The sequence below is a fragment of the Formivibrio citricus genome, assembly GCF_900115065.1.
GTDB lineage: Bacteria > Pseudomonadota > Gammaproteobacteria > Burkholderiales > Chitinibacteraceae > Formivibrio > Formivibrio citricus.
Genome location: NZ_FOVE01000007.1, coordinates 1 through 113,237, shown reverse-complemented (window position 1 = coordinate 113,237; position 113,237 = coordinate 1). Strand labels below are relative to the sequence as shown.

Sequence of the window (113,237 nt, the reverse complement as noted above, 5' to 3'; positions counted from 1 at the left end):
CCGGGTCGCAATCTCTGGCAGACCTTGCCGGGCAAATCCATCGGTGGCGATTATTTCGGCAACCGCGAAGGCCGTTTGCCCAAATCTCGCTATACCGAGGCTGATCTCGATTACCGCGGCGGCAAACGCGGCGGCAAGCGCATCGTTTTCAGCCGCGAACGCCGTTACGTGACGGTTGACCACTACCAGACCTTTACCGAGGTGCCCCCATGCCGATGATCGAATTCTCTAACCTGCGCTCGCTGGACGATCTCTGGCCGCAACTGGAAGCCCAAGTCGATCTGCCGCTGCATTTCGGCTACAACCTGGATGCCTTGTTCGATGTGTTGAGCACTGACCTGGAAGGGCCGCTGACGCTGGTCTGGCACCAGCATGAGGCTTCGCGAACCGCGATGGGCGAGGATGCCTACATCGCGCTGCTGATGACCTTCGAGGATGCGGCCAATGCCCGGATGGACATGGAGCTACATCTTCAATGAGGGTTTTTACTGATACACTGACGAGCTTGCCAACAGACCCCGCCGTATAGGGCAGGGCCACCTTACCGCCAAGAAGTTGAAAATGACGACCGATTACCTCGAACGCATCCTCAATGCCCAAGTCTACGACGTAGCTGTCGAAACGCCGCTGGAACTGGCCCCCAATCTTTCCCGCCGTTGCAACAACCGCATTCTGCTCAAGCGCGAAGACCTGCAACCGGTGTTTTCCTTCAAGCTGCGCGGTGCGGCCAACAAGATGGCGCACCTGACACCGGAGCAACTGGAACGAGGGGTGATTTGCGCTTCGGCCGGCAACCATGCCCAGGGTGTGGCGCTGGTTGCGCAGAAGATGGGTGTGCGTGCGGTGATCGTGATGCCGGTTTCGACACCGGCGATCAAGGTGGATGCGGTGCGCGCGCGCGGCGGCGAGGTGGTGCTGGCCGGGGAATCGTTTGACGAAGCCTATGCCCATGCTCGCGAACTGGAAGCGCGCGACGGCTTTTCCTTCGTGCACCCCTACGACGATCCGGAAGTGATTGCAGGGCAGGGCACCATCGGCATGGAAATTTTGCGCCAGACTTCCAAACCCATCGATGCGGTGTTCTGCAGCATCGGCGGCGGCGGGCTGATTGCCGGCGTGGCGGCGTACATCAAGCGCCTGCGCCCGAACGTGAAGATCATCGGCGTGGAAACCTTCGATGCCAATGCCATGGATCAATCGCTGGCCAAGCACGAGCGTGTGTATCTGCCGAGTGTGGGGCTGTTTGCCGACGGCACTGCGGTCAAACTGGTGGGCGAGGAAACCTTCCGCCTGGCACAGCAATACGTGGACGAAGTTATCCTCGTCGATACCGATGCAATCTGCGCGGCGATCAAGGATGTGTTTGAAGATACCCGTTCCATTCTGGAGCCTTCCGGGGCCTTGGCGATTGCCGGCGCGAAAGCCTGGCTTGCGCGCGAGGGCGCGGAAAACAAGACCGTGGTGGCCGTGGCGAGCGGCGCCAACATGAATTTCGACCGGTTGCGTTTCGTGGCCGAGCGCGCCGAGGTTGGCGAACAGCGCGAAACCGTGCTGGCCGTGACGATCCCCGAGCGCCCCGGCAGCTTCCGCCAGTTCTGCGATCTGCTCGGTTCGCGCAATGTTACCGAATTCAACTACCGCTTCAGCACCCCGGAAGAGGCGCATGTGTTTGTTGGCGTTGCCACGCACAACCGGGAAGAGCGTCGTCAGCTGGTAGCGCAGTTGCAACAGTCCGGCCTGCCGACGATCGACCTCACCGAAGACGAACTGGCCAAGGATCACTTGCGCTACATGGTGGGCGGGCATGCGCCCCAGGTGTGCGACGAGCTGATCTACCGCTTCATCTTCCCGGAGCGCCCCGGCGCGCTGCTGCGTTTCCTGGATAACCTGCATTCGGACTGGAACATCAGCCTGTTCCATTACCGCAACCACGGCTCGGATGCCGGGCGCGTGCTGGTCGGCATGCAAGTGCCCCAGGCCGAGCGCGGCGAGTTCCAGGCATTCCTGGACCGTATTGGTTACGAGTATGTCGAGGAAACCGGTAACCCGGCGTACCGGTTGTTTCTCGGTAAGTGCTGAATATTATTGATATGGGCACGTGAAATTTGAATTATTGCCGTCATACCGGCGCAGGCCGGTATCCAGCAACAAGCCATTTCAAGCCACTGGACCCCGGCCTGCGCCGGGGTGACGAATTCAAACTCTGGCCCATGCCGCCGCAAAGGCTCGCATGGGCCGGTTCCTGATCAGCCGGCCGTAATGCGCCGGGCTTCCATGTAGTAGCGTTTCTCTTCCGCCTCGCCCATGCTGAACGATTTGCGCGGCAGCGGGCCGTTTTCCTGTACCCAGCCGAACAGGCTTTCACGCGCAATGACCGGCAGGAAGAAACAGCCGGCGCCCTCTGCGGCGAGCTTCTTGTTGTCTTCCCAACCGTGGATGAAATCGATGCGCGCTGCCGGTTCGCTGGCCTTGAAGCGGGCAAAAAGCTCGTCGACGAGTCCGGGCGGCAGTTTTTTTACTTCCGGTTTGTAGCTGATGGCCCAGAATTGCTGTCCGTCGTAATAGCCGGCCTTGTTCTGCCCGGCAGGGCTGGCGAGCAGGGTTTGCAGATCAGCTTCCGTGATCGGCTCGATGCCGGCAATTTCTTCGCTGGCCTTGAGCGCCGCGGTCAGACCGGCGATGTCGCGGGTAAACACCACCCGGTGGATCGGCTCGAACATCAGGCCGGGGCTGTGGATGTTGACGATTTCTGCGAGCGCGTAACGGGCGGGGTGGGCGAGGATTTCTTCTTGCGATTTGCCTGCCGCGGCGAGCTCCTGCTTGGTTTCTTCCCAGCGCGCCTTGGCCGTGGCAAGGCTGTGGTTGCCGTCTCCCATGGCGAAGAAGAGCGGGGTGTCGCTGTTCTGGTCGGCGATGGTCTTGTCGAGGAGTTTTTCCAGCCCGGAAACGATGCTTTCCACTTGTGCCGGCTGGTTGATGCGCCACCCTTGCAGCCGTCCGCCGTGCTGCATCAGCTCCACGTCGTAGGCCGGTTCGAACTGCGTGGCCTGCAGTGCCAGCCCTTCGATCAAGGTGCGGGCGGAGTCCTGGATCAGGATCATGATGTGCGGCAATTCCAGCGGTGCTGCGCGGCGTACGGCCAGACGCGGCGGAATGCGGTCGACGATCGTGCCTTCCGTGGCGCGGATCAGGCTTTTCGAATCGCGCGCGTAGTTGTAGCGTTCCAGGTCCATCGCGAACAGGATGCCTTCGCGCGTTCCGGAATGCGCGGTGGTGCGCTTCACGTAAATCAGCGATTCGCCCTTATTCTCCAGAATGTTGCCGGCAAGGTAATCCGCCATCGTGGCGTGGATTTTGCCGATACGTGCTTCGATACCGGGTTGTTCCAGATAGATTTCAGGCAGCGTGATGCGCAGCGTGGAGGGCTTGTCTCCGACGAGGGCATCAACTTCGTTCCAGTAGGCGTGATCCGAGGTGTACTGGTCACAGGCTACGACCGACCAGGTTGCGAGTTCGACTCCGGCCTTGGGCAGCAGGACTTCGGGAATGCGGATGCCAAGGCGTTCCAGACGCCCGGCGAACTGTTCGTTGAGACTGGTCATGGAAACACTCCGGAAGCGAAAGCGGAAAAGTTCAGGATTTTAGCAAATTGCCCGTGATTATTTGCGGCAATTCGCGAAGCGCGGCAACGGTGGGGCAGGGGCGCGGGGGCAGGCCGCGCCAGTTGAACCAGACGGCGTGCAAACCGGCAGCCTGCGCAGCCAGCACGTCGGATTCATAGCTGTCGCCGATCATGACGATCTGCTGCGCGGGCATAGCCAGCGCCTCGCAGATGGCCGCCCAGAAGCGGGGATCGGTTTTGTTTGTTCCGAGTTCTCGCCTGCAGAATATCCGGTCGATGCAGTGATCGAGGTTTACGCGGGCCAGCGCTGCCCGGATGTCGGCCGAATCCGATTCGGAGGCGCCGCTGGCGATGCAGACCGGGCCGATGGCGCGTGCCCATTGCAGGGCTTCCCGCGCGCCCGGCAGCGCGCTGACCGTGGGCCATTGCGCCATCGGGCCGGGCTGGGCGGGGTCGTCATGCATCAGCGTGTCGCCCCAGTCGAACAGGATTGCGCGGATCAAGGTGTTGTCAGGCGCCACAGCACTTCTTGGATTTCTTGCCGCTGCCGCAGGCGCAAGGATCGTTGCGCCCGACCTTTTCGCCCTCGCGCACCACGGTTTCGACTTTGCCGTATTTGCGTTCCAGCCAGCTATAAAGTACACCCTCAATGATCCAGGGGAGTTCGTCCACCCGGTCTTCGCGCGTACGCCGGTTCAGGGTTTTCTCGGGATGCTCGGGGTGATGGCCCAACTCCAGCGTCATGATGTTGCAGATGGCGTCCGTGAGTTCGTCGTTATCGGCCATGGCATCGCTCCACTCCTCCTCGCGCAACAGGTATCCGGCGCGAAAACCGCTGGCCCAGTATTGCCCCAGGGTGTCCATCCATGAATCGTCGCCGGTATCTTCCTGCAACACCAATGGCAGGTACAGCGGTTCGTCCTCGGGCTGTTTCTGGCGTGCTGCCGGGGCAAACGAAGTGGCGACATGAGCGGCATGGCCCAGGATCAGGTCGCGGATGGCCGGATCGAGGTCCGGTGGCGTAGTTCCGCCAAACACTTCATCGAGCCACTCCTCTTCGGGAACCCCCTCCGGCCCGATTGCCAGCGCGACCAGAAAACCGTCGAGCATTTCCAGGTCCATGGTTTCTTTGGGCGTAGCATCCGACATCAAATAGGCATCGAGTTGGTCGAGCTCTTCGTTGGTGAGGGTCATGGCATGGCTCCTGGGCTGGTCGGTATTACTTGCTAGTCTATCCCGTCTTGCTTGCGATGGCTGCATTTCCTGTGAATCTGTTCACGCTCTTTCTGCGAAGCCGTGATCGGGGCTCATGCGCTGCTCTTCACCTCGCTGACGGCTTCTCACGACACATCGTGAACAGGTTATGACAAGGTGTTGCCGACTTGCCGGAAGGCGCTATTCTCAGAGTTTGTTTGCTTGCAAAGAGCTTTCTTTGTGGCGGTAATATTGCTGCGCTGCATGAAAATTTATACCAATCAGGGAGGCTTATATGTAGCATCTACCATTTTGATACATAAAAAATATTACAAAGGGAAAGGCAATGGAACAACAGGCTGTTTGCGTGAATGATCGCGCTGACATGGTCAGACGCCTGAAGGCGATTCTGGTTGGATCGGTCGGCAACCTGATCGAATGGTATGACTTTTACAGTTACGCCGCTTTTTCGCTGTACTTTGCGAGTTCCTTCTTTCCCAAGCAGGATCCCACGGCCCAGATGATGGCTACAGCCGGCATTTTTGCTCTGGGCTTCTTCATCCGCCCGATCGGAGGCTGGCTTTTCGGCCATATCGGCGACCGCTACGGGCGGCGCAATGCCTTGATGATCTCGGTGCTGCTGATGTGCCTGGGCTCGTTCATCATCGCCTTTTCCCCCACCTATCAGACGATTGGCAATGCCGCAGCAGCGCTCTTGTTGACGGCGCGCCTGTTGCAGGGCTTGAGTCTGGGCGGTGAATATGGCTCCAGTGCAACCTATCTGGCCGAAATGGCAACCAGCGAACGCCGCGGGTTTTACTCCAGCTTCCAGTATGTGACGCTGATCGGCGGGCAACTGACTGCGCTGCTCGTGCTCCTGATCCTGCAGAATTTCATCCTGACCCCGGAAGAGCTGCGTGCTTGGGGCTGGCGCATCCCGTTCTTCATCGGCGGCATGTTGGCGGTGTTTGCATTGGTCATGCGCCGCAACCTGCATGAAACCGAATCCTTTACCAAGGCCAAGGCCCACTATCCGAACGCCAGTACCTTGAAGACGCTGATGCAGCATCCGCGCGAAGTGATGATCGTGATCGGCTTGACCATGGGCGGTACGCTGGCCTTCTACGTCTACACCACCTACATGCAGAAGTTCCTCAAGCTCTCTGCCGGCCTGACCGATGCGCAAACGACAGCCGTTTCTGCAGGCTCGCTGATTTTTGCCATGATTTTGCAGCCGATTTACGGGCATTTGTCCGACCGCATTGGTCGTCGCCCCCTGTTGCTGTGGTTTGGCGTGATGGGCACGTTGTGCACGGTGCCCTTGCTGTCCAGCCTTCAGACCGTGAAAGGGCCGTGGGCCGCGTTCTTCCTGATCGCCTGTGCCTGGATCATCGTGTCGGGTTACACGTCGATCAATGCCGTGGTCAAGGCTGAGCTGTTCCCCGCCAATATCCGTGCAACGGGGGTCGGGTTGCCCTATGCGGTGGCGGTTTCCGTGTTCGGCGGTACCTCCGAGTATGTTGCCTTGTGGTTCAAGAGCATCGGCCATGAATCGGGCTTTTACTGGTATGCCACGGCCATCCTGTCCTGTTCGCTGCTGGTTTATGCCTTCATGCGGGATACCAAGCATCATTCGGTCATCGATTCCGAACTGGCGCGCGTGGAGGCGCTCGAAGAAGCTTCCGAGCTGGAAGAGGCAACCTCCCGGCTGGAAGAGTAATCCCGCCCTGAGCCTGAAATGCCCGATGGCCTGCAGACGATGCAGGCTATTTTCATTTCCGGTCGTTGCAAAAAACAGAAAAAATCGCCGGGTTGTGAAGTCAGGTTTTGAATAATCGCCAGTCAGGTTATAAGATGAAGCTGTTGTTCAATAAAAACCCAAAGGAAATTTGTATGAAGCGCGTTGCTCTTGTTACTGGCGGGATTGGTGGTATCGGAACTGCAATCTGCAAGAAGCTGGCCGATGCCGGTCACACCGTTGTCACCTGCGATATCAACGCAGAGCGGGCCGATTCGTGGGTCGCGGACATGAAGGCGCAAGGATACGACTTCAAGGTTTACATCTGCGATGTGACCAATTTCGATCAGTGCGCCGAAATGGCGGCGAAAATCACTGCCGAAGTCGGCCCGGTGGATATCCTGGTCAACAACGCCGGCATCACCCGTGATGCAGTCTTCAAGAAACTGTCGAAAGTGGATTGGGATCTGGTTCTCGGTACCAACCTGGATTCGGTGTACAACATCACCAAGCAGTTCTGCGAAGGCATGACGGAACGCGGCTGGGGACGGGTTATCAATATGTCCTCCGTCAATGGCCAGAAGGGGCAGTTCGGTCAGACCAACTACTCCGCAGCCAAGGCCGGCATGCACGGCTTCACCAAGGCCCTGGCGCAGGAAGTGGCCAAGAAGGGCGTGACCGTCAACACCATCAGCCCGGGCTACATCGGCACGGAAATGGTCATGGCGATCAAGGAAGAAGTCCGCAACCAGATCATCTCGACCATCCCGGTTGGCCGTCTTGGCACCCCGGAGGAAATTGCCGAGCTGGTGGCCTATCTGGCCAGCAATTCCGGTTCGTTCATCACCGGTTCCAACATTGCCATCAACGGTGGCTTGCACATGTTCTGATCCGACACGGATCTGCCGAAGCCGGGCTTGCGAGCCCGGCTTTTTTTGTTTTTCCAGCTCTGCACACTGCTTTGTGGAAGCTCTCTTCTGCCTTGTCTTGTTTTTGCAAATGGAAATAATTTTCGTTGCGTTTGACGAAAAAACTCACTAGCATTTGTGTGTGAGTGGCAAGGTGAACACCATATGTTGTGTTTGCTGCAACAAGTCTAGTCCATATAAAGAGAGAACGAGCATGCTTGCAACGCGGGACGAGGTATCGGAAATGATGCAACAGACAAGCTTTGAAGCGTACAAGGTGATTCGCCGCAGTGGCGATGTGGTGGCCTTCGAGCCGGGCAAGATTTCGCTGGCGCTCAGTAAGGCTTTCATCGCTGTGCAGGGGGGCGAGGCGGGTGCTTCGGCCTCCGTGCGCGAACTGATTGCAGCTCTGACCCAGTCGGTGGTGCAGGCGCTAATGCGCCGCAAGCCGGAAGGCGGTGCGATCCATATCGAGGACATCCAGGATCAGGTCGAGCTGGCGCTGATGCGCTCCGGCGAGCATGACGTCGCCCGTGCCTACGTGTTGTACCGTGAAGAACACGCCCGCCAGCGCGCCGCACGCCATGAGCCGGAAGTGCACCATGCGCTCAATGTGCGCTACGAGGACGGCAGCGTGCGCCCGCTCGATCTGGGGCGGCTCAAGGCACTGATCGCTTCGTCGAGCCTGGGGTTTGATAGCGTGGTCGACCAAAAGATACTGCTCGACGAAACCCTCAAGAACCTCTACGACGGCGTACCGGTCGAGGAAGTGCGCAAATCGGTGATCCTCTCGGCGCGCGCGCTGATCGAAAAAGACCCGGCGTACAGTCAAGTGACTGCCCGCCTGCTGCTCGATACCCTGCGCCGCGAAGTGATCGGCGAGGAAGCCAGCCACGAGGACATGGCCACCCGCTATGCCGAAGTGTTCCCCCGCTTGATCAAGAAGGGCATCGAGGCCGAATTGCTGGATGAAAAACTGGCGCTGTTTGATCTGGCCAAGCTCGGTGCAGCGCTGGATCATGGCCGCGATTACCAGTTTGGCTACTTGGGGCTGCAAACCCTCTACGACCGCTATTTCCTGCATGTGGACGGCACCCGGATCGAATTGCCGCAGGTGTTTTTCATGCGCGTAGCAATGGGGCTGGCCTTGAACGAGATCGACCGCGAAGCACGCGCCATCGAGTTCTACAACGTGCTCTCGACCTTCGATTTCATGTCGTCGACACCGACGCTGTTCAATTCCGGCACACGCCACAGCCAGCTTTCAAGCTGCTACCTGACCACGGTGCAGGACGATCTCGACGGCATTTTCGAAGCGATCAAGGAAAACGCGCTGCTGTCCAAATATGCCGGCGGGCTGGGCAACGACTGGACCCCTGTGCGGGCGCTAGGCAGCCATATCAAGGGTACCAACGGCAAATCGCAGGGTGTGGTGCCGTTCCTCAAGGTGGTCAACGATACCGCCGTCGCCGTGAACCAGGGCGGCAAGCGCAAGGGCGCGGTTTGCGCCTATCTCGAAACCTGGCATGCCGACATCGAGGAATTCCTCGAACTCAGAAAGAACACCGGCGACGACCGCCGCCGCACGCACGACATGAACACCGCCAACTGGATTCCGGATTTGTTCATGAAGCGCGTGATGGAAGGCGGTAACTGGACGCTGTTCAGCCCGGCCGAAGTCCCCGATCTGCACGACAAGGTCGGCAAGGCGTTCGAGGAAGCCTATACGCGCTACGAAGAAAAAGCCGCGCGCGGCGAAATGCGCGTCGCCAAGACCATGCCCGCCTTGAACCTGTGGCGCAAGATTCTGACCATGCTGTTCGAAACCGGGCATCCGTGGATCACCTTCAAGGACCCGTGCAACATCCGCAGCCCGCAGCAGCATATGGGCGTGGTGCACAGCTCCAACCTGTGCACGGAAATTACGCTCAATACCAACGATCAGGAAATCGCTGTCTGCAACCTGGGTTCGGTCAATCTCGTCAACCATATCCGCGACGGCAAGCTGGATGCCGACAAGCTGGCGCGCACCGTCAAGACCGCGATGCGCATGCTCGACAACGTGATCGACATCAATTTCTACCCGGTACGCAAGGCGCGCAACGCCAACTTGAAGCATCGCCCGGTCGGGCTGGGCATCATGGGCTTCCAGGAAGCGCTTTACCTGCTGCGCACCCCGTACGCCTCACAAGCGGCTGTCGAGTTTGCAGATGAATCGATGGAACTCGTCTGCTACCACGCTTACCTGGCTTCGACCGAACTGGCGGCGGAGCGGGGCGCGTATTCCTCGTTCAAGGGCAGCCTGTGGGATCGCGGCATCCTGCCCAAGGATTCGCTCAAGTTGCTGGCAGCAGAGCGCGGCGGGTATCTGGAATACGACGACAGCGAACGTCTGGACTGGGCTGCGCTGCGCGCCCGCATCAAGCAACACGGCATGCGCAACTCCAACTGCGTGGCGATTGCCCCGACTGCGACGATCTCCAATATCGTCGGCGTAGCGGCCTCGATCGAGCCGACCTACCAGAACCTGTATGTGAAATCGAACCTCTCGGGCGAATTCACCGTGATCAACGAGCATCTGGTGAACGATCTCAAGGCGCGCGGACTGTGGGACGACGTGATGATCTCCGACCTCAAATACTTTGACGGTTCGGTATCGCGCATCGAGCGCATTCCGCAAGACCTGCGTGAAATCTACGCGACCTCGTTCGAGATGGACCCGAAATGGCTGGTCGAGGCGGCTTCCCGCCGCCAGAAGTGGATTGACCAGGCGCAGAGCCTCAACATCTACATGGCTGGTGCTTCGGGCAAGAAACTCGACGAGCTGTACAAGTTTGCCTGGGTGCGTGGCCTGAAGACGACCTACTACCTGCGCACGCTGGCGGCGACATCGGCAGAAAAATCGACCGGGCAGGGCGGCGAGTTGAATGCGGTGGCTGTGAATGCCGCACCGGACGCAAAATTCTGCGCGATTGACAACCCCGACTGCGAAGCTTGCCAATAGGCAAGCGCAGCAGGCGGGGTAGCAGCGAAGCTACAACCCGGAGCCACGCAGCGCGGGGCGAACGCCGGAAGGCGTACTGCGAAGCTTGCCAATAGGCAAGCGCAGCAGGCGGGGTAGCAGCGAAGCTACAACCCGGAGCCCCGCAACGCAGGGCGAACGCCGGAAGGCGTACTGCGAAGCTTGTGCCAATAGGCAAGCGCAGCAGGCGGGGGCAGTGAAGCCAGTTGCTCCCTCTCCCTCACAGGGAGAGGGTTGGGGTGAGGGTGAATGCCGTTGAACGCAAGGATTTATCCCCACCCCAGCCCTCCCCATGAAAAAGGGAGGGTGCGAGGTCGTGCGCTCACCGTTCGTCCATGAACAGGGTGCGGATGTTTCGAGAAGTGCCGGTATAATCCGCCCCCTTCTTGCTCCGCGCTGACGCCAGTCCCGATCAATTGCATCGTCTTGTAGGAAAACGCGGGGGAAGGTCTAAACTTGCCCCATTAGCCCATGAGGAATCAACCATGAACCCGCAAGCCATCGACGATTTGATCCGGGCGCTGCCCAAAGCCGAACTGCATGTGCATATCGAAGGCACGCTGGAACCGGAACTGATGTTCAAGCTCGCCAGGCGCAACGGCATCAAGCTGCCTTATGCCAGCGTCGACGAGGTGCGCGCGGCCTATCAGTTCACCGACCTGCAATCCTTCCTTGATCTGTACTACGCCGGAGCCAGTGTGCTGGTCACCGAAGAAGACTTCTACGACCTGACTTGGGCCTATTGCCAGCGCGCCCATGCGGACAACGTGGTGCATACGGAAATCTTCTTTGATCCGCAAACGCATACCGTGCGCGGCGTATCGTTCGAAACCATGCTCAACGGCATCACCCGCGCCTTGTCCGATGCCCTGCTCAAGTACGGCATGACTTCGCGCCGCATCATGTGCTTTTTGCGGCATTTGCCGGAGGCCGATTGCCTGGCGACGCTGGAGCAGGCCAAGCCCTATCTGGAGCGCATTCATGGCGTCGGGCTGGATTCGGGCGAGAAGGGCAACCCGCCTTCCAAGTTCAAGCGCCTGTTCCAGCGCTGCCGCAGCTACGAGCTGCCCGTGGTGGCGCATGCGGGCGAAGAGGGGCCGGCCAGCTACATTACCGAAGCGCTGGATATCCTCGGCGCCAAGCGCATCGACCATGGCGTGCGCTGCGTCGAAGACCCGGAGCTGGTGCACCGCCTTGCCCGCGACAAGGTGCCGCTGACCGTGTGCCCGCTCTCCAACCTCAAGCTGTGCGTGGTTGACAATCTGGAAAAACACAACCTGCGCGACCTGCTGCACGCCGGCCTGTGTGTCACCGTGAACTCGGACGACCCGGCCTATTTCGGCGGTTACATGAACGACAACCTGCTGGCCTGCCGCGCCGCGCTGAACCTGAGCGACGACGACGTGGTGCAACTGGTCCTGAATAGTTTTGAAGCAAGCTGGCTGCGCGATGCGGACAAGACCCGGTGGGAAAACGAAGTAACGCGCATCGCGCTGGAATGGGAAAAGGCGCAGGGAGTGCAATGATGCGCATTCTGGCCGGATTGATGCTGGCGCTGCTGCTCTCGGCCTGCGCCACTCCCTTGTCGCTCGATCACGGCCGGCTGGCTCCGCCGCCCGGCACCGGCTACGTGATTGCTGCGGTCACGCTTGATTCGCTGAACCACCGCAATGCAGATGCGGGCATCTGTCTGCGCGGGCCGGCCAGGGCAACCTGCCTTGAATCGCAGATCAGCCTGGGCTACATCCGCGCACCGGGCGACGAACCCGACGGCGTGGGCAGCCTGCATGTCGTGGCCTTGCCCGCGGGGCAGTACCGGGTGACGGAAATTTACGGCAGTTGGCTTGATGATAGTTTCCGCTGGATGGCTTTCCGCAACCGGGCGAGCTTTGCGCTGGACGAGCGCTTCACTCTGGCCCCCGGCCAAGTCGTATACCTGGGCGATTACCATATCTCGCTCAACTTCAAGCCGAGTTACACCCGCAGTGACACCCGGCGGCGCGATTTCAACGATCTGCGGCTGCGCAGCAGCGTGCAGGATTTTTCGAATGTCACGCTACTTCCCGTGCCTACTCCAAAATGACCCGAGATTTCACATTGGACACCATTCTGTTCACCCGTAGATCAAAAGGCATTAGCAAGAAACGGTGCGCGGGCGCACCTTGCTTCCCCCTTTGCAAAAGGGGGATTGAGGGGGATTTCAGCAGTGCTGTTCATACCTGTGCCGCGAAATCCCCCCAGCCCCCCTTTGTCAAAGGGGGAGGACTTCATCCCGCCACGCAAGCCGCCGTTTCTTGAACGCTTGTCGAACCATGAACAGCGCGGATTTGTGACCAATGAAAAATCCCGGATAACCACAAGGAGATAGATTCCCCATGCTTACTTTTGACGATGACAATGCCATTGCCACTCCGGCAGCCCCCAAAACTGTGACCGTGGCCACGCAAGCGGCCACCGGCGGGCGCGTGAACGTGGTCGACAAGCGCATCATCAACGGCACCACGGACGTCAACCAGCTCGTGCCGTTCAAGTACAAGTGGGCTTGGGAAAAATATCTCGCCACCTGCGCCAACCACTGGATGCCGCAGGAAGTGAACATGCAGCGCGACATCGAACAGTGGAAAACCGGGCAACTGACCGAAGACGAAATGCGGCTGGTCAAGCGCAACCTTGGCTTCTTCGTCACCGCCGACAGCCTGGCCGCCAATAACATCGTGCTCGGCACCTATCGCCAGATCACCGCACCGGAATGCCGCCAATTCCTGCTGCGCCAGGCCTTCGAGGAAGCGATCCACACCCACGCCTACCAGTACATCGTCGAAAGCCTGGGCCTGGACGAAGGCGAAATCTTCAACGCCTACCACGAGATCAAGTCGATCCGCGACAAGGACGAATTCCTGATCCCGTTCATCGACGCGCTGACCGACCCGCAATTCAAGACCGGCACGCTGGAAGCCGACCAGAAACTGCTGCGTTCGATCATCGTCTTTGCCTGCATCATGGAAGGTCTGTTCTTCTACGTCGGCTTCGTGCAAATCCTCGCCTTGGGCCGGCAGAACAAGATGACCGGCGCCGCCGAGCAATACCAGTACATCCTGCGCGATGAATCCATGCACTGCAATTTCGGCATCGACCTCATCAACACCATCAAGCTGGAAAACCCGCAACTGTGGACGGAAGGCTTCAAGGCCGAGCTATATGATCTGTTCCGCAAAGCGGTGGACCTGGAATACGCCTACGCCGAAGACACCATGCCGCGCGGCGTACTGGGACTCAACGCCGCGCAGTTCAAGGAATATCTGCGCTTCATCGCCAACCGCCGCCTGCAACAGATCGGCCTGGAACCGCTCTTCCCTGGCGTGACCAACCCCTTCCCGTGGATGAGCGAGATGATCGATCTGAAGAAAGAAAAGAATTTCTTCGAAACGCGGGTGACGGAATATCAGACAGGCGGGGCGTTGAGCTGGGAGTGAGATGGGCGTCGGGCGCCGGATGGCTCCCCCAGCTTATCCGCCCAGCACAGGGCAATGGCGGAATGTCGCGTAGCTCCGATTCCGCCGTACGGGTAGGGTGTCAATGAGCGTGGCGAATTGCACCGAATGCAATAAACGTAAATATCCGGTGCGTTTCGCTTTGCTCAACAGCACCCTACGGATTGCATCGTACGCGGTTCTTTGCTGAGTCCGCGCCGTATCTGGATGAAATGTGTTATTGGTTTAGCACGTGCTTTTTATGCCATTCGTAGAATTCGTTGAGTACTTGCGTGGCGAAAATTGCTTCGGCCTTCAGCTCATCAAGGGTGTAAAGTTTGGCTTCTCCGGATAGTGCCCTACCAACTTTCGGCGACGCGTTGAAGAGTGTGTTGCGCGTTTGCATTCCCCAGCGGCCGTGAACAAATGCATTCCTCGTTATGCGCACTTTGTCTGCGCTTTTCTGCCAAGTGAAAAATGTCTGAACTGCTTGATGGCTCAGAGCTTCCGAGCCATTGACCAACTCTTGAAGGCAATCAAGTTTATCTTTGAAGCCAAGCCGTTCAATCAGCGGATTGAGCTGATCTGGTGATGGGGTCGGAGTAAGGTTTTGCAGGGCTAGGGCAAGTAAAAAATCCAAGCGGGAAAACGCAAAAATGAGCTGACCAACACATGCGGCTGCCTGATTTTCAAGTTCGTTTAGCACCGCCCCTCCTTGCGAGGTCTAATAGTGTAATCACAGTCTTTAAATCCTAGGGCCTCTTACTACGGGCCGAAGCAAAGATTACTCCAATCGCGCAACATCTGGAATTGCCGCACCCGCTCAAGAATGTCCTTGCTACTGCCTACCTGTCCAAACCCCTTCCGTCAGGCAACCCAGATGGCGATTACGATCCCCACCACGTCCCCGGCCAAGCAGACCGGAACCAGGTAGCGCGTGTTCCTGATGTTGACCGAGCCGAGGTAGACGGCGAGCACGTAGAACGTGGTTTCGGCGCTGCCCATGATGATGGCTGCGATCCGTGTCGCCGTGGAGTCGACGCCGATGGTTCGGATGATGTCCGTGAACAGGGCGGTGGCGGCGCTTCCGGACAGCGGCTTGACGATGGCCATCGACATGACCTCCAGTGGTACGTTCGTGAAGGAGAACATGCCGTGGAAGGCGTTGCGGATGAAATCGAATGCGCCGGATGCCTGGAAACCCTTGATGGCGATGAAGATGGCCAAGAGGTAGGGGAATATTTTCAGGATGATCTGCGGGCCTTCCCTGGCGCCGGCCACGAAGGAATCGTAGACGTCGACCTTTTTCAGCGCGCCGTAAACGACGGCGAACAGGATGAAGGCCGGGATCAGCAGCAGTGAAACATGATTGACGGCTTCGATCATTTGAACACCTTCCTGAAGGCAAAAAGGATGGCGAGCGCCGCAAGCGCGGAAGTCAGCGTGGCGACCAGAACCGGGAGGACGACCGCGGCCGGGTTTTTTGCGCCGTAGCTGGCGAGCAGCCCGATCACGGAAAACGGGATGAGCTGAATGCTGGCGGTGTTGAGCACGATGAACACCATCATTTCAAAGGTGACGGTGCCTTTTTCCGGGTTGAGCGCATCGAGCTCCTGCATGGCCTTGATGCCGAGCGGCGTGGCCGCGTTGCCCAGCCCGAACAGGTTGGCGAGGATGTTGAGCGTCATCGCCGAGATGGACGGATGATCGTCGGGAACGTTGCGGAACAGGCGGGAAACGAGCGGTTTGAAGAGGTGGGCGATGCGGTAGATCAGGCCGGAATCTTCCAGTATCCGGGTGATGCCCATCCAGACCGATACGATCCCGAGCAGAAACAACGAAATTTCGACTGCCGACTTCGCGCCTTCAAAGATCGATTTCGTGAAGGCTTCGAGGTTGCCGGTGAACATGGCAAAAACGATGCTGACGGAGATCATGACAAGCCATACGGCATTCATCGGGCGGTTCCTGCTGCTGCATAAACGGTGGATTTCGCCCGAATGGTACTCCATCCGGGGCGTGGAGTTCCCCCTTTGGCAAAGGGGGAAGCAAGGTGTGCCCTGCCGTCGCAGGGATTTCCGGAGCCGGAATTACGTGGCCGAAGAACGCTTCTCGCGCATCTCTTGCGAAGGGCATGGCGCTTCGCGGCCTCGCACCAGAAGCATCAGAGCCGAGAGGGTCTGGCGGGGGGGGGCCGAGTAGCCGGTGAGCGCTGCGACCCACAGCAGGATTCCTGCAACGCCGAGTACGATGCCGATGGTCAAGCCGGTCGTTCCTCCGGCCATGTATCCCGAGACGATCAGGGCTGCGCCAGCGCCCAGAAGCCCCACCAGCGTGACCAGCACCGTGGCCGATTCGAACTGGGTCAGGAGTTTGTCGAGGTAGGCATCCTCGTGCTTGCCCATGCCGGGGGTGCGGCGGTGGATCATGCGCAGGGGCAGTGTGACGCTGCGTGCGGCGACAGGTGCCCAGACGACGTACACGAGCGCGACGAGGAAGAGATAGCGGTAGGGAACCCCCCCGACAAAGCGCCCGCCGGAAGGGTCGGTATGTAGTGCGTGTTCGACGATGCCCGCTGCGGCAAGGATCGCCATCATGGTCACGATCATCAGCATCAGGGCCTTGCTGTAACGCAGTACGGCGATCCGGATGTGGAGCACATGCCTGGCCAGGAGCGCTTCGGTGCGCGCCACGTCTTGGGCCAGTGTGCGGTCACGGGTCAGGCCCGCGAGCCGGAAGCTCTGCCGCAGCCGGTCTTCGTCGCCCGCCAGCCCTTCGGCGGCCGTATGCCCCCAGATTTCGAAAGTGCGGGTATCGAAACGGTCGCGCCAGCCCGCATCCTCAAGGCTTTTCGGAACCAGAAGGGCGCGGGTCCATGCGTCCTTGCGCCCCTCGTCGATTTGCGCCTTGGTATGCTCGCTGACCTCGTCGTTGTTGAATCCCAAACCCGGAATGATGAAGCGCGGATTGAAGATCGGGCGGCCATGGGCATGGGTATCGTAGGCATGTCCCCGCTCCGGCGCGCCGAAGGTGTTGCTGGTGAAATAGAAGCCCAGCAGGTCGCCGACCAGGAGATAAACCGCCACGACCGGCAGGATCACGGAAAGCGCGGCGGCGACGGCGATTCCCCCGATTACGAGCCAGTGCTGGTTGGCGTCGTAGGACGAGATGAGGAGGGTGGCCATTTTCGGAAAGCCGTCGCGGATGAACAACGGCAGCAACAGCACCAGCGCCGAGCCGCCCAGGAGCGCTTGGGCAACGCGATGGATCGTTGAGAGGCGTACTTCGCAGCGTTGCAGGAAAGTCCGCATCGCGGCGCGGGATTCCTCGTCGGAGATTGTGCGAGTTTGTGCGGGTTCTTCCATTGTTGCCTGCCTCCATGCAGATCAATGCAAGAACCTGTTCATAATCTTGCCGCGCTGTTGATGGCTGCTTGCGACGGATTATGGACAGGTTCTAAAAACTATATGGAGCTTACTCCAAGCGAACGGCAAGGAACAAGAAGGCCATCGGGCCGTTCCTGACGGAAAACAAAAAAGCCAACCCGAAAAGGTTGGCTTTTTTGGAATCTGGAGCGGGCGATGGGAATCGAACCCACGGCTCTAGCTTGGGAAGCTAGGGTATTACCATTATACGACGCCCGCGAAGGCACGGATTGTAACAGGGCGAGAACGGCACGGCAAACCGGATTGCCGGGCAGGTCTGGTTTTTTCCCTCGCCCATTGCGGGAGAGGGGCGCGAAAGAGGGAGCGATGTATCAGCGGGTAGCCCGGATGCAGCGCAGCGGAATCCGGGAACACGGTTTCAAAGACAAACCGGGTTTGTGGCGACCGCCAACGAAAGCCCCGGATTTCACGTTGTTTCATCCGGGCTACTCGCTTGGAACCTGTTCAAAGTCTGTCGCGAGAGGCCCTCGGCGGGGTGAAGAGCAGCGCAAAAACCGGAGTGTACAAGTAGTACATGAGGATTTTGAGCAGCGCATGAGCCCCGATCAGGGTCTCGCAGCAAGACTAGTAGTCAGTCATACCGATTCTGCTATGTTCGGCATGCCCCGCATCCCCATTCGCTTTGTCGCTCATCCTCTCCATAGCCGTGCTATGGCTGCGGTTCGCTTCGCGCGGCTGGGGCGCGGATGCTTGCCTCGGCATCCACGCAAATCTGCGTGACTGACTACTAGGAACAGGTTCTCAGGCCGCACGCAGGGCGTCGATGATATTCAGCCGCGCGGCGCGCAAGGCCGGCAGGAAGCCGCCGATAAAACCCATGGCGAGCGAAAAGGCAAGTGCGCTGGCAACGATGCCGGGTGTGAGCGTGAAGCTGAAAGCCAGTTCGGAGAAGGTTTGCCAGTTCATGGTGGAGAGCGTGATCCATTGCATGGCGCTGGCGGCGACGATGCCGGTTATGCCGCCGACGAGGCTCAAAAGCAGCGATTCGCCGAGAAAGGCGATCAGGATGCGGCTTTTGCGGAAACCGATGGCGCGCAGGGTGCCGATTTCCGGGGTACGGCTGGCCACCGATCCGTACATGGTAATCATGGCGCCGAGCACCGCGCCGATGGAGAAAATCACCGACAGCGTGTTGCCGAGAATGCGGATGAAGGTGGCCATGAAGCGCGACTGGTCGGCGTAGAAATCGTTTTCGCGCTTGGCTTCGACGTTGAGCCGTCGGTCGTTGCCAAGGCGGGTACTCATCTCGTCGAAGGCGCGGCGGTCGCCGAGCTTGAAGACGACGGACGAGTACACCGGGCGGCGGAAGGCTTGCATCATCTGTTCGCCGTCGCCCCAGATTTCCGAGTTGAAGCCGGTCTTGCCCGCGTCGAAAATACCGACGACCTGCCATTCCCGACGGGCGAAAAACAGTTTTTCGCCCAGCCCCACGCCCGCGAAACCGTTGGCGATGCTACTGCCGACGACGATCTCGTTGCTGTCGGGGTGGAACGGGCGGCCGGCGACGAGCTTGACCTGCGGCCTGAGCGCAAGTCCGGTGGCATCGGTACCGCGCACAGTGATGTTGGCGGGGTTGTTGCTGATTTTCTTGTTGAGCGAGATCAGCACCAGGCATTCGCGGGCGAGCAGCGGGTTGCCCGCGCTGTCTGCGGCGATATAGGGCAGGGTGGAAAGAATATGCGCCTGGCTGCGTTCGATGCTGCTCTGGATTTCGGTTTGCGCTGCGGCGCGGATGACGACGACGTTGTCGGGGCTGCCGGTTTCGACCAGTGTGGAGCGCAAGCCGGCTTCGAGCATCTGCACGGCGGTGAAGACGAATACCACCAGCGCCATGCCGCCCGCGGTCAGCAACGTGGTCAGGCGGCGGGCGAAGAGGTTGCGCCAGATGTACTGGACGGGGATGCCGTACCTCATGCTACGGCCCTCAATCCGTCAACGATCCTGACCCGCATCGCGCGCGCGGCCGGGATCACGGCGGCGCTCAGACCGACGATGGTACAGGCCGCCAACTGCATCCAGACGGTTTCCGGGGCAACGTTGAAGACGGGGAAGATGTTGTCGAGCTGGGTGCCGACGATCCGTGCGGCAGGTTCGGTGGCGGCGATGCCGATGGCGCCGCCGATGAGTGCCAGCAGCAGCGATTCGGCGTAAACGAGGCCAGCGACGATGCGCGGCGCGAAGCCCAGCGCTTTCAGGGTGGCATATTCGGCGATGCGTTCGCGCGCGGCCATCGCCATGGTGTTGGCCATCACCGCCATGATGATGACGATGACCACGAAAGAAACGATCTGGATGGCGTTGACGATGGCGCCGGTCATGGCGATGAAGCCCAAGTTGAACGCTTTTTCGGTTTCGGTGAGCGTTTCGGCTAGCGAGTTCTTGAATTCGGCATCCACGCGGCGCGAGATGGCCGCTGCATCGCGCCCGTCGCGGATCTGCAGCAGGTAGATGCCGATCTGGTTGACCCGGCCGGGCGCGGTCTGCCTCATGCGCTCGTTGAGGTAGTCCCACTGGAACAGAAACTGCCCCTCGTCGGTGTTGGCATGGCGACCGCTGTAGATGCCGCGTACCACGAATTCCCAGGTGCCGGGATAGATGGTGCCCTTGAGCGGCACCGTGTCGCCGATTTTCCAGCCGAAACGGTTGGCCAGCTTGCGCCCGACCACCGCGCCGCGCCGGTCGTTCTGGAACGCGCGCAGTTGTTCGGGTGGGAGGATAAATTCGGGGTAGAGGTTGAAGTGGCTGTTGCGGTCCACGGCGAACTGCGGAAAGAAGTTGCGCTCGTCGATGTAGACGCCGTTGAACCAGTTCATCCAGCCGATGGCCGTTACGCCCTCCATGCCGCGCAGCTTTTCGGCGTAGGAGAGCGGTAGCGGGAAGATGAGGGAGATGGAATTTCGCACGATCAGGCGTTTGTCCGAGGCCGCATCCGCGCCGGCATACCAGGCCGAAACCACGGTGCGCAGCAGGCCGAATGCCAGAATCGCCACCACGATGCCGAGCACGGTCAGCGACGAGCGCAGGCGGTGGCGCAGGGTGTTGCGCAGGGCAAAACGGATCAGGAGTGTGAGCATTCAGGCTCATCCCGCGCCGCATCGAGCAATGCAGCTACGCGGCCGTCCGGCGCGAACTTGCGCGCGAACAGCGCCGGCGTGGCGAGCAGTTGCGGCAGGTCGGCTTCCGTGAAGGTGCGCGGCGACCATGAACCGGGTTCCCATTCGATCAGCCGCAAGGGATCGGGGCAAAGCTGTTCGCGCAAGGGGCTGTGCCAGAGCAGGGTCTGGAAGAACATTTCGTCCGGCACCAGCGTGCGGTAGAAGAAGGGGATGATACGCGGATGTTTGTCGCAGAAATCCAGTAGCCAGTGGCTGGCTTGGCTTGAGAGCATCCACCACTGCGATCCGGCCCGGATTTCGGTCAGCGGTTCGGGCAGTGGGCGGCGCAGTCCGATGCGGTTGAGTCCGCGCTGGGCTTTTTGCAGCAGCTTGCCGAGCGGTTTGCCGTTGAGCGTTTCGAAGTGCCAGGCTTCGTGCCGGTAGCGCACGTCAAAGGCGCCGGGTTCCTGCAGGTCGATGAACCCCGCCCTGTCTGAATTTTCCAGTTTTTTTGCAATTGCCGCATTGGGCTGCAATGGATAATCCTGCCCGGAAAGCAGGATCAGCCAGTCGCAACGGTCCGCGAGCGCGGCCCGCATCAGACGCAGCGTGGCTTCGACCAGCGAAAACCCGCCCCAGCGGCAAGGCTGGCGTTCGACCCAGGAGACCGGTGCCGGGCAACGAGCGACTTCCGCTTGCAGGGCGGAGAAGGTCGTGGCCGGCGTGTTGGCGTCGACGTGTATGTAGACATGCACACCGGGCGCTGACAGGCGTTCTGTCAGTCTGCCGACTTGTTGTGGATGGGCATGGGCAAGGATCAGGTAGGCAATCTTCATGAATGAAGGATACCGCGCCCATTCGGCGTACGAAAGCCCGAAAAGTGTCGGTTTGCGATGATCGGCATTGCTATCCTGAAAGGAAAGATTGAGTTGGTTTTATCCGGGTATCCCATGGAGTTTCCACGGTGAAAATCAGAACACCATTCATCCTGTTCATGCTTCCCTTGCTGGCAGTGCTGGTGCTGCTGGGAAGCGTTCTGTACCAGATCCGGGAAAACCAGATCAAGGTCGAGGAACGTACCGAGCAGCGACAGCGCATCCATTGCCTGGCCGAAGAGTTGCGCTACACGACCGATGAATTGGGCCGGATGGCGCATTCCTTCGTTGCGACGGGCGACGAGCGCTTCAGCAGGATATACCTGGAAATCCTGGATATTCGCGACGGCAAGGCACCGCGTCCGTTGGCGTACGGACCGGACTACTGGTACAAGCGCTTGGCTGGCGAACAGGTCGGGGAAAAAGGCGAAGCGGTTTCCGTGTATGACCTGATGCGTCGAGAAGGCGTGGCAGAGGAAGACATTCGCTGGCTGATCCAGGCGTTTACACGTGCCAATACCCTTTCCGGCATCGAAAAGGAAGCGCTGGCTGCGATGCGGGGCGTGTTTTTCGATTACAGCGGCCAGCACAGCCGGGCTGGCAAGCCCGACCCTGACTATGCCCGCGAGCTGCTCCACAGTATGGCGTACATGCGGGAAAAAGCGCAGGCGATGGAAGCCACGCTGCAATTCCAGACCAGAATTACCGGGATGATGCGGCGTGATATTGATCGGCTGACCTCGCGCCAGCAGGAATTGCTGCAGTTCGCCGCCGGGCTTTCCGTGGCCCTGTTTGCAGGGTTCTGCGTTCTCTTGTTCTCTACCTGGCGGCGTCTGGTCAAACCGCTTGCCCACCTGAGTGCGCAGACCCAAGGCATGGCCAAAGGCGATTTTGCCGTTCATGACGGGCCGACGAGCTTTGAGGAAGTCCAGCAACTGTCCGAGGCCTTCAACGACATGGCCGTGACGCTGGGGCAGAACATGCAGTCGTTGCGCGACCTGATCGAGCATCTTCCCATTCCGATGCTGGTGGCCGAAGGCAAGGATGACGATTATGTGCGGGTCAGCTATTTCAACGAGGAATTCCGCAAGCTGTTCGGCGATTTTCCCGACGACATCACCGCCATGTTCCAGGGGTGGAGCATGGCGTATCGTCCGGCCGAAATTCGCTGGCCCTGCAAATCGGGCGAGCTGCGCTCGTTCGAGGTCTACATCAACACGGTTGATTCCCTGCATCTCGTGGTATTCGTCGATCTCACCGAACGTTATGCGGCGGAAGAGCAGATACGGGAATTGGGTGAGCTTAACCTGCGCGTGATCGACAGCACACCGTCCGGCATCGTGGTCTGTGGCGCGAGCGGGGAAACGGTCATGGCCAACCAGGCTGCCGCCGCCATCCTGGGTACTCGCACCGAGCAATTGATCGGTTTCAATCTGCTTGATAATCAGGTGACCCGGCAAAGCGGCATTGCGGCGCTGGGGCTGGAAACGCTGCAAACCGGACAGCGCAACCATTTTGAAGACCGGATCACGACGTCATTCGGCCGCGATATCTGGATCTCGGTGGACTTCACCCGCATCCGCATGCGCGGCGAAAACCTGGTGTTGGGCGTCATCAGCGATCTGACCCCCTTCAAGGAAGTCGAGGAAACACTCAAGGAAGCCAAGCGTGCAGCCGAAAGCGCCAGTCGTTCCAAGAGTGATTTCCTGGCCAACATGAGCCACGAGATCCGCACGCCGATGAATGCGGTCATCGGTCTGGCACAATTGGCGCTGACCACGGAATTGACACCGAAGCTGCGCGATTACCTGGAAAAAATCCATTTTTCATCCAAATCGTTGCTGGGCATCCTCAACGACATTCTTGATTACTCCAAGATCGAGGCCGGTCGGCTGGATGTCGAAGAAGTGGAATTCAGTCTTGATGAAGTCCTGCAAAGCACCGGCAACCTCTTCCTGACGAGTGCGGAAGAGAAGGGCATCGAAGTGGTCTATGCCGTCGATCCTTCGATTCCCCAGGTACTGGTCGGTGATCCGCTGCGGCTGGGGCAGGTGTTGAACAACCTGATCGGCAATGCGATCAAGTTCACCGAGGGCGGTGTAATCACGGTTTCCATGCGGGTCAAGTCCCGCACGGAAGGCCGGGTTGAACTTGAATTCAGCGTGGCCGATACCGGTATCGGCATGACGGCGGAACAGCTTGGCCGCCTGTTCGCGCCGTTCACGCAGGCCGATGCTTCGACCACGCGCCGTTATGGCGGGACGGGGCTGGGGCTGGCCATTTGCCGGCGCCTCGTCGAATTGATGGGCGGGAACATTGTTGCGGAAAGTGTCGCGGGGAAAGGCAGCGTGTTCCGTTTCACCGTTTCTTGCGGTGCGCCTGCCATGAGCTGCAACGTTCCGCCACTGGATCATCTGCGCGTGCTGGTGGTCGACGATCTCGAATCTTCCCGTACAGCGCTGAGCCGGATACTCAAATCGTGGTCTTACACGGTCACGGAAGCCGATTCGGCGGAGACGGCGCTGGCAATACTCAAGGACAATCCTGCCGGTTTCGATGTGGCCCTGATCGACTGGCAAATGCCGGGGGCGGACGGACTCGAGCTGGCCGCCCACATCCGCGACAAGGCATACATGAGCTCGGGCGCGAGCGGAATGCTGCTGATGATCATGGTGACTGCGCATGCCAGGGAGGAGTTGGAGGCTGCGGCCCGCCAGCATGGGGTTTCATCCGTGCTGACCAAGCCGGTTACGCCGTCCGATCTGTTCGATGCCCTGGCTGCGCTGGTGGCGAACAACGAGGGGCAAGCCGCCTTGCTGCGCAAATACCAGCCGGTTCGTACCCGGAAGCTCGCCGGTGCGCGCGTGTTGCTGGTCGAAGACAACATCATCAACCAGCAGGTGGCGCGCGAATTTCTCACGCTGGCCGGCTTGGAGGTGATGTGTGCCAGTAACGGGCAAGAAGCGATTGAACTGCTGGAGCAGGAAAAATTCGACGCGGTGCTGATGGATCTGCACATGCCGCAGATGGGCGGTTTGGAGGCGACGCGCCATATCCGCAGCCAGGCGTGCTGGAGCAATCTGCCAATCATTGCCATGACTGCGGCGGCAATGGCGCAGGACCGCGAGGCCTGTCTCGCGGCGGGAATGAACGATTTCGTCGCCAAGCCGATCGAACCGGAAAAACTGCTGCTTACCTTGCAGCGCTGGGTAGGAAACGAAGTTAACAAGACCATGCCCGCAGGCAAGCCGGGAAAGGAGCCTTTCCCGGAATTGCCCGGCTTCGAACTGAGGCGCGTTCAGCGCATGCTGGGGGGCGATTTTTCCGCCTTCCGCCGCTTGCTGGCGTATTTTCAGCGCGATTTCTGCGCGCTCGAAGCCAACCTGAAACAGGCCATTGCCGATGGAGACTGGGAATCGGCCAGCTCAATGGTGCATGCCGTCAAGGGCGCTTCCGGCAATATCGGTGCGGAAACGCTCTATCAGTCGGCGCGCTTGCTGGAAAATGAGCTGCGTGCGCACGGCGATCTGCCGTCGCTGGAAGAGTTCCTGCAGGCTTTGCGGACCGCGCTGCAGGTTGCGGTCGAGTATCGCCGGGAAGAGTTGCCGATGCCGGCCGGAGAATCGCATCCCGATGCGCAGCGCGATCTGATCCGCCAGCTGGGCGAGCTTCTGGAAGGGCAGGAACTGGTTCCCGAAGACATGGTCCGTGAAGTCACCCGCCAGTTCGCTTCATCGACAGCGCTCGTCGAGCGCCTGTTGAAAACGCTGGACGAGTACGATTATGCCGCAGCCAAGCTCGCATGGAAGGAGCTGGCCGAACAGGCGACAATCGACAAGAAGGAGGAGGCGCCATGACTGAAAGCACAGAGAAGCCGATCGTGCTGATCGTCGATGATGTGGCGGCCAATATCCAGATTCTGGCCGAAGCGCTCAAGGCCGAATGCCGTATCCGCATCGCCAATAACGGCGAAGACGCACTGCGGGTCGCGATGCGCCCGCCGTTCCCGGACCTGATCCTGCTCGACGTGATGATGCCGGGAATGGATGGCTACGAGGTTTGCCGCAGGCTCAAGGACACTGCCGCCACGCAGGATATCCCGGTCATTTTCGTGACCGCGCGCGACGATGCCGAAGACGAAGAAAGAGGCTTGCAGGTCGGCGCGGTGGATTACATCGCCAAGCCTTACCGCTTGCCCATCGTCAAGGCTAGGGTGCGCAACCATCTGCAGCTCAAGCACAAGTCCGACCTGCTGGAAAAACTGGCGATGATCGACGGCCTGACCGGCATTCCCAACCGCAGGCAATTCGATCAGCGCATGGAGGCTGAGTGGCGGCGCGCCGTGCGGGACAAGCACTCCCTGGCGCTGGTAATGGGCGACGTGGACCATTTCAAGCTCTACAACGACCACTACGGGCACGGTGCGGGCGATGCCTGTCTGCGTGCGGTGGCGCGGACCATGTTCAACGCCCTGTCGCGCCCTGGCGACATGGTCGCGCGCTACGGCGGCGAAGAGTTCGTGGTCTTGCTGCCCGATACCAATCTCGACGGCGCGCACAAGGTCGCCGAACGCATGCGCCTGGCGATACAGGGGCTGGATATTCCGCATCTGCATGCTGGCATGATGGTGGTGACGATGAGCCTGGGGTATGCGGCCTGCCAGCCCGGTGAGGATGCCGTGCAGTCCCCCAGCCAATTGCTGGACTGTGTGGACGACGGGCTTTACAAGGCCAAGCGCAGCGGGCGAAACCAGGTGGCGACGATCATGGAGGATCAATCATGATCGGCTCGGTTTGCATTGTCGTCAGAAAATGCCTGGCTGGAGTGCTTCTTGTGCTGGGGATGCTGTCGGTGCCAGGCGGCGCGGCTTTGGCCGAGCCGCTGGTCGAGATCAAAACGATCTCGCAGGAAGGTTTTTCCGCCAAATTCAATCCCGAGAACGAACAGCGCCCCGGCATCATGATCGAGGTGTTCCGTGCCATCGAGCGGATCGATCCCGGCGTGAAGTTTGTCGGCTATGAAGCCAAAGGCGCGACGGCGCGCGTGGAAGAAGAACTGCAGACGGGCGAGATAGACGTTTTCTTTGGTCTGGCCAAGACACCCCTGCGCGCGACCCGATATCTTTATGTCGAGCCGCCTCTTTACATTACTCGCAGCATTCTGGCAGCCAGGGCGGACGACCCCGTGCAGATCATGGGTTGGGACGATGTTCGCGCACTGGGCGAAAAAGGCATCGTTCTGGTGGTCAGGGGCACGTCGCATGCGCAGTACCTGTGGACGCAGGGTGGTTTGCTCATCGACGACCAGGCCGTGACGACACCCTCCAATCTCAGGAAACTGCTGGCAGGGCGCGGCCGATTCTTCTTTGGTTCGGATGTCAACGTGGCCGAAGAAATCGAAACCCTGAAGGTGGCGACTCAGGTCAGGATATTGCCGGTGCGCTTCTGGGAAACGGGCATCTACGCCGTGTTTTCCAAAAAAGCATCGCCGGCCATGGTAAAGCGCGTTGGCGATGCCATCCGGAAACTCGACCGTTCCGGCGAGCTGAAGAAGATCCGGGCGCGGTATCTTATGGATTGAACTGAGTGACCTGTACGCGCAGCGATTCCCGCCGATGCTGTTCTCCGCCGTAGCGGATGGCCAGATACTCGTTGGTGATGGCGTCGATCTGCAGTGCGAGATGGGGCAGGGCGTTGCTGGCGCGCCGGGCAAAATCGAGCGGGCCTTCCTGCGGCATTCTTACCACGCCGCGCCGCGCGAGCTTGCGGCAGAAGCGCTGGTAATGGCGCGCAGCCGGATCGGCTAGCTTCAGGCGCCGGGGCCGGAGGATGACGAATGCAAAGCCGCCCAGAATCAGGGCGACGCCCCCCAGTAGCCAGCCCAGATAGCGGGCGCTCAGAAAATCGCCGATTCCCAGTCGTTGCAGGAAATCACGCTGGCGGCGTGCGTCGAAGCCGATCACCCATTGGTTCCAGTCGTTGACCAGCACGTCGAGTTGCAGGTGCAACAACCTGACCCAGTTGTCGTCGCCGCGCAGCATCCAGGGCAGGCTGTCGCCCTGCGGAATGCTGCGCGCAAGGCCACTTTCGATGCGCGCGGGCGCGGCTGCGGCGGTGGGGTCAATACGCTGCCAGCCCAAGCCATCCAGCCAGACTTCGGTCCACGCATGCGCATCGGCCTGACGCACGATCAGATAGCGGCCTGCGGTGTTGTATTCCCCGCCCTGATAGCCGGTGACCACACGCGCCGGCACGCCGGCCGCGCGCATCAGGAAGGTGAATGCACCGGCAAAGTGTTCGCAGAATCCCTGCCGGGTGTCGAAGAGGAATTCGTCGATCGAGTGAGCGGAGCGTAGCAGCGGTGGTTCCAGCGTGTAGACGAAACCGTTGCTGCGCAGATAGGCCACGGCGGCGCGGACCCGTTCTTCGGCTGGCAAGGCTTGCCACTGCGCCGCCAGCGCGCGGGTGCGCGGGTTGCCTGCCGCGGGCAATTGCCGGGCGAGGGCCAGTCCCGGATCGCTGTCGATGCGCCAGGTCAGACTGGAAGCGAGCGTATAGCGCTGGCGCAGCATGACCGGGGCTGCGGACATGACTTGCAAGCGGCCACTGATCTGGGCGCTTTCCGGCAGGACGGTCGGCATGTCGAGCGCCAGCAGCCAGCGCTGCTGGTGGGGTTCCAGCGTGATGTGGTAGCGCAGGCTTGGCCCCTGCGGTGCAATGCGTGGCGGCACGTAGAAACGTTGCGGCGGCAGCCAGCGTCGTCCGTCGAAATAATCGAAAACCGGGCCGCGCCAGTAAAGAACGGAGCGAGGGGGCGGTTGATCGTCGAATTCGACCCGGAATGCCACGCTGTCATCCAGCGCCAGTTGGCTGACCTGCCCCGGCTCCATGCGGTCGGAAGAAAGGCCGGTGCGCGCACCGCGCTCCACTGGTATGTGCCAGAGCGGCCCCGGCAGGCGGGGGAAAAGCACGAACAACAGGATCGCAAGCGGTACGGCTTCGAGCAGCATTCTTCCTGCGAGCCGGGTTTGCTGCAGCGGCGCGCCCTGTGGTCGTTCCAATTGCAGAGCCGCCAGGGTGATTGCCACGGTATCGAGCATCACCAGTCCGAACATGGCGGGCGACTGCGAATGCAGGAAGGCGGTCCCGGTACAAAAGTAGGCCAGCATGACCACAATATGCGAATCGCGTGTTTTTCCCTGTGCTTCGAAGAGCTTGAGGGTGACGAGGCTCGCGAGCAGGGCCATGCCGCCGTCGCGCCCGATCAGCGAGCGGTGTGCCTGAAAAACCAGCACGATCAGTACGACGGTCAGCGCCAGCAGCAGCCAGCGTGGCAACGCCCGCGTTTCGGTGAGCGATTGCACGGCGCGCAACGCCAGCAGGGCAGCCAAGAGCGCCATCAGCCAGAGCGGCTGGGCGGCAAGGTGCGGGGCGAGCGCCAGCGCGACGGCACCGGTCAGTAGCAGGGCGTTGCGCTGCTCCGTCTTCATGCACCGCTCCCTTCCGCCGGAAACAGCGCCAATGCCGCCAGACAGGCCGCCCGATGCGCCGCGCCGTGATCCAGCGGGCGGGAAAAACCGGGGATGACCAGCGCATAGCGGTGGCCCTCTGCCTCGGCGCGCAGAATCCAGGCCGCAAGGCGCGACAGCCGGGCTTCGGTGTCGAGGCCGGCGAGCATCTCCCAGTCGAGCAATACCTGGCTTGCCAGCGGCGACTGGAAGGTCTTGGCCAGCAAAGTGTCGGTGCGCGCGGCCTGCCGCCAGGCGATGCGGCTCGGGGCATCGCCGGGGTGGTATTCGCGCAGGCCGGCAAAATCGTCGTCGCCTTGCCCGGCTTGCAGGCCACCGCCCCCGCTGCGCGCACCGAACGGCAAGGGCGGCGGGTTGGCTTCCGGGCGCGGGTAAACCAGGCATTCGCTGACCAGCGTGAGGTAGGACCAGGCGACGAACCAGCCGGTCGGGGCGCGGCATTCGATCCGGCTGCGCGGCAAGGTGAGCCGACCACGCCGGGGAGCGGCGACGGCAATGGCCGCGCGTGCCTCACCGCGTTGCGGAACGTCGCAGCGGGTCGCGCTGCCGTCCGGCGAGAGCAGCGTGATTCCCGTCCGCTCGCGGCCCTTCTTTTCGCTCAAAGCCAGCGGGAACTGTGCGGCTTCGCCGGCAAAGACGGCTTCTGCCGGGCGGGCGGCGATTTCCAGCCCCAGCAGGGCTGCATAGGTGCGCAACAGCGCGGAGTGGGCGATGCCGGCGAGCAGGAAGGTGAAGAAGAATCCCAGGCTCAACTGGTAGTTGATCGCTCCCACCAGCGAGATGAGCAGCAACAGTCCCAGCCCCAGTCCGCGCCTGGTCGGCACGATGTAGATGCGCTTGTGGACCAGCGCGAGCGATCCGCTGGCTGGCGGATGGCGGCGGGCGATGAAGGTTTGCCAGCGCTGGCCGAGGAGGTTCATGGAATCGCGATGGCGGCAAGAAGACGGAGCACCGCAGCATGATCCGGTCGGCCACTCGCGCGCTGCACGAGACGGTGGCCGGCTACGCCCGGAAAGATGGTCTGTACGTCTTCGGGGATGACCATGTTGCGGCCGATGAGCCAGGCATGGGCGCGGCTGGCCTGGATCAGGCCGAGCGCCGCGCGCGGCGACAGGCCGCAGGCAAACGACGGATCGTTGCGCGTGGCGGCAACCAGGGCTTGAACATAATCGACGAGTGCCGGGCTGATATGGACTTGCTCGACCTCGGCCTGTGCCGCAAGCAATTCCGCGATGCCGAGAACGGGCTCCTGGGTGGACAAGAGACTGCGCCGATCCTGCCCGAGCAGCAGTTCGCGCTCCGCGCGCTCGTCGGGATAACCAAGCTCAAGGCGCATCAGGAAGCGGTCGAGCTGCGATTCGGGCAGCGGAAACGCGCCTATCTGCTGCAGGGGGTTCTGGGTGGCGATCACGTAGAACGGGCGCGGCAGCGGGTGGCTTTCTCCATCGACGGTAACCTGGTGTTCGGCCATGGCTTCCAGTAGCGCCGACTGGGTCTTGGGCGTGGCACGGTTGATTTCGTCGGCGAGCAATACCTGCGCAAAGATCGGGCCGGGATGGAAACGGAAGCGCCCGTCCTGCCGGTCGTAGATCGAAACGCCGGTGATGTCGGCCGGCAGCAGGTCGCTGGTGAACTGTACGCGCTGGAACTTGAGCCCGAGCACGCGCGCGAGCGCATGCGCCAGCGTGGTCTTGCCCACGCCCGGCAAGTCCTCGATCAGCAGGTGCCCGCGCGCCAAAAGGCAGGAGAGCGCCAGACGCAGGGCATCCTGCTTGCCGAGGATGATGCTGTCGAGTCGTTGCAGGGCTTCAAGAAAACGGGGCAGGAGTGCGGAATTCATGTCTGGCAGTCCGGAAAAGTATGCATCAAGTTTAGACTTTGATAGCGGTCGTTGGTCGTAAAAAAAGCGCGGAAAAGTTCCGCGCCTTGGTCGTTCTGTTCGACAACAATCAGCCGATGAACTTGGTCCCCAGCCAGAAGAAGCCGGCCGCCAGAGCCATGGCTGCGGGCATGGTCAGTATCCAGGCAATCAGGATATGGCGCACGGTACCGCCTTGCAGGCCGCTCTTGTTGGCAACCATGGTGCCAGCGACCCCTGATGAGAGTACGTGTGTGGTCGATACCGGCAGGCCGAGGAAGGTGGCGAGGCCAATGGCGATGGTCGCGGTGATCTGGGCGCAGGCGCCCTGGGCGTAGGTCATGCCTTTCTGGCCGATCTTCTCGCCTACGGTTTCAACCACGCGCCGCCAGCCGATCATGGTGCCGATGCCGAGTGCCAGTGCCACCGCGACGATAACCCAGCGCGGAGCATACTCGGTCGTTGCAGTCAGATCCTTGCGCAGGATTTTCAGGTCGTCCTTTTCCGATTTGGTAATGCCGGGAAGGTTGGAGACCTTCTTGGCCGTGTCGTCCAGGCATAGCAGCATACGCCGCACCCTGCGCCGGGTTTCCACTTCCATCGGACCGTATGCCTTGACACCATCCAGCGTCGTTACCAGTTCGGCAATCGCCGGCATGGTGGTATCCGGTTCGCATTTGAACTGCTGGGGCAGGGTATGGTTGGGAACCTTGCCGATAGTCATGTAGTGCTGCAGGCGATCCTGATTGCGCTCGTAGAAACGCTGCATGTTGATGGCTGCATCGCGAGTGCGCAGGATTTCGTAGGAGGTTGCGTCGAGATCCAGTACGAACTTGCCCGGCACGATACCGATCAGGACCAGCATGATCATGCCGATGCCCTTCTGCCCGTCGTTGGAGCCGTGAAAAAAGCTGACGCCCATGGCAGAGGCAATCAGGCCGAGACGAGTCCAGAACGGCGGATGTTTCTTGCCGTCGATGCTCTGGCGCTCTGCCGGCGTTTTGTGCATGCGCGAATCGGCGCGGTAGCGCTTGGCCAGCAGCAGTAGCCCGGCGGCGATCAGGAAGCCAACCGTTGGTGAAACCAGCAGTGACAGCATGATGTCCAGCGCTTTTTTCCAGTTCACGCCGGCCGAGATCGAATTGTGGTGAATCCAGGCGTTAGCCAGCCCCACGCCGAGGATCGAGCCGATCAGGGTGTGGGAACTGGAGGCCGGCAAGCCCAGATACCAGGTTCCCAGGTTCCACAGGATGGCTGCGGCGAGCAGTGAAAACACCATGACCATGCCTTGGGCTGAAGCGATGTTGAGCAGCAGGTCGACCGGAAGCAGGTGCACGATGGCATAGGCCACGCCCAGCCCGCCGAGCAGCACACCGGCAAAATTGAAAACACCCGATGCCATCACTGCCAGATGCGGCGGCATGGCTTTGGTGTAAATGACGGTGGCAACGGCGTTGGCGGTGTCGTGGAAGCCGTTGATGAATTCAAAGGCCAGTACAAAAGCCAGTGCAAAAAACAGACTGATGCCGATACTGAAATCGAGACCGGAAAAAAGGTTGATCATGAGTCGTTCGATGGTGAATCGTAAACCGCGAATTATCCCAGAAATGAGCAGCGTGCGTTTGTGTTGTTGCACGGATTTGGTGTTATTTCTTCGCTGGAAGGGGGGCGAGGCTATAAATAATTACAGGCTGCGATCTGGATGTTTGCGGCCCCTCCCAATGAAGTTGGCATCTTTGTCATGAAGGTGAAAGACATGAGTGAGAAAACATTGTGCGCCATGCTGGGCAAAGGGGGCTTGGGCAGGGATGACCTCAAAAAATACATGAAACTGGTCGATCGCCCTGAATACGTTTGCGAGAAATGCGGCCGTGCGGCCAACGAAAAAAAGAGGTTGTGCCGTCCGGTCAAAATCGGTGACAAGTAGGTTCTCGGTAATTCCAGTGCGCGCAGGGTATGATGCGGTCAATCGCCTGAACAAAAAAGGAAGCATCATGGCCAAAGGGTTTTCTGCTGCAACGCTTGCCCCCCTGACTGAAAACGAACTTGACGATCTGGCCGCATTTCTTGAATCGGACGCCGTTCCCGAGGAGTGCATGGATGTCTCCATGCTGCACGGCTATCTGACTGCGCTGTTGATTGGCCCGGTTTTGCCCGAAGCGGATGAATGGCTGCCGCAGGTCTGGGGCGAAGGCGGCGAGCGTCCAAAGTTCGCATCGCCTGCCGAAGCTGCGCACATTGAGGATTTGATCGTGCGCCTTTTCAACCAGCTTTCCGATGAGCTGGCCGCAGAGCCACCCGCGTTTACGCCCCTGGTCTATGTAGACGAAGAGCGCAACCTCGATATCGTCCAGCCATGGTGCTATGGCTTGAGCCTGGGTATCGCGCTACGGGAAAAAGACTGGGAGCCGTTGTTCGGAGATGAAACGGCGGAACAGCTTCTGGCCCCGGTGATCGATTGTGCTGACGAAATGGCGCGCGAAGAGCTGGAAGCCGAAGGTGAAGATTTGGCGCAATTCGAGCATGAAGTCGCTGCATTGCTGCCGGAAATCATCCCGCAAGTGCGTAGTTGGTGGCTGGCGCGGGAAAAGCCGGTGCGTGCACCGGGACGGCGGCGCTGATTGGAATCGGGAACAAAAAAACGTTGACGAAGTCTTGTTGTTGTTCGGGGCGGCCACAGGCGGCCCCGAATGCTTGTATAACCCTGTATAATCATTCACCTTTTTATTTCTGGTTTTGCTCATGAAATCCGCTCCCCGTGCCCGTCGCCCGCAACCCGAGATCCGCGAACAGAGGACTGCGCGCAATGACGTGGCCAGCCTGCGCGCCGGAAAGCCGCAACCTGGCGGCAGAAGGCGCAAGGAGAATCTGGATGCGACCGATGAATGGCAAACCCGCCCTCCGAAGACGGCGGTCAAGGCACCCGATCAGGGGCGCAGCCAGGGCGGTGCAACAAGCGAAGGCAGGCGTGAAAAACGTCGCGACCCCGATCCTGCTGCGCGCGCCAAGCGTTTGAAGGTGCGTGCCGGCTCGCAGAAAGAGGTTGCGATCCAGAAGCAGTTGCGTGACAAACGGCTTCCGGCGGAACAGCTCAATGCAGAGCGCTTGCAGAAAGCGCTGGCTTTTACCGGCTACGGTTCGCGTCGCGACATGGAAGAAGCCATCGAGGCCGGACGTGTTTCGGTCAACGGCAAGGTAGCCAAGCTGGGCGACAAGGTCCACCCCGGCGACGAGGTGCGCTTCGACAACAAGCGCGTCAACATCAAGTGGCAGGATCGCCTGCCGCGTATCGTGATCTACCACAAGCAGGAAGGCGAGCTTGTCAGTCGCGACGACCCGGAAGGCCGCACCACGGTGTTCGACCGCCTGCCCAAGATCGACAACAGCAAGTGGATCGCCATCGGCCGGCTGGATTTCAACACCAGCGGCTTGCTGATCTTCACCACCTCCGGCGATCTGGCCAACAAGATGATGCACCCGCGTTTCGAAGTCGAGCGCGAATATGCCGTGCGTGTGCTTGGTGAATTGACTGATGAGCAGAAAAAAGAACTGCTCAAGGGTATCGAGCTGGATGACGGTCCTGCGCGTTTCGACCGCTTGGCCGATGGCGGCGGCGAGGGACAGAACCACTGGTACCACGTGATCCTGCGCGAAGGCCGCAACCGCGAAGTGCGCCGCATGTTCGAATACTACGGCATGACCGTCAGCCGGCTGATGCGGGTACGTTTTGGCGCCCTCAGCCTGCCGCCGCGTCTGAAGCGCGGCCAGTTTTACGAACTGAACGAGACGGAAGTGCTGGGCGTGATGAAATGGGCGGGCCTGCGCATGAACGGGCAGGAAAAAACCGCGGTCAAGCGTGCGCAATTCCAAGAGTGATTTTTTTGCCGTATGAACAAGGCCTTTACCAAAGAATCCGAGCAGGATGAGGACGATCTGCCGGCGGAACTCAAGGTTCCCGCCGGCAGCAAGAACTACATGACGCCGGGCGGACACCGGCGCATGCGTGAAGAGTTGTACCGGCTGGTACACAAGGAGCGGCCCGAGCTGGCGCAGATCGTCAATTGGGCGGCCTCCAACGGCGACCGTTCGGAAAACGGCGATTACCTGTACGGCAAGCGCCGCCTGCGCGAGATCGACCGCCGCATCCGCTTTTTGACCAAACGCCTGGAAAATGCCGAGGTGGTCGACCCGGAAGCGCGCGAAGCGACCGACCAGGTTTTTTTCAGCGCGACGGTAACCTATGCCCGTGAAGACGGGCGCGAGGAAACCGTGAGCATTGTCGGTGTCGATGAAACCGATCTGGCCCGCAACCATGTGAGCTGGACCTCACCCGTGGCACGCGCCCTGTTCAAGGCGCGCGAAGGTGATGTTGTGCTGTTGCGCACCCCGGGCGGTATCGAGGAGCTGGAAATTCTCGAAGTCAGCTACGTTTCCCTTGAAAACAACGATTAACTTTTCTGGACCGTTTCATGCGCCAATACCTGGATCTGCTGCAGCATGTTCTCGACCACGGGGCGAAAAAGGAAGACCGCACCGGCACCGGCACGATTTCGGTGTTCGGCGCGCAGATGCGCTTCGATCTGTCGCAGGGCTTCCCTTTGGTTACCACCAAAAAAACGCATCTGAAATCGATCATTTACGAACTCTTGTGGTTCCTGCGCGGCGAAACCAACGTGCGCTGGCTGCAGGAACACGGCGTGACGATCTGGGATGAATGGGCGCGGGAAGGCGGCGAACTGGGACCGGTCTATGGCTATCAGTGGCGCAACTGGCCGACGGCCGACGGTCGCCACATCGACCAGATCGCCGAGGTGGTCAAAACCCTCAAGACCAACCCGGATTCGCGCCGCATCATCGTGAGCGCCTGGAACGTGGGCTGCATCGAAGAGATGGCACTGCCGCCATGTCATGCCTTCTTTCAGTTCTACGTCGCCGATGGCAAGTTGTCTTGCCAGTTGTACCAGCGCAGTGCTGACCTGTTCCTCGGGGTGCCGTTCAATATCGCGTCCTATTCCCTGCTGGTGCTGATGCTGGCGCAGGTCTGCGATCTGGAGCCGGGCGACTTCATCTGGACGGGGGGCGATTGCCATATTTACAGCAACCACATGGAACAGGTGCACACCCAGCTTGCCCGCGAACCGCGTGCCTGGCCGACCATGAAGCTCAACCCGCAGAAAAAAGATATTTTTGCCTTCGAGTACGAAGATTTCATGCTGGAAGGCTACGACCCGCATCCGGGGATCAAGGCACCCGTCGCGATTTGATCACCCATTCCCATCAAGACAGCGGCAAAGGCTTCTGGCATCATACGCCGCTACTATTTCCATGCATTTTCCCCGGCCATGCCGGTGAAAACGATACACAGGCTGGTTTTTGCCAGCCTGCTAAACGAGGAGTTCAGCATCCATGTTTGATTTGGTGCAAAAAAACAAGACTGCAGTGCAGGTCGTTCTCGGCTTGGTTTCTCTGGGCCTGGTCGTGGGGTTTGGCATTGGCGGTTATAGCGCATTCCACGATAGCGAACCCTATCTCGCCAAGGTAGGAAGTACACTCATTACCGAGCGCGAACTGGCAGAGGCGGTTGGCAACCGTAATGTGCCGGACAACATGAAGCCTTCCCTCGTGGCACAGCTCGTTAGCCAGCAACTGCTGCAAGAGGAAGCGCGCGGCCTGCGAATGGTCGCGACCGACGAAAGCCTGCGTGAACTGATCGCTACCATCCCGGCTTTCCAGGTGGATGGCAAGTTCGATCCCAAACGTTACAAGGAGTTGCTGGCCAATCAGCAAATGACACCGGAAATGTTCCAGGCGCGGCTCAAGCAGGATATCGTCGCCCGCCAGTTGATCGGCGGTTTCAGCCAGGCCGCCATCGTTTCCAGTGCAGTGCAGGGGCGTGTGGAAAAGATGCTTGGCGAGCGTCGTGAAGTGCAGCTGGCCTTTCTGGGGGCGGATGCCTTCCTCAAGGGCATGTCCGTGACCGACGAGGAAATCAAGCAGTACTACGACGCCAACCAGTCCGAATTCAAGATGCCGGAAATGGTGAAGCTTGAATATCTCGTCTTGTCCCAGGCTGCGCTGGCTTCCGGGCAGCAGGTCTCCGATGCCGAGATCCAGAAATTCTTCGACGAGAACAAGGAAAAGATCGGCAAGCCGCTCGCTGAAGTCAAATCTCAGATCAAGGATCTGTTGAAGATGCAGAAGTCGCAAGCTGCGTTCCGCGACAAGGCCAGGGAGTTCAACGAAATCGTCTATCAGAAGGCGGATAGTCTCAAGCCGGCAGCGGAAGCCTTCAATCTGCAAATTCTCAAGAGCGACTGGGTGAGCCGCGAGAGCGCCAAGGAACGCGAGCTTTCCAATCCCAAGATTGCCGAAGCCGTATTCTCGGACGATGTGCTGAACAAGAAGCACAACTCCGAAGCAATCGAGGTTAGCCAGGGCGTCATGGTTGCTGCTCGTGTTGTCGAGCACAAGCCGGAACAGGTGCTGCCGCTGGCCGATGTCAGTGCCAAGGTCGCCGACAAGCTGAAGATGGAAAAAGCGGTCAAGAAGGCGCAGGAAGACGGCGTTGCCAAGCTGAAGGCTCTGCAGGAAGGGCAGGGTGTCAATCTGGCTTGGTCGCCGGCCAAGGCGCTGGCGCGTGCCGAAGCGCATGGTCTGGATGACGAACAGATCAAGGCTATCTTCCGGGTTGGTACCGACAAGCTCCCGGGCTATGCCGGTACCGAAGTCAAGGGCAAGGGCTATGTGTTTTTCAAGGTGGCCAAGGTGCTGCCTGCCGATCAACTGCCCGCCGAAGGCAAGTTGCAGATGGCCGATGCGCTGGCCCAGATGTACGGCCAGGTTGCGCTGGATGGCTATCTTGAAGCACTGCGCAAGCAGATCAAGGTCGAATACAAGCTTGCACCGAGCAAGTCCCAGGAAAAATAATCGCTTTTTTGCAGGGAATACGAAAAACGCCGGGTTATCGCCCGGCGTTTTTGCTTTCAGGGCGGGATTTGCCGGATATGGCGTCGCGCTTAATTGTCTTAATATCCGCGATTTTGCCGCAAAAGGGCTTCTATGCAATCCAAGCAACTAACCCGATACATTCTGATAGCCCTGCTTCTTGGTGTGGCGTGTGGTTATTCGGTTCACACATATGGCAGCCCTGCCTTTATCGCCGAATTCACGGGCTACATTTCTTTGCTGTCTGATGTCTTTCTGCGGCTCATCAAGATGATCATCGCGCCACTGGTGTTCAGTACCTTGGTCGTGGGAATCGCGCGCATGGGCGATGTTGCGGTGATCGGCCGCATCGGCGCCAAGACGTTTGGCTGGTTCGTCAGCATGTCGCTGATTTCATTGCTGCTCGGGTTGGTGATGGTCAACCTGCTTCAACCCGGAGTTGGATTGAATCTACCGCTGCCGGATATTGCTGCGTCGAGCGGTATCAGCAAGGGCTCCATGTCGTTAAAAGAGTTCGTCAATCATACGGTTCCGACCAGTTTTTTCGATGCCATGGGGCGCAACGAAATCCTGCAGATCGTGATCTTCTCCCTGTTTTTTGGCGTGGCCGCTGCTGCTTTGGGAAAAAAAGCCGAGCCGCTGGTTTATGACATGGACATGATTGCCCATATCATGCTCAAGGTTACGACCTATGTCATGCGTTTTGCGCCGGTTGCGATTTTTGCCGCTGTGGCGGTGGTTGTCGCGAAAAACGGGTTGGGGGTGCTGCGCACCTATGCCACTTTCATGCTGAGTTTCTATGGTTCGATTCTGCTGTTGTGGCTGGTGATCTTGTTGTGTGGCTCAGTGTTTCTGAAGGGGAGCGTATTGCGGCTGGCTCGTACTTTGCGAGAGCCAATCCTTCTGGCTTTTTCCACGGCAAGTTCTGAAGCTGCTTACCCGAAGACACTGGAGCAACTGGAACGCTTCGGCTGCAATGAGCGGGTCGCCTCGTTTGTGCTGCCCATGGGGTATTCGTTCAATCTTGACGGCTCCATGATGTACTGTACCTTTGCCTCGATCTTTATTGCCCAAGCCTACGGGATCGAACTGAGTCTGGGGCAGGAAATTATGATGCTCCTGATCTTGATGGTGACCTCGAAAGGCATGGCCGGTGTGCCCAGGGCATCGCTGGTCGTGATTGCAGCGACCCTGGCACAGTTCAATATTCCGGAAGCGGGCCTGTTGTTGATTCTCGGTGTAGATCATTTCCTGGATATGGCTCGCTCCGCCACCAATGTACTTGGCAATGCAGTTGCGACAGCAGTGGTTTCCAAGTGGACAGGAAAAATCGATGATTACAAAGTTCCAAATCGTCACGCACACACGACGGAACAACACTGACCGAAGACCGTATCGTTAGCGGCAAATCCCATTTTGTTTTGCTGCAGGATCAGCATGACAGCCAATCAAAGCCCCGGGATACACCGTAATGCAGTTCACTTAAGGATTTTTATGCGCCTGCGGCCCAGGGTTTACAGCCGGTTCCGCCCGGCAGACGGGAAAGGGATTTGTCTCGCCAAATCCCCTTCACCCCTAGGCGAGCCCACTCCGGCGCCCCTGCGGGGTTCCCTGCGATGCTCGCAAGGCGCGGCGGCTGCGCAACTCGGCCTGAGGCCTCAAACAGTGCTCGCCGAATTCCCGCGCCTTACTGTGCTTCTCGGCGCCTTCCAGGGCGGAAGCGTGCTGCATGCAGCGCTGTTCAAGAAAATACCGCTCACTTGGCTAAAGTGAACGACATTACGGGATACACCGGGGCTTTGATTTTCTATTGATAACGCAATGCCTCGATCGGTTTGAGGTTGGCCGCCATGCGGGCCGGATAGAAACCGAAGAAAATGCCGATGGCTGCGGCCACGGCAAAGGCCAGGATGATCGGGCCGGCCGAGATGATGACGGAGAGCCCGGCCAGATGGCTGGCCAGCAGTCCGCCCCCGACTCCGAACAGAACCCCGATCAGGCAGCCGATCAGCGAGATCAGCACCGCTTCGAGCAAGAATTGCCCCAGTACATCGCGCCGCCGCGCCCCGATCGCCATACGGATACCGATTTCCCGGGTACGCTCCGTGACTGAAACCAGCATGATGTTCATGATGCCGATGCCGCCGACCACGAGCGAAACCGAGGCAATTGCGCCCAGCATCAGCGACATGGTGCGTGCCGTATCGGCGGCCGTGTCGGCAAGTGCCGTGAGGTTGCGTACGGTGAAATCGTCGTCTTCCGGACGGTTGATGCGATGGCGTTGGCGCAGCAGATCGTTCATCTGGTTTTCGGCGCGCGCCATCAATTCGGCGGACTTGGCTTCGACCATGATGTAGCGCACGGTGCCGGCAAAGCGCGTGCCGAACAGTTTGCGTTGCGCGGTGGTGACGGGCACCAGTACGGTATCGTCCTGATCGCGGCCGTCCAGGCTTTGTCCTTTGCTGGCAAGTACGCCTATGACGAGGAAGGGGCTGTTGCGGATGCGCATGGTCTTGCCGACCGGATTTTCGTCGCCGAACAGATTCTCGGCGACCGTCTTGCCGATGATGGCAACCCGCGTGGCGCTGCGCAGGTCGAGCTCGGAGAAGGTATCCCCCTCTTTCAGCGGCCAGTCCCGTACCTTGAGAAAGTCCGCCGTAGTGCCCATGACGGTGGTATTCCAGTTGTTGGGGCCATAAACCATCTGGGCTTGGCCGGGGGAAACCGGCGCTACGGCGGCGATCGCCGGCAGTTCCGCCAATGCCTGGGCATCCTGCAGGGTCAGTGTCGGCACGTTGCCCGAGCCGCCGCGTACCCCTCCGGCGACGTTGCTGCCCGAGAGGATGATGAACAGGTTGGCGCCCATCGAGTTGATCGAATCCTGGATGCGTTGCTGGGTACCTTGGCCGATTGAGAGCATCAGGATCACCGCGCCCACCCCGATGACCATGCCGAGCATGGTCAGAAAGGTACGCAGGCGGTTGGCCCCCATGGCGTGCCAGGCTTCTGCAAACATGGCCCATATCATGATGAGACCTCCGCATGTTCGTGCAGCCCCGCTGCGGCCGGCCCGTCGTAGGCAATCTTGCCGTCCACGAGCCTTATCAGGCGCTGGGCGTACGCGGCAATGTCGTGTTCGTGGGTGACCACGACCACGGTGATGCCGTCTTCACGGTTGAGCCGGGTAAAGAAATCCATGATTTCCTGGCTGGTGTGCGTGTCGAGGTTGCCGGTCGGCTCGTCGGCCAGAATCAGGCGCGGATCGCCGACCAGTGAGCGTGCAATGGCGACGCGCTGTTGCTGCCCGCCGGATATCTTGTTGGGATAGGAGCGGACGTGGCTGGCGAGCCCGACCTTGCCCAGCAGGCTTTCGGCCTTGGCGTTCCGTTCATGGCGCGCCACGCCGCGGTAGACCAGCGGCAGGGCGACATTTTCGGTCAGCGTGGCACGCTGCAACAGGTTGAACCCCTGGAAGACGAAGCCGATCACGCGGTTGCGCAAGTTGGCGAGCTGGTCGTGGTCCAGTTCGCTCACGCTGTGACCATTGAGCACATATTCGCCGCTGGTCGGGGTATCGAGGCAGCCGAGAATGTTCATCAGCGTCGATTTGCCCGAGCCGGACGGTCCCATGATGGCAACGAACTCTCCTTCGTGGATCGAGAAGCTGATGCCGCGCAGAACGGTGACCGGTCCGGCGTCGGTGTCGTAGTCCTTGCCCAGATGGGTAATCCGGATGACGTCGGTTGCGGACATCAGAACATCCTCATCGGCGGGCGTTGCTGGTTGGCGGCGCCGGGTTTTTTGGCGGATTCCTGCCAGGTGTCTTCCACGATCAGGCGGTCGCCGGGCTTGAGGTCACCTTCGACGAGCTCGGAAAATTTGCCGTCACCGATGCCCAGCTTGATTCGCACGGCTTTGGGCTGATTATCCTGCAAGACATAGACCGTGTTGCCTCGACCTTCTCCGCGCTGTCCTCCGCCTTGGCGTGCTTCGCTGGCGCGCCCCGAAGCCGGCTTGCCAGCACCGCTGTTTTTGTTGCCGGCTGTTGGGCGGAAGCGCAGGGCCGTGCTGGGGATCAGTACGGTATTGTCCCGCGCGGCGAGATGAATATTGACATAGGCGGTCATGCCGGGCAGCAGGATTTCTTCCGGATTGTCGACCGAAACCACGACGTTGTAGGTCACCACGTTCTGCTGAGTGGTCGGATTGAGGCGAACTTCCTTGACCTCTCCCTTGAACTCGCGCCCTGGAAAGGCGTCGACCCGGAAGGAAACGTTCTGGCCTGCCTTGATCTGGCCGACATCGGCTTCGGCGAAACTCGAATCAATCTGCATCTTGCGCAAATCCTGCGCGATCTTGAATAACGTGGGTGTCTGGAGGCTGGCGGCGACGGTTTGGCCGACGTCGACGTCGCGCGAGATCACGATCCCGGAAACCGGTGAGCGGATCGTGCTGTAGCCGAGGTTGGTGCGATCCTTCTGCACTGCGGCCGTCGTTTGCGCCACAGCGGCCTGCGCGGCTTGCAAGGCTTGGTGCGACTGGTCGTATTCCTGGCGCGAGACGTATTCCTGCTTGAAGAGCTTGTCGATGCGTGCGAAATTGGATTGCGCGAGCGCCAGCGAAGCACGCGCGCTGACCAGATTGGCTTCGCTTTGTCCGAGCTGGGCGCGCAACAGCGAATCGTCGAGCTGGGCCAGAATCTGGTTCTCTTTGACTCTGGCATTGAAGTCGGTATAGAGCGTTTTGACGGTTCCGGAAACCTGCGTGCCGACGCTGACGAGCTTGACCGGGTTCAGGGTGCCGTTGGCCGAGACGGTTTGGGCAACCGGCCCTTGCGTGACTTCGGCGGTCAGGTAACGCTCCCCGGGTTTGGGGGCCTTGGCCTGGCGGTAAAGGGCATACCCGCCGCCCAGCAGTCCGGCGGTCAGCAGCAGGGCGGTCCAGCGATTGAAAAAGAGTTTCTTCGGGATCATGGTGTTGTCCGGACAGTTCTGGATGAGGTAAGAAAATCGGGCTTGAGCTGGCCCAGTGCCTGTGCCAGCGTAAAGCGCGCGATCTGCCAGTTGAGGCGGGCCTGGATTTCCTGGGCTCGGGCATCATCGAGTTTCGATTGGGCGTCAAGCAAATCCAGGAAAGTGCCTACGCCGGCCGAGTAGCGACCGTGGGCCACTGCATGGGCTTGGGTCGCGCTCTTGAGCAAATCCTGGGTGGTTTTCAGGGTCTGGCTGCTGGTATTCAGTGTGTTGTGCGCCTTGACCACGTCCAGCGCGACTTGCTGCGCGAGGTTATCGCGGTCAGCTTCCTTGCCGAGCAGGGTCATTTCCGCAGCCTGGGTGCGGTAGGTCGGCGCAAAACCACTGAAAAGCGGAATGCTGACCTGCACGCCGACCGTGGTGGAATGGCTGTTGCTGCCAGGGTTGTTCTTCGTGATGCCAGGCGTGGCGAACAGCGAAATCGTGGGTTTCTCGTCGGCGCGCGCGGCCTGGACATTGGCGCGAGCTGCCTTGACCTGCGCCTCGGCTGCGGCGAGATCGGGGCGCGACTGGCGCGCAGCGTCAATCAGTTTTTCCACGTTCTGCAGGAAGGAATCGTCTGCCTGCAGAGGGGAGGTGGCGGCCAGACTGAAGGGTGTGGTCGGTACCAACCCCATCGCATTGGCGAGTGTGGCGCGCTGGTTTCGCGCCTCACCCTCTGCCTTGATCCGGTTAAGTTGGGCTTGCGAATACGCGGTCTGGGCTTGCAGCTTGTCGAGCGGGGTGGCCGTTCCGGCAAGATGGCGGGCTGTGGCCGCCTTGAGATTCTGTTCTGCGTTTTGCTCGGCTGCGCGCGTGGCGGCAATCGTCGATTCGCTGCCTTGAACCTGAAAATAGGCTGTGGCCGCGCTCAGGAACACCGATTGCTGGGTCGAATCCAGGCTGCCAAGCGCGGCGTTGAGAACCTGGCGCGCGCTTTCTTCCTTGGCGTCGCGGCTGCCAAAGTCGTAAAGCAGATAACTGAGCGAGGCGCCCGCCGAAAAACCGGTGCTGGTAGTGTTGCTCTGGTTCGAGGCAAATCCGCCCTGGTATTGCCGGTCTGCGGAAAGATTGGCGCTGAGGGTGGGAAGCTGTGCCGCGCGGGCGACGCCGAGTTGGGCGGCTTGCGCCTGCGCTGCAGCCCAGCTTGAACGGGTTTGCGGGTGGCTGCACAGCGCGCGGTTGACGGCATCCGCGAGCGAAAGATTTTCCACCGCACTTTCGTGACAGGCTGGAACGCGACTGCCCAGCATGGCGCGCGATGCCAGCGGATCTGACCAGTCGATGGCCTGTGCCGGTAGCATGCTTGCGAGCAGCAGGGCTGGTAGCAGTCGAGGGATGGCGGTAGGCCGCATGAACTCCTCCGGGATGAATGACTGTTGGGTTAACGAACCAGCGGGGCTTTCGTTGACAACCTGCTGTAAAGATTAGGTTCTGTTGACGTTGGTTACAAATCTGCGCTGGGTCGGAAAAATGCCAGTCACAAGGCATGCGACGCAGACAATAACCGGTTATTTTCAAGGAGCATAACGCAGTGAATGGCGTTTTTCCGGCCCAGCCCTTCGGGTTTGGAGTATTTCGAGCGGCTTTCTGCGTTGCAAACCGCTTGCAATACTCGTATTGCGGCGCGCTTTGCGCCTTGAAATCCATCTCGAACTACCCCAAACGCAGCTTTGTAACCAACGTCAACAGAACCTGCACCACGCTCATCGACGCTGGGTACAATCCGCATATGCGAGCAACACCGAGAGACATGCCATGAGTGAAAAAATTCCCGTTACCGCAGCCATCCGGGTTCTGCGCCAAGGCAAAGTGTGCTTTACCGAGCATCTTTACGCTTACGAGGACAAGGGGGGGACTGCGGTATCGGCGCGCGAACTCGGTGTGGACGAGCATGCGGTGATCAAGACGCTGGTGATGGAAGATGAACGCAAGCAGCCGCTTGTGGTGCTGATGCATGGCGATTGCGAAGTTTCGACCAAGAATCTGGCGCGGCTGCTCGGCGTCAAGACTATCGCGCCCTGCGCGCCGGAAGTTGCGAACAGGCATTCTGGCTATCTTGTGGGCGGAACCTCGCCCTTCGGCACGAAGAAGGCGATGCCGGTCTATATGGAACGCAGCATCCTGCAACTCGACAAGATATACCTCAACGGCGGCAAGCGCGGTTTCCTGGTGGGGATGAATCCGGCAGATGCCGAACGCATTCTCAAACCGGTGCTGGTCGATGTTGCCATTGGGGCTGGGAGCTGACATGGCGAACCGGCTTTCGAAAATCGTGACCCGCACCGGAGACAAGGGTACGACAGGCTTGGGCGACGGCAGCCGCGTGACCAAGACCGATCCGCGTATCCAGGCCATCGGCGATGTAGACGAGCTCAACAGTCAGATCGGTGTGGCTTTGTGCGAACCCATGCCGCAATCCATCCGGGAAATTCTGCAAACCGTCCAGAACGACCTGTTCGATCTGGGTGGGGAATTGAGCGTGCCTGGTGTCGCCTTATTGAAAGAAGCGCAATTGACTTGCCTCGACAAAGATTTGGCGCACTGGAGTGCCAATCTTCCGCCTTTGCGGGAATTCGTTCTGCCCGGAGGATGTCGGGGCGCAGCGCTGTTGCATGTGGCACGTACGGTTTGCCGGCGCGCTGAGCGTAGTGTCGTGGCGTTGGGTGAGGGGCATTCCGCGCTGGCTTTGCGTTACCTCAATCGCTTGTCTGATTTGCTGTTCATGCTGGCACGGGTGTTGAACCGCGGGGCGGGGATGGAAGAAATGCAGTGGAAAAAAAGAGTGTAGTTGCTACTTCTTTTTCTTGATGAAACCATCGAGTTCCTTGCGCAGATTCAAAAGCACGCTCTCGTCGACCATGCCGCGCAAAAGTACGATGAATTCGCTGACCGATTCGATCAGGTGGCGTTGCTCGCTCGATTCGATTTTTCCGATTTTCATATATTTGAGCGAAGCGTGGGAAGCGGACAGCATCAGGCGGTTGTTGTGGGTTTTTTCCGCTTGCGGTAGCAGGAGTGCGACCGCTTCCGCTTCGCGATTCTTCAGCATCAATTGCACACCCTGTTTGTTGATCTCGGTAACTTCCTGACCCTGTTGCTGGATGAAGTCCTTCCACGCGTGACGTTGTCCGGTTGCCGTTTCAAGCATGCCGGAGATGTGCTTGGTCGTGATGAAGCGGCGCGCGATCATGCCCAGCCATTTGTAAGGCGGGTTGGCCGGGTTGGCTTCCTCTTGCAGTAGCGAAGGCGGGCAGACCATGTCGGCCGTCATGATGAAGCCCACGGCAGCTTCCTGAGTGAATTCCGGGTGCGTGAACCACGGTTCGATTTCCGCGAGGGGTTCAGTCTTGCCCTGATAGATGGCCGAAGCCATTTTCCCGACCGCGCGGTTGATGAGCGAGTCGTTGCGTTTGGCTTGTTCCTGGGCCATGCGCAGGTATTTGTCGGCGTCGCCCATTGCGTTGTCACGGCGCGCTGCCAAAGCCAGTTGCAACAGCGTTTCCGGGGAGAGTGCGGACGAATTGCCGCCGCAGACGACTGCGCGTTCCAGTAGCTGGCGCGCTTTGCCTGCGTCGCCCATCATGTTGGCGAGATTACCGGCTTTTTGCAGGCGAGCCACATTGTTGGGCGAGATGGTGAGACATTTGTCCAGTACGCCCATGGCTTCGTCAACTCGGCCGGCTTCCATGTAGAGCGCTGCCAGTTCTTCGTAGGCATCTACATACTGCGCATGGGAGACAATGGCCGATTGCAGCATGCTTTCCGCTTGCGACTGGTTCCCTTGGCGGGCTAGCACCTTGGCAAGACCCAGTTTTGCCCACGGAACGATTTTGTTGCCGAGTATTTCCTCGAACATGGTCTTGGCTTCGTCGAGCCGGCCTGCTTGCAGCAGCAGGTTGGAGAGCAGGCGCAGGAGATCGAAACGGTAGCTGCCCGCGTTAGGCAGGGCTGACATACCGGCGTCGATGGCACCATCAATGTCGCCAGCATTGATTTTGTCCAGTACGGGTCGCAGAAAGGATTTTCTTTGCCAGGCGACATAAAGGCGGTCAGCCAGCATGGCGCTGGTAAAAGGCTTGATCAGGTAATCGTCCGGGCCGACCTCAGCTACCGAGACCACTTTTTCATAAGCGGCTTCGGCCGTGATCATGAACCAGATCGTAGAAAGGGACAGCTCACCTGAGCGGCGCAATTCTTCCAGGAGCTCCTGGCCGTTCATTCCTTCGCCGAAGTGATAATCGCACAGGACGACATCGTAGCCGCCATCGCGTACGCGCCGCCGGGTTTCTCCGATGCTGTTGGCTACATCCACGCGTGTGATCCCTGCCTGTGCCAGCGTCAGGCGCACCGATTGGCGCACCGTTGGGGCGTCGTCGGCAACAAGAACACGAGCTTGGGAAAGGTCTGCGGCCATCTTTGGCAATATTGACGTTAACTCAATTGCAATATAAGCCGGAAAACCGCGAAATGGCGAGATAAATGAGAATAAAAGCCTGCTGGATCAAGCAATTTGCGGCTTTTTATAAGGTGAAACAATAAAAAAGCGCCTTGAATTCAATTCAAGGCGCTTTTTGGCGATATTTGGTGCCCAGGAGAAGACTCGAACTTCCACGCCCTTGCGAGCGCTAGGACCTGAACCTAGTGCGTCTACCAATTCCGCCACCTGGGCAATTTCCGAGAGTTTGTTCAAGAGTTGGTGCCCAGGAGAAGACTCGAACTTCCACGCCCTTGCGAGCGCTAGGACCTGAACCTAGTGCGTCTACCAATTCCGCCACCTGGGCCCTTGAACTGCGCTAGAATTAAGCCAGCGCGTCTCAGAGAGGCGCAATTATCAGCAAAAGCAGAAACCATGTCAAGAAAAGCAAAACAAAATAATTCATCCCCGGAAAAGCCGGTTGAAGTATCCCGCGCAAGGCCGCGAAAGATCAAGGGTTTGCGTGCGGAAGATCCCCATCTGGAGCGCGAGCGCCAGCGTTACGAAAACCCGCTGCCATCGCGCGAATTCGTGTTGCAGATACTCGAAGAGGCTGGCGCGCCGGTTTTTCCGGAAGATCTGATCCGCATGCTGACCATCCATCAATCCGAGCGCGAAGCGTTCGAGCGCCGTTTGCGGGCGATGGAGCGCGAAGGCGAGTTGATGTTCAACCGCAAGGGCGCATTGTGCCTGCCGGCCAAGATTGAACTGGTGGCCGGGCGTGTGCAGGGGCACCCGGACGGCTTCGGCTTCCTGATCCCGGACGATGGCAGCGGCGATTTCTACCTTGGCCCGAAGGAAATGGACAAGGTGTTGCACGGCGACCGCGTACTGGTGCGCCAGAGCGGCTTTGACCGGCGCGGGCGGCGCGAGGGGCAGATCGTCGAGGTGCTGCAGCACGTGAACAGCCGCCTGGTCGGACGCTTCCGCTGCGAGCGCGGCGTGAGTTATGTCTCGGCGGAAGATCGCCGTATTTGCCAGGACATTCTGATCGAGCCCAAAGGCACGTTGAAGGCCAAGCCAGGCCAGGTGGTGATGGTCGAGTTGTTGACGCAGCCGGCGCGCTATATCCAGCCGGTGGGGCGCGTGGTGGAAATTGTCGGCAACTATGCCGATCCGGGAATGGAAATCGAGATTGCGCTGCGCAAGCACAACCTGCCGCATGAATTCAGCGCCGAAGCGCTGGCACAGGCCGAAGCCACGCCGCAGACGGTGATCAAGAAAGACTGGAAGCCGGTCGATGGCGTAGAGCGAGTCGACCTGCGCAAGCTGCCGCTGGTGACCATCGACGGCGAAACTGCGCGCGATTTCGACGATGCGGTGTACGCGGAAAAGAAAGGCAAGGGCTGGCGGCTGGTGGTGGCAATTGCCGATGTCAGTCACTATGTACAGAGCGGCGACGCGCTCGATCAAACGTCCTTCGAGCGCGGCAACTCGGTGTACTTCCCGCGCCGGGTGATCCCGATGTTGCCGGAAGCCTTGTCGAACGGCATCTGCTCGCTCAATCCGGATGTCGAGCGCATGTGCATGGTCTGCGACATGGAGATCGGCGCCAGGGGAGCAATCAAGGATTACCGTTTCTACCCTGCGGTGATGAAATCCAAGGCACGCCTGACCTACAACAAGGTCTGGGAGATGCTGCAGCATCCGGAAGGTGACGTGGCATGGGAGTATGCCGCCGTGCTGCCGCATGTGCAGGAACTGTATGCCCTGTTCAAGGCCTTTGCCGCTGCGCGCAAGAAGCGTGGCGCCATCGATTTTGAAACCACCGAAACCACGATGCTGTTCGACGAGAACGGCAAGATCCGCGAGATCGTCCCCGTCGTGCGCAACGATGCGCACAAGCTGATCGAGGAATGCATGCTCGCGGCCAACGTCTGCGCCGCGCATATACTGATGCACAACAAGCATGCCGGCTTGTACCGCGTGCACGAAGGCCCGACCCCGGAAAAGCTCGACAAGCTGCGCGAATACCTGCGCGGCTTGGCGCTGCACCTTGAGGGCGAGGACGATCCGCATGCCTCCGATTACGCTGAGTTGCTGGACAAGATCAAGGACCGCCCCGACGCGCCGCTGCTGCAGACCATGCTGCTGCGCTCGCTGCAGCAGGCCGTCTACAGTCCGGACAACGTGGGCCACTTCGGGCTGGGCTACGAAGCCTACACCCACTTCACCTCGCCGATCCGCCGCTATCCCGATTTGCTGGTTCATCGCACCATCAAGGCGATCCTGGCCGGCAAGAAATACAAGCCGGCCTACAAGTGGACGCAACTCGGCGAGCAAACTTCCATGACCGAGCGCCGCGCCGACGAGGCGAGCCGCGACGTGGAAAACTGGCTCAAGTGCTACTACATGCAGGACAAGATCGGTGAAGAATTCGAAGGCGTGGTGTCATCGGTCACGAGTTTCGGTCTCTTCGTGCTGCTCGAAGGCGTGTATGTAGAAGGCTTGGTGCATATCTCTGAATTGGGTGCGGATTACTACCACTACGACGAAGTGCGGCACGAGCTCAAGGGTGAGCGCAGCGGCCGCGTCTACCGCATGACCGACCGCGTACACGTCAAGGTGGCGCGTGTGGACATGGAGTCGAGCAAGATCGACTTCGTGTTGGTGAATCCGCCGGCTGATGACGTGCGGACACCCAAGCCGGCAGAAAGAAAGGGCGGACGCAAGCCCGGGCGGCGCTAGTAGTCAGTCATGCAGGTTTGCGTGGATGGCGAGGCGCACACCTGCGCCCCATGCGTGCGGAGCGAACCGCAGCCATAGCACGGCTATGGCGAGGATGAGCGACAAAGCGAATGGGGACGCAGAGCGTGACGAACATGGCAGAATCTGTGTGACTGACCAGTAGGTTGGAGACGTTCGTCCAAATTTGCCGGAGCGTGTTACCCTCCGGCCTTTGAAACAAGCAACAACACAGGAGTTTTTCGATGTTCATCGTAGATCGCTCGGCCGCCGTCCTTAAGCCCAAGCAGCCGTTTCTGGACTGGCTCAACAATCTGCCCGGCAACGACATTGTGCTGACGCTCGACGAAATGCGCAGCGATTGCACCGTGGTGCTGATTCCTGAATCGGTCGAGCAGGAAGATGGCATTGCCCATGTGGACGATATCGCCGACAAACTCTTCGAGATGGAACTGGCTTCGTGGGTCTCGGATGAACAACTGTGGCCGCAGAAGCGCAACCTCAAGCTGTTCTGGGAATGGTTCGACGTGGAAATCCATCTTGGCGTGATGGATTGCGTTTCCGAGGACATCCATAACACGCCTTCCGATCACGGTTATCACTAAGACGGATTTCTCCCAACCAGCGTTCCCGTCTGTCGCAATTCGGCACGGAAAACCGTTCGTGGAGAGCTTGTCGAACCATGAACGGCATTTCGACAGGCTCAAGGCGAACGGACTGGTAAATCCCGGCTCAATTCATCAGGACGCCATCACAAACGGAGTATTGCCATGAAAAAGCTTGCTGTCTGTCTGCTGTTGCCACTGTCCACGTTCTGTTTTGCCGAAGAACCGCGCACCAATGTCGTCAACTTCAATACCACGGCAAGCCGTGAAGTGGCGAACGATGTGGCGTATGCCACGTTGTTTGTAGAATTAAGCGATCACGATCCAGCCAGGCTGGCAGAGCAAGTGAACCGGGCACTTGCTGCGGGCGTGAAGCAAGCCAGGGAGAGCGGGGCGATGCAATCGGTACGTACAGCCTATTCCACTTTCCCGGTTTACAACAAAAGCCAGCAACAAGAGGGATGGCGCAGCCGGGGGGAATTGCGCTTGAGCTCCAAGGATTTTCCCGTTTTGTCGCGCCTGATTGGCAATCTGCAAAAACCGCAGAGCGGAACGCCATTACAACTGGCGGAGATTCGTTACGGCGTGTCGGATTTGGCGCGTAAAAAAGCCGAAGATGCCCTGATCGAAGAGGGGGTTCAGGCATTTCGCAGCCGTGCCTCATTGCTGCAAAAATCAATGGGTGGCAAGGGGTGGAAACTGCTGAACCTGAATATCAGCAGCAATGCGGCAAACCCGATGCCCTATGCTGCAAATTACTCCCTGATGAAATCTGCACCGGCAGCGCCTGCACCGGTCGAAGGCGGAGAAAGCCGCGTGAACGTGACTGTGCGGGGCACCATCCAGATCGCAGAGTGATTCCCGCTCCGCTGCTTCTTTCTCCCTCGCGCTTCGCACGCTACGGCCTGATCGGTTTGCATCTGGCTGCGGCGGGCGTGGCCTGCCTCTTGCCGATGCCGTGGCGCGCAGCAGCGTTGGCTGCGGTGATCCTGCATGGCCTCTGGCACTGCCTGCGCTCCACTCCTGAAGTCATTTCCCTGCAAGCGCTCCCGGAAGGGCGCGTGGCAGTCTTCATGGCCTCCGGCGAACGCCTCGAAGCCGAATGTCTGCCCTCATCGCGCATTGTTTCCAAACTGATCGTGCTGCATTTGCGCCATGCCGCCGGACGTCAGGATGTGCTGCTCTGGCCGGACTGCGCCCCGGCGGAGATCCTGCGCCAATGGCGCGTCTGGTTGCGTTGGGGATTGCCGGCGGTGCTGAGGAAAATGGCGGACCACCAGGTCCTATGAACCTGTTCACAAGCTTGCTGCGAAACCGTGATCGGGGCTCATGTGCTGCTCGGAATCCTCATTTATCCGCATAAACTCCGGTTCCTGCGCTGCACTTCACCCCGCTGACGGCTTCTCGCGACAGATCGTGAACATGTTCTATGACGAGGTGCCGTTCGCTGGCCCCGTGACGGGCAGCCAGACCCGGAAGCGGGTTCCCTTGCCTTCGGTGCTGTCCACCTCGATCGCCCCGCCGTGCTTGTGGACGATTTCCCGCGAGAGCGGCAAGCCCAGCCCCGTGCCTTGCCCTGCTGGCTTGGTCGTGTAGAAGGGTTCGAAAATGCGTGCCAGTATTTCCGGGGACATGCCTTTGCCGTTGTCGCTGATTTCGATGCAAACCCGTTCGCCTTCCTGCCACGTTCGCAGGGTGATTCTGCCCATGCCATCTATGGATTGTGCTGCGTTGACCAGAAGGTTCATGAAAACCTGATTGATCTGGGCCGGGATGCAGTGCACGGGCGGCAGCTTGCCATATTGCCGGTCCAGTTCCGCCTTGTATTTGATTTCGTTCCAGGCCACGTTGATGGTGCTTTCCAGCCCCTGATGCAGGTCGACGTCCTGCCACTGCGTTTCGCCGGTACGGGCAAAGCCTTTCAGGTCCTGCACGATCTTCTTGACGCGCTCCAGCCCTTCCTCCGATTCGTTGAGCAGATCAATGACATCCTGACGCAGGAAGGGTAGATCGATTTCCTTCTTGATGGCGGCAAGACGCGCTTTCCCTGGTGTTTCCGGCAGCAGGAAGCGTTCCTGGGCTTCGTATTCATCAAGGAGTTTCAGGAGTGAAACGACATAGCTGCGCAAAGATCCGAGATTGGAATTGACGAAGCCGACCGGATTGTTGATTTCATGAGCCACGCCGGCGGCAAGCTGGCCAATGGCCGCCAGTTTTTCCTGTTGCAATAACTGTTCCTGTGTCTTTTCCAGTTGCAGCAACAAGGCGTGCTGCTTTTCGAGTTCTTCTTGCAAGGATTGGTTCGCCGCGACCAGCTGCTCCGTACGTTTTGCGACTTCCTGTTTCAGCGAATTTTTTGCTGCCTGCAGGTTTTCCTTAATTCCTATGAACTGCGCATGCAGGCGACGCAGGGAATCCAGCAGCAATGGCGCGGATGCGGGCGGCGGGGCGAGCGTCTGGAGCAATGCCTGGTGCGGCTCGGTACCATGCTGGATGGCGATAACCTGGCGCGCCATGCGCTGATCCATGTCGAGCACATGGTAGGTCAGCCAGGAAAGAAGATACTGCAGCAGTTTGCCTGCATGCTCATGACTGGATGACCGGGCTTCGGCACGGGCATCGCTCAATTGCCGGATGAACAAGCCATGTTCGTGCCGATGTTCGTCCACGAAAAACGGATCGCATCCGGCCGAGCGCATGATGCTGTCTTCCAGCCCGAAGTGGGCGATTGCATATTGGGTCAGGGCGTCCAGGATGCGCAGGTATTCATCAGGCGCGCATGATCGCTGGGTCAGGGCATGCAGCTTGTTGACCAGTTCAAAGAGATACCGGTGTTGCTGATCTATTTCGGCAAAGCCGGTATCGAAACGGGTATCCCAGTTGAAAAGTGAATCTGTCATGGATTCTCCACCGGCATCGGGCCGAGAACGCGCAGCAATTCATCCAGCGTGGTCAGCCCTTGCCTTACTTTGTCAAAACCATCGTCAAACAGCGTGCGTTGCCCGCTGTTGCGCGTGGCTTCGGTGATTTCCAGCAGGCTGGCACCTTGTCCAACCAAGTTGCGCAAGGTGTCGGTCATGTGCAGCACCTCGTACAGACCAACCCGGCCGCGATAACCTGTGCCGTGACATTGCACGCACCCCTTGCCGCGAAAGCCCGGCATGCCATCCGGAGGAAGCGTGTAGCGCATGCGCTTGGCCACTTCAGGATCTTGCAACGCCGGTTCGCTGCAATGCGGGCAGATGCGCCGTACCAGGCGCTGGGCGATGATGCCTTCGGTCGCGGTGGCGATGACGTAGGGCTTGAGCCCCAAGTCGAGCAGGCGGGCAATGGTGGCGATGGCCGAGTTGGTGTGCAGCGTGGAGAAAACCTGGTGGCCGGTCAATGCCGCGTGGAAGGCAACTTCGGCGGTTTCCAGATCGCGGATCTCGCCCAGCAGGATTACGTCCGGATCCTGGCGCAGGATCGAGCGCAAGATCACCGGAAAGCTCAGTCCGATCTTTTCCTTGACCAATATCTGTCCGGCCATGTCCATGTAGTACTCGACCGGGTCTTCGATCGTGACGTAGTTCTTGCTTGGCGTGGCGTCGTGCTGCAGCAGGGAATACAGCGTGGTGGTCTTGCCGCTGCCGGTAGGACCGGTGGCCAGGATGATGCCCTGGGGTTTGGAAATCATGCACAGCACCTTGGCCAGATCGCCCTCGGAGAGGCCAAGTTGTTCGATGCGCTGGACGGCGGAATTGCGGTCGAGCAGGCGCATCACGACTTTTTCGCCGTTGATCGTTGGCAGGGTGGAGACGCGCAAATCGACAATCTTGAGCGGCGATTTGATCGTGATGCGCCCGTCTTGGGGGCGGCGCCGTTCGGAAATATCCAGTTCGGACATGATCTTGATGCGGGAAACCAGCGACTGGTGTAGCTGGTGCGGAATCTGGATCTTGTCGATCAGGATGCCGTCGATGCGGTAACGCACCACCACGCTCTTGATGCGCGGCTGGATGTGGATGTCGCTGGCACCCAAGCGCATGGCTTCGAGGATGATGGCGTTGACCAGGCGAATGGCGGGGGGCTCCTCCGTTTCCCGCAGCAAATCTTCCAGCGGAGCACTGCTTTCCTCGTCGATGACGACCTCGATCCCTTCGTAAGGATCGGGCGAGCCGACGAGGGTTTCCAGTTCCTTGAAGTCGATTTCCTCGCCGTAGGTCTCGCGTATCTTGGCGGTGATGGCTGCATGACTGGCCAGAACCGGCTCCACTTGCAGGTCGGTCGCGAAGCGGATGTCGTCGATCAGCCCCGTGTCCAGCGGGTCGGCCATCGCCAGAGTCAGCTTGCGCCCGTCGAGCCGCAGCGGCAGAACCCATTGCAGCATGCACATGCTCTGCGGAATCAGTGCGGCTACTGCGGGGTCGATGCTCTGTTCAGGAAGCGCGATTTCCTGAATCAGCAAATGCTTGACCAGAAGATCGCGAATCTGCGCTTCGCTAACCCAGGCTTTTTCCAGCAGCAGCTTGATGATGGGTTCCTTGCGCGTGGATTGCAGGCGGTGCAGTTCCTGCAGCTGGGCGCCGTTGAGTAGCTCCCGCTTGTGCAGCATGATGGCCAGTTGGCTGCGGTTGGAAACCGTCATTCGTGCCAGGGCGGATATTTCGCGGGTTTGCTGTTCGTTCTGCTGGGTGAGTACCCGGTTCTTTTTTGCCAGATCGAATTGTTCCAGGGCCAGTGCCACCGTCACGCGCAGGTCGTCGTCGTTCCAGGGTTTGAGGATGAATTTGTAGACTGCGCCTTCGTTGATGGCCCCCATGACCGCGCCGGTGTCGGCGTGGCCGGTCAGCATGATGCGGATGGTTTCCGGATAGAGGCTTTTGATGCGTTTGAGCAGGTTGGCGCCATCCATGCCCGGCATCATGTAATCGCTGATCACGATCTGGCAGGGCTGGTTGCGCAGGATGTTGAGCGCGGCCTCGCCATTCTCGGCCATCAGCACGCGGTAGTGTTCCTGCCGGAAAACCCGCTGCAAGGCCTTCAGTACGTTGGGTTCGTCGTCCACGAGCAGAATGCAGTAGGGGGATGCTGCATCCGGCTGTGCTGTGTTTTCGGTCTTGTCTCCGGTAAAGAAAGAGGCGTAGCTGGCCATTATCGCCCCCCCGGCAGGCGGATTGTGAAGGTCGCACCGCGCCCAGGCACGCTGTCCACTTCGATTTGTCCGCCGTGTGCCTGGATGATGTCGCGCGCTGCGCTCAGCCCTAAACCAGTTCCCTGTCCCTGCGGGCGAGTGGTAAAGAAAGGCTCGAAAATGTGTGACTGTGTATCGGCATTCATCCCGCAACCGTTGTCGATAATCTGGATCAGCACTTCCTTGCCCACCTGCCGACTGGAGATGCGGATGAATCCGTCACCATGGCCGGCTATGGCTTGGCGTGCATTGGTCAGCATGTTGAGAAAAACCTGGTTGAGATAGGCGGGCAGGCACAGTGTCGGGGGGAGGGGTTGCAGATCGAGATCGAGCCGCTGTCCGGCAGCAAGCTGCCCTGAAACAATGCGCGCCACGGTACGCAGGTTTTCGTTGATGTCGGCCACTTCTTCTTCGGCCCGATCCACGTTGGAGAAGGCCTTGAGGTCGGCCACGATGCGCGCTATGCGTTCTGCGCCATCGATGCTTTCATCGATCATGGCGCTGAAATCCTCCAGCAGGAAATCCATGTCGAGCTTTTGCCAAAGGATGGACAATGTTTGCATGTCTTTCTGGCGCACGACGGAGACAAGCTTGCCGATGCGGCCGACATAATCCTTGCCGGTGGTCAGGTTGCTTTTGATGAAACCGATCGGGTTGTTGATTTCGTGCGCCACCCCCGCCGCCAGTCTGCCGACCGAGGCCAGCTTTTCGGCTTGGTAGAGCTGGCGTTGGGCTGCCTCGATTTGTGCGACCTGCTCGCGTACGCGCTGTTCGAGTTGCTCCGACAAGGTCTTGTAGCGCGCTTCCGATGCGGCCAACTCCGCGTTGCGCGCCATCAACTCGGAGTAGTCGGCTTCGACGACGGCTTCCTGCAACTCTGCTGCCATCTGGTAGCGCGCCCAGGCGTCCAGCAGCAATTCCATCATTGCGGCAGCCTGGACCAGCGTTTCCGGCTTGCACCCTGGCGCGTAGATGCGACCGATCTCTTCCAGCTCGAAGTTCACCGGACAGGAATCGTTCCGGGGCGGTGTCGGTGCGCCGGCGATCAGCTCGCCATTGCGCGCCAGCAAAGCCGCCGATGGCCCGAGCCAACCGGTCAGAATGGCTGTCAGGCGTGGGCGGGCACTGGCCGGAACGAGTGATTGCAGGGTGCTCATGATGGATCGATCTCAGGGGAAAGTCCGTCTACAAACCCCGTTATATCCAGCCCCAACCGGGTTTGCAGGGCCAGTTCGCCGTCAAGGCTCCGGTAGACCGCAGCAAGCAGGGCGCGGAAAGTTTCCAGTACGCCGCAGCCTTGCAGCGCGGACGCAAAGAACAGCGGCCAGGGAGCCGTTTCCCAGCGGGCGCGCACCTCTTCTTCGCTCAGGATGTCGGGCAGGTCGCGTTTATTGAACTGCACGACCAGCGGCAATATTGAGAAATCCAGTCCGACCCGATTGGCATTTTCGGCCAGGTTGTCGAAGGCCGCGCCGTTATTGATGGATTGACTGCGTTGCGAGTCGGCGACAAAAACCACGCCGTCTGCGCGGGAGAGTACGGCCTTGCGCGTAGAGTCGTGCATGACTTGGCCGGGAACGGTGTAGAGCTTGAGTTTGACGAACCAGCCCGTCGGGGTGTGCAAACCGATCGGCAGCAGGTCGAAAAACAGCGTGCGGTCGTTTTGCGTTTCCAGCGTCATGATCTCGCCCTTGAGCTCGGGTTGCGCGAGATCATGCAGCCGCATCAGGTTGGTGGTTTTGCCGCTTTGCGCCGGGCCGTACCAGACGAGCTTCAGGGTGAGGCGCTTGTCGGTTTCGCTGAGTTCCGCCATCAGTCTTCATCCAAGAGTACCGATCCATCCGGCCCCCATTTGACTTGGGTAATACCCGGCTCCAGTTCTTCCAGTCTTTTGCGCTCGACATCTTCGGCTGTCAGGACGCCTTGCTGCAGGCGAACCTGGTCGGCCAGACGCTGGTTTTCCAGTTGCAGATTGCGGTAGGCAAGCGCTGTTGCCACGGCGGAAACCAGTTCGTAATCGTTCCAGGGCTTGGAAAGAAAACGGTAGATTTGCGCTTCGTTGATGCCACCGATCAGCGCGTTGAGGTCGGCATAGCCGGAAAGAATGATGCGTGCCGAGTCCGGCTGGATTTCGCGGCATGCCTTGAGGAAGGCGACGCCATCCATTTGCGGCATGCGGTAGTCGGAAATGATGAGATCGGCCGTATGATGGCGCACATATTCCAGTGCATCGGTCGGATCGCTGAAGGTCTCGATTTCCAGGGGGAAAACTTGCCCGACATATGTGCAGGGCGTGCGCATCAACAGTCGGCGCAGTGCGTTGAGGACTCCAGTTTCATCGTCGACCAGAATAATCGTGCTCATGATGTTTTTTCCTTGGCTCCAGTCGGAGGGCGAACATAAATCGTCAGCGACGCACCTTCCGATTTTTCAAATTGGCGAATCTGCTCAATCAGGCTGTCTGTCAGGGCATGCCCGCGTGCAAGCAGCAGATAACCTTCTCCACTGACGAGGTCGCGTGCAAGAACCAGTCCGGGCCTGAGCTGATACGATTTGATGGCGATTTCAGGTTCGCGGGTTTCGGCGATGGCGCTTTTTGTTTCGTTGAAGAGGTCGACCAAGGCCGGGTCGTAACGTTTGCCTTTGCCTTCCACCAGCCAGGCTCGCGCCTCGGCCTCGCTCAGTTTCTTGTTTTGCAGAGTGCCGGCCTGGAGCGCATCGAATTCGTTGGCAATGGCAAGGATGCGTGCCCCCATCGGTATGCCGAAACCTGCGAGCCGGTCCGGGTAACCGTTGCCGTCGAAGCGTTCGTGGTGTGCCCGGATCAGCTTGGCGGGAGTTTGCAATTGTTCAATCGCCATCAGGGCCATTTCCCCTTTGACGGAATGCTTCATCACCTCGGCCTGATCTTCCATCGTCAAGTTGTAAAAGGGTTTTTCCAGCAACCGATCCGGCAGGGCCATTTTGCCGATGTCATGCAGCAGGGCGGCAAATACCACGTCCTGCACGTCGCTTTCGTTGAGGCCGGCGCGGATCGCCAGCTTGCGGGCATGGTCGGCGACGCGGCGCGAGTGCCCGGAAAGATTTTTGTTGCGCATTTCCAGTAGGCCGGAAAACACCTTGACCGTGTTGAGGTAGGATTTTTTCAGGTTTTGTTGTGCCAGTTCCAGGAAGGAAACGGTCTGGCGCAGTTCGCCGGTGCGCTGTTCCACCAGTGCCTCCAGCCCTTCGTTGAGTTGGCGCAGCTCATGGTTTTGTTTTTCCGTGAGAGCCTGCAGGCGTTCGTTTTCCGCCTTGAGTCGGTTTTGCTCCAGGGCTTGGCGCACGTTGAGGATGATGTCGGTGTCATCCCACGGTTTGGCGATGTAGCGGTAAATTTCCCCTTGGTTGATTGCGGCAATCGTGGACGTGATGTCGGCATAACCTGTCAACAGGATGCGCACGATCCGCGGCCAGCGTTCCTTGACCTTGCCCAGGAACGCTGCGCCGTCCATCTCCGGCATGCGCATGTCGGAGATGATGAGATCCACCTTTTCCTGTTCAAGGATCTCCAGCCCCTTGGCGCCGCTTTCGGCCGTGAGAATGCGGTAGCCTTCCGAGCGGAACAGTCTGCGCAGCGAACTCAGGATGCTGGCTTCATCATCGACGAGCAGCAACGTGGCGGGAGTCTCCGGTTGTACGCCGCATGCGTCTTCTGTCATGGGAGTTTCCTGTCCTCGGTAAAACGGCTTTAGCCGGCCGTATCGGCATTGATCGGCAAAGTAATATAAAAAGTGCTTCCACGGCCGGGCGTGCTGCGCACGTCAATTTTTCCGTGGTGTTTCTGCACGATGCCATATGCGGTTGAAAGCCCCAATCCGGTACCCTTGCCCACAGGGCGTGTGGTGAAAAACGGATCGAAAATCCGTTGCAAGTGTTCCGGCGGGATTCCCTTGCCGGTATCGCTGATTTCGATGCAGACCCGGTTTTCGTCCGCACGGGTGCGGATCACGATCTCGCCTTTTTCTTCGATGGCTTGGGTAGCGTTGAGTAATATGTTCATGAAAACATGGTTGATCTCTGCGGCTTGGCAGTACACGTCAGGAAGGGACGAATACTCCCTGCGAATCGTGCACTTGCTGCCGATTTCCTTTTGCAGCAGGTTGAGTGCGCTGTCCAGATTTGCGCGAAGGTCTGTCCAACCCCATTCGCCCAAGCTTTCCTCACACGAAAAATTGCGCAGGTCCTGGACGATTTTCCTGACACGCTGGATACCGTTGCGTGTTTCCTGAAGCAGATCGCCCATGTCTTCGCGCAAGTAAAGATAATCCATGGCTTTTTTCAGATCGGCCAGCTTGCCTATATTCATCGGATTGAAGGCGCCATCACGTTCCAGCTCTTCGTAATTGTCGAGCAGGCTCAGTATTGCATTGATATAGCGTTCAAGACTGCCGACGTTGGATTGTATGAAGCCGATCGGGTTGTTGATCTCATGAGCCATTCCTGCTGCGAGTTGGCCGACCGATGCCAGTCGCTCGGCTTGCAGGAGCTGGTTGTGTGCCGTTTCCAGCCGGGCATTGAGCGCGGCCAGTTCCTGATAGGATTTCATGAGCGCATTCTGGCTTTCCTTGCGCTCGGTAATGTCGCGGAACAGCACAACGGTACGGGTTTCTGCTCCGGTTTCGGCCAGCTTGACCACGGAAATTTCCACGGCAAACGAGGTGCCATCCTTGCGCCAGATCCGGTCTTCGATATTGAAGACGGAACCTCCGGTTTCAACCCAGGAAATGGGACACTCCTCGAAAGGGCAGGCAGAACCGTCTTCGCGGCTGTGGTGAAACAGGGGGTGCGCCGGTTTTCCGATGACCTCCTCGGGTGTCCAGCCCAACAGGAACTGGGCAGCCCGGTTGATATAGGTGACACAGCAGTTTTCATCCAGGCCATAGATGCCTTCGGAGATGGAGTCCAGAATGATCTGGCTCTGCTTCTGCAGTGATTCAATGCCTTTGTTGTCCGTTGCCTGCATGAAACTTGGCCTTTTCTCTTCAGATTCGCGGCTCTTTCCGCCCTGTACCCCTCAAGTACTTTATAGCAGGCCGATTTGCCGCTTGCGTTTGCGGTTCTGCAAATGAATACGGGGATAAGCTCCCGTTCATGCGGTCAGTGCTATGACCAACGGTGTGCTCAGTGCCGAAAGCGCGGTCGAGAGAACCAGTCCGCCTGCCACGGGTGCTTCCATGGTCTGGAATGTGCGCGACATCAGGTAGACGTTGGCGCCGGTGGCAATCGAAGCCAGCATGGTGACGACCTGTGTCTCCATTTTCGGCAAGCCCAGCAGCCAAGCGATACTCCAGACTATCAGGGGGTGGGCGACCAGCTTGAACAGGGCAATGGCAACCGGCTGGCGCAGATCCTTGCCGACTCCGTACTCCGCCAGCCCCAGTCCCAAAGCTATCAAGGCCATCGGGCCGGCAGCCTGGCTGACCATGCCAAACGTGGTGCTTATCGCGGCGGGCAATTTCCAGCCCGTCAGACCCCAGGCTGTTCCTGCCAGGATGGCAGCAACAATGGGGTTGGTCAGCACGCTGACCGCCGTTTTCCCGAATCCTTTCATGGAAAAGCTGCCATGAATCGACCACTCGATCGAAACGGTGACCAATGTCCACAAGGTCAGGGAGTTGAATACCAGTACCAGCGCCACCGATGGCAAGGCGGCATTGCCCAGCATCAGTTTGGCGATGGGAATGCCGAGCATCACGTTGTTGGAAAAAATCCCGCCCAAGGCGAAAACAGATTGGGATTTTCCGTCCAGCTTGAATATTTTCCAGGCAACCAGCCGTGCCAGGGCAAACACAATCATGCAGCCGCCAAAATAGGCGATCAGTAGCCGGGAGTCCACCGGCGGCAGTTGCGAAAGATCGCTCAGCAGATGGAACAGCATGGCAGGCATGGCCAGCGTAAAAACGAAGCGCGAGAGCGATTCGGACATGCTTTTGGGCCAGCGGCCAAAACGCATGGCGGCGTAGCCCACGAAGACCAGAATGAAAAATGGCGCGGAAAGGATAATCTGCTGCAGCAGGCTGGACATGATGGAGGCGGATAAAATGGATGCAAAAGTGTAGCGCATCATTCTGTAAGCATGGAGCAAAAAATGATGGTAATTGTCGGGCTACAATGAAATCGATTCGATTCTTCTGGAGCACAAAATGGACAAACAATTGGCTATGGTCGGACAGCTGCAGGCCGCAGTCATCAATCAGGCAGTCAGCTTCGGCCCGCGACTGTTCGTGGCCCTGCTGATTTTGGTTGCCGGCTATTATGCAGGGGCTTGGGTTGGGCGCTTCGTTCGGCGCCTATTGCAGCCATTCGGACTGGAGCCCGCATTGAGCCTGCTGCTGGTTCGCATTGCGCGCCTCGTCATTCTGGCATTGTTCGGCGTGCTGGCTTTGCAGAATCTTGGCGTGCAATTGCTGCCGCTGATTGCCGGTCTTGGTGTCGCTGGTGCGGGTGTTGCACTGGCGATGCAGGGATTGTTGAGCAACCTCGTGGCCGGGTTTGTGATCATCTTTTCCCGGCCTTTCCGGGTTGGGCAATACATTTCCATCGTCAATGTGGAAGGAAGGGTTGAGGAAATCAGTCTTTTCAATACCATTCTCAGTCACACCGATCTTTCCCGTGTGGTCATACCCAACCGCAAGATCGTGGGAGAAATCCTGCACAATTACGGCCATGTCCGCCAACTGGATCTGGAAGTGCATGTGGCTTACGACACTGACTTGGGGCAGGCATTCGCTACCTTGCAGCAGATTCTTCGCAACAATGCGCTTGTTTTGCAAGAGCCGGCACCGTTGATCCAGGTGACTTCCCTTGATGATTCATCGGTAAAAATCTGTATCAAGCCGTGGGTAAATGTGCCTGACTGCGCCCGTGTTGCCGGGGAAATCAACCAGGCGATTCTGGAGCGCTTCCGTGACAACGGAATTGCGATTCCCCTCCCGCAGCGGGAGGTGAGGTTGATTCAACGCTGATCCCGGGTTACAAGCCTTGGGCAAAACCGTTTTGCCGCCACGCTTCAAAGATGGTGACGGCCACGGCATTGGAAAGGTTCAGGCTGCGGTTGTCGGGAAGCATGGGCAGGCGGATACGGTTTTCCGGGGCGAAACGCGCCAATATTTCGTCCGGTAGCCCGCGTGTTTCCGGCCCGAAAACAAAGACGTCGCCAGCCCGATAAGCCAGCGTGTCATAGCGTTGGCTGGCCTTGGTGGTGGCGGCAAAAAAACGATGGCCGGCCAGTTCGGTACAGCAGGCTTCCCAGTTCTCATGCACATGCATCGTGGCATATTCGTGGTAGTCCAGCCCGGCCCTGCGCATCTTGGCATCGTCCAGCGGAAAACCAAGTGGCTTGATCAGGTGCAGCGTGGCCCCTGTGTTGGCGGCAAGGCGGATGATGTTGCCGGTGTTGGGCGGGATTTCGGGCTGGAACAGAACGATGTGGAACATGGGAGTCGGCGATCATGGCAAGGTGGGCGATTTTACCCTGATTCGATTTGCCGATCATGCGACTGGGCGTAGAATACGCGGCTATTTGTCAATCTACTGACTGCAAGGCCATGAAGAAAACAGCTACGTTGTTGATCAGTTGCCCCGACCAGAAGGGCATTTCCGCCGCCATCGCCAATTTCCTGTTGACCTATAATGCCAACATCGTTCATTCCGACCAGCACCAGGACAATACCGAGAACCTGTTCCTGATGCGCGTGGAGTGGGATTTGTCGGATTTTACGCTGGACATGTGCGCGTTTGCGGCCGCCTTCCAGCCGATCGCCGACAAGTTCAGCATGGTCTGGCGTGTGGCGCTCTCCGGCGAGCGGCCCAGAATGGCCATCTTCGTTTCCAGGTACGATCACTGTTTTGCCGACCTGCTGCATCGCTATCATAGCGGTGAGTTGCATTGCGAAATCCCGCTGGTGATTTCCAACCATGAAGATTGCCGGGCATTGGCCGACTTCTACGGCGTGCCTTTCCATGTCATCGAAGTAACCAGGGAAAACAAACAGGAAGCCGAGCGCAAACAACGTGACCTGCTGGAGGCTGCCAATGTCGATCTGATCGTGCTGGCGCGCTACATGCAGGTTCTCTCACATGAATTCACCGCAGCCTATCCGCACCGGATCATCAACATCCATCACAGTTTCCTGCCCGCTTTTGACGGTGCGAAGCCCTACCATCGTGCCTTTGCTCGCGGCGTTAAACTGATCGGCGCAACGAGCCATTATGTGACGGAAGTGCTCGATGACGGCCCGATCATCGAACAGGATGTCACGCGCATTTCCCACCGCGAGGATGTGGAAGACCTGATCCAGCACGGACGTGACCTGGAAAAAATCGTCTTGTCGCGTGCCGTGCGCTGGCACCTCGACAACCGGGTGCTGGTTTATTCCAACAAGACGGTGATTTTCTCCTGATGCCAAAATTCATTGCTGATTTGCTGGATTTGTTGCGTTTCCGCTTCCAGCCGCTTTCCCATTATGTCTATCCGGCCTGGCAACCGCTGGGCTGGCTGGCCTTGGCTGCAATTTTGGGTGGATCGGCCTCGACTGAAGTGCAAGCAGCGCTGCCGGGGAAGCTGGCATTTTTCTTTGTGCTGACGCTGGCTGAAACGGCTTTTCTTTCGATCTGGTTGATGGTGTGGTGGAAATGGGTATTGCGCCGCCCGTTTACGGGAAGCCTTTTCCCCTTGCTGACGTTGTGTACCGGACCGCAGTTCCTTGTTCCGCTGGTGGCATTGCTGCCACCCAGGTCGTCGGCAATCATTTTGCTGACGATCGCTATCTACAACCTCGTTCTCATGGTGTCGGCTGTTGCTGCAGCACTCGAGGAGCGTCGGCGCACAGTCCTGCTGGGCATGATGGCCTATCTGCCTCTGGCCCTGATTTTTTCCCAACTGACCCATCGACTGATGGCTGGTTGGGGGTGGATTGCGTGGCCGGTTGCACCTGTTGGTAGTTGATCGTCCCTGTTCCCGGAAACGAGTCGGAAAGCGGCGTGTCACGGCAAGCGCCGATAACAAGGCATCATTTTTATCTGGTAGTCAGTTACTCAGAACCCGTTCACGATCTGTCGCGAGAAGCCGTTAGCGGGGTGAAGAGCAGAGCAGGAGCCGGAGTTTATGCGGAAAATGAGGATTCCGGGCAGCACATGAGTCCCGTCGCGGTTTCGCTGCAAGATCGTGAGCCTGCCATATTCGGCATGCACCGCTTACCCCGTTCGAGTTGCCGCGTATCTTCGCCATAGCCGCGGCTCACTTGGTGTGACCGGTGGGCGAAGCTCTGCATTCACGCAAACCTGCGTGAATTTCTGTCAGTAATCCGAATTACTCGCGTGGCAATTCAATCCGCACGGTGAGCCCGTGCGGCTGCGTGTCGTGCAGGGAGACGCCGCCGCCATGCCGCTCGGCGATTTCCTTGACGATGGCCATGCCCAGCCCGCATCCTTCGCCATCCTGCTGGCGGCGGTAAAAGCGTTCGAAAACCTTGGGTTTATCCTCGTCCGGAATGCCTCCGCCGTTATCCTCCACTTCCACGATGTAGCTCCCGTTTCCTTCCTTCAGTCGAACCGTGATGCTGCTGTTGCGCGGAATGTATTTGATCGCGTTTTCAATCAGATTAGTGAAAAGCTCACTCAATAACGCGGCATTCCCCTTGATCCAGGCTTCTTTGAGATCGACTTCGCAACCTAGATCGATACCCATTGCAATGGCCCGGGGAACCGCTTCAGCGGTCAGCTCGCGAATCAGACGTGCCAGATCCATGTGCGTGCGCAGGATACTGGTTTGTGCGTCGGGCTCTGAGCGGGCCAGGGTCAGGAGCTGGTTGACGAGGTGGATACTGCGCGTGGCGCTGGCATGCACCAGTGCCAGCCGGTTGCGCTGTGTTTCCGACGAGGCTTCCCGCATTGCGAGCTCGGTCTGGGATTTTAGACCGGCGAGAGGGGTGCGCAACTGGTGGGCGGCATCGCCAATGAAACGGCGCTGATGGTCGACGCTGCTCTGGGCCGCAGCAAGCAAATTATTGAGTGTGTTGATGAGCGGAGCGAGTTCTCGTGGCCCGTCCTGATAGCGGAATGAGGAAAGATCCCTGGGATCGCGCGCAGCCAGAATCTGTTGCATGCGGTCCAGTGAGCGCAGCCCATGTCCTATCCCCCACCAGATCAGGCATGAGGCAATCAGAACCAGTAGCGAAAAGGGCAGAGCGATGACAAGAAAAATCTCGCGATAAAGCTGCAGGCAAGAGGTGTTTTTCCTGACGACCTGAATGGAAATTTTCTTGTTTTTTTGCCATGAACCAGGCTCGACCGTTTCATACGGCCGGATCATGACAACGGCGCGTAGATTGTCGTTGCCGATCTGTTCGGTATAAAAAACCGGTTCTTCGCTTATGGGATGAGGGGGGAGCGATAGGGGGTGGTTGCCGAAGCGACGTCCATCCGGAGCGATGTACAGTGCGTAATAATAGGCATCATCGCCGTTGCCGAGCAGACTCTGAGCATGTTTTTCATAGTCCTGCCTGGTCAGGTTATCGTGCAGCTGCGCCAAAGCGGACAAGGATCTGGCTGTCTGGAGCAGATCCTTGTCTACGAGGCTGTTGGCATGGCGGACGGCGACAAGATAGAAAAGCGCCGTGCCCGCCATCCAGAGAACAAGCTGCGGAATGAACAGCCACAGGAGCAGCTGTCGACGCAGCGAGTTAGTCCGCCGCACCCTGTACGCCTGGTTGCTGCTTTTCCAAGAGGTAGCCCAAGCCACGGATGGTGCGGATGACTACGCCGCACGGGTCGAGTTTCTTGCGCAGACGGTGGACATACACTTCGATGGCGTTCAGGCCGACTTCTGCGTTTTCGTTGCCCAGCTCCGCGACGATCTGTTCCTTGGTGACGACGCGGTCGATGTTGGACATGAGAATTTCCAGTACGGTGAGCTCGCGAGCGGAAAGATCAAGCGGCGTGTCATTGCACCAAGCGCGCTGGCCGGCGCGATCCAGGCGCAGGCTGCCCAGTTGCTGGACCGACTGCGGCAGGATCTGGCTGCGGCGCAGCAGTGCGCGCAAGCGGGCCTCAAGCTCGGCGAATTCGAAAGGCTTGGCCAGGTAATCGTCGGCACCGGCATCCAGGCCGGCTACGCGTTCATCCAGCCCGTGCAATGCCGTCAGAATCAGGATCGGCAGCGAGGGCTTGTGCTGACGTACGCTCTTGAGCACAGTCAGGCCATCCATGTTGGGCAGACCGATATCCAGCACCACGACATCGTAATCGTTGTGCAGCAGGATCTGCAGCGCCAGTGCGCCGTCATTGACGCAGTCGACCTGAAAATCGGCTTGGGAAAGACTGGTTTTGAGCGCATCGGCGAGGATCAGGTCGTCCTCAGCCAGGAAAAGACGGGTAGCCATGGGTTTTACCTCCGTTTGTAAGACTAAGCTTACCGAGAGTTTAGCGCTAAATCCGTAAAATCCCAAGGCCAATTTGGGTTATGTTGGGTTAAGTTGTAAATAACTGTATGTTGCGCATGGTTATTCTGGTGTTTGTGCTGTCAGCCATCCTGTCAACTCCCGGCTGACATGTTTTCCAAGAAATTCAATCAAGCGCGGATGGTCGTTGAGGCAGGGGATGTAGCGAAATTCGTGTCCACCTGCCGCCAGGAAGGTTTTTTTGCCTTCCATGGCAATTTCCTCCAGCGTTTCCAGGCAGTCGGCCACGAATCCCGGGCAGATCACATACAGTTTGCCGGTTTTCTGCTGTCCGAGAGCCTGCAGGGTCTTGTCGGTATAAGGCTGTAGCCATTTGGCTGGGCCGAAGCGGGACTGGAATGCGATGGTGTATTGCCCGGTGGCAAGCCCCAACTCCGCCGCAAGCAGCTTTCCCGTTGCAAGACATTGCCGGTAATACGGGTCGCCCCGTTCATGAGTGACTTGTGGTGCACCGTGAAAACTCATCAACAAATGGTCGCCGCGCCCGTGTAGTGACCATTGCTCGCGCACAGTCTGAGCCAAGGCGGCTATATAACCGGGATCGTCATGAAAGTCATGGATCGTGCGCAGGGCCGGCTGGTTTCGCATGCTGGCGAGTATTCGCCCCAACTCATCGACGACGCTGGCCGTAGTGCTGGCCGCGTATTGCGGATAGAGCGGAACCAGCAGGAGCCGGTCGCAACCGGCTTTGACCAGATTGGCGACCCCTTCGGCCATGGACGGTTTCCCGTAGCGCATGGCGAGTTCCAGGCGTACTGGCTCAGCCAGAATTTCGCCCAGCCAGCCCTTGAGCAGTTTTGCCTGCTTCGTGCTCCATATCTGCAAGGGCGAGCCTTCGGGTGCCCAGATCGCGGCATACTTGGCGGCAGATTTTGCGGGTCGGAATCGAAGCACGAAACCGTTCAGGATCAGCCACCACAGCGCGCGCGGCAATTCGACGACGCGCGGGTCCGACAAGAATTCTGAAAGATAGCTCCGGACAGCCTGCGGCGTGGGCGCCTGGGGTGTGCCGAGATTGACGAGCAGAATGCCTATGCGCGGGGGGCAGGTGTCCATGATGAACGCCGTGTCGTTGATCCTGGGATCATTCTACGCGGTTGTTATCTGCGATTCAGTGGAAGATTGCGACTGAATATCACACAAGAAATTGCCCCCGGTTTTGCCGGGGGCAACGAGAACCGTGCAGGCGGTCAGGAACGGGAATCCCGGAATTGGTACCACAGGGTATAGGCCCAGCAAGCCGCGCAGAACGAGAAGGCTGCTTCCATGAAGGAAAACACCAGGAGAACCGATGCCGGGACGATCCACATGCCGCTACCGGAAATCCACAGCAGGGTTGCTACGGTGCTGGCGATGAAGAGCAGCTTGTTGGCGAACATCTTGGCCCCCGCATTTTCCTTATGTCCGGTCTTGCCCAGCTTTTCCAGTATCCGCGCATACAGACGGTGACTGGGACAGCGCATATGACCGACGAATCCCCGTACCAGGCCATGAACGATCAAAAGCGGCAGGAGATAAGGCATGCCAAGCAGCAGTGCCAGCAGGCACACGGTAAACGTTGTCAGGGCATCCAGACGGGCGGCGTTGGACCAGATTGGAGGGACGTCGAAGCGCAGCATGGTGTTTCTCCTTCGTGACAGATCGGGAAGATGAAGTCATTATATGTAAATATATAATGACAAGTCAAGCAGTAGTTCTGGTCCGTCAGTTATTTGACGTTGTTTATACCGCGCGCCGTAGCAGCGGTATTTTCGATACCAGCCAGGCCCCCAGCCCGGAAACGGCAAAGGTGAAGCATGTCAGTAGTGGAATGGCCAAGGCAGGATGCTGGCTGGTGGGGCGGATATTCGCCTGCCAGAGCAGATCCAGAACCAGTGGGTGAATGAGATAGATGCCGAAGCCGAGCGGTGCCAGCTTCGTGGCAAGACGATGTGAGGACAGGCGGCGGCACAGGGCGAAAGCGGCCAGCCCCATCGGGACGGTGGTGATGCTGAAGTAATCGTAGAAATAGGTTCCAAGTTGCAGTTTGTCCTGTTCGGCGAACCAGCCGCAGCCTGCCGCAGTCAGCGCAATGCTAGCCAGCAGCACGGGCCAGGGCCAGCGGGCATCCTGCCGGCCGGTATGCAGCAGATAACCGGCCAGAAAATAGCCGAGATAAGGAACGAACAGGACGCCGGCAAAGGGCGGGGTGTACGGTTGCCCCAGCGAAAACAGTTTGTTGAGTACGGCCAGTAGCAACGATCCGGCGCACAGGAAAACCAGATGTTTGCGATCCAGTACGGCCAGCATGCGCCGCAACAAAGGGGTGAGCAGGTACAGGCCCGGAAGCATGAACAGATACCAGAGGTGGAAGTAAGGCGAGCCGATGGCGGTCTGTTTGATGAGATAGCCCCATTTCAAAGATTCGCCGCGGGCATGCATCCAGTACAGCTCGTAAGCCAGATAGAACAGCGACCAGAAGGCGAGCGGCATCAGAACCCGGGTGAAGCGGTGGCGGTAGAAGGTGCCCCATGAATCACCGAGGACATCGGGCGCGAGCAGCAGCGCGCCGCTCAGCATCACGAACACCGGTACGCACCAGCGCGTGGCCGCGTCGACCGCGTTGGCGATCCACCATTCGCCGGTGCCCAGCAAGTCGGGGTCGGTGACGGCACTGGCGGCTACGTGCAGGGCTACCACGGCGAATGCCGCGATGCAGCGCGTGCCGTCGGCCCAGTCGAGGTGATTTTGGCTGGAAAGGGAGGTGCTCATGCTTGGATGGTGGGTTTACTCACGGGAAGACTGGCATCTTACCGTTACCGGGTTGACCGGTGTTGTCATTCCCTGAGGGATTGCTTGCGAAATGGGAAATTTGCAGACTATCCTGCATGACGAAAATGTCTTGTATTGGGTGTTATTTGTAATGATGACGGCTGTACTGCGTCATTTCAGATGAAGGATGGGATGGCAATATGAACTGGATTGAAAAGAACATTCGCCGCGTGAGTGTGGCCAGGATGGTGCTGGCCGTCGTGGTAATTGCAGTTATCGTCCTCGCGCTGGCGGCCAATGCACGGTATTTCCGAAATTTCTTCAAGGGGCCTTATGCCATAACGCCAGCCGAATTGGCGGCAGCGCCGAGTGCCGACGCCTTGCCCCGTTACTGGGTTAGTCTGAAGGCGGACCAACTTGTCGAAAGCGGTTTTCAGGAAATCACCATCCACAAAAAACGGGGGGTCGAGCGCAGCCGTGAGGTCTCCGCCAATTATTTCGTGGCCGTGATTGGCGACCGCTTGCTGCTGGTCAAGGCGCATCAGGATATGCCGACCGCGGCCTTGAACGGCACCCTGAAACCGATTGCCGGCAAGGCCGATCTGGGATTTTTCAATAGCCCGCAGGTGCAAAAACATCGGGCGCGCTTTTATCCGATGATGCTGGATACCGAAAACTTCAAAAGCAATGGCGAATTCGGTTTGGCCGTGGCAGCCCTGCTGGGAATCGGTGCATTGGTTTATGGGCTGATTGCCTTGCGGCGTTTCCGTGATCCGGCGCAACATCCGGTGATGAAGCGTGTGGCCGAATGGGCCGATTCGGTCGAGATGAGCAAATTGCTGGAAAAGGAAGCGACCGAAAGGAATGGGCTCAAATTTGGCGGACACCTGTTTACCGCCAATTTTGTAGTGCGGGAAGGCATGCTGAATTTCGATGTCCAGCGGCTGGATGAAACGCTCTGGACCTACAAGCATGTCCTTCAGAAGAAAATCTATTACATCATTCCGGCAGGCAAGACCTTCTCGGTTTGTCTCAACTGGATGGGGGCAAGTTGGCAGATCAGCGGCAAGGAAGCGAATATCGATTCCGTGCTTCAGTATCTGGCTGAACGTTATCCCTGGATGCTCTGCGGCTATTCGGACGAGTTGGCCTCGGCCTACAAGAAAAACCGGGGGGAGGTCGCTGGCGTGGTTTTCAACCGGAGAAAAGAAGCGCTGGCCGGCGTCAATGCGTAGCTGAATTGATACACGTCCAACCCCAAGAAACCTTGTTTCTTGGGGTTTAGGGAAATCCTTGATAACGGGGTTCTTTTCTTGCCCTCAAAATCTGCTTCGCTTGAATTCAAGGATGCCTGAACATGATGTCGCTGCCCCATCCCCTTTCCCAGCACAAGATTTCGCTGATCGGCGCGCCGTCCGACGCGGGTGCAGGTTCGCGCGGCTCGTCGATGGGGCCGGAGGCGCTGCGTGTGGCGGGCATCGAGCCTGCCCTGTTGAACCACGGTCTGGATGTCGAGGATCGCGGCAATCTCAGCGGTCCGCATAATCCGTGGGACGAATCGAGCGGGGGATACCGGCATCTGGACGAGGTCACGGCCTGGTGCCGGGTAGCGCACGATGCCGTGTACGAAACGCTCAAGCGGCGGCGCATGCCGATCCTCATGGGCGGCGACCATTCGTTGTCGATGGGTTCGATCAGCGCCGTGGCGCGCCATTGCCGCGAGTACGGCAAGAAATTGCGCGTGCTCTGGCTCGATGCCCATGCCGATTTCAATACCTGCGACATCACGCCCAGCGGCAACCTGCACGGTATGCCGGTGGCTGTTCTCTGCGGTTTCGGACCGGCCGAGCTGATCGAACTCGGCGGCGTCATGCCAGCAACCCCGCCTTCGGTTTACCGGCTGATTGGCGTGCGTAGCGTCGATCCGGGCGAGAAGCATTTCGTGCACAAGACCGATCTGGACGTTTTCGACATGCGCTACATCGACGAAAACGGCATGCATGCGACGATGGAGCGCGCGCTGGCGGGCGTGGATGCCGATACGCACCTGCATGTGAGTTTCGATGCCGACTTCATCGACCCGCTGATCGCGCCGGGCGTGGGTACGCCGGTTCCCGGCGGGCCGACCTACCGCGAAGCGCAACTGTGCATGGAAATGATCGCCGATACCGGGCGCCTGGGTTCTCTCGACATCATGGAGCTCAATCCCGCGCAGGACGTGCGCAACCAGAGCGCAGCGCTGGCGGTCGATTTGCTGGAAAGCCTGTTCGGCAAGTCAACGCTGATGCGCAAGCGGCTATAATCCGCCATCGCTGAATCAAAATTTCTTTCCATGTCTGACCTCTATATCGGCCTGATGACGGGCACCAGCCTCGACGGCATCGACGCCGCATTGGTGGATTTTTCCGCCGGGCGCCCGCATTTGGTCGATGCGTTGTGCGCTCCGCTGCCCGAGGCGCTGCGCGCCCAATTGCTGGCGCTGCAATCCGCCGGCCATGACGAGCTGCATCACGCTGCCCTCGCGGCCAATGCGCATAGCCGGGCCTGTGCGGCGGCCATCCGGCAATTGCTGGAACGGGCGGCCTGCAGGGCGCAGGAGGTCAGGGCGATAGGCAACCACGGCCAGACGATCCGCCATCGCCCCGAGCTGGGATATACCCTGCAGATCGGCAATCATGCGTTGCTTGCCGAGTTGACCGGGATCGATGTCGTGGGCGATTTCCGCAGCCGGGATGTGGCGGCGAACGGGCAGGGCGCGCCGCTGGTGCCGGCGTTTCACGATGCACTGTTTTCCCGCGAGGGCGAGACGCGCGTGCTGGTCAATGTCGGCGGCATCGCCAACCTGACAGTCTTGCCCGAACAGGGCAATGTGACGGGCTGGGATTGCGGCCCCGGCAACGTTCTGATGGATGCCTGGATTCAGCAGCATCTCGGACGCAGCTACGACGCCGACGGCGCATGGGCGGCGACGGGGTGTGTACTCCCTGAGCTGTTGCAAGCGCTGCTCGCCGAGCCCTGGTTTGCCTTGCCCGCGCCCAAAAGCACCGGGCGCGACCTTTTCCATGCCGGCTGGCTGGCGGCGCATCTGACCGGTAGACGGGATCGTCCCGAAGACGTACAGGCCACGCTCTGCGCATTGACGGCGCAAACGATTGCCGACGCGGTGCACAGCCAGAATCCGGCCGCGCTCTATCTGTGCGGCGGCGGCGCACACAATGCCGAGCTGCGCCGGATGCTGTCCTGCGAATTGCCGCAAACGCGCATCACGACGACAGCCGAGCTCGGAGTTGATCCCGACTGGGTGGAAGCCTATGCCTTTGCCTGGCTGGCGCGCGCCTGCCTGCTGCGCCAGCCGGCCAACCTGCCCGCCGTGACCGGTGCGCAGGGTTTGCGCGTGCTCGGGGCGATCTACCCAAAATGATCCAGCCAGCAGAAGTCGTGTTGTCGTCCGACGGCATTCCGTTTTCCGCTGTTTTTGACGATGTCTACCACACGGCTGATGGCGGGTTAGGACAGGCGTTGCACGTGTTCCTGGCGGGCAACGGGTTGCCGCAACGCTGGCAGGGCCGCGACGCTTTTACGATTCTCGAAACCGGCTTCGGCTTGGGGCTCAATTTTCTTGTGACCTGGCAGGCTTGGCGCTGCGATCCGTTGCGCAGCCGTCGCCTGCATTTCATTTCGGTGGAGAAATTCCCTTTCCTGCCTCAAGATCTGCAGCGTTTGCATGCCGCCTGGCCGCAGTTTTCCAGTTTGTCTGCCGATCTCGTCAAGGCATGGCCGCCGCTGTCGGGTGGCCGCCACGATCTGTTCCTCGACGAAGGCAGTGTGCAGCTCACCTTGTTGTTGGGCGATGCGCGAGAGCAGTTCCCGTTGCTTGAAGCGCAAGCCGATGCCGTCTACCTGGACGGCTTCGCGCCTTCCAAAAATCCGGACATGTGGTCTCTGCCGATTTTCGAGCAACTGTACCGGCTTGCGGTGCCCGGGTGCACACTGGCGACCTGGTCCGTGGCAGGCATGGTGCGCAACGGGCTGAAGCAGGCGGGCTTTGCTGTGTGTAAGACGCAGGGCTTTGGCGGAAAGCGGCAGATGTTGAAGGGCTATCGCGAAAAATCTTGACAAACAGTTGCTTCCGGAAGCGGGGAGTACAGTTAACAGTTGCCTGCGACTGTTAGCCGGAATATTCAAACTGTTTGCGTCTTATTGACTTGCCCTGCTTGCGAGAGAATGGCATCACCTCAAACAGGGGATGAACATCATGGACAAGACGATTATGCAATCCAGCCCGGCCGTGCAGCTTACCGAGCAGCAAGGTGCGGTTGTAGTGTGCGAACAAGGCCAACTCTGGTTGACCGATAACGGCGACGACGTATTTCTGGAACATGGTCAGAGCTACCGCATCCAGGCCGATGAACCCGTTGTCATCGAATCCTTGCGTGGCAACAGCGTGTTCCACGTCGAGAACATGCACCAGCACGATTATTCGGGCTGGGGCAAAAAACTGGCCAAGGCTTTGCACAACATGATGCACGGTCCGTCCATGTGACCCTTCCGATTTCCTGTCTCGGCGGCGTCCCCGCTGATACCGCTGTTTCGCCGGGGCTTGCCCCGGCTTTTTTCATTTTGTACCCTGAAAAAGAGCCCAACCAACATTCTAATTTTGCCATGCAGATACCCGTTTACCAGATCGATGCCTTTGCCAGCCGGGTTTTTTCCGGAAACCCGGCTGCTGTTTGCCTTCTGGGTGAATGGTTGCCTGATTTGCAGATGCAGCGCATCGCGGCGGAAAACAACCTTTCCGAAACGGTTTTTGTGGTGCCGCGAGGCGATGAATTCGAGTTGCGCTGGTTTTCTCCGCGCATGGAAATTGACCTGTGCGGACATGCCACATTGGCTGCGGCCCATGTGCTTTTCCTGGAAAGAATGGTTTACGGGGATACGGCGGTCTTTCATTTTGCCGGTGGCAGATTACAGGTCACCCGTCGCCCCGATGGCAAGCTGGCGATGCGCTTTCCCTGTCATGCTGCACAAGTTTGCGAGAGGCCGCCCTTTCTCGAAGCTGCGTTGGGCGTGGATGCCTGCGAGATTTTAGCGAGTCGTGATTACCTTGTTGTGCTGCGCGACGAGGAACAGGTAGCGTCATTGCGTCCCAACATGGCGCTGCTGGGCGAGATCCGTAATTGTCTGGGGGTGATCGTGACCGCGCCGGGGCGCTCGGTGGATTTCGTCTCGCGCTTTTTTGCTCCCAATGCCGGCATTCCCGAAGACCCGGTCACCGGCTCGGCGCACTGCACACTGATTCCCTACTGGGCGAAACGCCTGGGAAAAAACAGCATGCAGGCACGCCAGCTTTCCGAGCGCGGCGGAGAGATCGAATGCGAACAGCTTGAAGACGGCGTGCTGATCTGCGGGCATGCCGTGCTGTTCATGAAAGGCGAAATTTTTCTCTGACCTCGTTGCGTTCAGCAACCGTAAATCATTTCCGAAGCCAGTTGCCCCAAACGCTGGATCGCGCGTTCGTGGCGCATGGTCCACGGTTCCACGCAGCAGATGCGCAGGCAGTTGCGGTAGCTGTGGCTCGGCGAGAACAGCGGTCCCGGCGTAAAGCTGATGCCATCGGCCAGCGCGCGTTGCAATAATTGCAGTGTATCCACGGCCGTGTTGAGTTCCACCCAGAGTACATAGCCGCCTTGCGGTACATGCAGGCGGCTGTCCGACGGGAAAAAGCGCTGGATGGCTGAAACCGCGCTGGTGACCTGATCGGCGCAAGCCTTGCGCAGTCGGCGCAAGTGGTGGTCGTAGCCGCCGCTTTCCAGAAATTTGGCAATGGCGCGCTGCAGCGGCGGGGAGGTTGAATAGGTGTTGATGAACTTGAGGTCTTCGAGCTTGCTCTGAAAGCGCCCGGTCGTGACCCAGCCCACGCGGAAACTCGGTGCCACGACCTTGGTGAAGGAGCCGATCTGCATTACGTTGCCGTTGCGGTCGAAGGCCTTGGCCGGACGCGGACGGTCGCCGTGGTAGCAGAATTCGCCGTAGATATCGTCCTCGATCAGCGGGATATTGCGTTCGGCCAGCAGTTCAACCAGACGACGCTTGTTGTCGTCAGGCATCAGGCTGCCGAGCGGGTTGGAGAAATTGGGCAGCAATACGCAAGCCTTGACGTCGCCGCTGCGGGTGGCGAGCTCTAACGCTTCGATGGAAATGCCGGTTTGCGGATGCGTCGGGATTTCCAGCGCCTTGAGGCGGAAGCTTTCCAGAATCTGCAGCAAACCGAAATACGCCGGCGATTCGAGCGCCACGATGTCGCCGGGCTGGGTCACGGCGCGCAGGCAGAGATTGAGCGCTTCCATGCCGCCATGCGTGATCAGCACTTCCTCGGCATCGACATGCCCACCCCATGCCAACGAACGCCGTGCGATCTGGCGGCGCAGTTCCAGATCGCCCTGCGGCTTGCCATAGTCGGAAATCAGCTCCGGCTCGTGGCGCGTGACTTGCGCCAGGATGCGCTGCAATTGCGCGTTGGGATAGAGCTTGGGCGAGAGAATGGCCAAGCCAAAGTCGACCTTGATGTCGTGCAGGCGTGCGAGTTCTGCAGGCTGCAGCAGCGGGTCGATGACCACTTCGGAGGGTTTTTGCGGTGGCTGGGTCAGCTCCGGCATGGCAAAGCCGCGCTGGGCGCGGACATAGAAGCCGGATTGCGGGCGCGCCTCGATGTAACCCCGGTCTTCCAGCTCGCGATAAGCTTCCATCACCGTGGTCAGGCTGACCTGGCGTTGCGAAGACAGTTTGCGGATGGAGGGCAGCTTTTCGCCGGTTTGCAGCACGCCGGAGGAAATGGCTTGCGCCAGCTCTTCAGCCAACTGGTAGTAAAGCGTACAGGTCTTCCGACTGGAGTCGGTGATGGGAGAGGCAAGGTCGGTCATAGTCGCTCGCAGGTTATGAAACCACTATAAACCACGATAGGTGAGGATAACAGTTACAGCGAAGATGCGTTTTTTTGGGCAAGTGTTATGGTTTTGTCTTGGCCGAAGTGCTGGCTGCGGCTGGTGGACTTGCCGGAGAAGATGAAGCAACGGAGGGCCTGCGCTTGTCGAGAATCTGGAAAAACACCTCTTCCTGCTTGATCATGCCCAATTCGTTGCGGGCACGTTCTTCAATGGCATCCGTTCCTGTCTTGAGGTCGCGCACTTCAGCGTCGAGCGCATCGTTGCGTTCCTGCAGTCTGAGATTCTGGGCCTTGCGTTCGGCTACCTGCTGATCAAGCTGCCAGACGCGCAGCCAGCCGCCCTTGCCCACCCAGAGGGGCCATTGCAGGGCGGCAATCAGCACGGCGAGAAAGACAGCAAGCAAACGCATGAATGACGTATTCCGAAAGGGTGATGAACGCCGAAATCGGGCTCCGGTTCGCGATGTTACACCATTCGGGGTTTTGTCATGTATCGCTCATCAGTAAAATGAGGGAAATAGCGGCGCTGGCGGCTTGCCCTTTACCCCTCAAACGGCTTACTCTCGCCGCTCGATTTCAAACCGATTTTTGCCCGATGCCTGCATTCGCCGACCAAATCACGCACCTGAAAACACGCTTGCACCGCTATGCCCACGAGTATTACGTACTGGATGCGCCGAGCGTGCCGGATGCCGAATACGACCGGTTGTTCGCCGAGCTGCAGGCACTGGAACAGTCTCATCCGGAACTGCTGACGCCCGATTCGCCCACGCAACGCGTGGGCGGCAAGCCACTGCCTGAGTTTACCCAGGTCACGCACAAGGTGCCGATGCTCTCGCTCAACAACGCCTTCGAGGATGAGGACATCGCGGCATTTGACCGACGCGTATGCGAAGGGCTTGGCGTGGATGAAGTGGCCTACGATGCGGGGCCGAAGTTCGATGGTCTGGCGATCTCCCTGACCTATGCCGAAGGCGTGCTGGTACAGGCCGCAACGCGCGGCGACGGAGCGACCGGCGAAGATGTTACGCAAAACGTGCGCACCATTCGCGCTGTTCCGTTGCGGCTGGTTGGCGCACAAATCCCGCAATTGCTCGAGGTGCGCGGCGAAGTGCTGATGCTCAAAAAAGACTTCGAGCGCCTGAACGAAGAGCAGGCGGCGCGCGGCCAGAAGACTTTCGCCAACCCGCGCAATGCGGCGGCTGGCAGCCTGCGCCAGCTCGATTCGCGCATCACGGCCGCGCGCCGTTTGGCTTTCTTCGCCTATGGCGTCGCGCAATGCGAAGGCTTGGAATTGCCGGGCACGCAATCGGAAATCATGGATCTGCTGGCGAATCTGGGGTTCCCCGTTTGCCATGAGCGCGCTTGTGTGTCCGGCCCCCAAGGGCTGCTCGACTACTATCGCCGCATTGGCGAAAAACGCCCGCAACTGCCGTACGACATCGACGGCGTGGTGTACAAGGTCGACAGCCTGGCGCAGCAGGAAGAGCTTGGTTTCGTTTCGCGTGCACCGCGCTGGGCCATCGCGCACAAATACCCGGCGCAGGAAGAATTGACGCTTGTCGAGGCAATCGACATCCAGGTAGGGCGCACCGGCGCGTTGACGCCGGTCGCACGCCTCAAGCCGGTATTCGTGGGCGGCGTGACGGTAACCAATGCCACGCTGCACAACGAGGATGAGGTGCGGCGCAAGGACGTGCGTGTCGGCGATACCGTGATCGTGCGCCGTGCCGGTGACGTGATTCCGGAGGTGGTCGGTGTGGTGCTGGAAAAGCGTCCGATGCGCGAATCGCCTGGGGCCGATCTGTTCTCGCTGGCGCACGAGCCGGTGAATCCGCCATTCGAAATGCCGAAAACCTGCCCGGTGTGCGGCTCGCACGCGGTCAAGGGCGAAGACGAGGCAGTGACACGGTGTACGGGGGGGCTGTATTGCGCCGCGCAGCGCAAGCAGGCGCTGTGGCACTTTGCCAGCCGCCGGGCGCTGGATGTCGAAGGCTTGGGAGACAAGCTGATTGAACAACTGGTCGACGCCGGACTGGTGCAAACGCCGGCTGACCTCTACCGGCTCACACTCGAACAACTGGCGAATCTGGAACGCATGGGCGAGAAATCGGCACAGAACCTGTTGGCCGGCATCGAAGCCAGCAAGAATACGACCCTGCCACGCTTCATCTATGCACTGGGTATCCGCAATGTGGGTGAGGCCACGGCACGCGATCTGGCACAGCACTTTGGCTCGCTCGACGAACTCATGCGGCCGCAGCCGGAAGAGGCCGCATTACAAAAACAGGACGAGGCCCGTCGCCTGGATCTCTTGATGCAGGTGCCCGATGTCGGCCCGGTCGTGGCCCGGTCGATTGTCGATTTTTTTGCCGAGGCACATAACCGCGACGTAGTGCAGGCTCTGGTGGCAGCCGGTGTTCACTGGCCGGCGATCGAGGTCAACCTCGCGAAAGAAGGCCCGCTCACAGGCAAGACTTTCGTGCTGACCGGCACGCTGCCTACGCTTTCGCGCGACGATGCCAAGGCGCTGATTGAGGCTGCGGGGGGTAAGGTGGCGGGTAGCGTATCGAAAAAAACCAGCGTCGTCGTGGCTGGAGCGGAGGCTGGAAGCAAGCTGAGCAAGGCCGAGGAGTTGGGAGTGACGGTCTGGTCGGAGGACGATTTGCGTGCGGCGCTGGGACGATAAGGACCAGACTGATCCGTTCCGAAAGCCTAGCCGGCTTGCTTGTTTCCCGGTAGTTCGGGCTTGCGATGGACAGGGATGTCCACCGTGAAAATACTCCCTTCGCCTGGCTTGTTGATCGCAGTGACGTTGCCGCCGATGAGGCGAGCCAGTCCCTTTGCCAGTGGCAGGGCAATGTCTTCAGGGGGCTGATTCGCGTCGGCAGGCTTGTTACGACGAAGCCCTTGCTGCAAATCGGCGTTGTTTACCCCAAGCCCGGAGTCTGCAATATCCACGAACAATCTCCCGCCATAACCGCCTGTGCTGTAAGCATGGATGTTGACCCGTTTGCTGATCGAGCGGTCTATCACGTGATGAGTCAGTCGAGAGAGGATTTTCCGCACCTTCTCTCCATCGGTTTCGCACGATCCTGGCAGCGATTCCGGGGAATCAAACAGCAGAACCACATTTTTTTCGTTGGCAAATTCCCGTGCTTGCCTGATGACGTCATCAAGCAGGCTTTGCAAGTCGGTGTCGTTGTTTCTGACCCTGAGGCGCCCAAGGTTGAGCAGCGCAAAATCAAGCGTGTCGTCGATGACCGCGTGAAGCCGTCCAAGCATCGACAATGCTTTTTCGTTCGGGGACTGGGCCAGCAAATCTTTAAGACTGTTCAATGGCTGGCGGATGCGTTCTTGTGCTTCCTCCAGAAGATGGGCCTGCCGCATGGAAATGACCGAGTGTCCGCTCAGGGTTTTTTCCGTTTGCTTGAGATGCTGACGATAATTTTTTTCCGCATGCGACTGGTTCCAGGACGCATGGAACAACGCAACCATGACAATGATTCCCAGCAAAATCAGCAGTCCGCAAAGAATCAGGATCGAGTTTTCCACCTGGTTTGCCAGCATTCTGCTTTGCGCAGCAGCTTCTCCAGACAGGCGGGTCGCAGCGATGGTAAGCGCTGTCATTTTTTCCTGCAGGAGATCGACCTTGTTGCGCAGAACAAGCAGATCGGCAACGCTGTATTTTTCCGTGCCACTCCTGGCAAGAAAGGCGGAGTCTTTGCCGAGTGCTTCGATTTCCACAAAGGGACTTGAATCGCGGGTGAGTTGGCTGTTGTTGTTGTCCGTACCGGCTGATATGGCTGCGTTCAGGCGTTCAAGCAGCAGTGAGCGGCGCATCTGCAGCGTATTGATCTCTTCCTGTTTGGCCTGGAGAAGGACTGCCCGATCCAGTTGATGGTTGAATCGATGAAATTCGGCGATCAACTGGCTGTACTGCCAAGCCACGGTAGCCGTTTCATGGCCCGGGGGCGATTGTTTTTCTTTCTGGATTGAAAGATACAGTTCTGCGGCGAATACAAGAACGGCGGCAAACAACACTGCGATTAATGCGAAAACCGGGCTGCGCTTGATGAGTAGCTGCGTCATTGTTTATTCAGTCGGTGTGTGTCTATCCGAGGAGTAACCAAGAATCATATCAACAATTTGTGTATGAATGATTTTTTTCTGACAATTTTTTTGTTTTTGAGTAATTTTGACATTTAAATGAGTCAGAAAAATTAGAGCGTTGCCTGTGTTGCGGGCAAGAAAAATCGTTTGCCTGTGAATGGTGCGGCAGGTGAGACCGTAGATCGTGCGATTTTCGGCAACGTCAGGTCGAGGCTGTTAGAATTCCGCTTCGCAAACCATTTTCTGGAGTCGTGCCATCAAACCCGTGACTTTGCCCGCCGAATTTGCCACACGTTGTTCCGTTGTGAACAGCCGCATTGTCTTGAGTGAAGCCAAGATAGTGGACGGCAAGCCGGACGAATATGTGTTTCGCTTCTGTTCCAATCTGGATAATTGTTACCACCGGGCCGATTTCATCGGCGCCATTCCGGAATGCCGTCTTCATGTGCCCATGCGAAAGACGGGCGAACCTTCCGGAAATTCCTGCTCATGAGCGAGCTTGAGTCTTCGCCGTTTCGCTTCTGCCCCCACTGCGGGGTAGAGGGGGGCGAATTCCTGCATGCTCGAGAGTTCTGTTGTCCGGTATGCGGTTTCCGATATTTTCACAACGTGGCCACGGCCGCCGGCATCATCGCGAAGCGGGCCGGCAAGTACCTGTTCGTGGTGCGGGCGGCAGATCCGGCCAAGGGCAAGCTGGGCTTGCCTGGCGGGTTTGTCGATCCGGGGGAGCGCGTAGAAGATGCATTGCGCCGTGAAGTGCGAGAAGAAACCGGGGGCGAGATCGGTGCGCCGAGTTTTTTGGCGTCTTTTCCCAACCTCTATGGCTTCGATTCCGTGTACTACCATACCTGCGATCTTTATTTCACGGCTGAATTGTTGACGGCGGATGAAGAGTTGCGCCCCCATGCCAGCGAGGTGGAGCGTTTGGTGTGGCTGGCCCCCGAGGAAGTCAATCCGGACGATCTTGCATTTCAGTCGCTGAAGGCGGCTTGGGCGTTGATTTTGTTGGGGCTGAAGGAGCGCGGGGAGGGTAGCGCTCAATCCAGTTCGGCCGCGTAACGAACCCGGTTACGCCCCTGTTTCTTTGCCATATAAAGCGCTTTGTCGGCTGCTTCCAGCAGCATCGAGGCAATTTGCCCTTCTCTGGGAGTGCCTCCAGCCACGCCGATGCTGACCGTTATGCAGCCTTCCATGCTGGTGGAGTGAGGGCGGTTCGCCGATAGAACCCGGGCGCGGATCTGTTCGGCGATGATGCCGGCGTCTTCCGGTGTCGTATCGGGCAGTACCAGCACGAATTCCTCGCCGCCGAAACGGGCGACAAAATCCAGAGGGCGGTGCGCAAAGGATTCAAGCAGGGCCGCCAGCCAGCGCAGGCACTCATCGCCTGCAGCATGTCCGTAGGTATCGTTGTAACGCTTGAAATAGTCAGCATCCACAAACAGCACCGAAATCGGGCGATGACGGCGCATGGCGTGGCGCCAGAAACGGTTCAGGTTGTCATCCAGCATGCGCCTGTTGTAAATACCGGTCAGGCCATCCCGCGAAGCTTCCTTTGCCAGTTTGCGGTTGGCGCTTGCCAGACGCTGGTGGTTGATCTTTTGCTGGGTTTTCAGGGCGTAGGTGATCCGGCTGTCCTGTTCCATGCGCCGCATTGCAGTCAGGCAGATCAGAAGCACTATGCCAGAAGGCAGGAGCGCGTTGAGCGCCGGCGCGATCCCACGTTCCAGCGAGAAGATTACGCTGAATGCATATATGGCGAACAGAACCAGTGTCGTGGGCAGCGCCACCCAGAAATGCGGGCGGATCAGCAGGTTTGTTGCAAGAATGAGCAACAGCCACTGGAAATAGAGGTGCTGGGGGTGTTCGGGGGGAGCCAGATATCCGATGCCGGCCAAACCGACTGCGACGATAACCAGTGCAGCGGAAACAGCAAAGTTTCGCCAAGCAGCCATCCAGTGTCTGGGCAAAATCAACAGGATGAGGCAAAGCAGCGGCGTTACCCCCAGAAAACGGATTGTCCAAGCATCGGGATAACTGCCTGGCAGGAAATGGCAGTCCGCCAAAGCCAAGAAATCAAACAGTATCAAGCTGATCCAGCCTACGCGCTGAAAACGTCTCAGACGGTACGGGCTGCGCAGGTCTTCATAACGTTGCTCGATTTCTGCAGGGAAACGCATCCAGAACGACGGGCAGGCGAGATACTGCCGCAACTGGTCCTCCAGTTGGGTCAGTTCATCCCGAGCATGAGGGAGGCCGTTTTCCGACATCGCCTGTTTTGCCTGTGTTGCATTGCAAACCAGGTATCTTAAACCTAAAAATCTCAGTTGACCGCTTGTTTTTCTTCGATGCCGCAGATGAATGCCAGGTTTGACTGGCTTTTGCTTCTTTGCCTTTCGGTCGCGTCTAACCGATGTTTTCTGGTTAAAGGGAAAGTATCTTGATGGGCCCCGCCGTGGCAGAATTATTCATCAATTGTGCACACACTAAAGTTCTATGACCATTCACTACCGCATTGCTGCACATTCTCCGCAGGCACACCTTTTCAAGGTGGTTGTTTCTGTCAGCCAGCCTGATCCGGCTGGGCAGGTTTTCTGGTTGCCGAGCTGGATTCCCGGCAGTTATCTGATTCGCGAATTTGCCCGTCACGTCGTTTCCGTCAGCGCCATATCGAATGGACAGCCCGTCAAGATCGAAAAGAGCGGCAAGATGCACTGGAAAGTTGCGCCCACCCATGCCCCGCTTGAATTGACGCTGCTGGTTTATGCCTATGATCTGTCGGTGCGCGGGGCCTATCTTGACCAGTCTCGGGGATTTTTCAACGGAACCGGCGTGTTTCCTGCCGTGGCAGGACAGGAGTACGCTGCGTGTGAACTCACTGTCGAACGACCGTCAGGCAAGGAATTTAGCCGCTGGGGAATCGCCACCTCGTTGCCGCATGCCGAGACGCAGGACGGGGGCGGCTGGCTCTGCCTGGCGCGCAATTACGACGATTTGATCGATCACCCCGTCGAGATTGGGTGTTTCGCCCGCGTACAGTTCAGGGCTTGCGGTGTTCCGCATGAAATCGTGATTTCGGGCCGGCACGATGCCGACCTGAAGCGGCTGAAAAAAGACATCAAGGCCATCTGCGAAGCGCAGATCCGCTTCTTCGGCGAACCGGCACCGTTCGAGCGCTACCTCTTTCTGACGCTGGCGGTCAGAGAAGGCTACGGCGGGCTGGAACATCGTGCATCCACGGCGCTGATCTGCTCGCGCAACGACCTGCCGCTGGCGCACGAAACCGGAACCAAGCCGGGTTACCGACAGTTCCTGGGCTTGGTTAGCCACGAGTATTTCCATGCCTGGAACGTCAAGCGCATCAAGCCGGCGGCATTCGCGCCCTATGTGCTGGAGCAGGAGGCCCATACGCGTCTGCTCTGGGCCTTCGAAGGCATTACTTCCTATTACGACGATCTGATGTTGCTGCGTGCCGGCCTGATCAGCGAGCAGGAATACCTGGACCAGATTGCTCAGGCCATGACCAGTGTGCAGCGCACGCCCGGCAGGCTGATCCAGTCCCTCGAAGATGCAAGTCTCGATGCCTGGATCAAGCATTACCGCCCGGATGAAAACAGCCCGAATTCACAGATCAGCTATTACGTGAAAGGCGCGCTTGCTGCTTTGTGTCTGGACCTGACGATTCGCCGGCAAACGGCGGGATGCAAGAGCCTCGACGATGTGATGAGGGCGCTTTGGCAGCGTTTTGGCCTGAATTTCGACGAGCATGGCAAAGGAATCGATGAGCGGGAATGGGAGTCGCTGGCGCAGGAAGTAACGGGACTCGATCTTTCCGGTTTCTTCGACAACGCCTTGCGTTCGACGAACGAATTGCCGTTGGTTGAACTCTTGGCGCAATTCGGAATTGAAAGCCAGTTGCGTGTTGCGTCGGGAGCGTCGGACAAGGGGGGCTGGCAGGATTCGCCGGCCAAGCCTTCGAATTCGTTGGGCATCAGAACGGCCACGGACAACGGCCTGCTCAAGCTGACGCATGTTCTGGCAGGGGGCGCAGCCCAATCGGCCGGCCTGTCGGCAAACGATTTTCTGCTGGCCATCGATGGCTTGCGTGTTACCGCGAGCAATCTGGAGACCCTGCTGGCTGGAAAACCTGCGGGCGAAAGACGGCAAATCGTGGCTTTTCGGCGTGATGAACTGATGTATTTCGATGTCCATCCCCAAGTCGCCGAGGCGGATACATGGGGGTTGCGTATCAAGGATGGCGAAGCGGCGTGCAATCACGTCCGCGCGGCATGGCTATCCGGAGAATGACGCTCCGGGCCAAATCGAACCTATAATGACGGCAATCTTTGAGGAGAGTTTCATCATGAAAAGAACCGCTGTTCTTCTGTTTGCGTTGACTGTTTCCGGAGTCGCTGCGGCTGCGGTCTACAAATGGACCGATGCGGATGGCAAGGTGCATTATTCGAACATGCCGCCACCAACAGGAACCAAGGTCAAGCAGCCTCCGGCACAACTGAAGGGTGGGACGGTTTCCTCGATTGCCGGCCCCAAACCGGTTCAGGCAGAAGAGAAGAAAAACGGCGCCGCGGTACCCGCATCAGCCCCGGCCGCTCAGCCTCCGTCCGAGAAAGATCCTCAAGCTTGCGCGCAGGCCCGAGCCCGCAAGACGTTTCTGGAGTCCGGTCAGTTGACCAAGTCGGTCAACGAGAAGGGCGAAGTCGAATTCATGGGGACGGAAAAACGCCAAGCCGAGCTGGCGGAGGCCGAAAAAGCCATCGAACGTTTCTGCCCCTGATTTTTCCGTACAACTTGGGCAGCGGTCATGCTTCTTGCATGCCGCTGCCTTTTTTCATGGGCTTGCCTTCCGCCGCACGCTGTTTGCGAACCTCTTTCGGATCGGCGATCAGGGGGCGATAAATCTCCACGCGGTCCTTATCGCGCAGTGCAGTATCGAGTTTGCATGCCTTGGAGTAGATGCCGATCTTGTTCACGGCCAGATCGATTTCCGGGAATTCGGCGAGAATGCCGGATTTGCGAATCGCTTCTTCCACCGTACTTCCTGCCGGCAGTTTCACGGCAATCGTTTTTTGCTGGTCCTGTTTGGCGTAGGCAACTTCAACGTGAATGGCTTGTTCGGTCATTTCTTTATTCTCCGTGGCGGCGCTCGGCCTCTTCGATGAATGCATCAACGAACGCGCTGGTTATGCGGTCAAAAACCGGGCCAATCAGGGCTTCGAGAGTCCTGCTGGCAAAGGCGTAATCGAGTTCGAACTCCACCTTGCAGGCATCCTCGGAAAGCGGGATGAAGCGCCAGAAACCATCCATGTGCTTGAAAGGTCCGTCGGCGAGACGCATCTCGATGCGCTCGTGCGGGAAGCGGTTGTCTCGGGTACGGAAATGCGCCTGCACCTTGAGAAAACGGATATGCAAAGTGGCATCCAGTACGGTTTCGCTGCGTTCGTGTACTTCTACACCACCACACCATGGCAAAAAACGGGGGTAATCTTCAACCCGATCAACCAAGTTGAACATTTGTTCGGCGGAGTAGGGGGCCAGCATGGACTTGCGGATGCAATGCATGATCGAAGCAGCGTAAAATGGCCGGCTGCAACGCCTGACCTTATTGGACGAAAATGACCGATCATCCTACCGCCCCGCCTGACGTGACGCAACCCGAAAACTTCCGCCTGCCCCCGCATTCGGTGGAGGCCGAGCAATCCGTGCTGGGCGGGCTGCTGCTCGACAATCCGTCCTTCGACAAGATCGCCGACGTGATCGGTGCCAGTGATTTTTACCGGGATGACCACCGGCGCATTTTCAATACGATCTGCAACCTGATCGAGCACAACCGTCCGGCAGACGTCATCACGGTCGCCGAGGCGCTCGATTCCACCAACGAACTGGCCTATGTCGGCGGTCTCGCCTATCTGGGCTCGCTGGCGCAAAACACGCCTTCCGCAGCCAACATTCGCCGCTATGCGGAAATCGTGCGCGAGAAATCGGTGATGCGTCAGTTGGCCAGCGTGGCGACGGATATTGCCGATGGTGCATACAACCCGAACGGCCGCGAGGCACGCGACCTGCTGGATGAGGCAGAAACCAAGGTCTTCCAGATCGCAGAGCAATCCGCGCGCGGGCAAAAGGGCTTTATCGCCATGCCGCCAATCCTCAAGGAAATCGTGGCGCGCATCGATCATCTCTATCAGCAGGAGGATCAGGGTGATGTGACGGGTATTGCGACAGGATTCATCGACCTTGATCGCATGACTTCGGGCTTGCAGAAAGGCGATCTCATCATCGTGGCGGGACGCCCGTCGATGGGTAAAACGGCCTTCTCGATCAACATTGCCGAACACGTGGCCATCGAGGGCAAACTTCCAGTCGCCGTCTTCTCGATGGAAATGGGGGCGGCGCAGCTCGGCATGCGGATGGTGGGGTCGGTCGGCAAGATCGACATGCACAAGCTCAAGACCGGCCGTTTCGAGGACGAGGACTGGACTCGCCTGACCCATGCCGTGAGCCGCCTTTCCGAAGCGCCGATCTTCATCGAGGAAACCGGCGCGCTGACGGCGATGGACATCCGTACCAAGTCCCGCCGGCTGGCGCGCCAATGCGGCGGGCAGCTTGGCTTGATCGTGATCGACTACATGCAGCTCATGGCCGGTCGCGCCGGCGCGCGCGACCAGAACCGTGCCACGGAGCTCGGTGAGATTTCCCGTTCGCTCAAGGGCTTGGCCAAGGAACTTCAAGTGCCGATCATCGCCCTGTCGCAATTGTCGCGTTCGGTCGAACAGCGTACCGACAAGCGCCCGATGATGTCCGACTTGCGCGAATCCGGCGCCATCGAACAGGATGCCGACTTGATCATGTTCATGTACCGCGACGAATACTATAACCCGGACAGTGCGTTCAAAGGCTTGGCCGAATGCATCGTCGGCAAACACCGTAACGGCCCGACCGGCAAGGTGCCGCTGGTTTTCCAGGGGCAATTCTCGCGTTTCGACAACGCCCTGATGCGTCCGGAAGGCTGGTCTTCCGATCTGGAGTCGTGATGCAACGCACCTCCCCCGGAATCGTTGCCATCAGTCAGGTGGTGGTGGCCGCCTCCGTTGATTTTCCACGTCCGGAACGGTTGGTGGATGGCAACCCAAAACGGACAACGTGGGAGCATTTCATCAACGCTTCCGGCGAGATGTCCTGCGGAATCTGGGCCTGTGAAAAAGGCGCATGGCGCATCCGGTTTGAGGGCAACAAGGACGAATTTTTCTGCGTGATAGAGGGACGGGTGCGGCTGCTGGATGAATCCGGAGCGGCTGTCGAAGTGGGGCCGGGTGAAGCCGCAGTTATCCCGGCGGGGTTTTGCGGTGTGTTCGAGGTTATGGTGCCGGTGCGCAAGTATTTCGTGGTCGTGGAACGAAAATCACCGCTGTAATTTATCCGGGCTGTTGTTGGCCAGCGCAGTCATCACCATGCGCCAGCCGGTTTCTGCTTCCGGCCCGCAGATGTTGAAGATCGACGAAAGCAGTTTGTGCTGACTGGCAGATAGCTGAGCTTCCAGCGCCATGCCTTCCTCGGTCAGGTTCAGACATTTCACTCGCCGATCCTGTTCCGATGCCACCGATATCACCAGCCCCCGCTCCTGCAATTCGCGAAGCGGAGCGTTGAGTGCTTGTTTGCTCACGCACAGCCGGGAAAGCAGCTTGTTGACGGAAAGGCCGGGGTCGCGCGCCACGAAATAAAGGATGCGGTGATGGACTCGCGCCAGTTTTCTCTCCGCGAGAATCTCGTCCGGCAGGGCCGTGAAGGCACGGTAGCCGTAAAACAGTAGTTCCAGCGCGGAATTGAGTCGGGCTTCGTTTTTCTTGCTCATGGTTGACATGATACCAGAATGCTGTGACCATAAAGGTCAATGTATTTGACCAATGGTGCATCATGCAGGCAACAAGAATCGAACGACTGACCTCCTCCCTGGTTCGCGACATCCTGGCCGTGGCCACCAGGCCCGGCATGATTTCCTTTGCCGGTGGCCTGCCCGCGGAAGAGGGGCTTTTCCGTCCGCAGGATGCCGGCATCGACCTCAATGCGTTCCCGGACAATCTCTGGCAGTACGGCATGAGCGAGGGCGAACCGGCGTTGCGCGAGTGGGTGGCGCAGCGGGCAAGCGGCATGGGGCTCGAATGCAGCCCCGAGCAGGTGCTGATCCTGAGCGGTTCGCAGCAGGGCATCGATCTCGTCGCCAAGCTGCTGGTCGACGAAAGCACGGATATTCTCGTCGAATCGCCGGCCTATCTGGCTGCGTTGCAGGTGTTTCGCCTGTTCGGTGCACGGATGCACGACATCAGGCAGGATGAAGAAGGCGCCATGCCATCTGCGCTGGCCGCGGCGCCGCAAGCACGCTTTGCCTATTTCACGCCGACCTTCCAGAACCCGACCGGCCGTTGCGCAACGCCCGAGCGCCGGGCCGAACTGGCGGGGCTGTGCGATCGGCGAGGATTGACGGTCTTCGAGGACGACCCTTATCGCGACCTGAGTTTCGACGCGCCGCCGCCCGCGCCTCTGGTTTCGCATCTGGCAAAAAGCCGCTGGATTTACCAGGGGTCATTTTCCAAAACGCTTTCTCCGGGGCTTCGGTTGGGTTATCTGGTGGCGCACCCCGATCTGATCACGCCTCTGGTGCGCCTGAAACAGGCCGCCGACCTGCATACCAACCGTCTGAGCCAGTTCATCGTTCTGCTAGCCCTGCAGCAGGGGCTGGTAGAGCGTCATGTTGCGAGCAACCTGCCGCTTTACCGCGAGCGGCGCGATGCCATGCATGCCGTGTTGCAAGAGAAGCTTGCGGGCGAAGCGAGCTGGGTCAAGCCATCGGGCGGGCTGTTTTTCTGGCTTCAGCTACAGCGCAAAATCGACGGAATGGCCTTGCTGCAAGAGGCACTGGAACGCGGGCTTGCCTTCATGCCGGGCGATCCGTTCTTTGCCGGGCAGCCAGAATATCCCGCGCTGCGCCTCAATTTCAGCCATTCGACTCCGGAAGAAATCCGGCGGGGTGTGGCGATATTGGCCGAGTTGCTCGGCCGTTAAAAACAATTTTTGCAACGAAAGTGGATCACACCTCTTTGGCGTGGGCACATAGACACTTTTTTTCGGTAGGGAATATGCCAAGCGCTGCCAGCTTTGCATCGGTTCGGGTTTGCCAGTTGTCCTCGTGGCTGATCCAGTCCAGAGCAAACAGCCTGCGTTTCAGATCGACAATCGAGAGCTCCGGCATTTCCGGGTCGAAGGGGAGTTTGTCGGCGCTGTAGAGGTAGCAGTCGTTTCCGGGTTCGGAGAATTCGACGAAGTAGTAGCCGCCGATCTGCATGATGAAAACGTTGTTCGAGCTGGGGCCGCTGCTCAAATGGCTGCAGCGCTCCTTGTTGTGGCGGATGAATTCCACAAAATCGGGATCGCGTTTATTGAAGGCTTCCGAGCCCATTACAATCCGCGTGTAGATCATCTGGTCAACAAACCGCAGCCAGTAATCCAGGCGGGATTGATCGACCGATCCATTGCCCTGCAGCAGCCTGAAAAAGAGTTCCAGATCGGCTCTGGCAAACCAGCCCAAGACCATTTTGCGTACTTCATCGCCAACCTGTTTCCAGCGGTGGGCGGTTCGGGTTTGCGGGCTGCGCCAGTGTTTGAGCGAGAAATTCAGTAGTTGGGAATGCGCTTGGCGGCGATGTGCCGAGGCGGCGTAGCGGGTCAGCAAAACAACCAGAATTTCATCCGTGAAATCCACATGGAGGGTGGCCAGTTGGATCATGGATTCAATGTGGCCGATAAAAACCGCATCGCTGGCCGAAGACAGCAATTCCAGTTGTTGGCGGATGACTTTTTTCCAGAGCCAACTGGATTCCGGTATCAGCAACGTTGATCTCAGTGTTTCGGCGGTTTGATGGTCGCCATCGAAAATCGTTTTACCCAGTTCTTTGCCGGCGTTTTCAGTGAGTAGTTCAGCGTGTTCTTCCAGTAATTGAATCCATTCACGGGGTCTTTTTTGCGCCAGCAGCAGTTCGGGCAGGCTTTGGCTCAGAAAGGCGCGCAATAAAACCCAGTTTGGCGTGGTTTCCGGTGCGGGGTGCGCGTATGAAAAATAGCTGTTCAATAAGCCAAACCAGGTTTTGCGGGGAAGGGTGAAGGGCTTGGCGTTTTGATTCAGGTAATCCAGGGTTCTGGAAAACAGCGCGTCATCTTTAAGCGGCGGCGCAGCGTCATCACCCTTGTCGCTCAGCCCCCAGCAGACCAGCGACCACTCCTTGCGGGTGAGTGGTTCATCGCGGCGCAAGCGGACAAGGGCGTTGCGGCGGGCTTGGCTGGGAGGGGGCGTTTCAACAGCCGCCCCCGAAAACAGTTTGGCGACCTGCGTGGCCTGTTCGCTTAAGCGGGCGGGCTTGGGCAAGGGGAGCGTGCTGCCGCGCTCATCGCTCGGAAATTTGCGCAGCGCAGATTCCAGCAGGGATTCGAGCGAAGGGGGCGGCGTTACAGCTGGCATGTCTCGGCCTTGGTAATGTTGAAATCCAGGGCTTCATTGGTGTCGTGGCTTTCCTTCAGCCCATAGAACTGCAAGCGCAGTTCGATGCGGCGACTGGCCTCCTTGCTGGTCTTGGCGTTGTTGAAGGAAACCCCTCCCGCCAAAAACAGTTTGCGAACCTGTTTCTTCTGCACCTCTGACAAGCCGATCTGCCGCGAATAGCGATCATCCAGCAGGGCGCACATCAGCCACTCGGAACGCTGCAGGCTGAGATGCAGGTTGTAGAGGTAAGAACCATCCGTGTCGGTAAATCCCTCAATCACCACCTGCTTGAGCCACTTTTTGCCTTCGCCGCTTTCGGTGGCGGCCAGTATCAGCGGCACGATGGTTTGCAGGGATTTCAATCCTTCCGGCTTGAGGCGGAAATCGTTGTAGCCAAAACGCCCAGCCTCGCCAAAGTTGATGCGGTTGTTCTGGCAATCAACCTGAATCGTCCCATCCCGCCCCTTGGCATCGAGCGCCATTTTCTGGCACAGGCTGGAGATTTCGGCTGAGCGGGTTTTCTCGCCCGCCGTCGCCTCGTTGATGCGTTTGGTGACCATGAGCAACGAGGCGGCCATGACCACCAGAAACAGGATCATTAGCGCTGTCATCAAATCGGCGTAGGAAATCCAGAAGGGCTTTTCGCCTTCATCCTTGTTGCGGGGGCGGGGGGTAAACCGTGATCCCAACATCATTTAGCGTCCTGAAACGGCTTTTTCAACCGTATCGGCAAGGTCGTCAATATTCTCGCTGAGGTCATGCACCCCGCCGGCCAGTTTGGATACGGCCTTGCCCAATTCAGCATCCAGTGCGCCCATCGTGATGGACAGGCTGCGTTCCACGCCTGCGCCAAACGATTCGAACGAAGCACCAAGGACGCCATTCACTTTTTCCAGGTACTGATTGGCTTCCACGTTTAACGTTTGCATGCGCTCGGCGGCCTGTTTCAGATCGTCGAGTACCTGCCCGCGCATGCCGGCCTCGGCTTGGGCATTGGCCAAGATGGCTTCCGTTGCGGCAATGGCCTTCTGCATGGTTTCACGATGGATGCGGTAATCGGCCACAACGGCCGCCAGTTCATGGGTTGCTCCGCCAAGGGCTTGCAGGCTGCTTTGTGTCTGAGTGATGAGTTGCCCGGATGCGCCCGTTGCCTTGGCAACGCTCTCTCCTGCATGGGTAAACTTTTCTGCCGCAATACGCATTTTTTCTGCGCCGTTTTGCATGCCTTGCAGGCTGCGCTCGGTTTGCGAACCCAGCAATTCGATGGCTCGCTGGGTGGCTTTGCGCTCATCGCGCATGATTTCCAGCAAGCCTTTGACTTGTTCGCCCAGCTCATCTACCACGGCGCGGGTGCTGGTGTGCAGTTCCCGTTGAGAGGTTTGTGTGGTCGCAGCCATGGTTTGCTGGCTGTGTTCAAGTGAGCCGAGAATGCTGTTTAGCTGGCTGCCCAATTGACCGACGGAATCGGACAGACGTGCCATGGTTTCCTGCTGGCTTTGCCCCATGCTTTGTTGCAGGTTCCGGGTGAATGCCTGCATCTGCTCGGCCATTTGAGTCTGGCGGGCTTCGCTTTCTGCAAACAGGCGTTCAAGCTGCGAGGCAAAGTGGGCGCTGGTCGTCTCGCCTTGGAGCCCGATGCTCGACAGAGTGTTTTGAAAGTGACTGGCCATCTCGTCCATCACATGGTGCATGGCGTTCTGGCTGGCGTGCATTTCGGCCAACATACCGGACAGTTGGGTCTGCATGGCTTGGCTGGAGGCGGCACTGGTGTTTTTGAGGTTCTCGATCAGGTCGGAAAACGCCGCTTGCATCTGCTGCATGGACTGGATCGATTGCCCGGTGAGCGCTTGCATGTCCGCAAACTGCTGGCCAAAAGAGCCTTCGAGCTTTTGCGTGAACGCACCCAACACTTCTTGCAGCAGTTTCTGTATCTGCTGGCTTTGATCGGCGGAAGCAGTTTGCACCGATTGGGCGATCTGGCTCAGCGGTTCACGGAAACTGTTTTCGATGGATGCGCTGATTTGCGTGGCCATGGCTTGACCGGAATCGCGGTAGACGGTGCCCAGCGTTTCGGCGAGGCGCGCAGTGCCGTGGTTTTGCGATTCAAGCAATGTTTGCAGCATGTCTTTCAGATCGGCGACCAGACTGTCTTTCAATTCACGAGACTGAGTGGCGCTGTGCTGGCTGCTTTTGACCAGCGCAGCCAGATATTCCTCGCCCACGCCAGAGTGGAATAGCTGGTCGAGCGCATCGGTGAGCGATTCCAGCAGGGAATAACACTCGCGCAGGTTTTTCTTTTCGGAGTTGGTGATGAACATCGCCCAGCCAATGGCAAAGGCCGAGGCAAAGAAGGCATCGCGCACGCCGCTCAGCAACAGCTTGAGGCTGTCCTGAACTTTTTCCGGCTCGCCGGACGGGTCAAAGTAATAGAGCCCGACCAGCAGACCGCCAAAGGTTCCGATAATCCCCAGCCCGGTCAAAATCCCCGGCAAATGCTTGAAATACTCCACGCGGATCGGTGTGTCGATCAGGTTTTGTGCGCTGAAAAAACAGGAGGCCGGCGCGGTCGAACGGGTCTGGATAATCCGCGCCTCCCCTTCGATGAGCGCTGTCTGGTCGTGCAGGGTTTCTTCATATTGCTGCCAGCTATGTACAAACGGCGAATCCGAAAACACATGTGCCAAAGCCGCCTTGCGCTCAGGGTTGGGCAATCTGGCCAAGCCCCGCACTTTCTCGGTGATCTGCTTCAGCGCTGTCTGGAGTTGTTTGGCGGGAGCCCGATATTCGATGAAGTATTTGCGGACAAAGTAAACAATCAGGCCACCAACAATCAGCGGCGCCAAGAGTTGCAAGTGTCCGGGGGTAATGTAAAGCATGGCGGTGCCCATATCGAAGTGGGGTGTCGGTTGGCCGGGAGGAGCGCCCCCTGCTGACCATCATGCACGGGCGCGGTGTCGATCTGCACGGTTGTGCGGAAGCAAGTTTACCATCATCCCGGATTATCCATTAGGCGGCCCTTCGGGCCTGCACGAGTGCTAGCGGACGGTTTGCGGTCCCTTTTGCCCCTTGCTCGGCGTCCATGGAACAACCATGGACTTCTCCCAAGTGACAAAATGGCCTCACAATCCGTTTCGCCATCATCTCGCGCCCTAATGGACAATCCGGGATCATCTGGATGGCTGGTTTTTTCGAGGTATCCTGTTGCGCTGTCTCCCAACCTTGGCCATCACAAAACAATTCTCGTGAAAAACAGCGGTTGACTGTGCGTTGCCGCAAATCCGCGGTCAACGCTATGCTTGATGCATGAAAACTCCCGCATCCCATTTCCTGGCCGGTTTGCGCGATACGCTGCCGATGATGGTCGGCGCAGCACCCTTCGGCCTGATTTTCGGCGCGCTCGCGGTTAGCGCCGGCGTCTCTGCCGCCGCAACCATCGGCATGTCCGCGCTGGTCTTTGCAGGCTCGTCGCAGTTCGTCGCTGTCAGCCTGCTCGCGGCGGGCGCGGCATGGCCGGTCATTTGCCTGACGACGCTGGTGGTCAACCTGAGGCACGCGCTCTACAGCGCCACGCTGCAACCGTATGCCAAGGACTGGCCTTTGGCATGGCGCTGGGTGCTCTCCTTCTGGCTGACCGATGAAACCTTTGCTGTCGTGGAGCATCGCTTCCGCTACCACGGGCTCGAAGGCGCGCGCTGGTATCAACTGGGTTCATCGTTGAGCATGTACGGCAACTGGTTGCTCTGGACCGTCTTTGGCGTGGTATTGGGCAGCAATCTGCCCGGCCTGTCGGATTGGGGGCTGGATTTTGCGATGCTGGCGACGTTTGCCGCCATTGTGGCGCCGCAGCTACGGCAGCGTCCCGTCCTGGCCGCAGCCATGACCGCTGGCGCCACTGCGCTCCTGTTGCAGGGGATGCCTTACAAGCTGGACTTGATGGCGGCGGCCTTTACCGGAATTTGTGCCGGCCTACTGCTGGAAAGGCTGCAAAACACACAGACAGCCGGGGAGGCAGCATGAAATATTGGCTGGTTATTTTCGGCATGGCTGCGGCCACATTTCCGATCCGTGCGAGTTTCCTGGTGTTCGGCAACCGGCTCGATTTCCCGCCGCTCGTGCGCCGTGCCCTGCATTACGTTCCGGCAGCCGTACTCTCGGCCCTGATCGTGCCGATGGCGCTCATGCCCAAGGGCAGCTTGGCGCTCGCGCCCGACAATCCCTATCTCGTCGGCACGCTTGTGGCGGGAGTCGTCGCTTTTGCCACGCGCAAGACCTTGCTGGCGATTGTGGCAAGCTTCGTGGTTTATGGGATGATGCGCTTGATCTGACTGGAGAGGCTGCGCATGAGACGACTGGTGATTCTGCTGGGATGCTGTGCGATGCTGGTGTCCTGCCAGCAGGACAAACCCGGCGCATTGCCCGGCTATGCAGAGGCCGAGTACACGCGAATCGCCGCACCGATAGCAGGCCGGCTTGTGCAACTGGCAGTCGAGAAGGGCGCCGACATCCAGAAAGATGCGCCGCTTTTCGTTCTCGAAGCGGACAGCGAAAAGGCCGCGCTGGATGAAGCCCAAGCCCGTCTGCTGCGCAGTACCGCCCAAGCCGCCGATCTGGCCAAAGGCAAACGCCGCGAGGAAATCGCGGTGCTCGAAGCCCAATTGAGCGCGGCGCAATCGAGCCTGGCACTGGCGCAAAGCGATTTCAAACGCCAGACCGAACTGGCGCGGGCTGGCTTCACCAGCGGCGCCAATCTGGAAGCATTGCAGACTCGTGTTCGTGCCGAAGAGGCCAAAGTGCGGGAAATGGCCGCCCAGCTCAAGGTGGCACGGCTGGCCGCTCGTGACGACACTCGGGTTGCAGCCGCAGCCGACATTTCCGCAGCAAAAGCGCAGATCGCGCAGAACCGCTGGCGTCTGGAGCAAAAAACCGTTCTTTCCCCCGCCGCCGCACGGGTCGACGACACGCTCTACCGGGTCGGCGAATGGGTTCCTGCGGGCGCCCCCGTCGTCAGTCTGTTGACTCCAAGCGCCATCAAGCTGCGCTTTTTCGTGCCGCAGGATCGGTTGAGCCAGTTCCCCGTCGGGCAAAAACTCGCGGTCGGTTGCGACGGCTGCAAGCCCTTCGGCGCACGGGTCAGCTACGTGGCCAAGAGCGCCGAATTTACTCCTCCCGTCATCTACAGCCGGGAAAACCGCGCCAAGCTGGTTTTCATGGTCGAGGCCAAACCGGACAACGAACAGGGACTTGCGCCCGGCCAGCCCGTGGATATCCGCCTGGACGGCCAGCCGTGAAACCGTTCGAGCATGCGGTGGACGTGACCGGACTATGCAAGCGTTTTGACGGCAAGGCCGTGGTCGACAACCTGACCATGCAGGTCCGACGCGGAGAAGTCTTCGGCTTCCTCGGCCCCAACGGCAGCGGCAAGACCACCACGATCCGCATGATGTGCGGTCTGCTGACCCCGGACGGCGGGGCAGGGCATACGCTGGGTTATGACATCCTGCGCGAATCCTGGGCGATCAAGCGCGAGGTGGGCTACATGACCCAGCGCTTCAGCCTTTACGAAGACCTCACCATTCGCGAGAACCTTGATTTCGTTGCCCGCATCTACCAGATGGATCGGCGCAAGAACCGCGTGGACGCCTCATTGGAGCAGCTCGGTCTGGCTGACCGCCAGAACCAGTTGGCCGGGAGTCTTTCCGGGGGATGGAAGCAGCGGCTGGCACTGGCTAGCTGCATGCTGCACGAGCCCAGGCTGTTGCTGCTCGACGAGCCCACGGCAGGCGTCGACCCCAAGGCCCGGCGCGATTTCTGGGAGGAGATCCACAAGCTTGCCGCCAGCGGTATCACCGTTCTGGTTTCCACCCACTACATGGACGAGGCCGAGCGCTGCCACCGGCTGGGCTACATCGCCTACGGCAAGCTCATGGCGCAAGGTACGCCGCGCGAACTTGTCGCCAACAGCGGTTTTTCCACCTGGCATGTCGCCGGCGAAGGCATCAACGAACTGGCTGAACGTTTGCAGGACAAAACCGGAGTCGATAGGGTGACGCGATTCGGCCATGAATTGCACGTGAGCGGCGGCGATGTCGAGGCGCTCAACCAGGCAATCGAACCGTATCTCTCTGCGCCCGGCCTGACTTGGGAATTCGGCGAGCCGCAACTCGAAGACCTGTTCATCCATCTGATGGGCAAGGCGCGGGACAATTTTGCGGGGGGCGGACAATGACCTCGTTCAGCCTGGAGCGCCTGTTTGCCATCATCCGCAAGGAATTCATCCAGATGCGGCGCGACCGCCTGACCTTCGCAATGATGGTCGGTATCCCGCTCATGCAACTGGTCCTGTTCGGCTTCGCTATCAATGGCGACCCCAAGCATCTGCCGACCGTCATCGTGACGCACGAACAAAGCCCGTTCGCCCGCAGCGTGGTGCAGAAGCTGGCCAATTCCGGCTATTTCAACGTGGTGTCCACGCAGGCCGGCGACCGCGAAGCGCAGGAAATGCTCGCATTGGGGCAAGTCCAGTTCGCTGTCACGATCCCTGCCGATTTCTCCTGGCGCCTGTTGCGCGGTGAGCGGGCGCAACTGCTGCTCGAAGCCGATGCCACCGATCCCTCCGCCACCGGCAACGCCATCGCTGCGATTCAACAGATGACCGGCAGCCTGCTGGATCACGATCTCAAAGGGGCGCTAGCTTGGCTCAGTCCGGCCCAGCCCGCCGTCGAACTGGTCATCCACCGCCGTTACAACCCTGAAGGCTTGTCCCAGTACAACATCGTTCCGGGATTGATGGGCGTTGTGCTGACCATGACCATGATCATGTCCACCGCGCTGGGGCTGACGCGGGAAGTCGAACGCGGCACCATGGAAAACCTGCTGGCCACCCCCGTGCATCCACTGGAAGTCATGGTGGGCAAGATCGTGCCCTGTATCCTGGTCGGCTTGATTTCGACGGTGCTGATCCTGACTGCCGCCAAGTGGCTGTTCGCGGTGCCTTTCGTGGGCAATGTTGCGCTCTTGATCTGTGCCGTGCTGGTTTTCATCGCGACCAACCTGGTTGTCGGCATCACCATATCCAGCGTGGCGCGTAACCAGATGCAGGCACTACAGATGTCGTTCTTTTTCTTTCTGCCTTCCATGCTGCTGTCCGGCTTCATGTTCCCGTTTCGCGGCATGCCGCAATGGGCCCAATACATCGGGGAAATCCTGCCGCTGACCCATTTCATGCGCATCAGCCGCGGTGTCATGCTCAAGGGCAACAATCTGCTTGAAATCTGGCCCAGCCTCTGGCCGCTGTTGCTGTTCATGACAGTGATCATGGCCATAGGGTTGAAGCGGTTTCGCAGAACGCTTGATTGATCAAGGCCGAAGGGGAAGTTGCAAAGCAAATCGATCTGGCAATGCCGCCCGGAGAGGCGGATTGCCAGATCGAGTCTGGATTACGGCTTACTTGGCGGCTTGTTCCTGGATAGCCACGGTATCGAATTCACCCTCTGCCGGCATGTCTTCGATGCGGTCGTCCTTCGTTTCGGCAAGCTGCCCTTCCCACTTGGCGACAACGGCGCAGGCGATGCTGTTGCCCACCACGTTGATCGCGGTGCGGCCCATGTCGAGGAACTGGTCGATGGCCATGATCAGCAGCAGACCGGATTCCGGCAGGTTGAACATCGGCAGTACGGCAGCCACGACCACCAGCGAGGCGCGCGCCACGCCGGCCATACCCTTGCTGGAGACCATCAGCACGCCCAGCATCATCAGCTGTTGCGAGATCGGCATGTCGATGCCGTAGGCTTGGGCGATGAACAGGATGGCGAAGGACTGGTACAGCATCGAGCCATCGAGGTTGAACGAGTAACCGAGCGGCAGCACGAAGCTGGTCACGCGGTTGCTGGCGCCGAACTTTTCCAGTTGCTCCATGGTCTTCGGGTAGGCCGCTTCGCTGCTGGCGGTGGAGAAGGCCAGCAGGAACACGCTGCGCATCATCTGCATCAAGGTCATGACGCGGCGACCGAGGAACAGCCAGCCAGCGAAGATCAGGATCAGGCTCAGCAGTGCCAGCGCGATGTAGAAGGAACCGATCAGCTTGCCGTAGGTGGCCAGGACGCCCAGACCTTGCGTGGCGATCGCGGCGGCCATGGCGGCGAACACGCCAATCGGAGCAAAGCTCATCACGAAGTCGGTCACCTTGATCATGACGTGCACCAGTTCATCGGTGTACTTGGTGATGGTGGAGGCATGACCCTTGGGCAGCGAAGCGATGGCCAGACCGAAGAAGATCGAGAATACGAGGATCTGCAGGATCTGGTTGGTGGCAAATGCCGAGAACACGCTGGTCGGGAACACGTTCAACAGGAACTTGTTGAAGGTGAGGTTGGCCGTGGCGAGGTTGGTGGCAGCATTGGCGGCCGGCAACGGCATGCCCAGACCGGCGCCTGGTTGCAGCAGGTTAGCCATGAGGCAACCCAGCAGCAAGGACACGATCGAAGCGGTGATGAACCACAGCAAGGCCTTGCCGCCGACGCGGCCCACGGACTTGCTGTCGCCCATGTTGGCGATGCCGGCGACAACGGTGCTGAACACCAGCGGGGCGATGATCATCTTGATCAGGCGCAGGAAGATGTCGCTCAACAGGGTGAAATAGCTGGCGATTTCCTTGAGCGCAGCGGGGCTGGAGGCCATGGTGTTGACGGCCCAGCCGGCGATGATGCCCAGGACCATGCCGATCATGATCCTCATGGTAAGTTTGTTTGCATTCACAGGTTTGTCCTCTTGATGTGGGTATCTGTTTATTCAAGCTTTGGAAGCTGCTCCATGCCTGTCGTGGCGGTTTTGCCGCTCTGTTTGATGAAAACCGGCATTCCAGTTTTATTTGGTGGATACGCGATTTCCGTTGTCTGTAAACGCAATAGCCGTGCCAAGAAAATGACTTGATCAACAATCGCTAACTTAATGATTTTTATTGGGGTAATGATTGGAGTTGAAACGGAAATCCGTTTTTGACGGTTTTATCGTGACGAAAAGTCGTGAGACTGCAAGGGACAATGAAAAACGCCCGGCTAAAGGCCGGGCGTTGGATAGCTAGATTATTTGCTGCGGATCAGTTAATTACCCCAGCCGCGGCTTCCGGAATGGTCGCGAGACTGGCTACGGCGATTGTCGTTGCCGCCACGGGAACCGTAACCCTGACCGGCAGAGCGCTTGTTCTGCGAATAAGGGCTGGCGGAATGGTCGTGGCTGCGCACTTCGCTGCGATTGTCGAATTGACGGGTGTTGCCACGGTTATCGGCGTTGCGGTCGTAGGTGCGGGTTTCACCACGGAGTTCGAAGCTGCGCTGGTCGTGACGGTTTTCCGTGTTGCGGCCGTCATGACGTTTCTGGCCGCCAAAGGACTTGTTGCCGCCGAACGAGCGGCCATTGCCGCGACGAGCATCGCGTTCCTTGCGTTCCGGACGGAAGTTGGCTTCCAGTCCCGGCAGACCGAGCATATCGAAGTTGATCTTGTACAGGCGGCGAATGCGCGACAGCGGCTGGAAGTCGTTCTTGCCGACCAGCGACACGGCGCGGCCGGTGCGGCCGGCGCGGCCGGTACGACCGATGCGGTGGATGTAGTCTTCAGCGAACTTCGGCAGGTCGAAGTTGAGGACCAGCGAGATGCCGGCTACGTCGATGCCGCGGGCGGCGACGTCGGTGGCGATCAGCATGTCGACTTCGCCCTTGCGCAGGCGTTCGAGCGTGCGGCGACGGTCGCGCTGGGCCATGTCGCCGTGCATCGCAGCGGCACGGAAGCCTTCCAGCTTCAGCCATTCGGCCACGCCGTCGGCATCGGCCTTGGTCGCGGTGAAGACGATGGATTGGTTGCCTTCGTTTTCCTTGAGCAGGGCTGCAGTCAGCTTGAGTTTGTGTTCGTAGCCGTCGGCATAATGCACGGCTTGGTCGATTTGCGGTTGCGGCGTGGTGGAAGGCGCGAGTTCGATCAGCTTCGGCGCGCGCAGGAGCGGCGCGGCGAATTCCTGGACGGATTCGGACAGCGTGGCCGAGAAGAGCGCGGTCTGACGATCTTTCGGCAGCGCAGCAACGATGGCTTCGACTTCGTCGATGAAACCCATGTCGAGCATGCGGTCGGCTTCGTCGATCACGAGCATTTCCAGACGGCGGAAATCGATGCGTCCACCGCGCATCAGGTCGCCGAGGCGGCCAGGGGTGGCCACCAGTACTTCAAGCGGCTGCGACAGAATGCGGTTCTGGACCGGGTAAGGTGTGCCGCCGACAAAGCAAGCGACCTTGCAGCGCGGAAGACGACGGGCAAAGTCGCTGGCGACCTTGGCTACCTGGTCGGCCAGTTCACGGGTCGGGGTAAGAACCAGAATGCGCGGGCCGCGGCCATGGTGCTTCGGTTCCTTGAGCAGCTTGGTCAGGGACGGCAGCAGGAATGCGGCAGTTTTGCCGGTACCGGTCTGGGCCGAAGCCATGAGGTCATGGCCGGCGAGCAGTTCCGGAATCGCAGCAGCCTGGATCGGAGTCGGTTCGGTGATTTGCTGGCTTTCCAGCATGGAGACAATAGCCGGGGCAACGCCCAGCGCCGCAAATGCGGATTGCGTCATGTTACTTCCTTCAGTAGATATTCACAGGCGCTCGATCCAGTCTGTCTGGTAAAGCTTGAGCGCGTCATCGACGCTAACCATGAATATCCGCAGATCAGAAGCCACGCGGGAAGGGGTCAGGGGCGATGGTGGACCAAAAAACTGCGTCAAGGTGGACGCAGAGAAGGCGCGCATTATCCGGATGCGGCGCAACAAGTCAACAACTTCATGATTATTGGTGAAAATTGCCCGCGTTGATCAGTGCTTGCGATGCGGATTCATGCGCTGCAGCAAGCCGTCCTTGAGTAAAAAATGGTGCCAGATCGCGGCGGCGGCATGCAGGCCGACCAGTGCGATGATGGATTTCCCGATCCACTCATGCCATTGGCGCAGGGTGAATTGCAGGTCTTCATCGGGCGCAATCAACGCTGGCACTTCGATTCCCAGAAAGAATACTTCCCGCTCTCCGGCCATCATGCCGGCCGCGCCGGTAAACAGCATTGAGCCCATCAGCAGGTAAAGCAGGGCATGGACCAGTTTGGCGACCATGAGCAGGAATTGGTTGTCGCCGCCCGGTTCGGGTGCGCCATACGCGGTGCGTACCGCCAGCCGAAGCACGGTCAGGATAAAAACGAGCTGGCCGCAATAGATGTGGATGTTGAACAGCGTGGAGCGAAGCGGGGTGCCGCGCGGAACGAAACCGCGCAATTCGATGGCGCCGATGACCGCGATGAAGAGCAGGAAAACCAGCCAGTGCAGCCAGATGGACAGCGGATGGTAACGGTCGCGGATTTTCAGCATATTCTGTTTCCGTATTGGTTTATGGCGCAATCGGAATGGGATACAAAAAAGGCCGGGAAGTTCCCGGCCTTGATGCTGAACTGGATTATTCAACCAGCTCGCGCGCGATGGCGACCTGATCCTTGTAGGCATCGAAGATGCCGCGCAGGCATTGGTCCATCGTGGTTTTCGGTGCCCAGTCTAGGTCCTGCATGGTGTTGGCGATCTTGGGGACGCGGTTCTTCACGTCCTGATAGCCCGATCCGTAGTAATCGGCCGATGTGGTTTCCACGATATTGACCTTGGCGGCAGATTCGCTGTACTCCGGATATTGCTTGGCCAGTTGCATCATCATGTCGGACAGTTCGCGCACCGAGTGGTTGTTGACCGGGTTGCCGACGTTGTAGATCTGGCCGGAAGCCTTGCCGTCCTTGTTCTCGATGATCTTCATCAGCGCATCGATGCCGTCGTCGATGTAGCAGAACGAGCGCTTCTGGTAGCCGCCGTCGACGAGCTTGATGGTTTCGCCGCGGACGATGTGGCCGAGGAATTGCGAAATCACGCGGCTTGAGCCTTCCTTCGGGGTGTGGATCGAGTCCAGACCCGGTCCGATCCAGTTGAACGGACGGAACAGCGTGTAGTTGAGACCTTCCTGCTGACCGTAGGCAGCGATCACGCGGTCCATCATCTGCTTGGAACAGGCATAGATCCAGCGCGGTTTGTTGATCGGGCCGTAGACGAGGTGGGATTCGAACGGATCGAATTCCTCGTCAGCGCACATGCCGTAGACTTCCGAGGTGGACGGGAAGACAAGGTGCTTCTTGTATTTGAGCGCCTGGCGCACGATCGGCAGGTTGGCTTCGAAGTCGAGTTCGAACACGCGCAGCGGCTGCTGAACGTAGGTGGCCGGCGTGGCGATGGCGACCAGCGGCAGGATCACGTCGCATTTCTTGACGTGGTATTCGATCCATTCCTTGTTGATGGTGATGTCGCCTTCGAAGAAATGGAAGCGCTCATGCCCCAACAGATCACCGATCTTGTTGGTGTACATGTCCATGCCGAACACTTCCCAGTCGGTGGTTTCCAGGATGCGCTTGGTCAGGTGGTGGCCGATGAAGCCGTTAACGCCAAGAATCAGGACTTTTTTCATGCTTTTTTCCATTTCCTATCAATTTCGGGATATTCGTTTGCAGCAATTACAGGCCAGCATGAGCTCGCCGTTCAGATATTTGTTCAAGCCTTCCACTGTCAGGTGGTGTTCGCCGATGCTGCCTTCCAGGATTTGCAGCAAGCCGCCTTCTGCTGTATGGACCAGCAATTTGTCGTCCTTCGCCAGCAGGCGGCAGGGCTGCGAATCGTGACCGCTTTCTGCCAGTACACGGGTTCGCCAGATGACCACTCTTCCCATGGGCGTATCGCTGAATGCGCCAGGGTAGGGGCGGGTGACGGCCCGGACCAGATTGTGGATCTGCCGGGCTGGCTGGCACCAGTCAATCCGGCCGTCCTCGGCCTTGCGCCCGCCGAAATACGCGCCCTGGCTCAAATCCTGCTGTATGAATTGCGCAGTGCCGTTGATCAGTTTCGGTAGCGCGCGCAGCAGGCAGATTTCCGCCGCGACCAGCACCTTGTCGAAAACTTCCTGGGCCGTGTCGTCGGGCAGGATCGGCACGGCTTGCTGGTCGACAAGGGGGCCATTATCCGGCTTGACGTTCATTACATGCAAGGTGGCGCCGGTTTCGGTTTCGCCGTGGATGACGGCCCAGTTGATCGGTACGCGGCCCCGGTACTTGGGTAGCAGCGAACCGTGCATGTTGAATGCGCCGCGGCTCGGGGCTTCCAGCAGTGGGGCCTTGAGCATGTTGCGGTAGTAGAAGGAGAACAGGAAATCCGGAGCGAGGGCGCGCACCTGCGCCTCGATTTCCGGTGTGTTCGGATTGTCCGGGGTGATGACCGGAATCCCGTAATCCTGCGCTACTTGCTTGACCGAGGAAAACCAGATGTTTTCGTTGGGGTTGTCTTCATGCGTGACAATGAGCTTGATGTCCACGCCTTGCGCCAGCAGAACTTTCAGGCAGCGCACGCCAACGTTGTGATAGGCAAAAACGACGGCAGTAGTCATCGGCGTTCGTCCAGTTCCTGCTCCTGCAGAATGGCGGAAATCAGGTAGCGCGGACGTTCGCGGACTTCCTGGTAGATGCGGCCGATGTATTCGCCCAGGATGCCGATGCCGAAGAGCGACAGGCCGATGAGGAACATCAGGATGGCTTCGAGGGTGAAGAGACCTTCGGCTTCCGGTCCGATGATGATGCGGCGCCCGATCAGGTAGACCACCAGGAGGCCGGCAAAGAAGGAAACCAGCATCCCCAGCATCGAGAACATCTGCAATGGCACGATGGAAAAGCCGGTCATCAGGTCGAAATTGAGGCGGATCAGGCTGTAGAGCGAATACTTGGATTCGCCGGCATGGCGCTCTTCGTGGCCGACTACGACTTCAGTCGGATTCTGCGCGAACGAATAGGCCAGCGCCGGAATGAAAGTATGCATTTCCTGACACTGGTTGATGGTGTCGATGATGCGGCGGCTGTAGGCGCGCATCATGCAGCCCTGGTCGGTCATCTTGATGCGGGTGAGCTTTTCGCGCAGCCGGTTCATCGCGCGGCTGGCGAGGTGACGCCACAGGCTGTCGTTGCGCTGGCGGCGGATCGAGCCGACGTAATCGTGGCCCTTGTCCATTTCAGCGAGCAGCGATCCGATGTCCTCGGGCGGGTTCTGCAAATCGGCGTCCAGTGTGACGATGCGCTCGCCGCGGCTGTGCGCAAAGCCGGCGAGAATGGCGCGATGCTGGCCGAAGTTGCCGTTGAACAGGATGACGCGCGTCACGTCCTTGCGCTTGTGGTACTGGTCGGAGAGGATCGCGGCGGAACGGTCCCGGCTACCGTCGTTGATGAAAATGATCTCGTAGGATGTGTTCAGCGCATCCATGGCCGGATAGAGGCGGTCGAACAGGGCCTGCAGGCCAGCTTCTTCGTTATAAACCGGGATGACAATGGAAACGAGCGGGTGGGGTATGGTCTTGTTGGGCATATTGGTTATTTCAGTACCGGCAGCAACACATCCTTGAGCGCCGTGCAGACGCGCGTGACGTCGCTGTCCTGCATGGCCGGGAAAAGCGGAATTGTAACCGTTGACGCGCCAACGTGCTCGGCATGCGGGAACATCCCTTCCCGGAAGCCGCGCTCGCGGTACAGGGTGAAGAGGTGCAGGGCCGGGTAGTGCACGCCGATGCCTATGCCTTTTTCCTTCATGCGTGCCACGAATTCGCCGCGAGAAATGGCCATGCGTGCGAGCGGCAGCAGCGGCTGGAACATGTGCCAGTTGGTGTTCTCAAAATCGGCAACAGGCAGCTCCAGACCCAGTGCCGGATCGATCTGCTCGAAGTACATTCGGGCGAGTTCGTGGCGGCGGGCGTTGAAAGCGTCCAGATGCGGCAGTTGCCCGAGGCCGACTGCAGCGGCGACGTCGGTGATGTTGTATTTGCCGCCCGGAACGTCGACATCCATGCTGCCATCGGCAAAGCGGGTCACGCCCTGCAGGCGCCATTTCTCGACCAGCCGGGCTTCTTCCTCGTTGTTGACGACGAGCGCGCCGCCTTCGGTGGTCGTAAGGTTCTTGTTGGCATGAAACGAGAACGAACAGATGTCGCCGAAACTGCCGATGCGCTGGCCGTTCCACTTGGCGCCCAGAGACTGGGCGGCATCTTCGATCACGCGCAGGCCGTGCTTGCGGGCAATGGCGTACAGCCGGTCGCGGTCGACAGGCAGGCCGGCGAGATCGACCGGCATGATGGCGCGGGTGCGCGGCGTGATGGCGGCTTCGACCTGCTCAAGATCGATGTTGCGCGTGACCGGGTCGATATCGACCAGTACCGGGGTGCCGCCCGCGTTCAGGATCACGTTGGCGGTGGCGACCCAGGTCATCGGCGTGGTGATGACCTCGTCGCCGGGGCGCAGGCCGATGATGCGCAGGGCGACTTCCATTGTTCCGGTGCCGGAATTGAACGCGCGCACCGGGCGGCCGCCGAGGTATTCCGAAAGCCGGGTTTCGAATTCCTTGGCCTTGGGGCCGGTGGTGATCCAGCCCGAGCGCAGGACGCCGGCCACCGATTCGATGGTGGCTTCGTCGATGCTCGGACGGGTAAAGGGCAGGAAATCGCTCATGTTGTGTCTCTTGTTATTTTCTGGCGTAAACGGTGCGGTCCGGGTCTTCGTAGATGACGCGAACCGGCAGTTTCAGGCGGACGATTTCTTCTTTGGTCCACTTGGCGGTAATCAGCACGGCATCGCTGTCGCTTTGCCACTGGTGAACGAAGGAGAGTATGTCCATGAACTTGGCCGGTTCCTGTTTCTGGCCGAATTCGAATTCGTCGCGGTATTCGACGAATTGCAGATGGCGCTTCAGATAGAACGGCAGCGTCTGGTCGTAGTCGCGGAACACATACAGCTTGGTGTTCGGCCCGATTTGCGGCTTGAGCGCCTGTACCAGATACCAGCTTGAATTGGTGAGTGCAAAGGCATTGTGCCCCAGCGCTGCCAGTTGGCCAGCGGCGAGCGCCGTGAGCCCGGTCAGGGTCAGGGCGGCAAGCCAGTGGCCTTTACGCTGCATGATCCACGCCGCGACCATCAGCAGCAATGCCATGATGCCTGCACCTCCCAGCCAATAAGCCAGGGTTTGATGCAAAGCTTCGCGTCCGCCGCCTTGTTCCATGCGGAAAACGATGGGGGCAGCAATCAGCAGGCCGAAGGCCAATACGAAACCGGGAATCAGGTGCCAGCGCAGCTTGCGCAGTTCCATCTTGCCGATGATCTGCGCTGTCAGCAGCGCCAGCGCCGGGAACATCGGCAGGATGTAGGAAGGCAGTTTGGAACTGGATTTCGAAAAGAAGGCAAAGATGAACACCGCCCAGATCAATAGGAAACGATTGACCTGGAACCGGGAAGCCTCTTTTTTCCAGCCCTGGTACAGCGCCTGCGGAAGCAGCGAAGTCCACGGCATCAGTCCCGCGATCAGGATCGGGAAGAAATACCACCAGGCTCCGGCCCGGCGATGCACCTTGGTCGCAAAGCGCAGGAAATGCTCATGAATGAAGAAGAACCAGGCGAATTCGGGGTTGGCGCGCGAAACCAGTACGAACCAGGGCGCGGTGATGGCGAAGAACAGCAACAAGCCCTTGCCGAGATGCAGACGAGTCCACAGGCGCCAGTCGCGCTGGACAACGGTATAGAGAACCAGAACCGATCCGGGAATTAACAGGCCGATCAAGCCTTTCTGCAGGACGGCCAGCGCCATCATGCCCCAAGCCAGCAGCATGCCGTTGCGGTTTTCTCGTTCGCTCGCGCCGTCGTGCTGCGCCAGCAGGAAACCGCACAGCGCGCCGCAAAGCAGAGCGCTCACGCCCATGTCTAGCGTCAGGAAATGGCCGTTGCCGAGCCACCAGAGATTGCATGCCAGGAGCAGCGCGGCAATCAGCCCGGTTTGTTCGTTCCAGATGCGGCGGCCAGTGAAGAAAAGGCCTATGACCGCTAGAAAACCGGTCAGGGCGGGCCAGAGGCGGGCAACAAAATCGGATTGCCCGAAAAACAGGAAACCCAGCGCCGTAGCCCAGTATTGCAGCGCCGGCTTCTCAAAATACTTGACGCCGTTGAGGCGCGGCGTGAGCCAGTCGCCCGACGTGACCATTTCCCAGGCAATGGTGGCGTAGCGTCCTTCATCCGGCGTGATCAGCTTGCGATAACCCAGTGCGCCGAACCAGAGCAGGGTAAAAAGAGCGAGAAGAAGCCAAAGCTGACGGCGGGAAGGGGAAAAAGGCATGGACGAGTCCTTGTCCGGAAAGTGGAGCATTTTACCGGAGCTTGGAGTTTCACGAAACCAGCGGGGTTTCCGGTTCTGTCAAGGAAGCGCTGAACAAGTCAGCGAGAAGGCGCAGGGCAAGGAGCCCGGAGCGCAGGAACCGCAATGTATGTGGGTATACATGAGGATTTCGAGCGCCGCGCGACGCCGCCATGCGCCTTCGCAGCAATTGTTCAGCGCTTCCTTAACGATGGACAAGATCGGTAAAGTCCTTCAAGAGCTTGGCAATCTTCGGTGCGATGACCAGTTCGCAGTAGGGCTGCTGCTGGTTCTGGCGGAAATAGTCGCTGTGGTAATCCTCGGCGGGCCAGAAGGTCGTCGCTGGAACGACCTCCGTTACGACCGGATCGGGCCAGAGACGGGCGATTTCTTCGATTTTCCGGTGTGCGATGGTTTCCTGCTTCTGATTGTGAAAAAAAATCGCCGAGCGGTATTGCGAGCCGATGTCATGGCCTTGGCGGTTAAGCGTGGTCGGGTCGTGAATGGCGAAAAACACGTCGAGCAGTTGGCCGTAGCTGATGACGTCCGGATCAAAGCGGATCTGCACCGCCTCGGCATGCCCCGTATCCCCGGTACAGACTTGGCGATAGGAGGGCGCATCGATATGACCGCCTGTATAACCGGACTGGACCGATTCCACGCCGCTCAATCGCTGGAATGCGGCCTCCAGACACCAGAAACAGCCGCCGGCGAGCGTAGCAAGTTCGCTCATTGCCGGGCGGTGCGCAAATTGGCGGGCAGCGAGGTGCTGAAGTTGCTGCGCCAGGGGTTGATGTCGAGCCCGCCGCGCCGGGTGTAGCGGGCGTAGACCGCAAGCTTCATGGGCTGGCAGGTGCGCAGGATGTCCATGAAAATGCGCTCCACGCATTGTTCGTGAAATTCGTTGTGCTCGCGGAACGAGATCAGGTAGCGCAGCAGCGATTCGCGGTTAATGGCGCGGCCGAAATAGCGGATCTGCACGCTGGCCCAGTCGGGCTGGCCGGTGACGAGGCAGTTGGACTTGAGCAGGTTGGAAGCCAGCGTTTCTTCGATGGGCGCCGGATCGGCATCGCAACGCAACAGTTCCGGCACCAGTGAATAGGTGTCGACCTCGATGTCGAGATTGTCGATGCAGTAGCCGCCCAGCTCCGCAAAACGCTGGCTGCCGAAGCGCTCGACCCCGGTGATCTCGACATGGACAGGGCTGCCAGCAGCGGTCGAGAGGTCTCGTGTCAGGCGGTTCTTGAGTTCGGTTTCGTTTTCCAGCCGCGTCTGGTTGAACGAGTTGAGGTAGAGCTTGAACGATTTGGATTCGACGATGTTGGGACTGTCCGCCGGGAACATGAAGCTGGCCAGCGCCACCTGCGGTTTGCCGCGCGGGTTGAGCCAGGACAGTTCGTAGGCATTCCAGATGTCCACGCCCATGAAGGGCAGGGCAGCCGGAACGCCGATTTCCTCTCGTTTACCGATGCGCGGAATCGGGAACAGCAGGCCGGGATCGTATTCGGCCTGGTACGCTACGGCCTTGCCGAGCGGGGAGAGATGCGCTTCGCTCATGTCTGGGTATTCCTGTTACCGGTATTTGCGGATCAACCCGACCATGACCCCGTAGATTTCCAGCCCTTCCTGAGGGCGGATGGGCGCGTAGTCGGCGTTTTCCGGTTGCAGCAAAAAGCCTTGTTTATCCTTGGCCAGGGTTTTGAGCGTGTATTCGCCATCGACAATGGCGATGACCTTGTCGCCCAGGCTGGCCGCGTGGCGTTTTTCGACGATGGCGATGTCGCCGTCATGGATGCCGGCTTCGATCATGGAATCGCCCTTGACCTTGACGAGGACGGTCGAGGATGGGCGCGGGATCAGGTATTCGTCGATGGTGAGCGATTCGCTCATGGCATCGTTGGCGGCTGCGGGCAGACCGGCGGGAACGGGAAAATCGGCCAGTTCACGCTCAAAGAAACGTTTGGTAGGAGCGAGCCGTTTGTCTGGAGTCATTTCAATGTAACCAGCCAGGGTCAGGCGCTTGACCAGTGCGGATACGGCGGATTTCGACGCCATGCCCAGAAGGTTGCCGATGACGGCATAGGAAGGCAGGTTGCGGTACTGGCTGAAATAATCCTGCAATTTGCCCAGGTATTCTTGGTCGCGATTCTGGTGGGCCATGACGATCCCCGTTTGGAACATTCGTTCGCCTAGGGTAGTGAACGAATGTTCTGCTGTCAAGCGCATTGCTTACGTGAAACAACTTTCATAAATTAAAATATCTTGTTGATTATAAAAATCAATAATCAATTTTTGCGTGTGCTTGCCAGTCCAGTTTTTCGCGCAGCCTGACAACGTCGCCAACGATGATGAGCGCTGGCGGCCTGACAGCGTGCCGTTTCATCAGGTCAGGGAGGGTGGATAGCGTGCCGGTCAAGGTGCGCTGTTCGGGCGTCGTGGCCTTTTCGATGATGGCGACCGGCGTATCGGGGTTTCGTCCGTGCTCGATCAGGCGGGCGCAGATGCGCGGCGCTTCGGTTACGCCCATGTAGACCACTAGTGTTTCCGTCGGGCTGGTCAGTCGTGCCCAGTCGAGTTCGGTTTCGCCCTTCTGGCGATGTCCGGTCACAAAGGTCACCGATTGCGCGTAGTCGCGGTGGGTCAGCGGAATGCCGGCGTAGCACGAAGCGCCGGCAGCCGACGTGATGCCGGGTACGACCTCAAAGGGAATGCCGTTTGCGGCCAGTTCGTCGATTTCCTCGCCGCCGCGACCGAAGATGAAGGGGTCGCCGCCCTTGAGTCGCAGCACGGTCTTCCCTTCGCGGGCGAGCCGCACGAGCAGATGATTGATTTCCTCTTGCGGTAATGCGTGATTGCTGGCTTTCTTGCCGACGTACAGCCGCTCGGCTTCGCGGCGCACCAGATCCAGGATCGCTGGTGAAACCAGGTTGTCATAAAGCACGACATCGGCCTTCTGCATCAGGCGCAGGGCGCGAAAGGTCAGCAGGTCGGGGTTGCCCGGGCCCGCGCCAACCAGGTAGACAGCGCCCTGTTGCAGGCTTTCTTGCGATGCATCGTCAAGTGCGGCTTCCAGCGCTGCGCGTGCGCCTGTCTCGTCGCCGGTCAGTGCTTTTTCCGCAGCGGGGCCTTCCAGTGCCGTTTCCCAGAACCGGCGCCGGGCGCGGATGTCTGAGGCAAAGCGGGTTTTGACCCGGTCGCGCAACGCGCCGGCCAGTCGGGCCAGTACGCCGTAGCCGTGCGGCAGCCAGGCTTCGATCCTGGCGCGCAGGAGGCGGGCCAGCACTGGCGCGTGTCCGCCGCTGGAAACGGCGATGACCAGCGGCGAGCGGTCCACGACGGCGGGGAGGATGAAGCGGCATTTCTCCGGATGGTCGACGACATTGACCAGAATGCCGCGGGCTTCGCAGCGTTCGTGAACCAGTGCATTGACCGTTGCATCGTTGGTGGCAGCGATGGCAAGGCGCATGCCGGTTTCATCGCCAGCGGCATAGCTGCGTTGCAAGTGAAGCAATTTGTTGCCGGCGGGCAAGCAAGAAAATTCGTTGCAAAGCTCCGGAGCGACTACGGTGAGGTGTGCCCCGTTGTCCAGCAGCAGCCTTGCCTTGCGCGCCGCCACTTCGCCTCCGCCCACGATCAGGCAGGGTTGGTCTTTGAGGTCGAGAAAGAGGGGAAAGTAATCCACGCGGTTGCCTGTTCGTGTGAAGTGTTTTGTGTATTTTACGGCGGATAAATGAGGGTGCTTGTATTTTATCGAGCTAAGTAAATGTATATCTGTCGTCATGCATGGCATCGTTTTACAATGCCGGATCGTACGCAATGGCATGCGTGCCAACAAAGAGCAGGAGTGTTCCTCATGATCCGCAGCACCAAAATTGTCGCCACCTTGGGCCCGTCGTCCAGTGATCCCGTCACGATCGAGCAACTGCTCAATGCGGGTGTGAACGTCGTCCGCCTCAACTTCTCGCACGGCACTGCCGAAGACCACATTGCCCGCGCCAACCTGGTCCGCGAGATTGCCCGCAACCTGGGCCGCCCCGTCGCCGTGCTGGTCGACCTGCAAGGCCCGAAAATCCGCGTCGGCAAGTTCGAGCATGGCAAGATCACGCTCAACAAGGGCGACAAGTTCATCCTCGATGCGAAGTGCGAACTGGGCAACCAGGAGCGCGTCGGCCTCGATTACAAGGAGCTGCCCAACGACGTCGAACCGGGCGCCATCCTGTTGCTCAACGACGGCATGATCAAGCTCGAAGTCAACGACGTGCGCGGCCACGAAGTCTTCACCACCGTCTTGCTTGGCGGTGTGCTCTCCAACAACAAGGGCATCAACCGCCAGGGCGGCGGCCTCACCGCCCCGGCGCTCACCGCCAAGGACATGGACGACATCAAGACCGGCGCAAAGCTCGGCGCCGACTACATGGCCGTCTCCTTCCCCAAGAGCGGCGCCGACATGTACATGGCCCGCACCCTGCTGCACGCCGCCGGCGGCA

103 protein-coding genes and 3 tRNA genes (1 of these 106 running past the window's edge) are annotated in these 113,237 nt (G+C 59.1%); 47 read left to right on the top strand and 59 right to left on the bottom strand.

The features are described 5' to 3' along the window. The 3 genes in view from BMZ36_RS06435 to ilvA are tightly spaced (at most 46 nt apart) and all read left to right on the top strand, a layout consistent with a single transcriptional unit that may run on beyond the window. A protein-coding gene (locus BMZ36_RS06435; RefSeq protein ID WP_091193005.1) for a ribonuclease domain-containing protein crosses the window boundary here: on the top strand, window positions 1-219 show its 3' portion. It extends 210 nt beyond the left edge of the window; only the last 219 of its 429 coding nucleotides appear in the window; its start codon lies off the left edge, out of view; the stop codon is at window positions 217-219. Next, window positions 210-479, top strand: coding sequence for a barstar family protein (locus BMZ36_RS06430; RefSeq protein ID WP_091193000.1), 270 nt, complete (start codon window positions 210-212; stop codon window positions 477-479). Before BMZ36_RS06435 ends, BMZ36_RS06430 begins: the two co-directional genes overlap by 10 nt. Before the next feature lie 46 nt (window positions 480-525). Continuing rightward, window positions 526-2,079: a threonine ammonia-lyase, biosynthetic gene (ilvA, locus tag BMZ36_RS06425; protein WP_281242203.1), complete on the top strand. Its 1,554-nt coding sequence runs from the start codon at window positions 526-528 to the stop codon at window positions 2,077-2,079. A gap of 167 nt (window positions 2,080-2,246) precedes the next feature. Here ilvA and BMZ36_RS06420 read toward each other — a convergent pair whose 3' ends face one another. The 3 genes from BMZ36_RS06420 to BMZ36_RS06410 are packed head-to-tail and all read right to left on the bottom strand — an operon-like array spanning window position 2,247 to window position 4,816. Further along, entirely contained in the window at window positions 2,247-3,602 is a 1,356-nt protein-coding gene (locus tag BMZ36_RS06420; RefSeq protein ID WP_091192994.1) for a DUF1015 domain-containing protein, read from the bottom strand. A gap of 31 nt (window positions 3,603-3,633) precedes the next feature. Beyond that, window positions 3,634-4,143: an HAD family hydrolase gene (locus BMZ36_RS06415; RefSeq protein ID WP_091192989.1), complete on the bottom strand. Its 510-nt coding sequence runs from the start codon at window positions 4,141-4,143 to the stop codon at window positions 3,634-3,636. Then, window positions 4,133-4,816 carry a UPF0149 family protein gene (locus BMZ36_RS06410; RefSeq protein WP_177187804.1) on the bottom strand — a complete coding sequence of 228 codons (684 nt, stop codon included), beginning with the start codon at window positions 4,814-4,816 and terminating at the stop codon, window positions 4,133-4,135. The genes BMZ36_RS06415 and BMZ36_RS06410 overlap by 11 nt, the downstream gene beginning before the upstream one ends. Before the next feature lie 385 nt (window positions 4,817-5,201). Between BMZ36_RS06410 and BMZ36_RS06405 the strand changes: the two genes are divergently transcribed. From BMZ36_RS06405 to BMZ36_RS06380, 6 genes are all read left to right on the top strand, one after another. After that, window positions 5,202-6,536, top strand: coding sequence for an MFS transporter (locus tag BMZ36_RS06405; RefSeq protein ID WP_091193085.1), 1,335 nt, complete (start codon window positions 5,202-5,204; stop codon window positions 6,534-6,536). Window positions 6,537-6,709: 173 nt separating this feature from the next. Beyond that, on the top strand, window positions 6,710-7,444 hold the full coding sequence (gene phbB, locus BMZ36_RS06400; RefSeq protein ID WP_091193083.1) for an acetoacetyl-CoA reductase: 735 nt from the start codon (window positions 6,710-6,712) through the stop codon (window positions 7,442-7,444). Window positions 7,445-7,676: 232 nt separating this feature from the next. Next, window positions 7,677-10,466, top strand: coding sequence for a ribonucleoside-diphosphate reductase subunit alpha (locus tag BMZ36_RS06395; protein ID WP_091192981.1), 2,790 nt, complete (start codon window positions 7,677-7,679; stop codon window positions 10,464-10,466). A 503-nt stretch (window positions 10,467-10,969) separates the two neighbouring features. After that, on the top strand, window positions 10,970-12,010 hold the full coding sequence (locus BMZ36_RS06390) for an adenosine deaminase (RefSeq protein ID WP_091192977.1): 1,041 nt from the start codon (window positions 10,970-10,972) through the stop codon (window positions 12,008-12,010). After that, a complete protein-coding gene (locus BMZ36_RS06385; RefSeq protein WP_091192972.1) occupies window positions 12,007-12,567 on the top strand; it encodes a hypothetical protein in 561 nt (186 codons plus the stop codon). The genes BMZ36_RS06390 and BMZ36_RS06385 overlap by 4 nt, the downstream gene beginning before the upstream one ends. A 292-nt stretch (window positions 12,568-12,859) precedes the next feature. Beyond that, complete coding sequence (locus BMZ36_RS06380) at window positions 12,860-13,957, top strand: ribonucleotide-diphosphate reductase subunit beta (protein WP_091192967.1); 1,098 nt, start codon at window positions 12,860-12,862, stop codon at window positions 13,955-13,957. A gap of 235 nt (window positions 13,958-14,192) precedes the next feature. On the opposite strand, the gene BMZ36_RS14285 is transcribed toward BMZ36_RS06380, so the two are convergent. From BMZ36_RS14285 to BMZ36_RS06345, 8 genes are all read right to left on the bottom strand, one after another. Next, window positions 14,193-14,660, bottom strand: a complete 468-nt coding sequence (locus BMZ36_RS14285) for a hypothetical protein (protein ID WP_143085987.1) — start codon at window positions 14,658-14,660, stop codon at window positions 14,193-14,195. A gap of 161 nt (window positions 14,661-14,821) precedes the next feature. Next, window positions 14,822-15,340 (bottom strand): spore maturation protein, encoded by a 519-nt coding sequence (locus BMZ36_RS06375; RefSeq protein WP_091192963.1) that lies wholly within the window; start codon window positions 15,338-15,340, stop codon window positions 14,822-14,824. Then, the gene (locus BMZ36_RS06370; RefSeq protein WP_091193081.1) at window positions 15,337-15,912 is read right to left on the bottom strand and encodes a nucleoside recognition domain-containing protein; all 576 of its coding nucleotides are present in this window, start codon (window positions 15,910-15,912) and stop codon (window positions 15,337-15,339) included. The genes BMZ36_RS06375 and BMZ36_RS06370 overlap by 4 nt, the downstream gene beginning before the upstream one ends. 132 nt (window positions 15,913-16,044) lie before the next feature. Next, complete coding sequence (locus BMZ36_RS06365) at window positions 16,045-17,319, bottom strand: hypothetical protein (protein ID WP_091192959.1); 1,275 nt, start codon at window positions 17,317-17,319, stop codon at window positions 16,045-16,047. Between the two features lie 205 nt (window positions 17,320-17,524). After that, window positions 17,525-17,598: transfer RNA gene (locus BMZ36_RS06360), tRNA-Gly, on the bottom strand. Between the two features lie 543 nt (window positions 17,599-18,141). Further along, window positions 18,142-19,314 carry an ABC transporter permease gene (locus BMZ36_RS06355; RefSeq protein ID WP_091192956.1) on the bottom strand — a complete coding sequence of 391 codons (1,173 nt, stop codon included), beginning with the start codon at window positions 19,312-19,314 and terminating at the stop codon, window positions 18,142-18,144. Next, window positions 19,311-20,474, bottom strand: coding sequence for an ABC transporter permease (locus tag BMZ36_RS06350; RefSeq protein WP_091192952.1), 1,164 nt, complete (start codon window positions 20,472-20,474; stop codon window positions 19,311-19,313). Before BMZ36_RS06350 ends, BMZ36_RS06355 begins: the two co-directional genes overlap by 4 nt. Next, on the bottom strand, window positions 20,459-21,331 hold the full coding sequence (locus BMZ36_RS06345; RefSeq protein ID WP_091192947.1) for a beta-1,6-N-acetylglucosaminyltransferase: 873 nt from the start codon (window positions 21,329-21,331) through the stop codon (window positions 20,459-20,461). Before BMZ36_RS06345 ends, BMZ36_RS06350 begins: the two co-directional genes overlap by 16 nt. 128 nt (window positions 21,332-21,459) lie before the next feature. Between BMZ36_RS06345 and BMZ36_RS06340 the strand changes: the two genes are divergently transcribed. The 3 genes from BMZ36_RS06340 to BMZ36_RS06330 are packed head-to-tail and all read left to right on the top strand — an operon-like array spanning window position 21,460 to window position 26,950. Further along, on the top strand, window positions 21,460-25,227 hold the full coding sequence (locus BMZ36_RS06340) for a hybrid sensor histidine kinase/response regulator (RefSeq protein WP_143085986.1): 3,768 nt from the start codon (window positions 21,460-21,462) through the stop codon (window positions 25,225-25,227). Continuing rightward, entirely contained in the window at window positions 25,224-26,153 is a 930-nt protein-coding gene (locus tag BMZ36_RS06335) for a diguanylate cyclase (protein WP_091192936.1), read from the top strand. Before BMZ36_RS06340 ends, BMZ36_RS06335 begins: the two co-directional genes overlap by 4 nt. After that, a complete protein-coding gene (locus BMZ36_RS06330) occupies window positions 26,150-26,950 on the top strand; it encodes a substrate-binding periplasmic protein (protein WP_091192933.1) in 801 nt (266 codons plus the stop codon). The genes BMZ36_RS06335 and BMZ36_RS06330 overlap by 4 nt, the downstream gene beginning before the upstream one ends. Here BMZ36_RS06330 and BMZ36_RS06325 read toward each other — a convergent pair. The 4 genes from BMZ36_RS06325 to BMZ36_RS06310 all read right to left on the bottom strand — a co-directional run bounded on the left by BMZ36_RS06325 (window position 26,940) and on the right by BMZ36_RS06310 (window position 32,320). Next, on the bottom strand, window positions 26,940-28,859 hold the full coding sequence (locus BMZ36_RS06325) for a transglutaminase TgpA family protein (protein ID WP_091192928.1): 1,920 nt from the start codon (window positions 28,857-28,859) through the stop codon (window positions 26,940-26,942). The two genes, BMZ36_RS06330 and BMZ36_RS06325, sit on opposite strands and share 11 nt — an antisense overlap. Further along, the gene (locus tag BMZ36_RS06320; RefSeq protein ID WP_091192925.1) at window positions 28,856-29,818 is read right to left on the bottom strand and encodes a DUF58 domain-containing protein; all 963 of its coding nucleotides are present in this window, start codon (window positions 29,816-29,818) and stop codon (window positions 28,856-28,858) included. Before BMZ36_RS06320 ends, BMZ36_RS06325 begins: the two co-directional genes overlap by 4 nt. After that, a complete protein-coding gene (locus BMZ36_RS06315; RefSeq protein ID WP_091192921.1) occupies window positions 29,815-30,738 on the bottom strand; it encodes an AAA family ATPase in 924 nt (307 codons plus the stop codon). Before BMZ36_RS06315 ends, BMZ36_RS06320 begins: the two co-directional genes overlap by 4 nt. Before the next feature lie 109 nt (window positions 30,739-30,847). Continuing rightward, window positions 30,848-32,320 (bottom strand): inorganic phosphate transporter, encoded by a 1,473-nt coding sequence (locus BMZ36_RS06310; RefSeq protein ID WP_091192916.1) that lies wholly within the window; start codon window positions 32,318-32,320, stop codon window positions 30,848-30,850. Between the two features lie 192 nt (window positions 32,321-32,512). Here BMZ36_RS06310 and BMZ36_RS14510 point away from each other — a divergent pair, with 192 nt between their 5' ends. The 7 genes from BMZ36_RS14510 to BMZ36_RS06275 all read left to right on the top strand — a co-directional run bounded on the left by BMZ36_RS14510 (window position 32,513) and on the right by BMZ36_RS06275 (window position 39,084). Continuing rightward, window positions 32,513-32,683, top strand: a complete 171-nt coding sequence (locus tag BMZ36_RS14510) for a hypothetical protein (RefSeq protein WP_177187803.1) — start codon at window positions 32,513-32,515, stop codon at window positions 32,681-32,683. A gap of 67 nt (window positions 32,684-32,750) precedes the next feature. Beyond that, on the top strand, window positions 32,751-33,377 hold the full coding sequence (locus tag BMZ36_RS06300) for a UPF0149 family protein (RefSeq protein ID WP_143085985.1): 627 nt from the start codon (window positions 32,751-32,753) through the stop codon (window positions 33,375-33,377). A 121-nt stretch (window positions 33,378-33,498) separates the two neighbouring features. Further along, window positions 33,499-34,632 carry a 23S rRNA pseudouridine(2605) synthase RluB gene (gene rluB / locus BMZ36_RS06295; protein ID WP_091192902.1) on the top strand — a complete coding sequence of 378 codons (1,134 nt, stop codon included), beginning with the start codon at window positions 33,499-33,501 and terminating at the stop codon, window positions 34,630-34,632. A 99-nt stretch (window positions 34,633-34,731) separates the two neighbouring features. Beyond that, window positions 34,732-35,208, top strand: coding sequence for a transcription elongation factor GreB (gene greB, locus BMZ36_RS06290; protein WP_245747799.1), 477 nt, complete (start codon window positions 34,732-34,734; stop codon window positions 35,206-35,208). A 17-nt stretch (window positions 35,209-35,225) separates the two neighbouring features. Continuing rightward, on the top strand, window positions 35,226-36,020 hold the full coding sequence (locus BMZ36_RS06285; protein WP_091192894.1) for a thymidylate synthase: 795 nt from the start codon (window positions 35,226-35,228) through the stop codon (window positions 36,018-36,020). A gap of 142 nt (window positions 36,021-36,162) precedes the next feature. Further along, window positions 36,163-37,683, top strand: coding sequence for a SurA N-terminal domain-containing protein (locus BMZ36_RS06280; protein WP_091192891.1), 1,521 nt, complete (start codon window positions 36,163-36,165; stop codon window positions 37,681-37,683). Between the two features lie 132 nt (window positions 37,684-37,815). Further along, window positions 37,816-39,084 (top strand): dicarboxylate/amino acid:cation symporter, encoded by a 1,269-nt coding sequence (locus tag BMZ36_RS06275; protein WP_091192886.1) that lies wholly within the window; start codon window positions 37,816-37,818, stop codon window positions 39,082-39,084. A 424-nt stretch (window positions 39,085-39,508) separates the two neighbouring features. Here BMZ36_RS06275 and BMZ36_RS06265 read toward each other — a convergent pair whose 3' ends face one another. Genes BMZ36_RS06265 through BMZ36_RS06250 form a run of 4 tightly spaced genes read right to left on the bottom strand, consistent with a single transcriptional unit; the run spans window position 39,509 to window position 44,068 of the window. After that, the gene (locus BMZ36_RS06265) at window positions 39,509-40,729 is read right to left on the bottom strand and encodes an ABC transporter permease (RefSeq protein WP_091192879.1); all 1,221 of its coding nucleotides are present in this window, start codon (window positions 40,727-40,729) and stop codon (window positions 39,509-39,511) included. Next, window positions 40,726-41,454, bottom strand: coding sequence for an ABC transporter ATP-binding protein (locus tag BMZ36_RS06260; RefSeq protein WP_091192876.1), 729 nt, complete (start codon window positions 41,452-41,454; stop codon window positions 40,726-40,728). Before BMZ36_RS06260 ends, BMZ36_RS06265 begins: the two co-directional genes overlap by 4 nt. Then, a complete protein-coding gene (locus tag BMZ36_RS06255) occupies window positions 41,454-42,674 on the bottom strand; it encodes an efflux RND transporter periplasmic adaptor subunit (RefSeq protein WP_091192873.1) in 1,221 nt (406 codons plus the stop codon). Before BMZ36_RS06255 ends, BMZ36_RS06260 begins: the two co-directional genes overlap by 1 nt. Continuing rightward, the gene (locus BMZ36_RS06250; protein WP_091192870.1) at window positions 42,671-44,068 is read right to left on the bottom strand and encodes a TolC family protein; all 1,398 of its coding nucleotides are present in this window, start codon (window positions 44,066-44,068) and stop codon (window positions 42,671-42,673) included. The genes BMZ36_RS06255 and BMZ36_RS06250 overlap by 4 nt, the downstream gene beginning before the upstream one ends. Window positions 44,069-44,471: 403 nt before the next feature. Between BMZ36_RS06250 and ybaK the strand changes: the two genes are divergently transcribed. Both ybaK and BMZ36_RS06240 read left to right on the top strand, forming a co-directional pair. After that, window positions 44,472-44,963: a Cys-tRNA(Pro) deacylase gene (ybaK, locus tag BMZ36_RS06245; RefSeq protein ID WP_091192868.1), complete on the top strand. Its 492-nt coding sequence runs from the start codon at window positions 44,472-44,474 to the stop codon at window positions 44,961-44,963. A gap of 1 nt (window position 44,964) precedes the next feature. Further along, entirely contained in the window at window positions 44,965-45,504 is a 540-nt protein-coding gene (locus BMZ36_RS06240) for a cob(I)yrinic acid a,c-diamide adenosyltransferase (RefSeq protein WP_091192865.1), read from the top strand. Window positions 45,505-45,507: 3 nt separating this feature from the next. On the opposite strand, the gene BMZ36_RS06235 is transcribed toward BMZ36_RS06240, so the two are convergent. The 3 genes from BMZ36_RS06235 to BMZ36_RS06225 form a co-directional block, all read right to left on the bottom strand. After that, window positions 45,508-47,130 carry a response regulator gene (locus BMZ36_RS06235; RefSeq protein WP_091192861.1) on the bottom strand — a complete coding sequence of 541 codons (1,623 nt, stop codon included), beginning with the start codon at window positions 47,128-47,130 and terminating at the stop codon, window positions 45,508-45,510. 168 nt (window positions 47,131-47,298) lie between these two features. Further along, a tRNA-Leu gene (locus BMZ36_RS06230) sits at window positions 47,299-47,385 on the bottom strand. 25 nt (window positions 47,386-47,410) lie between these two features. Then, window positions 47,411-47,497, bottom strand: a tRNA-Leu gene (locus tag BMZ36_RS06225). A 68-nt stretch (window positions 47,498-47,565) separates the two neighbouring features. Between BMZ36_RS06225 and rnr the strand changes: the two genes are divergently transcribed. The 4 genes from rnr to BMZ36_RS06205 all read left to right on the top strand — a co-directional run bounded on the left by rnr (window position 47,566) and on the right by BMZ36_RS06205 (window position 51,769). Further along, window positions 47,566-49,878 (top strand): ribonuclease R, encoded by a 2,313-nt coding sequence (gene rnr, locus BMZ36_RS06220; RefSeq protein ID WP_091192857.1) that lies wholly within the window; start codon window positions 47,566-47,568, stop codon window positions 49,876-49,878. A gap of 242 nt (window positions 49,879-50,120) precedes the next feature. Next, window positions 50,121-50,480 carry a hypothetical protein gene (locus tag BMZ36_RS06215; RefSeq protein WP_091192851.1) on the top strand — a complete coding sequence of 120 codons (360 nt, stop codon included), beginning with the start codon at window positions 50,121-50,123 and terminating at the stop codon, window positions 50,478-50,480. A 165-nt stretch (window positions 50,481-50,645) separates the two neighbouring features. After that, window positions 50,646-51,338, top strand: coding sequence for an SIMPL domain-containing protein (locus BMZ36_RS06210; RefSeq protein WP_091192849.1), 693 nt, complete (start codon window positions 50,646-50,648; stop codon window positions 51,336-51,338). Continuing rightward, window positions 51,335-51,769, top strand: a complete 435-nt coding sequence (locus BMZ36_RS06205) for a protein YgfX (protein WP_091192847.1) — start codon at window positions 51,335-51,337, stop codon at window positions 51,767-51,769. Before BMZ36_RS06210 ends, BMZ36_RS06205 begins: the two co-directional genes overlap by 4 nt. A gap of 138 nt (window positions 51,770-51,907) precedes the next feature. On the opposite strand, the gene BMZ36_RS06200 is transcribed toward BMZ36_RS06205, so the two are convergent. The 8 genes from BMZ36_RS06200 to BMZ36_RS06165 all read right to left on the bottom strand — a co-directional run bounded on the left by BMZ36_RS06200 (window position 51,908) and on the right by BMZ36_RS06165 (window position 61,762). Continuing rightward, on the bottom strand, window positions 51,908-53,380 hold the full coding sequence (locus tag BMZ36_RS06200; RefSeq protein ID WP_091192844.1) for a bacteriohemerythrin: 1,473 nt from the start codon (window positions 53,378-53,380) through the stop codon (window positions 51,908-51,910). Further along, the gene (locus BMZ36_RS06195; RefSeq protein ID WP_091192842.1) at window positions 53,377-55,614 is read right to left on the bottom strand and encodes an ATPase, T2SS/T4P/T4SS family; all 2,238 of its coding nucleotides are present in this window, start codon (window positions 55,612-55,614) and stop codon (window positions 53,377-53,379) included. The genes BMZ36_RS06200 and BMZ36_RS06195 overlap by 4 nt, the downstream gene beginning before the upstream one ends. Next, window positions 55,614-56,810, bottom strand: a complete 1,197-nt coding sequence (locus BMZ36_RS06190) for a sensor histidine kinase (protein WP_091192838.1) — start codon at window positions 56,808-56,810, stop codon at window positions 55,614-55,616. The genes BMZ36_RS06195 and BMZ36_RS06190 overlap by 1 nt, the downstream gene beginning before the upstream one ends. Beyond that, window positions 56,807-57,466, bottom strand: a complete 660-nt coding sequence (locus tag BMZ36_RS06185) for a GTP-binding protein (RefSeq protein ID WP_091192834.1) — start codon at window positions 57,464-57,466, stop codon at window positions 56,807-56,809. The genes BMZ36_RS06190 and BMZ36_RS06185 overlap by 4 nt, the downstream gene beginning before the upstream one ends. Continuing rightward, window positions 57,466-58,017: a response regulator gene (locus BMZ36_RS06180; protein WP_091192830.1), complete on the bottom strand. Its 552-nt coding sequence runs from the start codon at window positions 58,015-58,017 to the stop codon at window positions 57,466-57,468. The genes BMZ36_RS06185 and BMZ36_RS06180 overlap by 1 nt, the downstream gene beginning before the upstream one ends. Continuing rightward, window positions 58,014-59,354, bottom strand: coding sequence for a response regulator c-di-GMP phosphodiesterase, NosR family (nosR, locus tag BMZ36_RS06175; RefSeq protein WP_091192826.1), 1,341 nt, complete (start codon window positions 59,352-59,354; stop codon window positions 58,014-58,016). Before nosR ends, BMZ36_RS06180 begins: the two co-directional genes overlap by 4 nt. A 29-nt stretch (window positions 59,355-59,383) precedes the next feature. Beyond that, the gene (locus BMZ36_RS06170; RefSeq protein WP_091192822.1) at window positions 59,384-60,658 is read right to left on the bottom strand and encodes a two-component system sensor histidine kinase NtrB; all 1,275 of its coding nucleotides are present in this window, start codon (window positions 60,656-60,658) and stop codon (window positions 59,384-59,386) included. A gap of 126 nt (window positions 60,659-60,784) precedes the next feature. Further along, on the bottom strand, window positions 60,785-61,762 hold the full coding sequence (locus BMZ36_RS06165) for an AEC family transporter (protein ID WP_218142645.1): 978 nt from the start codon (window positions 61,760-61,762) through the stop codon (window positions 60,785-60,787). Window positions 61,763-61,838: 76 nt separating this feature from the next. Here BMZ36_RS06165 and BMZ36_RS06160 point away from each other — a divergent pair, with 76 nt between their 5' ends. Continuing rightward, window positions 61,839-62,660: a mechanosensitive ion channel family protein gene (locus BMZ36_RS06160; RefSeq protein WP_091193075.1), complete on the top strand. Its 822-nt coding sequence runs from the start codon at window positions 61,839-61,841 to the stop codon at window positions 62,658-62,660. A 7-nt stretch (window positions 62,661-62,667) separates the two neighbouring features. Here BMZ36_RS06160 and BMZ36_RS06155 read toward each other — a convergent pair whose 3' ends face one another. Further along, a complete protein-coding gene (locus tag BMZ36_RS06155; RefSeq protein ID WP_091192811.1) occupies window positions 62,668-63,132 on the bottom strand; it encodes a tRNA (cytidine(34)-2'-O)-methyltransferase in 465 nt (154 codons plus the stop codon). 110 nt (window positions 63,133-63,242) lie between these two features. Here BMZ36_RS06155 and purU point away from each other — a divergent pair, with 110 nt between their 5' ends. Both purU and BMZ36_RS06145 read left to right on the top strand, forming a co-directional pair. After that, window positions 63,243-64,097, top strand: a complete 855-nt coding sequence (purU, locus tag BMZ36_RS06150) for a formyltetrahydrofolate deformylase (RefSeq protein WP_091192806.1) — start codon at window positions 63,243-63,245, stop codon at window positions 64,095-64,097. Further along, entirely contained in the window at window positions 64,097-64,642 is a 546-nt protein-coding gene (locus BMZ36_RS06145; protein WP_091192803.1) for a hypothetical protein, read from the top strand. The genes purU and BMZ36_RS06145 overlap by 1 nt, the downstream gene beginning before the upstream one ends. Before the next feature lie 363 nt (window positions 64,643-65,005). Here BMZ36_RS06145 and BMZ36_RS06140 read toward each other — a convergent pair whose 3' ends face one another. From BMZ36_RS06140 to BMZ36_RS06120, 5 genes are all read right to left on the bottom strand, one after another. Beyond that, window positions 65,006-66,391 carry a sensor histidine kinase gene (locus tag BMZ36_RS06140; RefSeq protein WP_143085984.1) on the bottom strand — a complete coding sequence of 462 codons (1,386 nt, stop codon included), beginning with the start codon at window positions 66,389-66,391 and terminating at the stop codon, window positions 65,006-65,008. Next, window positions 66,378-67,076, bottom strand: coding sequence for a response regulator transcription factor (locus BMZ36_RS06135; RefSeq protein ID WP_091192798.1), 699 nt, complete (start codon window positions 67,074-67,076; stop codon window positions 66,378-66,380). The genes BMZ36_RS06140 and BMZ36_RS06135 overlap by 14 nt, the downstream gene beginning before the upstream one ends. Window positions 67,077-67,196: 120 nt before the next feature. Then, window positions 67,197-68,210 (bottom strand): ferrochelatase, encoded by a 1,014-nt coding sequence (gene hemH / locus BMZ36_RS06130; RefSeq protein ID WP_091192795.1) that lies wholly within the window; start codon window positions 68,208-68,210, stop codon window positions 67,197-67,199. Window positions 68,211-68,344: 134 nt separating this feature from the next. Then, window positions 68,345-68,773: a DUF4395 family protein gene (locus BMZ36_RS06125; protein WP_091192793.1), complete on the bottom strand. Its 429-nt coding sequence runs from the start codon at window positions 68,771-68,773 to the stop codon at window positions 68,345-68,347. 103 nt (window positions 68,774-68,876) lie between these two features. Continuing rightward, the gene (locus BMZ36_RS06120; RefSeq protein ID WP_091192791.1) at window positions 68,877-69,905 is read right to left on the bottom strand and encodes an acyltransferase; all 1,029 of its coding nucleotides are present in this window, start codon (window positions 69,903-69,905) and stop codon (window positions 68,877-68,879) included. A gap of 200 nt (window positions 69,906-70,105) precedes the next feature. Here BMZ36_RS06120 and BMZ36_RS06115 point away from each other — a divergent pair, with 200 nt between their 5' ends. From BMZ36_RS06115 to BMZ36_RS06090, 6 genes are all read left to right on the top strand, one after another. Then, the gene (locus tag BMZ36_RS06115; RefSeq protein ID WP_091192789.1) at window positions 70,106-71,140 is read left to right on the top strand and encodes a DUF6709 family protein; all 1,035 of its coding nucleotides are present in this window, start codon (window positions 70,106-70,108) and stop codon (window positions 71,138-71,140) included. A gap of 122 nt (window positions 71,141-71,262) precedes the next feature. Beyond that, on the top strand, window positions 71,263-72,207 hold the full coding sequence (gene rocF, locus BMZ36_RS06110; RefSeq protein ID WP_218142644.1) for an arginase: 945 nt from the start codon (window positions 71,263-71,265) through the stop codon (window positions 72,205-72,207). Between the two features lie 30 nt (window positions 72,208-72,237). Beyond that, on the top strand, window positions 72,238-73,326 hold the full coding sequence (locus BMZ36_RS06105) for an anhydro-N-acetylmuramic acid kinase (protein WP_091192785.1): 1,089 nt from the start codon (window positions 72,238-72,240) through the stop codon (window positions 73,324-73,326). Beyond that, window positions 73,323-74,021: a tRNA (5-methylaminomethyl-2-thiouridine)(34)-methyltransferase MnmC2 gene (gene mnmC2, locus BMZ36_RS06100; RefSeq protein WP_091192783.1), complete on the top strand. Its 699-nt coding sequence runs from the start codon at window positions 73,323-73,325 to the stop codon at window positions 74,019-74,021. Before BMZ36_RS06105 ends, mnmC2 begins: the two co-directional genes overlap by 4 nt. 139 nt (window positions 74,022-74,160) lie before the next feature. After that, window positions 74,161-74,448, top strand: a complete 288-nt coding sequence (locus BMZ36_RS06095; RefSeq protein ID WP_177187802.1) for a DUF2917 domain-containing protein — start codon at window positions 74,161-74,163, stop codon at window positions 74,446-74,448. A 119-nt stretch (window positions 74,449-74,567) separates the two neighbouring features. Beyond that, the gene (locus BMZ36_RS06090) at window positions 74,568-75,353 is read left to right on the top strand and encodes a PhzF family phenazine biosynthesis protein (protein ID WP_091193072.1); all 786 of its coding nucleotides are present in this window, start codon (window positions 74,568-74,570) and stop codon (window positions 75,351-75,353) included. Window positions 75,354-75,364: 11 nt separating this feature from the next. Here BMZ36_RS06090 and BMZ36_RS06085 read toward each other — a convergent pair whose 3' ends face one another. After that, window positions 75,365-76,825 carry an aminotransferase-like domain-containing protein gene (locus BMZ36_RS06085; RefSeq protein WP_091192775.1) on the bottom strand — a complete coding sequence of 487 codons (1,461 nt, stop codon included), beginning with the start codon at window positions 76,823-76,825 and terminating at the stop codon, window positions 75,365-75,367. Between the two features lie 85 nt (window positions 76,826-76,910). Next, entirely contained in the window at window positions 76,911-77,258 is a 348-nt protein-coding gene (ftsB, locus tag BMZ36_RS06080; protein WP_091192767.1) for a cell division protein FtsB, read from the bottom strand. Window positions 77,259-77,443: 185 nt separating this feature from the next. Between ftsB and ligA the strand changes: the two genes are divergently transcribed. Then, the gene (gene ligA, locus BMZ36_RS06075; RefSeq protein WP_091192764.1) at window positions 77,444-79,537 is read left to right on the top strand and encodes an NAD-dependent DNA ligase LigA; all 2,094 of its coding nucleotides are present in this window, start codon (window positions 77,444-77,446) and stop codon (window positions 79,535-79,537) included. 26 nt (window positions 79,538-79,563) lie between these two features. Here the strand turns inward: ligA and BMZ36_RS06070 are convergent, their stop codons facing one another. Continuing rightward, entirely contained in the window at window positions 79,564-80,940 is a 1,377-nt protein-coding gene (locus tag BMZ36_RS06070; RefSeq protein WP_091192761.1) for a sensor histidine kinase, read from the bottom strand. Window positions 80,941-81,163: 223 nt separating this feature from the next. Further along, on the bottom strand, window positions 81,164-81,406 hold the full coding sequence (locus tag BMZ36_RS14275) for a hypothetical protein (RefSeq protein WP_143085983.1): 243 nt from the start codon (window positions 81,404-81,406) through the stop codon (window positions 81,164-81,166). Window positions 81,407-81,450: 44 nt separating this feature from the next. On the opposite strand from BMZ36_RS14275, the gene BMZ36_RS06060 reads away from it, so the two are divergent. Beyond that, entirely contained in the window at window positions 81,451-82,020 is a 570-nt protein-coding gene (locus tag BMZ36_RS06060) for an NUDIX hydrolase (RefSeq protein ID WP_091192755.1), read from the top strand. Here BMZ36_RS06060 and BMZ36_RS06055 read toward each other — a convergent pair. Continuing rightward, window positions 81,999-83,228, bottom strand: a complete 1,230-nt coding sequence (locus tag BMZ36_RS06055) for a GGDEF domain-containing protein (RefSeq protein WP_091192753.1) — start codon at window positions 83,226-83,228, stop codon at window positions 81,999-82,001. The genes BMZ36_RS06060 and BMZ36_RS06055 overlap by 22 nt on opposite strands. Before the next feature lie 226 nt (window positions 83,229-83,454). On the opposite strand from BMZ36_RS06055, the gene BMZ36_RS06050 reads away from it, so the two are divergent. Together BMZ36_RS06050 and BMZ36_RS06045 are read left to right on the top strand one after the other, a co-directional pair. After that, entirely contained in the window at window positions 83,455-85,266 is a 1,812-nt protein-coding gene (locus tag BMZ36_RS06050) for a M61 family metallopeptidase (RefSeq protein WP_091192751.1), read from the top strand. A 55-nt stretch (window positions 85,267-85,321) separates the two neighbouring features. Beyond that, a complete protein-coding gene (locus tag BMZ36_RS06045; protein WP_177187801.1) occupies window positions 85,322-85,753 on the top strand; it encodes a DUF4124 domain-containing protein in 432 nt (143 codons plus the stop codon). 25 nt (window positions 85,754-85,778) lie between these two features. On the opposite strand, the gene BMZ36_RS06040 is transcribed toward BMZ36_RS06045, so the two are convergent. Both BMZ36_RS06040 and BMZ36_RS06035 read right to left on the bottom strand, forming a co-directional pair. Then, complete coding sequence (locus BMZ36_RS06040; protein WP_091192748.1) at window positions 85,779-86,099, bottom strand: RnfH family protein; 321 nt, start codon at window positions 86,097-86,099, stop codon at window positions 85,779-85,781. A gap of 4 nt (window positions 86,100-86,103) precedes the next feature. Continuing rightward, complete coding sequence (locus BMZ36_RS06035; RefSeq protein ID WP_091192745.1) at window positions 86,104-86,538, bottom strand: type II toxin-antitoxin system RatA family toxin; 435 nt, start codon at window positions 86,536-86,538, stop codon at window positions 86,104-86,106. 53 nt (window positions 86,539-86,591) lie between these two features. On the opposite strand from BMZ36_RS06035, the gene dnaB reads away from it, so the two are divergent. After that, window positions 86,592-88,010, top strand: coding sequence for a replicative DNA helicase (gene dnaB, locus BMZ36_RS06030; protein WP_091192742.1), 1,419 nt, complete (start codon window positions 86,592-86,594; stop codon window positions 88,008-88,010). After that, a complete protein-coding gene (locus BMZ36_RS06025; protein ID WP_091192740.1) occupies window positions 88,010-88,390 on the top strand; it encodes a cupin domain-containing protein in 381 nt (126 codons plus the stop codon). The genes dnaB and BMZ36_RS06025 overlap by 1 nt, the downstream gene beginning before the upstream one ends. Here BMZ36_RS06025 and BMZ36_RS06020 read toward each other — a convergent pair. Beyond that, window positions 88,379-88,837, bottom strand: a complete 459-nt coding sequence (locus tag BMZ36_RS06020) for a MarR family winged helix-turn-helix transcriptional regulator (protein ID WP_245747795.1) — start codon at window positions 88,835-88,837, stop codon at window positions 88,379-88,381. The genes BMZ36_RS06025 and BMZ36_RS06020 overlap by 12 nt on opposite strands. Window positions 88,838-88,890: 53 nt before the next feature. Here BMZ36_RS06020 and BMZ36_RS06015 point away from each other — a divergent pair, with 53 nt between their 5' ends. After that, window positions 88,891-90,036, top strand: coding sequence for an aminotransferase-like domain-containing protein (locus BMZ36_RS06015; RefSeq protein WP_091192734.1), 1,146 nt, complete (start codon window positions 88,891-88,893; stop codon window positions 90,034-90,036). Between the two features lie 25 nt (window positions 90,037-90,061). Here the strand turns inward: BMZ36_RS06015 and BMZ36_RS06010 are convergent, their stop codons facing one another. From BMZ36_RS06010 to zorA1, 3 genes are read right to left on the bottom strand one after another with little or no spacing between them, the layout of a single operon-like run. Continuing rightward, window positions 90,062-91,486 carry an EH signature domain-containing protein gene (locus tag BMZ36_RS06010; protein ID WP_091192732.1) on the bottom strand — a complete coding sequence of 475 codons (1,425 nt, stop codon included), beginning with the start codon at window positions 91,484-91,486 and terminating at the stop codon, window positions 90,062-90,064. Next, window positions 91,474-92,202 carry a type I Zorya anti-phage system protein ZorB1 gene (zorB1, locus tag BMZ36_RS06005; protein ID WP_218142643.1) on the bottom strand — a complete coding sequence of 243 codons (729 nt, stop codon included), beginning with the start codon at window positions 92,200-92,202 and terminating at the stop codon, window positions 91,474-91,476. The genes BMZ36_RS06010 and zorB1 overlap by 13 nt, the downstream gene beginning before the upstream one ends. After that, on the bottom strand, window positions 92,203-94,383 hold the full coding sequence (gene zorA1, locus BMZ36_RS06000) for a type I Zorya anti-phage system protein ZorA1 (protein ID WP_143085981.1): 2,181 nt from the start codon (window positions 94,381-94,383) through the stop codon (window positions 92,203-92,205). A gap of 427 nt (window positions 94,384-94,810) precedes the next feature. Here zorA1 and BMZ36_RS05995 point away from each other — a divergent pair, with 427 nt between their 5' ends. Genes BMZ36_RS05995 through BMZ36_RS05975 form a run of 5 tightly spaced genes read left to right on the top strand, consistent with a single transcriptional unit; the run spans window position 94,811 to window position 98,863 of the window. Next, a complete protein-coding gene (locus BMZ36_RS05995) occupies window positions 94,811-95,524 on the top strand; it encodes an AzlC family ABC transporter permease (RefSeq protein WP_091192727.1) in 714 nt (237 codons plus the stop codon). After that, window positions 95,521-95,832 (top strand): AzlD domain-containing protein, encoded by a 312-nt coding sequence (locus tag BMZ36_RS05990; RefSeq protein ID WP_091192724.1) that lies wholly within the window; start codon window positions 95,521-95,523, stop codon window positions 95,830-95,832. The genes BMZ36_RS05995 and BMZ36_RS05990 overlap by 4 nt, the downstream gene beginning before the upstream one ends. A 15-nt stretch (window positions 95,833-95,847) precedes the next feature. After that, window positions 95,848-96,795, top strand: coding sequence for an HlyD family secretion protein (locus BMZ36_RS05985; RefSeq protein ID WP_091192721.1), 948 nt, complete (start codon window positions 95,848-95,850; stop codon window positions 96,793-96,795). Then, entirely contained in the window at window positions 96,792-97,733 is a 942-nt protein-coding gene (locus BMZ36_RS05980) for an ABC transporter ATP-binding protein (protein WP_245747793.1), read from the top strand. The genes BMZ36_RS05985 and BMZ36_RS05980 overlap by 4 nt, the downstream gene beginning before the upstream one ends. Continuing rightward, window positions 97,730-98,863 (top strand): ABC transporter permease, encoded by a 1,134-nt coding sequence (locus tag BMZ36_RS05975; protein ID WP_091192718.1) that lies wholly within the window; start codon window positions 97,730-97,732, stop codon window positions 98,861-98,863. Before BMZ36_RS05980 ends, BMZ36_RS05975 begins: the two co-directional genes overlap by 4 nt. Before the next feature lie 87 nt (window positions 98,864-98,950). On the opposite strand, the gene BMZ36_RS05970 is transcribed toward BMZ36_RS05975, so the two are convergent. From BMZ36_RS05970 to cysG, 12 genes are all read right to left on the bottom strand, one after another. Continuing rightward, window positions 98,951-100,240, bottom strand: coding sequence for a dicarboxylate/amino acid:cation symporter (locus BMZ36_RS05970; protein WP_281242197.1), 1,290 nt, complete (start codon window positions 100,238-100,240; stop codon window positions 98,951-98,953). Window positions 100,241-100,605: 365 nt separating this feature from the next. Next, window positions 100,606-102,105 carry a DEAD/DEAH box helicase gene (locus BMZ36_RS05965; protein ID WP_091192710.1) on the bottom strand — a complete coding sequence of 500 codons (1,500 nt, stop codon included), beginning with the start codon at window positions 102,103-102,105 and terminating at the stop codon, window positions 100,606-100,608. Window positions 102,106-102,342: 237 nt separating this feature from the next. Then, window positions 102,343-102,885 carry a cytochrome b gene (locus BMZ36_RS05960; RefSeq protein WP_177187800.1) on the bottom strand — a complete coding sequence of 181 codons (543 nt, stop codon included), beginning with the start codon at window positions 102,883-102,885 and terminating at the stop codon, window positions 102,343-102,345. Window positions 102,886-102,970: 85 nt separating this feature from the next. Further along, window positions 102,971-104,014 carry a bifunctional UDP-4-keto-pentose/UDP-xylose synthase gene (locus tag BMZ36_RS05955; protein WP_091193062.1) on the bottom strand — a complete coding sequence of 348 codons (1,044 nt, stop codon included), beginning with the start codon at window positions 104,012-104,014 and terminating at the stop codon, window positions 102,971-102,973. A gap of 18 nt (window positions 104,015-104,032) precedes the next feature. Next, window positions 104,033-104,983 (bottom strand): formyltransferase, encoded by a 951-nt coding sequence (locus tag BMZ36_RS05950; RefSeq protein WP_091192705.1) that lies wholly within the window; start codon window positions 104,981-104,983, stop codon window positions 104,033-104,035. Continuing rightward, window positions 104,980-105,948 (bottom strand): glycosyltransferase, encoded by a 969-nt coding sequence (locus tag BMZ36_RS05945; RefSeq protein ID WP_091192702.1) that lies wholly within the window; start codon window positions 105,946-105,948, stop codon window positions 104,980-104,982. The genes BMZ36_RS05950 and BMZ36_RS05945 overlap by 4 nt, the downstream gene beginning before the upstream one ends. A gap of 5 nt (window positions 105,949-105,953) precedes the next feature. Further along, window positions 105,954-107,081, bottom strand: coding sequence for a DegT/DnrJ/EryC1/StrS family aminotransferase (locus tag BMZ36_RS05940; protein ID WP_091192699.1), 1,128 nt, complete (start codon window positions 107,079-107,081; stop codon window positions 105,954-105,956). Between the two features lie 13 nt (window positions 107,082-107,094). Then, window positions 107,095-108,732, bottom strand: a complete 1,638-nt coding sequence (locus tag BMZ36_RS05935) for a glycosyltransferase family 39 protein (protein WP_177187799.1) — start codon at window positions 108,730-108,732, stop codon at window positions 107,095-107,097. Between the two features lie 223 nt (window positions 108,733-108,955). After that, complete coding sequence (msrA, locus tag BMZ36_RS05930; RefSeq protein WP_091192695.1) at window positions 108,956-109,483, bottom strand: peptide-methionine (S)-S-oxide reductase MsrA; 528 nt, start codon at window positions 109,481-109,483, stop codon at window positions 108,956-108,958. After that, the gene (queF, locus tag BMZ36_RS05925) at window positions 109,480-110,307 is read right to left on the bottom strand and encodes an NADPH-dependent 7-cyano-7-deazaguanine reductase QueF (RefSeq protein ID WP_091192692.1); all 828 of its coding nucleotides are present in this window, start codon (window positions 110,305-110,307) and stop codon (window positions 109,480-109,482) included. Before queF ends, msrA begins: the two co-directional genes overlap by 4 nt. 15 nt (window positions 110,308-110,322) lie before the next feature. Then, complete coding sequence (locus tag BMZ36_RS05920; protein WP_091193059.1) at window positions 110,323-110,910, bottom strand: LexA family protein; 588 nt, start codon at window positions 110,908-110,910, stop codon at window positions 110,323-110,325. 118 nt (window positions 110,911-111,028) lie between these two features. Beyond that, window positions 111,029-112,432 carry a siroheme synthase CysG gene (gene cysG, locus BMZ36_RS05915; protein WP_091192688.1) on the bottom strand — a complete coding sequence of 468 codons (1,404 nt, stop codon included), beginning with the start codon at window positions 112,430-112,432 and terminating at the stop codon, window positions 111,029-111,031. Between the two features lie 171 nt (window positions 112,433-112,603). Here cysG and BMZ36_RS05910 point away from each other — a divergent pair. Then, window positions 112,604-113,237: pyruvate kinase (locus BMZ36_RS05910; protein ID WP_245747789.1), on the top strand; the 634-nt coding region annotated here is incomplete at its 3' end.

Bases quoted from the DNA above. Each gene is read 5' to 3' on its own strand.
- BMZ36_RS06125 (WP_091192793.1), bottom strand. From the start codon at position 68,773: ATGCTGCGCTTCGACGTCCCTCCAATCTGGTCCAACGCCGCCCGTCTG.
- BMZ36_RS06060 (WP_091192755.1), top strand. From the start codon at position 81,451: ATGAGCGAGCTTGAGTCTTCGCCGTTTCGCTTCTGCCCCCACTGCGGG.
- BMZ36_RS06020 (WP_245747795.1), bottom strand. From the start codon at position 88,837: ATGTCAACCATGAGCAAGAAAAACGAAGCCCGACTCAATTCCGCGCTG.
- BMZ36_RS06330 (WP_091192933.1), top strand. From the start codon at position 26,150: ATGATCGGCTCGGTTTGCATTGTCGTCAGAAAATGCCTGGCTGGAGTG.
- rnr (WP_091192857.1), top strand. From the start codon at position 47,566: ATGTCAAGAAAAGCAAAACAAAATAATTCATCCCCGGAAAAGCCGGTT.
- queF (WP_091192692.1), bottom strand. From the start codon at position 110,307: ATGAGCGAAGCGCATCTCTCCCCGCTCGGCAAGGCCGTAGCGTACCAG.
- BMZ36_RS05955 (WP_091193062.1), bottom strand. From the start codon at position 104,014: ATGAAAAAAGTCCTGATTCTTGGCGTTAACGGCTTCATCGGCCACCAC.
- BMZ36_RS05985 (WP_091192721.1), top strand. From the start codon at position 95,848: ATGAGACGACTGGTGATTCTGCTGGGATGCTGTGCGATGCTGGTGTCC.
- BMZ36_RS06320 (WP_091192925.1), bottom strand. From the start codon at position 29,818: ATGAACCTCCTCGGCCAGCGCTGGCAAACCTTCATCGCCCGCCGCCAT.
- BMZ36_RS06035 (WP_091192745.1), bottom strand. From the start codon at position 86,538: ATGCATTGCATCCGCAAGTCCATGCTGGCCCCCTACTCCGCCGAACAA.
- BMZ36_RS06355 (WP_091192956.1), bottom strand. From the start codon at position 19,314: ATGAGGTACGGCATCCCCGTCCAGTACATCTGGCGCAACCTCTTCGCC.
- BMZ36_RS05965 (WP_091192710.1), bottom strand. From the start codon at position 102,105: ATGACGCAATCCGCATTTGCGGCGCTGGGCGTTGCCCCGGCTATTGTC.
- ftsB (WP_091192767.1), bottom strand. From the start codon at position 77,258: ATGCGTTTGCTTGCTGTCTTTCTCGCCGTGCTGATTGCCGCCCTGCAA.
- BMZ36_RS06160 (WP_091193075.1), top strand. From the start codon at position 61,839: ATGGACAAACAATTGGCTATGGTCGGACAGCTGCAGGCCGCAGTCATC.
- BMZ36_RS06260 (WP_091192876.1), bottom strand. From the start codon at position 41,454: ATGTCCGCAACCGACGTCATCCGGATTACCCATCTGGGCAAGGACTAC.
- BMZ36_RS06315 (WP_091192921.1), bottom strand. From the start codon at position 30,738: ATGAATTCCGCACTCCTGCCCCGTTTTCTTGAAGCCCTGCAACGACTC.
- BMZ36_RS06385 (WP_091192972.1), top strand. From the start codon at position 12,007: ATGATGCGCATTCTGGCCGGATTGATGCTGGCGCTGCTGCTCTCGGCC.
- ligA (WP_091192764.1), top strand. From the start codon at position 77,444: ATGCCTGCATTCGCCGACCAAATCACGCACCTGAAAACACGCTTGCAC.
- BMZ36_RS05940 (WP_091192699.1), bottom strand. From the start codon at position 107,081: ATGAGCGATTTCCTGCCCTTTACCCGTCCGAGCATCGACGAAGCCACC.
- BMZ36_RS06045 (WP_177187801.1), top strand. From the start codon at position 85,322: ATGAAAAGAACCGCTGTTCTTCTGTTTGCGTTGACTGTTTCCGGAGTC.
- BMZ36_RS06420 (WP_091192994.1), bottom strand. From the start codon at position 3,602: ATGACCAGTCTCAACGAACAGTTCGCCGGGCGTCTGGAACGCCTTGGC.
- BMZ36_RS06300 (WP_143085985.1), top strand. From the start codon at position 32,751: ATGGCCAAAGGGTTTTCTGCTGCAACGCTTGCCCCCCTGACTGAAAAC.
- BMZ36_RS06345 (WP_091192947.1), bottom strand. From the start codon at position 21,331: ATGAAGATTGCCTACCTGATCCTTGCCCATGCCCATCCACAACAAGTC.
- BMZ36_RS06280 (WP_091192891.1), top strand. From the start codon at position 36,163: ATGTTTGATTTGGTGCAAAAAAACAAGACTGCAGTGCAGGTCGTTCTC.
- phbB (WP_091193083.1), top strand. From the start codon at position 6,710: ATGAAGCGCGTTGCTCTTGTTACTGGCGGGATTGGTGGTATCGGAACT.
- ybaK (WP_091192868.1), top strand. From the start codon at position 44,472: ATGAGTGAAAAAATTCCCGTTACCGCAGCCATCCGGGTTCTGCGCCAA.
- BMZ36_RS06370 (WP_091193081.1), bottom strand. From the start codon at position 15,912: ATGAATGCCGTATGGCTTGTCATGATCTCCGTCAGCATCGTTTTTGCC.
- BMZ36_RS06070 (WP_091192761.1), bottom strand. From the start codon at position 80,940: ATGACGCAGCTACTCATCAAGCGCAGCCCGGTTTTCGCATTAATCGCA.
- BMZ36_RS06185 (WP_091192834.1), bottom strand. From the start codon at position 57,466: ATGGCGGAACTCAGCGAAACCGACAAGCGCCTCACCCTGAAGCTCGTC.
- rluB (WP_091192902.1), top strand. From the start codon at position 33,499: ATGAAATCCGCTCCCCGTGCCCGTCGCCCGCAACCCGAGATCCGCGAA.
- BMZ36_RS05960 (WP_177187800.1), bottom strand. From the start codon at position 102,885: ATGCTGAAAATCCGCGACCGTTACCATCCGCTGTCCATCTGGCTGCAC.
- BMZ36_RS06010 (WP_091192732.1), bottom strand. From the start codon at position 91,486: ATGCCAGCTGTAACGCCGCCCCCTTCGCTCGAATCCCTGCTGGAATCT.
- BMZ36_RS06095 (WP_177187802.1), top strand. From the start codon at position 74,161: ATGGACAAGACGATTATGCAATCCAGCCCGGCCGTGCAGCTTACCGAG.
- BMZ36_RS06170 (WP_091192822.1), bottom strand. From the start codon at position 60,658: ATGCAGGCAACGGACAACAAAGGCATTGAATCACTGCAGAAGCAGAGC.
- BMZ36_RS06365 (WP_091192959.1), bottom strand. From the start codon at position 17,319: ATGGAAGAACCCGCACAAACTCGCACAATCTCCGACGAGGAATCCCGC.
- BMZ36_RS06180 (WP_091192830.1), bottom strand. From the start codon at position 58,017: ATGAGCACGATTATTCTGGTCGACGATGAAACTGGAGTCCTCAACGCA.
- BMZ36_RS05950 (WP_091192705.1), bottom strand. From the start codon at position 104,983: ATGACTACTGCCGTCGTTTTTGCCTATCACAACGTTGGCGTGCGCTGC.
- BMZ36_RS06405 (WP_091193085.1), top strand. From the start codon at position 5,202: ATGGTCAGACGCCTGAAGGCGATTCTGGTTGGATCGGTCGGCAACCTG.
- rocF (WP_218142644.1), top strand. From the start codon at position 71,263: ATGATGTCGCTGCCCCATCCCCTTTCCCAGCACAAGATTTCGCTGATC.
- BMZ36_RS05935 (WP_177187799.1), bottom strand. From the start codon at position 108,732: ATGCCTTTTTCCCCTTCCCGCCGTCAGCTTTGGCTTCTTCTCGCTCTT.
- BMZ36_RS06190 (WP_091192838.1), bottom strand. From the start codon at position 56,810: ATGAGCACCCTGCAATCACTCGTTCCGGCCAGTGCCCGCCCACGCCTG.
- BMZ36_RS06135 (WP_091192798.1), bottom strand. From the start codon at position 67,076: ATGGCTACCCGTCTTTTCCTGGCTGAGGACGACCTGATCCTCGCCGAT.
- purU (WP_091192806.1), top strand. From the start codon at position 63,243: ATGAAGAAAACAGCTACGTTGTTGATCAGTTGCCCCGACCAGAAGGGC.
- zorB1 (WP_218142643.1), bottom strand. From the start codon at position 92,202: ATGATGTTGGGATCACGGTTTACCCCCCGCCCCCGCAACAAGGATGAA.
- BMZ36_RS06275 (WP_091192886.1), top strand. From the start codon at position 37,816: ATGCAATCCAAGCAACTAACCCGATACATTCTGATAGCCCTGCTTCTT.
- BMZ36_RS06325 (WP_091192928.1), bottom strand. From the start codon at position 28,859: ATGAAGACGGAGCAGCGCAACGCCCTGCTACTGACCGGTGCCGTCGCG.
- BMZ36_RS06255 (WP_091192873.1), bottom strand. From the start codon at position 42,674: ATGATCCCGAAGAAACTCTTTTTCAATCGCTGGACCGCCCTGCTGCTG.
- msrA (WP_091192695.1), bottom strand. From the start codon at position 109,483: ATGAGCGAACTTGCTACGCTCGCCGGCGGCTGTTTCTGGTGTCTGGAG.
- BMZ36_RS06145 (WP_091192803.1), top strand. From the start codon at position 64,097: ATGCCAAAATTCATTGCTGATTTGCTGGATTTGTTGCGTTTCCGCTTC.
- BMZ36_RS05975 (WP_091192718.1), top strand. From the start codon at position 97,730: ATGACCTCGTTCAGCCTGGAGCGCCTGTTTGCCATCATCCGCAAGGAA.
- hemH (WP_091192795.1), bottom strand. From the start codon at position 68,210: ATGGACACCTGCCCCCCGCGCATAGGCATTCTGCTCGTCAATCTCGGC.
- BMZ36_RS06040 (WP_091192748.1), bottom strand. From the start codon at position 86,099: ATGACCGAACAAGCCATTCACGTTGAAGTTGCCTACGCCAAACAGGAC.
- BMZ36_RS06285 (WP_091192894.1), top strand. From the start codon at position 35,226: ATGCGCCAATACCTGGATCTGCTGCAGCATGTTCTCGACCACGGGGCG.
- BMZ36_RS06250 (WP_091192870.1), bottom strand. From the start codon at position 44,068: ATGCGGCCTACCGCCATCCCTCGACTGCTACCAGCCCTGCTGCTCGCA.
- BMZ36_RS06090 (WP_091193072.1), top strand. From the start codon at position 74,568: ATGCAGATACCCGTTTACCAGATCGATGCCTTTGCCAGCCGGGTTTTT.
- BMZ36_RS06410 (WP_177187804.1), bottom strand. From the start codon at position 4,816: ATGACCCTCACCAACGAAGAGCTCGACCAACTCGATGCCTATTTGATG.
- BMZ36_RS06310 (WP_091192916.1), bottom strand. From the start codon at position 32,320: ATGATCAACCTTTTTTCCGGTCTCGATTTCAGTATCGGCATCAGTCTG.
- BMZ36_RS05970 (WP_281242197.1), bottom strand. From the start codon at position 100,240: ATGAGGATCATGATCGGCATGGTCCTGGGCATCATCGCCGGCTGGGCC.
- BMZ36_RS05995 (WP_091192727.1), top strand. From the start codon at position 94,811: ATGAAAACTCCCGCATCCCATTTCCTGGCCGGTTTGCGCGATACGCTG.
- dnaB (WP_091192742.1), top strand. From the start codon at position 86,592: ATGACCGATCATCCTACCGCCCCGCCTGACGTGACGCAACCCGAAAAC.
- BMZ36_RS06155 (WP_091192811.1), bottom strand. From the start codon at position 63,132: ATGTTCCACATCGTTCTGTTCCAGCCCGAAATCCCGCCCAACACCGGC.
- BMZ36_RS06115 (WP_091192789.1), top strand. From the start codon at position 70,106: ATGAACTGGATTGAAAAGAACATTCGCCGCGTGAGTGTGGCCAGGATG.
- greB (WP_245747799.1), top strand. From the start codon at position 34,732: ATGACGCCGGGCGGACACCGGCGCATGCGTGAAGAGTTGTACCGGCTG.
- BMZ36_RS06200 (WP_091192844.1), bottom strand. From the start codon at position 53,380: ATGACAGATTCACTTTTCAACTGGGATACCCGTTTCGATACCGGCTTT.
- BMZ36_RS06105 (WP_091192785.1), top strand. From the start codon at position 72,238: ATGTCTGACCTCTATATCGGCCTGATGACGGGCACCAGCCTCGACGGC.
- BMZ36_RS06025 (WP_091192740.1), top strand. From the start codon at position 88,010: ATGCAACGCACCTCCCCCGGAATCGTTGCCATCAGTCAGGTGGTGGTG.
- BMZ36_RS06215 (WP_091192851.1), top strand. From the start codon at position 50,121: ATGTTCATCGTAGATCGCTCGGCCGCCGTCCTTAAGCCCAAGCAGCCG.
- BMZ36_RS06395 (WP_091192981.1), top strand. From the start codon at position 7,677: ATGCTTGCAACGCGGGACGAGGTATCGGAAATGATGCAACAGACAAGC.
- BMZ36_RS06240 (WP_091192865.1), top strand. From the start codon at position 44,965: ATGGCGAACCGGCTTTCGAAAATCGTGACCCGCACCGGAGACAAGGGT.
- BMZ36_RS06085 (WP_091192775.1), bottom strand. From the start codon at position 76,825: ATGACCGACCTTGCCTCTCCCATCACCGACTCCAGTCGGAAGACCTGT.
- zorA1 (WP_143085981.1), bottom strand. From the start codon at position 94,383: ATGCTTTACATTACCCCCGGACACTTGCAACTCTTGGCGCCGCTGATT.
- BMZ36_RS06055 (WP_091192753.1), bottom strand. From the start codon at position 83,228: ATGTCGGAAAACGGCCTCCCTCATGCTCGGGATGAACTGACCCAACTG.
- BMZ36_RS06050 (WP_091192751.1), top strand. From the start codon at position 83,455: ATGACCATTCACTACCGCATTGCTGCACATTCTCCGCAGGCACACCTT.
- BMZ36_RS05920 (WP_091193059.1), bottom strand. From the start codon at position 110,910: ATGGCCCACCAGAATCGCGACCAAGAATACCTGGGCAAATTGCAGGAT.
- BMZ36_RS05990 (WP_091192724.1), top strand. From the start codon at position 95,521: ATGAAATATTGGCTGGTTATTTTCGGCATGGCTGCGGCCACATTTCCG.
- BMZ36_RS06335 (WP_091192936.1), top strand. From the start codon at position 25,224: ATGACTGAAAGCACAGAGAAGCCGATCGTGCTGATCGTCGATGATGTG.
- BMZ36_RS06390 (WP_091192977.1), top strand. From the start codon at position 10,970: ATGAACCCGCAAGCCATCGACGATTTGATCCGGGCGCTGCCCAAAGCC.
- BMZ36_RS06430 (WP_091193000.1), top strand. From the start codon at position 210: ATGCCGATGATCGAATTCTCTAACCTGCGCTCGCTGGACGATCTCTGG.
- BMZ36_RS06165 (WP_218142645.1), bottom strand. From the start codon at position 61,762: ATGATGCGCTACACTTTTGCATCCATTTTATCCGCCTCCATCATGTCC.
- BMZ36_RS06380 (WP_091192967.1), top strand. From the start codon at position 12,860: ATGCTTACTTTTGACGATGACAATGCCATTGCCACTCCGGCAGCCCCC.
- BMZ36_RS06265 (WP_091192879.1), bottom strand. From the start codon at position 40,729: ATGATATGGGCCATGTTTGCAGAAGCCTGGCACGCCATGGGGGCCAAC.
- BMZ36_RS06195 (WP_091192842.1), bottom strand. From the start codon at position 55,614: ATGGCCAGCTACGCCTCTTTCTTTACCGGAGACAAGACCGAAAACACA.
- BMZ36_RS06375 (WP_091192963.1), bottom strand. From the start codon at position 15,340: ATGATCGAAGCCGTCAATCATGTTTCACTGCTGCTGATCCCGGCCTTC.
- mnmC2 (WP_091192783.1), top strand. From the start codon at position 73,323: ATGATCCAGCCAGCAGAAGTCGTGTTGTCGTCCGACGGCATTCCGTTT.
- BMZ36_RS06210 (WP_091192849.1), top strand. From the start codon at position 50,646: ATGAAAAAGCTTGCTGTCTGTCTGCTGTTGCCACTGTCCACGTTCTGT.
- BMZ36_RS05945 (WP_091192702.1), bottom strand. From the start codon at position 105,948: ATGCCCAACAAGACCATACCCCACCCGCTCGTTTCCATTGTCATCCCG.
- BMZ36_RS06015 (WP_091192734.1), top strand. From the start codon at position 88,891: ATGCAGGCAACAAGAATCGAACGACTGACCTCCTCCCTGGTTCGCGAC.
- BMZ36_RS06235 (WP_091192861.1), bottom strand. From the start codon at position 47,130: ATGGCCGCAGACCTTTCCCAAGCTCGTGTTCTTGTTGCCGACGACGCC.
- BMZ36_RS14275 (WP_143085983.1), bottom strand. From the start codon at position 81,406: ATGAAGACGGCATTCCGGAATGGCGCCGATGAAATCGGCCCGGTGGTA.
- nosR (WP_091192826.1), bottom strand. From the start codon at position 59,354: ATGACAGAAGACGCATGCGGCGTACAACCGGAGACTCCCGCCACGTTG.
- BMZ36_RS14510 (WP_177187803.1), top strand. From the start codon at position 32,513: ATGAGTGAGAAAACATTGTGCGCCATGCTGGGCAAAGGGGGCTTGGGC.
- BMZ36_RS06350 (WP_091192952.1), bottom strand. From the start codon at position 20,474: ATGCTCACACTCCTGATCCGTTTTGCCCTGCGCAACACCCTGCGCCAC.
- BMZ36_RS06120 (WP_091192791.1), bottom strand. From the start codon at position 69,905: ATGAGCACCTCCCTTTCCAGCCAAAATCACCTCGACTGGGCCGACGGC.